This is a genomic window from Brucella sp. JSBI001, assembly GCF_026014005.1.
GTDB classification, from domain to species: Bacteria; Pseudomonadota; Alphaproteobacteria; order Rhizobiales; family Rhizobiaceae; genus Brucella; species Brucella anthropi.
Genome location: NZ_CP110339.1, coordinates 1,652,501 through 1,767,843, shown reverse-complemented (window position 1 = coordinate 1,767,843; position 115,343 = coordinate 1,652,501). Strand labels below are relative to the sequence as shown.

Genomic DNA, 115,343 nt, shown 5'->3' with positions numbered 1-115,343 from the left:
TTGACGATGTGTCGAATATGGCGAGCTTCGGACAGGGTAAGAACAAGAAAGAACGGATTGACTACAAGCCTCGCCCCGATCTGGTTCGTCCGGCTCCGGGGGATAAAGGTCAGTTGCCCGCTCCGCAACAAAGCGTTGTTAGCGCCAACGATCCGAATTGGCCAGAATCGCCGGAACAGCGTCGCAAGCGTTTGCGTGACGAGATCACGGCAAACCGCGATGATCCGAATTTCGTGTCGCCGGTCGTTCAGGATGGTCCGGTAGCGTCTAACATTCAGGCAGCATTGCCGCGTGGTAACAGCCGCCGCGAAGATTATGAGTCCCGTACGCCGACATTCGACCCGGCAAAGGTTGCTGCCTACAAGGCTGCACGCCAGCAGCAGGTTCAGGGTTCCTCGACGACACGCCGTTATTTGAGCGAACCGCCGCTTACTTATCGTGAGCCTGCGTCTACTGCAGCTGTCGGCGAATTGGGTACGGACGAGGCGCAGAAGGAACGTGAGCGCAAGAAGGCATCCGGCAAATCCAAGGGCTGGCGCGACTATCTGCCTTGGAACTAATTGCTCGCTGAATTTATTTTCTTGATAATAAGCCGCAGTAAATAGAATTTACTGCTGGCTTATTATTTCAGTAGTTTTAGTGAATGTTTAATCTGTTTTCTTGCAGGAAAGATTATTAAATATTTTTAATGTTGGCAATTCTGACGTATATTTGATTTCAATCAAAGATTTCTTTCATGCAAATCGTATCATGCCAACTTGGGATGTAAGGTATGATTTGATGAACGATACGAACACTATCTGGGATACGCCGTCGGGATATGGTCTGATCAGTCGATCTCTTCATTGGCTGATGGCCCTCCTGTTTCTTTGGCAGTTTGCGTCAGCAATTCTACGCGTCGTGGCTAAAGATACGATGATCTACAATATCTTCTGGTCGGCTCATTACCAACTTGGTTTCGCGCTTCTGGTGCTTGTACTATTACGTGGGGTCTGGGGATTGTTGAACTCAGGTCGTCGTCCGCATAAGTCGGGCCATGTCGGCAAACTGGCTAAACTCGGGCACCTCGTTATCTACGGCCTGATGTTCGCAGTTCCTGCATTGGCTCTGCTGCGCACATATGGCGGCGGGCGAGGCTTCTCATTTCTTGGCATCCGGATTTTCGAGCAGACCGGTGTGAAAAACGCCGCACTGACCGCTCCGGGCAGTGCATTGCATGGTTTGCTGGGTTGGGGCCTACTTGTGATAATTGCGGGACACGTTCTGATGGCTCTTATTCATCATTTCATGCTGCGGGATAATACGCTGCGCTACATGGCCGGACACAAGGCTCTGAGCAGAAGCTAGCGCTTGTCGCGGAAGAAATCCCGCAGGATTTTCTGTGAATCCCCCTCGGAGAAACCCGCATAAATCTCCGGTACATGGTGGCAGGTGGGCTGCGTATAAAACCGTGGCCCATGTTCCACACCGCCCCCTTTCGGGTCGGAGGCGCCGTAATAGAGGCGACGTATACGGGCAAAAGAAATGGCGGTTGCACACATCGCGCATGGTTCCAGCGTCACATAAAGATCGCAGTCGACCAGACGTTCGGATTGTAGGGCTTTTCCAGCCTCACGAATTGCAAGCACTTCGGCATGGGCTGTTACGTCATTGAACTCACGTGTACGATTGCCTGCTCGTGCAATGATCGTGCCCTGACGCACAATGACTGCGCCAATCGGAACCTCTCCACGTGAACCTGCAGCGCGCGCTTCTGCAAGTGCTATCTCCATGGGGGTGGCCATATTTGGGTCCGGGACTTTGGCACTCTTATTCATGGCTGTTCCATTTCGTGCATTCTTTCGGAAATTTCGCTCGCAAGCCATGAAGCGATTTGTTACTGCATAATTCCCGAAATCGAAACCGATTTGCGAACGGATTTATACAGCGTTCCTGTTTCCGGCTGTCCCTTGCCTGTCATTAAAGGTGTAAGGTGACACGGCAGCGCTGCTGAAAGGCCAATACCAGATGACTAAAGATGATGACAACAAGGATGGCAAGCGTCCGCATGGCCGTGGAGGGCGCTCCGATCGTCCCGGTCGGCCAGATCGTGACACTCGTCCGCGCCGCGATGACGGCGGACGTGACAAGCCACGTAAATTCGGACCGCGCGACACCGAGGGGCAAGAGGACACGGGCGAACGTATCGCCAAGCGTCTGGCACGCGCAGGCATAGCTTCACGCCGTGAAGCGGAAACGATGATCGCTGCTGGCCGTATTGCCGTGAATGGCAAGGTGCTTGAGAGCCCTGCGGTCAATGTCAAGCGCACGGATATTATTACGGTCGACGGCAAGCCATTGAAGCAGACCGAGCGTACCCGTCTCTGGCTTTATCACAAGCCTGCGGGTCTTGTGACGACCAATCGCGATCCTGAAGGTCGCCCAACGGTTTTCGAGGCGCTGCCTGCCGAGATGCCACGCGTACTTTCAGTTGGTCGTCTCGACATCAATACCGAAGGTCTGTTGCTGCTCACCAATGATGGTGGGCTTTCACGCGTTCTGGAGCTGCCTTCCACCGGCTGGCTGCGCCGCTATCGCGTTCGCGCCCACGGCAAGGTCACACAGGTGCAGCTTGATGAGCTGAAGAACGGCATTGCCGTCGATGGCGTCTTCTACGGCAGTATTGAAGCAACGCTTGAGCGTGAGCAGGGTGCCAATGTCTGGATCTCTATCGGATTGCGCGAAGGCAAAAACCGTGAAGTAAAGAATATTCTGGGCGCTCTTGGTCTGACTGTTGGACGTCTTATCCGCGTTTCATTCGGTCCTTTCCAGCTCGGCGATCTTGAAGAAGGTGCCGTACGCGAAATCAAGGGACGTATCCTGCGAGATCAGCTTGGTGACAAGTTGATTGAGGATTCAGGCGCAGATTTCGATGCGCCTGTTCTGAACGAGTTTTCCAATGCTGCTGTTCAGGGACGGACTCGTCGCGACGTGGAAGATGAGGGCGAGGAAGGCGAACGCCGGCGTGGCCCGCGCGAACGTGAATGGATTTCCAGCAGTCCTCAGCGTCGTCGCGGTCGCGACGACAAGGGAGCCGAAAAGGTTGAACCGCGTCGTCGCGGAAACGCCAATGTCTGGATGGCTCCAGGTGCGCGCCCCAAGGGCGAAAATGCGGCTGCCAAGCCCGCCCGTGTCGAACGTCAAGTTCCGCATCGTTCAGCGAAATTCAGTGGCGATCTGCAGATGCGCCCGCGTCGAGCTGGTGATGAGGAGCAGGGACGCGACGAAGGTGGTGAACGCCGCTATAACAAGCGACCGGAAGGCCGCTTTGATAAGGACGCTCGTCCACAGCGTCCGCGTCCGGAAGGAAACCGCTCGGAAGAGGGACGTCCAGAGCGCCGTGAGCAGCGTGAGGATGGACGCAAGGAGCGTCGTCCCGGCAAACGCGAGCGTGCAGAATTGCGCGACGCGGAAGGCCGGACTGTAGAGCACGGTAAGGGTGGCTTCGAAGGCCGCAAGACGGGAAAGCCGGGCGGACCGCGTGGTGAAGGTCGTTTTGGTGCATCCGATCGCGATACGCGCTCAGGCCCGCGCAGCAGCGGACCGGGTAATAAACCTCGTCGTTTTGATGATGGTCCGAAGGATGGACCGCGTCGTGGACCGGGAAACAAGCCGGGTGGTAAACCAGGTGGAAAGCCGGGTGGCGGCAAGTCAGGCGGTGGCAGAACTGGAGGCGGTGGTGCGGATCGTCGGCGGTAGATTCCGCGGGCGCGCCCTCGTAACACCTTCGACCAACGCCATTCGTCCCACCACCGATCGCACACGCGAGAGCCTGTTCAATATCCTCGCGCATAATTTCCCCGACAAGGTAGAGGGCGCACGCGTCCTCGACCTGTTTGCAGGGACAGGCGCGCTTGGTCTTGAGGCCCTATCGCGCGGTGCGCGCTACGCGACCTTCGTGGAAGAATCTGCGGAGGGGCGGGGATTGTTGCGTCAGAATATCGAGGCTTTCAGTCTGCAGGGGCACACCAAGATTTTGCGGCGCGACGCCTGTCAGTTGGGTATCGTCGGTACGATGGAGCCGTTCGACTTGGTTTTTGCCGATCCGCCTTATGGGCGGCGTATGGGGGAAAAGGCATTTTTGTCTGCACTTCGAGGTGGTTGGCTTAATCCTGACGCACTTTTGGTGCTTGAAGAAGATGCGGAGGCGGCGCTCGAACTTGATGAACGATTCGTCGTGCTGGAAGAGCGCAACTACGGGGGCACGATTATTCGGCTGATCCAGTTGAAAGCCGCCGAATGAATTAGCGGACAATTCCGTTCGCATAAAATATAACACGTCGCCCGGAAAAACGGGCGGGAATGAAACCGATTGGAGATGTCGCTTGGTGAATAACCCCTCACTCCGGCGCTTGCTGTTGTCCACCGCCTTGGGTTTCGTGCTGGCTTTACCGGTGGCAAGCGGTGCAGTCCGGGCAGAAAGCCAACCTGCCGCTGCCGCCGAAACGCAACCAGCGCCCGTGTCGCCCCCAGTCGCTGAACAAACAGCGCTTCCAGAAATCATCCAGTCGGATGGGGTCAGTCATTTCACATTGCCAAATGGTCTGGAAGTGGTTGTCATCCCCGATCATCGCGCTCCAGTCGTGACCCAGATGATCTGGTACCATGTTGGGTCGGCCGATGAAGCGCCAGGCGTTTCAGGTATCGCGCATTTCCTCGAACATCTGATGTTCAAGGGTACGAAGAACCACCCAGCTGGCGAGTTTTCGGCGAAAGTCGCCTCCATCGGCGGGCAAGAAAACGCCTTCACCTCCTATGATTATACGGCCTATTTCCAGCGGGTATCTCCCGAAGCGCTGGAAATGGTAATGCAGTTCGAGTCGGACCGGATGGAAAATCTGGTGCTCAATGAAGAAGCCGTGAAAACCGAACGGGATGTCATTCTGGAAGAACGCCGGATGCGAGTTGATTCCAATCCGGCTTCCATGCTAATGGAGAATACCGACGCTGTTCTTTTCTATAACCATCCTTATCGCAAGCCTGTAATTGGCTGGCAGCAGGAAATGGAAAAGCTAAGCCTCAAGAACGCCATCGACTTTTATCAGCAATATTACACACCGAATAACGCAACGCTCGTCATCGCTGGAGACGTTTCACCGGAACGCGTACTCGAGCTGACGTTGAAGACATGGGCAAAGGTGCCGAAACGCGCGGAAGTTCTGCCGCGTGAGCGTCCGCAGGAGCCCGCGAAGCACGCCGCCCGCGTCGTGACGTTGCACGATGAGCGTGTAAGCACCCCCTCATTCCGTGTGTCGTGGCTTGTTCCTTCCTATGCGAACGAAAAGCGGTTTCCGAATGTAAAACCAGGGGATGCCCCCGCCCTCGATCTACTGAGCGAAATTCTCGGCGGTTCGTTGCGTTCACGCCTTTATCAGGAATTGATCGTCAAGCAGGGTATCGCTGCCAATACGGGCGCGAGCTATGGTGGCGATGCGCTTGATGACGGCACGTTTTCTGTATATGGCGCGCCGCGCAATGGCGCGACGCTTGGCGATGTCGAAAAAGCCGTTGAAGCCGAAGTGGCACGGATCATCAAAGACGGCGTAAGCCAGACCGAGCTCGATCAAGCTCGCAATCGTTTCCTGAAAGCGGTTATCTTTGCACGCGACAGCCAGACAGGTATGTCCCGGATTTATGGCTCGTCGCTGTCTGTTGGGCAAACGGTTGACGATATCCAGAAATGGCCGGAGGTCATCAAGGGTGTCACAGTCGATCAGATCAAGGATGTGGCGACGCGTTATCTCGTTAAAGACCAATCGGTAACGAGTTACCTGCTTCCTCCAGACGCCGAGCCGGAGAGCGCTCGCGAGAACCCGAATGCGTCAGTGGGAAGCGCCGGGGCCAATGGTGCGGGAGGAGCGATCCAGTGAAGAACATTCTTACGTTGAACTTCAGACGTGTTTTCGACTTTCGCTATGCCGGGTCGGCTGTGGGTGTTCTTGCCGCATCCGTGACATTGCTGATCGTGTGCGCCTTGCCGGCGCGCGCAATCGAAATTCAGGAAGTTGTTTCGCCAAAAGGTATTCATGCCTGGCTGGTAGAAGACGATTCAGTCCCGCTTATTTCCATGCGGTTCTCATTCAAGGGTGGCACATCGCAGGACCCTTCCGGGAAGGAAGGGTTGGCTAACCTGATGACAGGGCTGTTCGACGAGGGCGCGGGTGATCTGAAATCGGATGCGTTTCAGGAGAAGATAGACAATCTGGGCGCGGAAATGAGCTTTTCTGCAACACAGGATTCCGTTTCGGGTGGTATTCGCATGCTCGCGGAAAATCGCGACGCAGTTACAAACTTGCTTGCTCTTTCTGTCAACAAGCCTCGCTTCGACCAGGATGCAATTGATCGTATTCGACAGCAAGTGGTTGCGAGTATCGAATCCTCACAACGCAACCCTTCGACGATTGCATCGCGTAAGTTCTCCGAAGTTCTCTACGGGAACCATCCTTATGCGCGTCCCGACGATGGCACGGTGAAATCACTGCAGTCGATCACGCGTGACGATCTGGTGAACTTTCACCGCAAGAACTTTGCGCGTGACCGTCTGACTATCGGCGTTGTGGGTTCGATCAATGCGAAGGATTTGGGGGCGTTGCTGGATAAGGTGTTCGGCGATCTCCCCGCGATGGCCGAACTGGTTCCTGTACCCGATGCCAAACTGGCACTTGGCACGACGACCAGTCTCAATTTCGATATGCCGCAGACCTCGATCAGCTTTGTCTATCCGGCTATTCCGCGCAAGGATCCCGAATTCTTTGCAGCCTATCTGATGAACCATATTCTGGGTGGTGGCTTTACATCGCGTCTTTATGCCGAAGTGCGTGAAAAGCGTGGCCTTGCCTATTCGGTATCGTCATCCATGGTCATGCGCGATCACGTTTCGGCATTGATGATTTCGACTGCGACCCGTCCTGACAAAGCGCAGGAATCCCTGAAGATTATCCGCGAGCAGGTTGCTGCTATGGCCGCGGACGGGCCCACGGAAGAAGAACTCGCTGCTGCCAAAAACTTCCTCAAGGGATCTTACGCCGTCAACAATCTGGATTCATCCGCCGCTATTGCTGAAACTCTCGTTAGCTTGCAGGAAGCAGAACTTCCGCGTGATTATATCGACAAGCGTTCGGGGTTGATTGATGCTGTAACGTTGGATCAGGTCAAGGCTATTGCCAAGAAACTGCTTGAAGCGGAACCGGCAATATTGATTTTCGGCCCGGCCCAAAGCTAAAAGGTGCCAAATTGGAAAAGGCAGTGCCGTCATCGCCCCGAATTGCCGTCGCTTTCGGCGGAGGTGGGGCACGCGGCATTGCCCACATCCATATTGTCGAGGTGCTCGATGAACTTGGTATCAAACCGGTTGCAATTGCAGGCTCGTCGATAGGTTCGATCGTTGGCGCCGGAATGGCGAGCGGCATGACGGGCAAGGAAATTCATGAATATATGGCGGCGATTTTCAATCGCCGCTCCGAAGTCGCAAAGCGTATGTGGCAAACCCGCCCTGCGCGCTGGGTAGAATTGCTGAAAGGTGGCTTGCGCGTCAGCCAGTTCAATATCGAAAAGGTGCTGGACGTCTTTTTGCCTGCAAGCCTGCCGATGAATGTAGAAGAGCTGAAAATCCCGATGACTATCACAGCGGCGGACTTTCACGCCGCTCGGGAAATCCATATTCGCGATGGCGATCTGCATTCGGCCATCGCGGCATCCTGTGCCATACCACCAGTTTTCGCACCAGTACGCCGGGATGGCCGCATTCTGGTCGATGGCGGTTTGTTCAACCCCGTGCCCTTTGATCTGCTGTTTGATGAGGCTGATATTGTCATCGGTATCGACGTTGTCGGCACGCCGGTCGGACCAGATGACTATATGCCTACCACGTTCGAGGCAGTGATCGGAGCGAACCAGCTGACCATGTGCTCCATCATCGAAAACAAATTTCGAATTCGCCCCCCGCACATTTTCATTCGCCCTAATGTCGAGCGGATCGGTCTTCTGGATTTCCTGAAGTTCGAACAGATATTGTCACAGAGCGCCAGTGTTCGCGACGAACTGAAACGTGCTCTCGAACTGACAGTCGAGGGAAAAGTGGTGCCGATAAATTCAACGCTTGCAACCTGAATCTACCGGCTTCCTATACGTTTGCTATTCCGCCGGAACGGGTGATCCGACTGTGTCACTTGACGACGAGGCGGATACGATATCATCCGCGCCTTTGTCGATGCGCTGACCTTCGCGGGCAGGTTTGACCAGAGGCTCTGGTGTGACCGGTTTGTTAAAGAGCAGATGGCGACCAGCCATGATTCCTTCCGAAGCCTGCACGTGGAGACGATCTTCGTCGCGCTGGCGAACGTCTTCACGAATTTCGTAGGCTTGGGTTTCGGCTATGCCGAGCCCTTCGAGTGTACGCTGACCAAACAGCAAACCGGATTCGAACGTTTCGCGCAGTTCATACTCGACACCTTGAGCGCGCAGTTGCAGCGTATGTTCCCGATCATATGAACGAACGAACAGCCGCACATCCGGGTATTCGGATTGTATAAGGTTGATGATGTGGTTGGTCGTTTCCTTCTTGTGGGTACAGATGGCAACGATCTTCGCTTTTCTTATACCTGCCGCTTCCAGCACGTCTTTACGAGTACCGTCGCCAAAATAAATACGGAAGCCAAATTTTCCGGCAGCACGCACGCGATTGGGCGAACTGTCAATCACGGTTACGTCGATACCGCCAGCGAGCAGGATTTGCGATGCAATCTGACCGTATCGCGAGAAGCCGATCATCAATACGTCAGAACCGGCACCTTCGAAGTTTTCCTCAATTTCATCGACAGTCTTGTCCTTGATAAGCAGCTTTGAGCCAATCAAAACGGAAAGCGGTGTTAGCGCCATGGATACGGTGACGGCGGCTACAAGCTCTGAACCGAGTGCGCTTGAGATTATGGACGCGGCAGAAGCTGCCGAGAAAAGAACAAAGGCAAATTCGCCGCCTTGCGGCAGAAGAAACGCAATTCGCACAGCATCGTTATGGTTGGACCGGAAGACACGGCACAGCAGATAGATGATCGCGATCTTGGTTGCCATGAAAATGGGAACAGCAAGAAGGATAACCTTCCAATACTGTACGATCACAGTGAGGTTCAGCGAAAGACCAACCGCCACGAAAAACAATCCGAGAAATATTCCGCGAAATGGTTCGATATCCGCTTCAAGTTCGTGTCGGTAGGATGATTCCGCCAGCAAAACACCAGCGATAAATGCACCCATGGCCATCGAAAGGCCAGCCGCCTGAAGCAGGCTGGCTGATCCGAGCACCACAAAAAGCGCTGCTGCGATCATCACTTCGCGAGCGCCGGTATTGGCGATAATGCGGAACATCGGATTGATGAGATAACGTCCGGCGACCACCAGTGCCGCGATGGCCGCAATTGCTGTGGCAAGATGGAAACCCGCGCTCGCCTGCGACGGTTCGGTCGGCGAAAGTGCCGGAATAATTGCAAGGATCGGCACGATGGCGAGGTCCTGGAACAGCAGGATCGAAAAAGCACGTTGACCGTGTTTCTGGTTCGTTTCGGCCCGGTCCTCCAAAACCTGCATGGCAAATGCCGTAGACGAAAGTGCGAGACCGAAACCGATGATGATCCCTGCTTCGGGGCTGAGGCCCGCAAAGTAGATGCCAAGAGCAGTCAGGGCTGCTCCACAAAGCAGAACCTGCGCGGTACCAAGACCGAAGATTGATTGGCGCAACGCCCAAAGTCTTGAGGGTTTCAGCTCAAGTCCGATGATGAAGAGAAGGAAGACAACACCAAGCTCGGAGAAGTGCAGGAAATCTTCGCCGTCTGCAATGAGGCGAGCTACGGGTCCGATCGTGATGCCTGCCGCAAGATAGCCGAGGACTGTACCAAGCCCTAATCGCTTGAACAGCGGCGCAGCGATAATCGCACCGCCCAAAATCATCAGACACTGCAGGTAGAGACTTCCGCCAGTTGCAACCATGCCAAGCTCTTGGAATTTGGAGAAATGTAGGAGGGCTTGCCTTGAAGCCCTAGGATTTCGGCAATATAGAAACAAGATATGGCTGTAATCAGCCCGATGTCGAACAATTTGACGATATTTTTTAGCAAGTCCCGGTTTCGGTCCCGCTGCAAATTGTATTGCGAGGTTGAACCGTGATGAACTTGGGAAACTCGGATTATATAATGATTTCAGATAATTCGGCGGAGAAACTTGTCGATCGCGCAGCCGTTCTCGTGGCTGCAGCCAAACGGGCGGGAGCTGATCAGGCTGACGCAGTCGTGATGCGAGCACGGTCAGTTAGCGTATCAGTGAGGTTGGGCAAGGTTGAGGGAACCGAATCGTCGGAAAGTGACGATTTCGCTCTGCGCGTTTTTGTGGGCCGTCGCATTGCGAGCGTTTCGGCCAATGCGAGCGCCGATCCCGACCGTCTCGCCGAGCGTGCTGTTGCTATGGCACGCGTTGCGCCGGAGGATCCCTATGAGCAACTCGCAGACCCATCGCTGCTTGTTGTTTCGCCTCGTGATCTTGATCTCTACGATTCAACGGAAATCGATTCCGACCGTTTGACGCAGGACGCACTTGCGACGGAAGCAGCTGCACTCGCAGTCAGCGGCGTGACGAATTCAGGCGGAGCTGGTGCCTCGCGCAGCCTGGGTGGTCTGGTGCTGGTCACATCGACAGGCTTTTCGGGGCATTATGCTGCTACACGCTTTGGACGATCGGTCTCGGCCATTGCGGGCGAGGGCACGAAAATGGAGCGCGATTATGATTTCAGTTCGCGCCTGCATTTTTCTGATCTTGATACGCCTGATGATATCGGTCGTCGCGCTGGTGAACGCGCTGTGCAGCGGTTGGGTGCACGTCAGGCGAAGACGGGGCCTGTCACCGTTATCTACGATCCTCGCCTTGCGCGCGGTATTGCGGGACATCTTGCAAGCGCGATTAATGGCGCTTCTGTTGCACGCAAGACGAGTTTTCTTCGTGACAGTCTCGGTAAACAGGTTCTCAAGAACGGCATAAATGTTACTGACAATCCGCTGCGTGTGCGCGGTTCGTCTTCGCGCCCGTTCGACGGCGAAGGGATTGAGGGGCAATCTTTGACGATGGTGGAGGATGGCGTTCTCAAACACTGGCTGCTTTCTGGATCGAGCGCCCGGGAACTGGGCCTGCAAGGCAATGGTCGTGGTGTTCGTTCGGGCTCTGGCGTTTCGCCTGCTTCAACCAATTTTGCCATCGAGCCCGGTTCGCAGTCGCCGGAGGAATTGATCCGTGCAATAGGCACAGGTTTTTATGTGACAGAGGTATTCGGGCAGGGCGTTGACATGATCACGGGCCAATATAGCCGCGGCGCGTCGGGGTTTTGGATCGAAAATGGCGAACTTGCCTACCCGATCAGTGAAGTGACGATTGCTTCGAACCTCAAGGACATGTTCCTCAATATGACACCCGCCTCCGATATTGACCGAAACTTCGGGATGACGGCACCGACACTCGTAATTGAAGGCATGACTCTTGCCGGAAACTGACAGGCACAACGAAATTGTCAGTGAACTGACGCTTCTGCGTGATGCTGCGCGTGAAGCCGGACGTATCGCGATGCGCTACTTCGGTCGTTCTCCGGAAGTCTGGCTGAAGGATGGTTCATCGCCGGTCAGTGAAGCTGATCTGGCTGTTGACCGCTATCTAAAGGATGTTCTTTTGAAAGCGCGGCCAGATTATGGCTGGATATCGGAAGAGACCGTCGATGAACGGGCGGCTGAAAAACGCAGCCGCGCCTTCGTTGTCGATCCGATTGACGGCACCCGTGCATACATCGCTGGACAGGATCAATGGTGTATTAGCATAGCCGTTGTGGAAAATGGCCGCCCGTTGGCTGGCGTTCTGGAATGTCCGGCGCGCAACGAACTCATCGAAGCAGGGAAAGGCGTTGGGGCTTCACAAAACGGTGCTGTGATACGTGTCAGATTACCATCGCCCGGTGAACAGGTGACAATAGCATCAGCCCGCAATATGGTGACGGCACTCCCGGAAAGCTGGCGGGATCGTGTAAAGATTCATCCCTATGTTCCCTCGCTGGCCTACCGTATCGCTATGGTGGCGCGTGGAGATATAGCGGGCACCTTCATTCGGCCAAATTCACATGATTGGGATTTGGCAGCAGCTGATCTGATCCTGAGTGAGTCGGGCGGGGCAATCCTGACAAGCGATGCCCTACCGATCCAGTATGGTGGTCCGACGTTGAGCCATGGCGCTCTCGTTGCCGCCAGCGGAGACCTTCTGCAAAAAATGTTGAGTGTTGTCGCGGACTGACCCTTGGGTTAATCATGCCGCGAACCAATTTTGTTCAGGGATAATTGTCATGAGCGTCGAAGGCGACAAAAAGCAGCTTCTTCATCTGGTGTTCGGCGGTGAGCTGAAAAAGCTCGGTACCGTTGAGTTCCGCGATCTTGAAAACGTCGATATCGTTGGCATCTACCCGGATTACGAGTCGGCCAAGACCGCATGGAAGTCGAAGGCACAGCAAACAGTAGACAATGCTCATATGCGCTATTTCATTGTGCACCTGCATCGGTTGCTCGATCCAGAAGGCGTGACGCTGAAGGCGGATTGAGCAGTTTGACTGCTCCCGGCCAATATCGGATGCAAAGCGGAGATAGCCCGGGTCAGACCACCGGGCATAAGAAGCAAGGATTCGCGAAGCGCCTCTGGCGACGTATTCGCGGGCCACTGGCGCAGTCTGCCGTGGTTAAAGCCATGCTGGTCTGGCTGATCACCTCCTACTTCAAGCTTGTCTATTTCACAAATTCTCGCTTGAAAGAATCAGCAGACCCACAGGCGCTGGTGGGTAAAGACGATCCTTTCATCGTGACTTTCTGGCATGGGCAACATCTCATGGGACCGTTCATCTGCCCCAAGGGAATTGAACTTGTCGCCATGTTTTCGCGCAGTGCAGATGCGGAACTGAACGCTCGTGTTGCGGAAAAACTTGGATTGTTGACAGTGCGTGGCTCTGGTGGACGAGGTTCGCGCTCCAAGCCTGAAAAGGGAGGCGCGCGCGCGCTTCTGACGTTGAAGAATGCTCTCAAAAACGGGCAGTCGGCATCAATTATAGCGGACATCGCTCACGGCAAAGCGCGTGAGGCCGGAGAAGGCATCATTTTATTGGCGAAATTGTCCGGTCGTCCGATAATACCGGTTGCTTATGCTTTCTCACGGAACCATGTTCTGGAAAAGTCCTGGGATAAAACGACGATTCCGCTGCCCTTTGGGCGTTCGATTATCGTGCGCGGCGACAATGTATGGGTCGACGCGGATGCCGATGAAACGCAATTGGAAGAAAAACGCATGGAGCTAACGCGCCAACTCAACGACGCGACCGTCAAGGCCTATGCTGCGTTGGAGAAAGCGAAATGAGCGAACGCTGGGCGCGCAATATGTTGTCTGCCTACCGTGCACTCGGTTCCGCGGCCTATCCATTTATGGGGCCTTACATCGCCTATCGTGCGTCTCGCGGCAAGGAAGAGCGCATGCGCCGCGGCGAGCGCTACGGCAAATCCGCCATAGCACGTCCGCAAGGGCCGGTTATCTGGGCCCACGCGGCAAGCGTTGGTGAAACCGTCGCGATCACGCCATTGATTGAGCGGATCGCTGCGACTGGTATCCATATCGTGCTGACGACAGGTACTGTGACGTCGGCAAAAGTTGTCGCAGATCAGTTAGGTAGTAAGGTCATTCACCAATACGCGCCGCTGGATTTGCAACCGGCGGTTAACAGGTTTCTCAACCACTGGAAACCTGATCTTGCCATCGGTTGTGAATCTGAAGTCTGGCCTGCTACTGTGCTTTCACTTGGCAGTCGCCACACGCCGCAGGTTCTGGTCAATGGGCGCATGTCTGACCGCTCTTTTGCTGCCTGGCAGAAAAGACCGGCTCTGGCCGAAGCGCTCTTTGAAAATTTTGCCTATGTGGTCGCACAGTCGGAACTAGATGCAGATCGCTTTCGTACGCTGGGAGCGCGGCCTGTCAGTGTTTCAGGTAATCTCAAGGTCGATACGAATCCGCCGCCGGCTGATCCACAGGCTCTGGCCGCATTGCAACGCCAGATCGGTGGACGGAGAACGTGGGCCGCAATTTCGACCCATGACGGCGAAGAAGCGATCACAGCAGAAGTTCATCAGATGCTGAAAGTACGCTATCCGCATCTTGTCACGATCATCGTGCCGCGTCATCCAGATCGTGCTGCGGCCATTCAGGCTATGCTGGCTGAAAAGGGGCTCAAGGTTGCGCGTCGCAGCGCCAATGAGCCGATTGAAGCCGACACAGATATCCTGCTCGGAGATACCATTGGGGAGATGGGACTTTATCTTCAGCTCACCGAAATAGCATTTATTGGCAATTCGCTGACCAAGGAAGGTGGACACAACCCTCTGGAACCGGCGATGATGGGAACTGCTGTGTTAACAGGACGAAATGTCCAGAATTTCCGTGAATCCTTCCAACGCCTCATCAAGAATGGGGGCGCACGCATTGTGAAGGATCGCAATATGCTCGCAGGAGCGATCAATTTCCTGTTCAACAACCCTCAGCATCTCCGTGCCATGATCAATGCCGGGGTGAGCACGGTCAGGGATATGCGCGGCGCACTGGATCGTACGCTTGTCGCACTCGAGCCGTTTATCCAGCCATTGATCCTGCAGGCACAGTTACCCGGCAATCGCAATGAGGCTGCCTATCAGACAGGCGGTCACTGAGCATGGTGAGTGAAGCGCCGCCTTTCTGGTGGGATAAACCTGATTGGCGCGCTTTGTCTTTGGCGCCTGCTGCCTGGCTCTACGGAGCCGTGGCGGGCCGTCGGCTTTTGAAAGCGGAACCACCAAAAATTTCTCTGCCGGTTCTTTGCGTGGGCAATTTTACCGTAGGTGGGGCCGGAAAAACACCGACTGCAATTGCTTTTTCTGCTGGTGCAAAAGCACGAGGTCTAAACCCCGGAATTGTCTCACGCGGATATGGCGGCGCTTACAAGGGACTACACGTTGTTGATCCCGCGCATGACAGTGCGCGTTACGTCGGAGATGAGCCACTCCTGCTGGCACGTCATGCTTCGGTGGCTCTCTGTCCTGATAGGCTAAAGGCGGCTCGATATTTACAGGCGCTCGGTTGCGATTTTATCATCATGGATGACGGTTTCCAGAGCGCACGACTTTTTGCCGATTTTTCGTTGCTGGTTGTGGATGCTGCCCGTGGTATTGGCAATGGTAAGGTCATACCGGCAGGCCCCCTGCGGGCTCCACTGACAGATCAAATGCGTAAGACCGACGCTTTGCTGCGTATCGGCAAAGGTGATGGTGCTGATTTCGTTATCCGTCAGGCAGCACGAGCAGGTAGACCGATATATGAAGCTCAGCTTAAGCCGTCGTCTACCGTACCGGTAGCGGGCAATCGTTGGCTTGCATTTGCGGGCATAGGTAATCCTGAAAAATTCTATGCAAGTGTTGCTGAAGCAGGCGGTGAGATTGTAGAAACACGCTCATTCCCCGATCATCACAGCTTTGCATCAGACGATATTCGCAATCTGACAGACACAGCACGTCGTCAGGGATTGGGATTGATCACTACGGCGAAGGATCAGGTGCGTCTGGCAACGATGATTGGAGTTCCTGCCGGTTTTCTGACGAAACTCGCTGTCCTTAACGTTGATCTCAAATTTGATCGCAACGATGCGCTTGATCACATTCTGGATACGGTCATCGAGCGCTTTAAAAGCCGTGTTGCAAGCTGATTTTAAGCCTTCTTTCGGCTACGCATTTCAGGATTGACTTCCAACTCACGTTCAAAAGAAATCAGGCCTGTTGCGTAGGGTTCCTGCCGCGAAACACTCCAATATTTGAGTTCATCGAGCGGGATATGGGCGCCTGTCACCGCGCACGCGACATAGGCTCCATGCCTGACGATTTCATAATCACCGTCGAGATAGCGCAGAACAGCTTCAGAAGAACGGGGGGATTCAAATTTATTCATGTGTGTAAAACCTTTGTAGCCGACTCTAGCAAGCGTCGTGCGTTGCGTCCAGCAGTACAACATCATACGTCGTTGTAATTCTATCAGCGCCTGCCAAATAGCCGTTCGATATCTGTCAGTTTCAGTTCGATGTAGGTTGGGCGACCGTGATTGCAGGTGCCTGAGCCGGGGGTGGCTTCCATTTCACGCAGGAGCGCATTCATTTCTTCAGGCTTCAACCGTCGCCCCGAGCGAACGGAACCATGACAGGCCATTGTTGCGGCCACATGGTTCAACATGGCCTTCAATCCTTCAGATGTGTCGTGTTCCGCAATCTCATCCGAAAGATCGCGGATCAGCTGCTGCACGTTCATTTCTCCGAGCATTGCGGGCGTTTCACGCACTGCGATGGCACCGGGTCCGAATTGCTCGATGCCAAGGCCAAAGCGGGCAAGTGTTTCCGCGTGGGTTGCCAGTCGCTCGGCGTCTTCTTCTGGCAGATCCACAATTTCAGGAATAAGCAGCATTTGTCCCGGTATGGGGCGGGAATGCAGGGCGTTTTTCAACGCCTCGTAAACAAGACGTTCGTGAGCCGCATGCTGATCTACAATGACGAGACTGTCTTCGGTTTGGGAGACAATATAGTTCGCGTGGATTTGCGCGCGGGCTGCCCCGAGTGGCTTTTGCTGGAGTTCCACTGGTGCTTCGTCACGCGTCGCTCGGACATCTGCCGCCAGCACGTTAACGGTGGCGAGCGTCGCCTGGTCACTTTCCTGAAAGGAGCGTGCCGCTCCCAAGTCCAGCGGCCGATGCGCCGGATGTGCGGTCTGCGGTGACCATTCGGTTCTCGGCGAGAAAACTGCGGGGTGCCAGCTCCCCGATGCATAACCAGCCGAAGAAGGCCGCGATGTGAATGATGGTGAGGGCGGCTGGAATCCTTCTGCACGGAACGCTTGCAGCATGGCATCGGCACCGCTGGTCGCAGGCCGAATACCTGACTGCGCCAGTGCTTGTTTGATCGCCCCGACGATCAGTCCGCGCACGAGACCCGGATCACGGAAACGGACGTCAGCCTTGGCAGGATGCACATTAACGTCGACTAGTGCCGGGTCCAGCGTCAGAAACAGTACGGCAACCGGATGACGATCGCGTGCCATGACATCCGCATAGGCTCCACGCAATGCGCCGAAAAGCTGTTTGTCCCGCACCGGGCGCCCATTCACATAGGCGAACTGATGCAGGGCGTTGCCACGATTATGGGAGGGGATGCCGACAAACCCGGCCAGACGCACGCCGTCGCGTTCCGCGTCAATGGCAAGCGCATTTTCGCCGAATTCTTTTCCGAGCACCTGATTGATGCGCTCAAGCGTTGCTTCTGCGCCGCTGCCGGTTGCGGCCAGTTCCAGCGGTGTCCTGTCGGTGCCTGCAAGCGAAAAGCGGACATGGGGAAAGGCAATTGCGATGCGCTTGACGACGTCGGTTATGGCAGCAGCTTCCGCACGATCCGTTTTCATGAATTTGAGACGGGCAGGCGTCGCGTAAAAAAGATCGCGGACCTCGGCAATCGTCCCGCGATTGAGCGCGGAAGGACGGGGACCGTCGAGATGTCCGCCGGAAACCGATACTTCAAAGCCGGAGTCAGCGTCCTGCGGACGAGATTTGAGGGTCAGTTTTGCGACCGAGCCAATGGATGGCAGAGCCTCCCCACGAAACCCAAGTGCGCGAATGTCGTGCACATCGTCCGAAAGCTTGGAGGTACAATGGCGGGAGACTGCCAATGGAAGCTCATCGATCGGAATTCCCGAACCATTATCAGTCACGCGCAACAATGTCTTGCCACCGCCACCGGTCACGACCTCAATGCGGGTCGCGCCAGCGTCGATAGCATTTTCGACAAGTTCCTTGATAACGCTGGCGGGGCGTTCGATGACTTCCCCCGCCGCGATCTGGTTGATGATGGTTTCGCTTAAGTGTCGAATTGGCATGGTTGGACTATAGAAGGATTCGCTTCTGTAAAGAACACGCTTCTACAGCCTGTCCAGACTGCCTTTTGTGCATCTGACGGGCCGCCGAAGTGCACAGTATTGTTGACAGGTAACCACCTTACTGCGGGGCATAATCCTTATATGCTGGCAAATTCAAATCCTTAAGGCTGTCTGCATTGACAACTGCACGTGCCACGGCTTCTGCCATAACAGTCGCTGCAATTGCTCCAATCGCAGTTACATCGGCTTCCACGTCTTTTGCCTTGCCTGTGGAAAGTGCGAAGATCGTGTCACCGTCCCACATGGTATGGATTGGGTTGATTGTGCGCGCAAAACCGTCATGCGCCATGCCCGCAATCTTTTTCAGCTGAGCCTTGTCGAACGGGACGTTGGTCGCTATTGCGCCAATCGTGGTGTTGGCACCGCCGGACTTGACCACGCCATGGCCCTGCATGATGGCGGACATCGTATCACGGAAGCCCTTGCCGTCCTCGGTCCGCGCGCCAGCCAGAATCTGGCGTGAATTTGGCGCATAGACGTCACCAACAGCATTGACGGCAACAATCGCGCCGACAACGATTTCGGTGCCAGGCACCTTGTAACTGGCTGTGCCGAGCCCACCCTTCATGGCGTAGTCCATGCCGAACATTTTGCCGACGGTAGCGCCTGCACCAGCACCGATGTTGCCTTCTCCAGAAGCTTCAGCCTTGGCGGCCTGGCATGCCAGATAACCGGCTTCCTCATCGGGGCGCACAGAAAAATCTCCGACACCGAGATCCATCAGGATTGCTGCTGGTACAATCGGAACGACGCCTTTGCCGATCTTGAAGCCGAGATTGTTCTCTTCAAGATAACGCATAACGCCAGTCGCAGCCGCCAGACCATAGGCACTACCGCCTGAAAGCAGAATAGCTTGAACCTGCTGCACATAATTGATCGGATCGAGCAGATCGGTTTCACGCGTACCGGGCGCCGAACCGCGTACATCAACACCCGCGGAAGCGCCTTCTTCGCAGAGAAGAACAGTGCACCCGGTCGGGCGTTTTGTCAGTGTGTGGTGTCCCAGCTTGATTCCGGGTACATCCGTGATGCTTCCACCCATAAGCTCCAGCATGCCTGCTCCTCCCTCAGTAGCTGCCGATGCCGCATTGACGACAAAGGGCATTGCCCCAAGTCCCGCAAGCGACTTGGCGAATGTTCTGCGATCCATGAACAGTTTTCTCCTCCATTTTCGCTCTATTGAGAGAGCGTATTCTTTTCGCGCGCCCGGCGCTGGCGCAGTACGTCTGCCACGTAGTCACGTGACAAAGCATGATAGAGCGGCTCGTGAGAGATCAGCCGTGCAGTGCCATAGCCCAGCATCGATGCGCACATGAGTGGAATGACGTTGTTATGATTGCCGGTCATTTCCAGAATGATGACGAATGCAGTCATCGGCGCTTGCACGACGCCAGCAAAATAGCCTGCCATACCGAGAACAGCAGCAAGACTCGCACTGGTTCCAAGAACCAGGCCGATTGTGCTGCCTAGTCCCGCACCGACCGACAAAGAAGGTGCAAATATTCCGCCCGGTATCCCCGAAATCATGGAAAGGAGACCAGCAAGGAACTTCCCTATGAAATAAAGAGGTGGAAGAGCCAACCCTTCCACGGCGCTCCGTGCCTGATCGTAGCCTGCTCCAAAGGTCGATCCGCCGGACGCAATGCCAATGATAGCGACCAGAAGACCGCAAATTCCCGCGAAAAATACTGCGTTGCGAAGAGGGGCCTTTTGTATGCGGCGTCGCACACGACGTCCTAGTTCGAGTGCGAGCGCACTGAAGGCAGCCCCGAATGCTCCACCAATTACACCGCACGCAATCACCAGAACCCAGTCTTTACCGCTGGAAGCAGTAACGGTGGTCAGCCCGAAATAATTATAGTTTCCAACGAGGCCCAGCGAAGCAAGACCGGCGAGAATAACAGCAGATAATACGAGACCGTTGGTTCGTGCGGCGTAGGCGCGCCCCATCTCCTCAATAGCGAAGACAACACCTGCAAGGGGGGTATTGAACGCAGCCGCTATACCTGCGGCAGAGCCTGCAAGGATGAGACCACGCGCTTGTTCCATGCCGCCGAAACGCGCTGATTGCATCATGATGGACGCACCGATCTGCACGGTTGGACCCTCACGACCGATAGATGCACCACTGAAAAGCCCGGCCAGAGTAAGAATGATCTTACCGATCGCGGTTTTGAGTGAAAGCAGCAGAGTTCGATCTTCATGATCGTGCAAATGGCGTGCGGCAATTGCTTGCGGAATGCCACTGCCTCCAGAATTTGGAAACCAGGATAAGGCTATCCAGGAACAGGCCATAAACCCCACCGGCGTGATAAGCAGGGGAAGCCATGCGCGCCAGCCGCTTCCACTTGTGAGGCTCTTGAACCAATCTTGTGCAATGTCCGCAGCTTCGGCAAAGCCTACACTGATAAGACCGATGGCCAGTGCGCCGCACCAGAAGACCAGTCGCGGTTTCCAGACATGTGGTGAGATCCACATGGCTTTTGACCGGCGGATGAGTGGAACGCGTCTATAGGATTTTCTCACTTTGCCCCTGCAAGCCTGCTGCTGCCCGATTTCGATGTGTGCAGAGATTTATCACGTAAATCCTTATCGGTAACTGAAACTTGTCAGCAAAAGGCTTTCCATTTGGTCATAACCGTGTTACCAGCCGGTGCCAATTCAACCTAGCAAACCAGATGTGTCGCTGCTCCCGGACCTATTCCGGAGAGGCGGCTTTTCTCATTCGATAAAATCGGCAAAGGAATTGGCAATGGCTAAAATCGTGGAATCGCCCACTGGCGCTCTCGCTCTCACATTTGATGATGTGCTGTTGCAGCCGGGCCATTCCGAAGTAATGCCGGGGCAGGTTGATCTGCGCACGCGCATCGCCAAGGATATCGAGCTTAACCTTCCTCTTCTTTCTGCTGCCATGGATACGGTGACGGAATCCCGTCTGGCTATTGCGATGGCGCAGGCCGGTGGTATTGGCGTCATTCACCGTAATCTGACGCCGGAGCGTCAGGCGGAAGAAGTCCGTCAGGTAAAGAAATTTGAATCCGGCATGGTTGTAAATCCGGTTACCATCGGGCCGGATGCGACACTTGCCGACGCTCAGGCATTGATGAAGGCACATGGAATTTCGGGTATTCCGGTCGTTGAGAATGCTACCAAGGGTCCGGGGCGTCTTGTCGGTATCCTGACCAATCGCGATGTCCGTTTTGCGTCCGATCCGAAGCAGAAAATCCACGAGCTGATGACCCGTGAGAACCTCATTACGGTTCGCGAGAATGTCAATCAGGACGAAGCAAAACGTCTGTTGCACGCTCATCGTATTGAAAAGCTTCTCGTTGTCGACGATCAGGGTCGTTGCGTTGGTCTTGTTACCGTCAAGGATATTGAAAAGTCGCAGCTCAATCCGAACGCCGCCAAGGACGCTCAGGGACGTCTGCGCGCTGCTGCAGCAACGAGCGTCGGCGAGGATGGTTACGAACGCGCCGAACGTTTGATCGAAGCCGGTGTCGATCTTCTGGTGGTGGACACGGCGCATGGCCATTCGCAGCGCGTTCTTGATGCAGTGGCCCGTATCAAGAAAGCCTATCCGAATATAGCAATTCTTGCAGGTAATGTGGCAACGACCGCTGGTACACAGGCACTGATTGATGCCGGTGCGGATGCGGTCAAGGTTGGTATCGGGCCGGGCTCGATCTGCACCACGCGTATTGTTGCCGGTGTCGGCGTTCCACAGCTTTCGGCCATTATGTCAGCCGTTGAAGCAGCGCAGAAGCAGAATATCCCGGTAATCGCTGATGGCGGCATCAAGTTTTCGGGCGATTTCGCCAAAGCGTTGGCCGCTGGAGCAGTCGCGGCAATGGCTGGTTCGCTGTTGGCCGGTACGGAAGAAAGCCCCGGCGAAGTCTATTTGCATCAGGGCCGCTCGTTCAAAGCCTATCGCGGTATGGGTTCGGTCGGTGCCATGGCGCGCGGCTCGGCTGATCGTTATTTCCAAGCGGAAGTGCGCGATGAGCTGAAGCTCGTACCGGAAGGCATCGAAGGACAGGTGGCTTACAAGGGGCCGATTTCCGCGGTCCTGCACCAACTTGCAGGCGGTTTGCGCGCTTCCATGGGCTATGTAGGCGCGAAGACGCTGGAGGAATTCCGCGAGAAAGCGACTTTTGTGCGCATTTCCAACGCCGGGTTGCGGGAAAGCCATTCGCATGGCGTTGCAATCACCCGCGAAAGCCCGAACTATCCCGGCGGCATGTAAACCTGTCTCATGGTATTCATGATAGGGCGGCTTTAGGTCGCCCTTTTATTTTGTGAATGCTGCCAGTTCCTTTGAACGAATGAAGAGCCCATTGGCGCTTTCCACGATACAATCACCAAGCGCCTGAAAATCTTTTCGGCGCATACTCTGTCGCCGCCAGAACAAGGCGATTTCCCGCTTTGGTTGCTCGCCGTCAAAGGGCACGATGCGCATATGATTGCTGCGTGCTTCCGCGCGCACCGCGATTTCGGGAATGAGAGTAAGGCCCATGCCATGGCTCACCATTTGTAAAAGGGTGGTCATGCTGGTGGCACCATACTTTACGAGCTGGCGCTGGGAGGGTAGCGAACAAACAGCCAATGCCTGATCTCTCATGCAATGCCCCTCTTCCAACAGGAGTAAACGGTCGAGAGCGACGTTGTCCTGTGTCACGGGCGAAGCGAGAACAGTTTGATCATTGGTTGAGGTCGCGATCAGAAAGTGATCGTCGAATAATTTTCTTTGGGCAAGCCGCTCATCATCAATGGGAAGGGCAGCGACAATTGCATCGATTTCACCCGCGTGCAGTTCATCAAGAAGTTTCGCGGTTACGCTTTCTCGCAATTGGAGGCGGAATGACGGATGCCGTTCGCGCAAAAGAGGGATGAGAACCGGGACCAAATACGGAGCAACAGTCGGAATGACGCCCAGCCGCAGCCGTGTTTGTAACAATCCCCGGCTTTGCGCGGCTATTTCCTCAAGTGTGTGGAGTTCGCGCAAGATGGTCTGGATACCCGGATAAAGCTGCTTGCCGAGCTCCGTCATTATCACCTGTCGCTGCGAGCGCTCGAAAAGGGGCGCGCCTGCAAGAGCTTCCATTTCCGCGATCTGGGCCGAAAGAGCCGGCTGGGACACGTGTGCCAGTTGCGCGGCTTTGCGGAAATGCAGCGTGGCGGCAAGCGCTTCGAAATAGCGCATTTGACGTACTGTAAACATGATAAGAAAAACTTATCGAAAATAATCGGAAAAGCAATTGGAGATTATGATTGGAATAGGTCTAATCTGAGCCAGTTACCTAGCCACGGCGCGACAGGGACGAACTGTGTCGTGCTTATAGCAAGGCTAGTTGTATTCCAATATTGGCTTTTCAGGAGGGAATTCCCATGACAGATCGCCCAATTATGACGACGAGTGCAGGCGCTCCGATACCGGACAACCAGAATTCCCTGAGCGCAGGTGAGCGCGGCCCGCTTTTGATGCAGGACTATCAGCTCATTGAAAAACTAAGCCATCAAAACCGCGAACGTATCCCGGAACGTGCCGTTCATGCCAAGGGCTGGGGCGCTTATGGTACGCTGACCATCACCGGCGATATTTCGAAATACACCAAGGCCAAGGCACTGCAGCCGGGTGCCCAGACGCCGATGCTGGCGCGTTTTTCGACCGTTGCCGGCGAGCAGGGTGCTGCTGATGCCGAGCGCGACGTGCGCGGCTTTGCTCTCAAGTTCTATACGGAGGAAGGTAACTGGGATCTGGTCGGCAACAACACCCCTGTGTTCTTTGTACGCGACCCGGTCAAGTTCCCGGATTTCATCCACACCCAGAAGCGTCATCCCAAGACGAACCTGCGTTCGGCGACCGCTATGTGGGACTTCTGGTCGCTTTCGCCCGAAAGCCTGCATCAGGTGACGATCCTAATGTCCGATCGCGGCTTGCCAACCGATGTGCGTCATATCAACGGTTATGGTTCTCACACCTATTCGTTCTGGAACGATGCCGGTGAACGCTATTGGGTCAAGTTCCATTTCAAGACCATGCAGGGCCACAAGCACTGGACCAATGCTGAAGCCGAAGGTGTGATTGGTCGCACGCGAGAATCCACGCAGGAAGACTTGTTCACTTCCATCGATAAGGGCAATTTCCCGAAGTGGAAGGTTCAGGTGCAGATCATGCCGGAACTCGACGCCGACAAGACACCGTACAATCCGTTTGATCTTACCAAAGTCTGGCCGCATGCGGACTATCCGCCGATCGATATCGGTATCATGGAGCTGAACCGTAATCCGGAAAACTACTTCACCGAAATCGAAAATGCGGCTTTCTCGCCGTCGAACATCGTGCCGGGTATCAGCTATTCACCCGACAAGATGTTGCAGGCGCGTATTTTCTCCTATGCGGATGCGCATCGTCATCGCCTTGGCACGCATTACGAAAGCATTCCGGTCAATCAGCCGAAGTGTCCGGTTCATCACTATCACCGTGATGGTCAGATGAATGTCTATGGCGGTATCAAGACCGGCAATCCGGACGCCTATTACGAGCCGAATTCGTTTAACGGCCCGGTCGAACAACCGTCGGCCAAGGAACCGCCGTTGCGCATTTCCGGCGATGCCGCCCGTTATGACCATCGTGTGGGAAACGACGATTACTCGCAGCCGCGGGCCTTGTTCAATCTGTTCGATGACGGACAGAAACAGCGTCTGTTCTCCAATATTGCGGCGGCAATGGGTGGAGTTCCGGGCTTCATCGTTGAGCGTCAGCTCGGCCACTTCAAGCTGATCCATCCCGACTATGAGGCTGGTGTGCGCAAAGCCTTGAAGGATGCACATGGTTATGAAGCCAACACGATTGCTACAAATGAAGAGGCAACGGCAGCCGAATAAACCATGTTTATAAGACAGAAAGAAAGCCGGAGCTCGTTGCTTCGGCTTTTTTGTTTTGATTTGCCGATTGCCTTTTCCCTGCAAGGAAGGCTATGCCCGAGCAGGCATTCGAGAAGGAGACACAATGCGGCTTGGCGGACGCCTGCAGGCGGCTATCGAGGTATTGGATCAGATTGAAGCGGGTACACGCCCGGCTTCTGACGTGCTGAAGGATTGGGGCGCTTCCCATCGTTTCGCAGGTGCGGGTGACCGCGCTGTGATCGGCAATATCGTCTATGATGCACTGCGCCGCAAATTATCCATCGCATGGCGAATGGATGTCGATGACGCACGCGCTCTGGCTTTTGGCGCATTATTGGCCGACGGCGGCATGGATATTGCGGCCATCGACGCTGCTCTCGATGGAGACAAGTTTGCGCCGGAAGTGCTGGAGCAGCCGCGTCGTATTGCTTGGGAAAGCAGGGATGTCACAGAAGCGCCTGCCCATGTTCAGGCGGATGTGCCCGAATGGTGTGCATCGTCGCTTGAGGAACTTTTCGGCGCGCGCTGGGTGGATGAAGGCAGGGCGCTGGCAACGCGACCGCCAGTCGATCTTCGTGTGAACAGTTTGAAGGCGACGCCGGAAAAAACGCTCACAGCACTTGAAAAGGCTGGCGCTGCACCCGCGCCGTTCCTTGCGCAGGCGCTACGCATCCCGCCGATTGAAGCACTTGGGCGCCATCCGAATGTGCAAGGCGAGCAGGCCTTTCTCGACGGCTGGTTCGAGGTCCAGGATTTGGGGTCACAGCTCGCCGCACTCTTTGCCGGTGCCAAACCCGGCCAGCAGGTACTGGACTATTGCGCTGGAGCTGGCGGCAAGACATTGGCTCTGGCTGCTGCGATGCAGAATAAAGGTCAAATTCACGCCTATGATGCGGAACGTGCCCGATTGTCGCCAATGCATGAGCGATTGCAGCGTGCAGGGGTGCGCAATACGCAGGTCCATGGAAATCTCGATGCGCTCGGTCCGCTAACAGATCAGATGGACCTTGTGCTGACGGATGCGCCTTGCACAGGTTCCGGCACATGGCGCCGCCGCCCGGATGCGAAATGGCGGCTGAACGACCAGCAGCTTGAGCGGCGCGTTCAGGACCAGAAGGAAGTGCTGGAATCTGCCAAGCATTATGTGAAGCCGGGCGGACGTCTGGCCTATATTACCTGTTCATTGTTCGCAGAAGAAAACACGAGACAGATTGCACAGTTTCTCACAAGGAATGCTGATTTTACGGAAGTTGCGCCAGAGGCTTTGTGGGATACAATTGTTGCCGATGCCGATGCCGATGCCGGTGAGGTGAAGCCAGTATTCTCGTCGCACGGCGCGGTATTTTCGCCATTGTCGACTGGGACTGACGGTTTTTATGTGAGCATTCTGCAGAGATCAAAATAAAGCATTTCCAGCAAAAGTGCGAAGCGGTTTTGCGTTGGATAATGCGTGATAATAGATGGAGAGAACGGGGGAGACGATGTCAGCGCATCGTGTAGCAGAACCGGATTTCAAAGAGCGCGTCGAGGAAAGTTTCGGTCGGCAGGCGGCCATGAAACTGATCGGCGCTGAACTGACACGATGTGAGCCCGGTATCGTTGAAGTTGAGATGCCGTTTCGAGAGGAGCTGACGCAACAGCATGGCATTCTCCATGCGGGCATGATTTCTGCTGCTCTTGATTCTGCTTGCGGCTATGCGGCACTGACGCTGATGCCTTCCGACGCGGCTGTACTGACCATCGAATTCAAAGTGAATCTGCTTGCTCCGGGCAAAGGGGAACGTTTCCTCTTTCGTGGCGAGGTCACCAAACCCGGACGGACGATCATGGTTAGTGATGGACAGGCATTCGCCGTAACCGACACGGAAGTGCGCCTGATCGCAACCATGACCGGAACAATGATGGTCGTGCAGGACAGAAAAGGCCTGCAGGGATGATTAAAACTGTCGCCGGAAAGCGTCTCCTCTACGTCATGGCAGTGGATGCCGAATATGGGCGTCATTTGGCGAAGCTCTTTACGCCGGTCATGATCGGGGTAGGGCCAGTCGAGGCGGCTGCCAATCTTGCATATACTCTTGCAGGTCTGACGCTGGCAGGAGAAAAGCCCGACCTCGTGGTCTCGCTTGGCTCAGCAGGCTCAGCCAGTTTACCGCAAGCTGAAGTGTTTCAGGTATCTTCTGTATCCTATCGCGATATGGATGCTTCACCTCTCGGGTTTGAAAAAGGCGCAACGCCTTTTCTCGATCTTCCCAAAGTGATCGAGCTCCCGGTTTCTGTACCAGAAATTCCTGTCGCTTCGCTCTCAACAGGTGCCAATATCGTTTCCGGCAAGGCCTATATGACGGTTGATGCGGATATGGTTGATATGGAAACCTATGCCTGTCTGCGCGCATGCCAGCTCGCAGGAATTCCGCTTTTTGGGCTTCGCGGTATCTCCGATGGTGCAAGCGAGTTGCAGCATGTCGGGGACTGGACGCAGTATCTGCACATTATCGATGAAAAACTGGCCCATGCTGTCGAGCGATTGGAGGCTGCAATCGCGGATGGTCTCCTGTCGGATCCTGACAATGGTATGTCAGTATAGGTCGATTTTTGGCAACGCACTTGTTGAGCATGATGTCTATAACCCATATAGGCATTGCATCCCGGTCACTTTTTAAATAGACGCTGCACATGAGCACCACGGCACATCCCGACACAATCCTAATCATCGACTTTGGCAGCCAGGTTACGCAGCTGATTGCGCGTCGCGTGCGCGAAGCCAGTGTCTATTGTGAAATCGTCCCTTTCCAGTCTGCGGAAGAGGCTTTCAAGCGGCTGAAGCCGAAAGGCGTTATCCTTTCAGGCAGCCCCCATTCGACGACTGATATTGGGTCGCCGCGAGCGCCGCAGGCCGTTTTCGAGGAAGGCATTCCCGTTCTCGGCATCTGCTACGGCGAACAAACGATGTGCGCCCAATTGGGTGGTAAGGTCGAAAGTGGCCATGATCGCGAATTCGGTCGTGCTTTCCTGGATGTGCAGGAAGATAGCCCACTCTTCGAAGGCATCTGGGCCAAGGGCACCCGTCATCAGGTCTGGATGAGCCATGGTGACCGTGTTACGTCGCTGCCCGATGGTTTTACCATTATAGGCACTTCGCCAAACGCACCTTTTGCGGCTATCGCTGACGAGAAGCGCAAATATTACGGCGTGCAGTTCCACCCGGAAGTCGTGCATACACCGGACGGTGCAAAACTTCTTCAGAACTTCGTTCATCGTATCGTCGGTGTGAAGCCGGGCTGGACCATGGGCGCCTATCGCGAACAGGCAGTCGAGGCGATCCGCAAGCAGGTTGGTAGCGGCAAGGTGATCTGTGCGCTTTCCGGCGGTGTGGATTCTTCTGTTGCAGCACTCCTGGCGCATGAAGCCATCGGCGATCAGCTGACCTGTATTCTGGTTGATCACGGGTTGATGCGTAAAAGCGAAGCTAACCAAGTCGTTGAAATGTTCCGCGAACATTACAACCTGCCACTCATTCTCGTTGATGCTGCTGATCGTTTCATCGGTGAGCTGGAAGGCGAAACCGATCCTGAAAAGAAGCGCAAGACGATTGGCCGTCTCTTCATCGAAGTGTTCGAGGAAGAAGCAAAGAAGCTCGGCGGTGCGGATTTCCTCGTGCAGGGCACGCTCTATCCGGACGTTATCGAAAGCGTTTCGTTTACCGGCGGTCCTTCTGTCACGATCAAGTCGCACCACAATGTAGGTGGTCTGCCGGAGCGCATGAAGATGCAGCTCGTCGAACCACTGCGTGAACTGTTCAAGGACGAGGTACGCTTGCTCGGCAAGGAACTCGGCCTGCCGGATAGCTTCATCGGCCGCCATCCGTTCCCGGGACCGGGTCTCGCTATCCGCTGCCCGGGCGGTATTACGCGCGAGAAACTCGAGATTCTGCGCGAAGCCGACGCGATCTATCTGGACGAAATCCGCAAGGCTGGTCTCTATGATGCCATCTGGCAGGCTTTTGCCGTTCTGTTGCCAGTCCAGACCGTCGGTGTGATGGGCGATGGTCGTACCTACGAATTCGTCTGTGCGCTGCGTGCTGTGACATCGGTGGACGGCATGACTGCTGATTTCTATCACTACGATATGAATTTCCTCGGCAATGCGGCAACTCGCATCATCAACGAGGTACGCGGCATCAATCGTGTTGTTTATGACGTGACGTCAAAGCCGCCCGGCACGATCGAGTGGGAATGATTTGGGTTCGCCTATCACACCAAATGTGATTTAAATCGCCGAAAACCCTTGGATTTATGCCCGTCAGTTCTTGCTGGCGGGCATATCATTTTTATAGCTCAGCGTTGGCCGCTCCTGATCAGAACAACAACGACGCGATTAAAACTATGAGCGTTTCAAGTTCTGGACCGCGTAGGGATCGAGAGCAATCTTGGCGAACTGAGCGATGCTGACAGTCTGAGGCTGTGACGTGATGTTTACCAGCCAGAATTCTTGCTCCGTTGCAAAGGCCAGAACGTGGTCAGGCCGCGACGAAATAAGCTGCCGCCATTTTTTTCCTGCAAGCCGAGACAATGTTTTTATCGTGGTGAAGAGTGGACGTTTCCCACCTGTGGGTGTCGGTTCGCCTTCACCTGCAGTAAGTCCGAAAGGCCCGGTGAGGGCGGAAAGTGTCAGGCTATCGAGGCCAGCATTCAGCCCAGATATGGCATAGGCCATCGCGAAGCTCGCAGCGAATCTTCCATTGTGGCGGGGATCGCGATTGGCCATAGCGATACGCTTGCCATTCGGGTTTTCCATCGTTCTGCTGCCATAAGGATTCTGGCGCATCGGGATGGTAGACGGCCCGATGCGATAGGGCTTGTCGCCGTAGATAGCCCGCACCGAACGGGTGATGAAAGGCAGAGCTTCCAGTGTTTGTATGACGCTTAGATCGTCAGCGGCATGAACAATTGGATTGGTGCAATGGGTGACGAAATCAACAAGCTCGCCCGGAACGCGCTTGCGATTAAGCTCGGTGAAATAGCTCAGCATTCCGCCGCCAAGCCGCACATTCGGGAAGGCTGCTCTTGCTGCCGCATAGACATCTTCAAGCGGCGGGCAGGGCGGCCATTCGCTGCCGGGCGGTGTCGACTGCCGATCTATAGCCGGTGAAACAATGACCGCATCTGGGGTAAAGCCAGCCGTGTTCATGTCAGAAGCGATTGCTGTCGTCTCTTCGATGAGCGATTTCTCACAAGGCAATGCAATTTCGAGCGAAACGCGGCCACTGTGCTTTGCAGCCATGGCTGCAAAGTCGGCAAAGGCTGAACCTTTGTGCCCTGCCAGTGGATCGTAATGAAATAACAAATCCTGCAGGTCAATTTCCTGCAACAGATCAATTGCAGCAAGGCTTGCTTTGGCTTCTTCCGGCGTGATGATAATGCCGATATTCGGCATTCTGCCGCTTGTGTCACCAAGCGTGATGCTCACCGGCTCTGCATACCGGGTGTTATTTGGTGTCACTGCGCGCGTGTCGGAAATGTTGAGCACGATGCGCTGATGCTGGGATTTGGTGGCTTCGATCTGGTAAGGCCATGGCAAAGCCAGGGGCCGTACATAGGTCTTGTAAGATGCGTCGGACCAGTTGCGCTGATCCTCCATCTCAAAGGTATCGCCTTCCATGCGGCATTCGACCGTAACGCCGGGCATGGCCTCATGGGTGATCGCACGCATATCCTTGAAAGGCTGCCACGGTTCGATCAGATCGGGCAGGCGGGTCTTGTTGAGTGTGCCGTCTACATGCTCGACCCTCACAGGGGAGCCTGCCACGCCGACGATTGGATGCAGGATGCAAAAGCCGCAACGGTTGGTTTCAAAGCCTGTCGTTGTATTCGCTACGGCGTCGAAAGTGAGCGTGCCGCCAATCTCTGCCTGAATGCGAACATCAATGATGAGTTGGGTTGCATCCGGGCCTTCGCAACGCGCCTGATAGGTGACGGTAAAGCCGGTGTCGTTTTGTTCGACGTTCAGATCATGGATTTCCGGGTTATAGGTTCCCCAGTCGCGATCCCGCACCAGATAGGAGACGGCGCGCAGAACCTCAACGCCGTCATATTTGATGGTGCGAAGATTGCCGTGGCTTAAATCCAGGCTAAGCAAGCCCGCTTTCAGATGCGTCGGCTGAGCTTCGGCTTCACGCGTTCCATAGAGCAGGAAAGGATCGACGTTGCTCATTTGAGCAACGCCGTAATGTCGACGCGGTTGCCGCTTGCGGCACTGTCATAGGCGGCTTCGACAAGCGCGAAAGTCTTGAGATTATCCGCACCCGATGTCGAGGTTTCTTCGCGAGTTTCCAGCTTGTCCACCCAATGCTGCTGAATGGCAAAAACGCTTCCCTGAATATTGTGCCATGGACGTGAGGCCCATGAGAGCAGTTTTGGCGAAACATCGGAAACCGTCGTGCTGTTCGGCGTAATCACTTCAAGGCGATAACCCTGATAAAGACGAATAGAGCCTTCGGCGCCATCAAGTTCAACGAGTGTTTCCGGGAAAGGATCGGTTTCGAGCTTGGTGGCATAGCTTACGTCGACAATGGAAGTAGCACCATTTTCATGGTCCATGAGAATGGTTGCTACATCTTCACCCTTGATTTTCGGGTTCACACGCTTGGTGCGTGCAACAAGGCTGGTCACATCGCCCAGAATGAAGCGCGCAATATCAAGCGTATGAATGCCTAAATCTTCGATGATGAAGCGTTCGCCTTCCGCAAGATAAGGCTGGCCGGAGAAAACATCAAAGCCCGAGCGGAAGGAGAAACGTCCCCAGAATGGTGTGCCGATGACGCCGCTGTCGAGCGCTTTACGCACAGCCTGAATAGGTGTCTGCCAGCGGAAGTTTTCATGCACCATGAGCGGAATGCCTGCTTCACCGCAGATCTTCACCATGGCCTTTGCATCATCAAGCGTTTTGGCAAAGGGCTTCTGGCAGATTGCTGGCATCTTATGGGCGGCTGCAAGTTCCACCAGAGCGCGGTGGCTTGAAACCGTGGTGGCGATATCGACAAAGTCGATGCCGCCATCCGCAAACAGCGCCTCAGCATCCGTGTAGCGTCGTTCGATGCCAAACTGGTCGCCGACAATCTTCAACCGCTCAGGATCGCGGTCGCAGATCGCCACAATTTTGGCACCCGAAACGTCGTTCCATGCGTGCATCTGATTGATCGCGAAGAAACCACAACCGATGAGAGCGCCATTCAAGTCTGCCATTTTTATCCTGCTTTTGCCATTTGCATGAGTGTAACGCGCTGCTGGAGGCGGCGCTGTGCCTGATCAACTACCACGGCGATGATGATGACAAGGCCCTTGATGACCATCTGCCAGAAGGACGATACGCCCATCATGACCAGACCGTCGGAGAGAATACCGATGACGAATGCACCGATGATTGTGCCGCCAATGGTGCCGCGCCCGCCCGACATCGAAGTACCGCCGAGAACGGCTGCCGCAATGGCGTTCAGCTCGAATGAGTTGCCTGTTGCCGGATGCGACGACATCAGTTCGGACGAGATAATAAGCCCGGCGATCGCAGCGCAGAAGCCCGAAAACATGTAAACGAACATCTTTACGCGGTCGACGCGGATACCCGACATGCGTGCCGCACGCTCATTGCCGCCGACTGCGAAAATCTGGCGACCAAGCGGCGTGTATCGCGCGATATAGGCTGCGGCCAGTGCAACGACGATCAGAATCCAGATCGAGACCGGAAGACCGAGAATGCTGCCTGATCCGAGGAAGGCAAAGCCGGTTGTGCCCAGGTCTTCACGGCCCACGAGGTTCGGGAAGGTCTGGCCGTCCGAGGACAGAAGAGCCAGACCGCGTGCCACATAAAGCGTGCCGAGTGTCGCGATGAAGGGCGCAACATTCAGTTTGGTTATCAATAGCCCGTTTATGAAACCGACTGCGACACCAACAGCCAGTGTGATCAGCGAAATTTCGATGATGTTGAAATAGATCGTATAGCCGATGCCAAGATCGATACCGTAGATCAGAAGGCCACCGGCAACCATGCCGCAAAGCCCGACAATGGAGCCGACCGAAAGGTCGATGCCGCCTGTGATAATGACGAAGGTCATGCCCATTGCAAGAAATGCATTAAGCGCAACGTGCTTCGACATCAGTATCAGGTTGGCGGCTGAAAGGAAGTTTGGTGCTGCGAACGAGAAGAAGATGAACACCGCGAAAAGCGCGATGAAGGTTCTCAGTTTCATCAGCGTCAGCAGGGCCGAGCCGCTGTTAAAGGTTGAGTCAGTGGCGGCCGTCGTCGTGTTGGCTGTCATGACGCGAGTTCCCTTGTTTGTTTGTTGTGGTCGTTGTCATGTGTGTGACCGTGGCCCTTGGCCGATGCTGCAACAATGTCGGCTTCCGTCGCTTTATCGCGGTCGAATATGGCAATCAGCTTCCCATTGCTGAGCACCGCGATGCGATCGGAGAGCGCCATGACTTCTTCCAGATCAGAGGTTGAAAAAAGAATGGATAGACCTTCGGCAGCAAGCCTACGCATGGTGCGGAAGACATCGGCCTTCGCACCCACATCGATGCCGCGCGATGGCTCGTCCATCAGAAGAACTTTTGGATTGGTCATCAGCGCCTTGCCGATGACGACCTTTTGCTGATTGCCGCCTGACATCGAAGTGACTTCGAATTCCGGGTTTGGTGCCTTGATCGAAAGGTCTTTGATCGCCTGTTGAATGGCCTGCTTTTCACGCTTTGGCGTGATGTGGAAGACGCGAGCCAGACGGTCGAGACTTGCCAGTGTCAGATTGCTGGCAATCGACAAAATCTGCACCAGACCTTCGCGCTGACGATCTTCCGGTATGAGGGCAAGGCCGCGCCGGATGCGACGGGTCGTATCGCGTTCCTTCACTTGCCTGCCATCAATATAGATATGGCCGGTGGAGTGCCCATGCTGGCCCATCACACACTCGAAAAACTCGGAACGTCCCGCGCCCATAAGGCCGTAAATGCCCAGAACTTCGCCCGCGCGCACGGTCAGGGAGACATCATCAACTGCAAGCCCGCCGGTTGCCCGGGGCAGGGTGATGTTTTCAGCACGAAACCGTTCGGCGCCAATCTTGTGGGTAACAGGCTTGGCAAATCCTTGGCATCGGAGCCGATCATCGAACGCACGATCCATTGCGTATCGATATTTTTGATCTCTTCCTGGCCGGTGATTTTTCCGTCGCGCAGAACCGTGATGTAATCGCCAATTCGCATCAGTTCTTCGAGACGATGCGAAATATAGACGATTGCCACGCCCTTCTTTTTCAGCTCGGCGATCACCTTGAACAGAATGTCGACTTCGGCGGCAGAAAGGGCCGATGTTGGTTCATCCATGATGACGATGCGTGCATCGAGCGAAATGGCCTTGGCGATTTCGACAAGCTGCTGCTGACCGATCGGCAGATCGGCGACAAGCGTAGTTGCACTGATGCCTGCGTCAAGGCGGTCGAGATATTCATTGGCCTTGACGACCTGCGCCTTGTGATCAATACCACGCAAACCGCGTGTGATTTCGCGTGTGGCAAAGATATTCTCGGCCACCGTCATGTTTGAAAACAGGTTCAGTTCCTGAAAGATCATCGCAATGCCGCGCTTCTGCGCGTCGGCAGGGCTGTCGAATGACACGTCCTCGCCATCGAGAATAATCTTCCCTATGGTCGGACGCTCAACGCCCGCGATGATCTTCATCAGCGTTGACTTGCCAGCACCGTTTTCGCCGACAAGCACATTGACCGAACCACGGCGCAATTCAAGATTGGCGCGCTTGACCGCGACAATGCCTGAATAGACCTTGGAAACATCCTCAAGCTTGAGGACGATATCGTTTTTCTCGTTCAACTCCGTCTCCATGGCTTATTTCTCCAGAGAGATGGAAACAGGCGTCACAAGAGGAAGCTGGCCCTTCGATGGCAACGGGAAAGCACCTTCGGCCTTCACCTTCATGCCAATGAGTTCTTCGCGTGGCAGCTTGGACAATACGTCATCATTGACGCGGGTGTTGAAAGCCTTGCCAAATTGCGCCCAGTCGATCTGGTTGCGGAACTCGTTGAAGTTCACAAAGGACAGGCTGTCACGGATTGCGCTGCCGCGAACGGTCGGCCCGATCTGCACGCGTGCATCGGCCTTGCCATCGCCATTGCTGTCGACATCAACATAGGCTGCGCGCGACTTTGTTTCAGCGGCGACCACTGTGCCTTCAAGCTTGGCTGCAAAGGTCCAGGGGGCATTGCCCTGCTTTTCGCGATGACCGTATTTCGCTCCGGCTGCATCCGCATCTGTATTTGCAGCCTGCATCACTTCATCGAGCGTTGCAGTTTTCTCGGCAAAAAACGGCTTAACTTTTGAATCCCAGATGTCGGCAACCGAACGATCGGGATTGAAATTATCGCCGCGTGCTTCTGCGGCTTCGTCTGCTGTCGGCGTCTTGATGATTTTGCAACCCGAAAGCGCGACACCGCAGGCCAGCAGGATAATGGAAGCTGACTTCAGCACTGACATGAATTTATCCTCGGTATTAGGAGCATTTCGGGAGCGCTAATATTTGTCGGCGCTCCCGATGTCGCAAGCCTTGGGAGTTAGTCCTTCAATGCGAAAGTTTCGAGCTTGTCTGCGTTGTCAGGATTGATGAGGACGCAGTCCATCAGCTGCTTTTCTTCAGCAGGGCCCTTACCGGTCTTGATGAATTCGTCAGCCTGAACGACAGCCATCTGTGCCTGAGCATAGGCTGGCTGAAGAACCGTTGCCTTGATGCCACCGGCCTTGATGGAGTCGCGGACATCGTTGGAGCCGTCGAAGCCGACAACGATGACGTCCTTGCGGCCTGCAGCTTCAAGCGCTGCCCACGCACCCATGGCCATGGTGTCGTTGCCGGAAATCACACCTTTGATGTCAGGATTTGCCTGCAAAATGCTCTGCATTTTGGAGAAGGCTTCGGTCTGGCTCCAGTTGGCCGACTGCTGCGCAACCATCTTCATGTCTGGATATTCATCGATGACGTCGTGATAGCCCTTGGAGCGGGTGCCAGCGTTGAGGTCGGATTCACGGCCGAGCAGCTCGACATAATTGCCAGCTTCGCCCATTAGCTTCACGAATTCTTCCGCACCGAGCTGTGCGCCCTGATAGTTGTTGGAAACAATCTGCGACACTGCAACGCCTGAGGCATTGATTTCACGGTCGATCAGGAATGAAGGGACTTTGGCATCCTTGGCCTTCTGAACGGCGGCAATCGATGCTTCCGAGCCAGCATTGTCGAGGATGATTGCCTTTGCGCCACGACCGATGGCCGTATCGACAAGCTGCGACTGCTTGGTTGGATCGTCGTCATGCTGAAGGATCAGTGTTTCGTAGCCGAGTTCCTTGGCTTTGGCTTCAGCGCCCACGGCTTCAGCTTTGTAGAATGGATTGTCGTGCGATGGTGTGATGATTGCGATCAGATCAGCGGCCCATGCTGGCATGACAACACCGCCTGCCAATGTTGCCGAGATGGCTGCAATCGCAAAACCGCGCGCAATTGTCCTGCGTGTAAACTTCATATTTTCCTCCCAAATCAAGCCCCGTTTCCCAAGAGGCGGTAAAAAAGGGGAAGGCGCATTACGCCCTCCCGGATAACGTCACGTAATGCGACGGATGCTTTCTGCGATTTCTTCCGGTTCGAAAACGTTTTTCCAGTCGTCGCGCATCAGCGCAGGAATGCCGAATTCGATTGCCTTGTTGCAGGCATCGGAGAATACGCCCTGGACTTCGCCAAAGATGACGGCGCCGAGAACATTCATGTGGCCGAGCAGGAAGTCGCGCGCTGCTTCTTCAGGAACGCCGCGACGAACGGTTTCATCCATGGCCTGCTTCATGACAACGAGAAGCGAAGCTGCAACGGTTTCCGAAAGACCCGGTTCGAGGATTGCGAGTTGCTCAACGGTTACGCGATGCGAGCGCATCACTGGTGCCCAGATGACCTTGGCGATTTCTTCGCCCAGTGCATAAGCTTCTTCCGGTCCCTGCATCAGAGCCGAAACGATGTGCTGCTTTGCAAACAGACCGCCGAAGTGGTCCTTCTTTGCTTGCATATCCGTTTCGTCGTTGAAGATCGGCGGATGGCAAGGATGGGTCACGAAATAGGTGAGGTCTGCACGTTCTGGCAGATGGCCGGCAAATGGCGCGGCTGCGTCGAGTGCAACAACCATCGTGCCCGGCTTCAGCTTGTCAACGATGGATGAAGCAACTTTACCGATGATGGTATCCGGCACAGCCAGAATGACGACTTCTGCGCCTTCAAGACCCGCATCAACATCGATGGTGTCGATGCCGAGGTCGTTCTTCAGGCGTGCCTTGCCTGCGTCGCTGACTTCGATGTGACGGACGTCAAAGCGCGAACCTTTGAGGTTCTTGGCCAGACGGTAGCCCATCTTGCCGCCCGCTCCGAACAAAGCGATAGCTGTCATGATTGTAGTTCCTTCCCAGACTTTTGGTAGCGTAGCTGGTATAACCAGTCAATGAGTATTCCAGATTCAAGCGGTCAGGCCGTCGCGAATCTGACTGAAATAACCGTCAGAACCGACCTGACCGCCCTTGAGGGCAATCTGGAGGCAGTTGGTGGCGGCGTGAGCGCCGTGTGCCGTGCAAAGCGGCGACCCCGGAGTTTGTGGAAGCGGCAAAAGCGTGGTGAGTGCATCGACATGCAATTCACGCAATGCGTGGCTGGAAGTGTCGCCGCCTGCAATGACTGCGCGGGTAAGACTTTCGCGCTCGACAAGGCTGCGGAGGATGAAGCCGAGGCTGCGGGCCAGCTTGTGGCGGCTGCCTGCAATCTTATCGATTTCTGTACCTCGGTCAGCCGACGGACCAAGGGCGGTGTTGAGGATAACGCTGTTGCCCTGCTGGAGCGCTTTCTGGCCGTCAGCAATGGCAGCTTCGATTGCCTGATTGCCATTCTCACCCAGAAGATCGAGTGGGTTGAGATCAATGCCGGTAAAGCCTGACGCGGTCGCGTGACGAATCTGACGTTCTGTCGTCGGTGAGACGCTTCCTGAAACGACCGCGATGCGGTCAGCCTTGCCGGGAAGCGGAAATTCCTTTTTAGCGCCAATCAGTCCGGCCTTGGCCCAAGCGGCCAGAAGCGCATATTCAACGCCCGACGAACCAGCGACAAACCAGCCGTCGCGGGAACGCAAACGCCAGAGCTGCTCGCCTGCCTGCAACTGGCTTTCATGGCTGTCGACGTCGAACAGCAACATGCCGTCCGCATTTTTGACAATCGCGTTTATGCAGTCATTTGCATCTGCGGCTGAAAGCGCTACGAGATCAGCAAGCACCGTTTTCAGTGCGGTCTGCTTAGCCAGATGCATGCGCAGGTCTGCTTCATGCATGGGCGTGACCGGATGGCGGCTCATGACGGGATGGCGGTCGATACGATAGGTTTCGCCCTGATAGGCGGCGAACAGATTGCCGAAAGATGTGTAACGCTTGAGCTGCGGCGCACCGACAATCAACGGCACATAGGCCTGATTAAAGATCGCTTTGCCGATTTCCACGGCCTTACCGATATTGCCGACATGAGGTGCGGAATCGAATGTTGAGCAGACTTTGTAATGCGCAATCGCAGTATTCAGGCTTTTAAGCCAGTTGAACGCTGGCGTGAGATTTTCCTGCATCCATTCAGGCGTTTCGCTGCGGCTGGTGCCTGCAAGACCGATAGCCTTGCAGTGCGAGAAGCGCGAAAGAAGTTCTTCATCCGGCACATTCATGAACAGTACAGTGTCGACGCCGTTGGAAGCCATGGCTTCCATAACATCGGTCGAGCCGGTCAGATCATCGCCGTAGTAAGACAGCAGTAATTCGTTGGAAGCCTGTGACATTACTCGCCACCTTTCCCGAATTTTGCGAGCGAGGCTGCAAGTTCGGGGTGATCTACTGCGTAAGTTTCAAGCGGGATACCCGCAACTGCTGCTTCCCATGCTTGCTGCACAGCGCGAACACCGGCAGCCGGGCCACCCGGATGGCTGACAATGCCGCCGCCGCACAGATAAAGCAGGTCTGTCGTGCGGCCCGTGCGCTCATAGGTTTCCGGTGCCTGTCCACCCCATTGCCCGGAACCGGCGACAGGAAGCGGGCAATCGGACGGATCAAACAGGGGCGTGCTGACGGCCTTGAACGAATTGACGAAACTTTCGTCTGGCTCCCAATATTTGACGCGGATGCCGTTGATCTGGAACTGATCGACGCCGAGCAGCCGCCAGAACTGCTGATAAACGCGGAAATCCATGCCTGCGCCTGGGTTGCGGGTCAGGATGTCCCAACCGTTGCGATGGGCATGAAGCACGAGGCCCGAGCGCTTGCGCAAGAAGCTCATGCCCCCAAAGCCAACCGAGTTGATGTTGACCACGGCGCAATTGCCGCCAGCTTTCAGCACCATGTCGTGGTTGCGCATCATGACGTCGGGATCAGCATGGGAGATGCCGAAAGCATACATCACCTTTTTGCCGGTCTTCTGTTCGTGATCGAGAATACGCGGCACGATCGCGGCGATGCGCTCTTTAAGCGGCGAGTAGGCCGGACTCATCAGTTTTTCATCGTCCTTGATGAAATCGACGCCAGACTCAATCAGTTCGCCTACGAGTTCTGCTGTCTCATGTGGACGCAGACCGAGTGCTGGCTTGACGATGGTGCCGATGATCGGACGCTTTTCAACGCCTGTCAGACGACGGCTTCCGGCAATGCCGAATTGTGGGCCGGGATGCGCGCCTTTGAAGGCTTCCGGCAGCTTCATGTCGACAACGCGGATGCCTGTCATGCCCTTGATCGAATAGACGCCGCCGACGGCAATCGTCATCAGTGCTGCAAGATCAGTACCGATAGCATCAAGCGGAAAGGCAATATCGACATCGGCGCGCCTGATCGGCCCGTGACCTGGCTCAAGCTCCGGCCATGCAGGCACCGTTGCGTCTTCAAGTGGGCGAATTTCGAACACGCGTGCTGCGACGCGCGCCTTCAGTTCTTCCGTCTCACCCGGAACGGCGACGAAAGTGCCGGTTGACTGATCGCTCGCGATCTTGGCCGCCATCTGTTCGATGCTGCCGGTGGTCTCAATGCGATAGGTCAAACATATGTTCATCGGAATTGTCGTCACTCACGGTTTTCGTTGCGCCTGCAATAAGCGCATGGTGTTTGAGTGCGAACTGGTATAATGAGTATTCCAATGTCTGCAAGCGGAAAATTGTTAACCGGTCACGAGAGTGTGGGTAACGGCTTTCCTCAGAGCATTTGAAGATGCATAAGGGAGAAAAGCTCATGAGCAGTGAGACGCAATGACCCAAGCTATTGAACCCATCATTCGCCGCAAACTATCCGACGAAGTTTTCGACCGGCTCGAAAACATGATTACTTCCGGTGAATTGACGCCGGGCGATGAGATGCCGTCCGAGCGTGTTCTGATGGAGCGTTTTGGCGTCGGACGTCCCGCGATCCGCGAGGCGATGCAGTCACTTGCCAAGATGGGACTGGTCAGCATCTCGCATGGTGAGCGTGCCAAGGTTTTGAAGTTGACGGCAAAGTCGATTTTTCAGCAAGTGGATCCGACTGCGAAGATCATGATTGCGCAATCAATGGACACGCTGGAAGATTTGAAGAGCGCGCGAATTTTCTTCGAGCGCGGTATTGTTCGCGAGATTGCACAGAAGACAACGGATGATGATATCGCCGAGCTGCGGGAGATCATCGAACGGCAGCGGAAATCGCTCGGTGATGCAGACGCATTCATCGCTGCCGATATGGAGTTTCATGTCCGGATAGCTAGAATTGCTGGTAATCCAATATTGGTCGCAGTAAGCGAAGCTATGCTCGCTTGGCTGAAAGAGTATCACACCCATATGCTTATCTGGACTGGCAAAGAGAAATATACCCTCGTTGAACACGAGGAAATATTGGATTGCTTGTCGGCTAAGGATGCGGACCGCGCCGAGGCTGCCATGCTCCGACATCTTGAGCGGTCGCGCACGCTTTACAAGAAAGAATAGAGCTTCGTGACTGAAAGCTATTGTCGTTTCATCAGGCAGTAGACCAAAAGCGAGGAGGCGATGGCCACGATTGCAGAAACCAGAATTGCAACCGAGAAGCCGGCAGAATAACCTCGCATGGCAAGTTCGGTTGCGGCAATCCTCGCTGAAGGTGCGACCATACCAAGTGCGTTAGGCAAGTCGCCCGCGACTATCGCGTCAGCAAAATTTTCACTGCATGTCGGATCGTTGCAGCCCGTTTGCATTAAGTGAGTCCGAACAGCACTTGCCAGCACTCCGCTCAGGACCGCGAAGCCCAACAGAATGCCGGTAAATCGGGCAGTCGTGCTGATGCCCGATGCCATCCCGGCACGGTCGCGTGCAACGGTACTCATGATCGCTTTCTGGGTTTCACCATTCAGCAAGCCGCCACCGCTCCCAATCAGAAACATACCGGACATAACGATAGACCAGGCGCCGGAATGTGCGCCGAAGCTTGTCACAAGACTACCGATACCCACGATCATGAGTCCAAAGGACAGAATTTCCCGTGACGACATTCTCTTTCCGAGAAAACGCCCGACATTGGGGAAGATCAGCATCGCGCTTGCAAATGGAAGCATGGCAAAACCAGCTTGCAATGGCGGCTGACCGAAGCCGTTTTGAAGGAATAGCGGCAGCATGGACGCCATCACTTGAGCGCAGGCTGCATAGGCAAACATCGCCCAAACCCCGCCTATAAAGCGAGGATTGCGAAATAGGCTGAGATCGAGCATCGGACGCTGCTGGACAGTCTCCGCAACCAAGAAAATAGCCAGACCGGCCAAGCCGCCGACAAATCCTGCAATCGCGGTTGAAGAGGTCCAGCCATGTGCCTGTCCATTGATAAGTCCCCATGTGAGGCCGAACATTGTACTCGCAAATGCAACGATGCCGATTGGATCAACGCGCCGCGCATTTTCATCTTTTGAATCGGTGATCGAACGCAGCGTAGCTAGTGCCAACACAATGCCGATAGGTATGTTTATGTAGAATGCCCAACGCCAGCCGAGACTATGGGCGATAAGGCCTCCGATAATCGGTGACAGCACCATGGTCAGGCCCATGATGCCGCCCCAGATTGACCATGCACGGTTACGTTCCTCATCGCGATGGAACGTATGGCCAATGATTGCGAGCGCAGGCGCGAGCTGGAAGGCGGCACCGGCGCCTTGCAACGCGCGAGCAAGGTAAAGTGAAGTGGCTGAATCTGCTACACCACAAAGCCAGGATGAGAATGCGAACGCACCAATTCCAATCAGAAAAACAGTGCGACGCCCGAACCGGTCGGCTAGAGCGCCAGCTGGCAAGAGCAGCGACGCGAAGCAAAGGACATAAGTGCTGATGACCCACTCTACGTCAGCAAAACTTGCCGAAAATTCCCGTGCAATGGTCGGTAGGACCATCGCGACAACATTTGTGTCCAGCACGGTCATTGCGCAACCGGTCGAGGCTGTCAGCAAAATGAAAGTTGAATTGGTAACGCGCGGCGCGGATGCGAGGACGGTTGTCATTTGGTTGTCAATGCTGCCGCACCAGCCTTCGCAATCTGCTGGTCATGATCGGGTGTGTCGGCTGATACGCCAATGGCGCCAACAATCGTACCATTCACCGTGATTGGAACTCCTCCGCGCATGAGCACGAAACCGCGCGCCGTGATAGCGGCAGGGCGTGCCCCGTTGATAGCATCCTCGAGAGCACCGCTTTCCCGACGGAAAAGCGCGGCTGTGCGAGCTTTGCCGGGCGCGAGCTCGACGCCAGCGGGTACTGACGCGTTGTCCATGCGTATCGTGAGGATCGGCAGACCTTCTGCATCGACGACTGAGATCACGCAGGGCCAGCCGTTCGCTGTCGCTTCTTTTTCGGCAGCAGCTACGACGGAGCGGGCAGCTTCAAGGGTAAGATAAGGCTTTGTCGGCAATTCGATTGCCAATGCCGGGAAGGCTGCGGCGAGGGTCATCGTTGCGGTCAACGAGGCGATGATTCTGACAGAATGGGCGGACATTGGACTTCCTTCATTACATTTGAGGTGCCAATAAACAGGATGTTTGAATTTCTTTCATTCGTGGTGTTTTGAGATAATATTAGTTTTTACCTAATTATTGGAGCCACTCATGGACCTCAGGCATCTTCGTTATTTTTTGACACTCGCTGAGGAGCTTCATTTTTCCAGAGCGGCAGAACGGTTGAACATTGCGGCTCCGACGCTCACGGTTCAGATACAGGAAATCGAGCGGCGGCTCGGTACGAAACTTTTCTTCAGAACCAAACGCTCAGTCGCAATCACTCCCGCGGGTGAGGTGTTTCTGAAGGAAGCGAGATTGGTGCTGGATCAATTCAATAAGGCGGAAAGTGTCGGCCGCAGAGCTGGACGAGGGGAGATCGGGCGGATCGAAATTGGCTATGTCGGCTCGGCGGCTTATGCCGGAGCCTTGCAGATGCAAATCAGTCGTTTCTCGCATGATTGGCCCCAAGTGGAGCTTCATTCGCGCGAATTTCCGATGGAGGATCTACCGAAGCTCATTGAAGGCGGGCATCTCGACATTGGCTTCGTCCGTATGCCGATGACGCTCCCACCGTCACTCAGCGCCCATGTTTTGCTACGAGACTATTTTTGTCTGGCGCTGCCCTCTGACCATCGGCTTGCGGTTGCTGAGGTGGAGGACCAGTACGCTTTTCTTGCGGAAAGCCGGTTTATTCTGCCGGAACAGGAGGCGGGCACATATGAAGTCGCGAAACGAGGAGGTTTCACTCCGAGGATTATTGCAAAGCCGGGCGGTCTTCTTGCTGTTCTGACACAGGTGTCGCTGGGTGCCGGTATATCAGTCATACCGGGCGTGGTGAGAAACGTCGTGCACATGCCCAATACGGTTTTCCGTCCAATAATCGGAAAGCCGATCATGTCGGAAGTGGCCGCCATTTTCAGAAGTAAGGAATACGCGGTCAGTGTCAAAAATTTCATCGACCAAATATGCGCTTCGCCACCGATCCAGCTTGACTATAAGCGAAATGAACAAATAGTGTGAAATATATTTCATATACTGAATTATATTGACAGTCGCATTTCTTTGCGATTAGCTATCAATACCGGTCTTCGAGGAGGAGGGCCGGTCTTCATAAAGATCAACGGCGTTTTTTGGGACGCTTTCCGCGCGTTTGGGAGGGGCTTTGGCCTCGAGGAGGACACTTGCGCAAATTTCTGAGCACGACCGCAATGGCGGTTCTTGCGGCAACGCTTCTGGCCGGTTCCGCAACGGCAGCCGAGACCGAGAATCCGTTCCGCTGTAAACCGGGCGAAAAATATGTGATGAACGTCATGGTTTCTGGCGTTGAATACTGGTTTCCCGTCTATGAAATGTTCAAGCAGGCTGGCCAGCAGTTCGGCTGCGAGACGGAATATACTGGCACACCGGAATATGACGTGAACAAGCAGATCGCCACGTTCGATCAGGCGTTGGCGCAGAATCCAGCTGGTATTCTTGTTCATCCGATGAACTCCGACCCGTTCATCGAGCCCATCAACCGGGCGATCGATCAGGGTACGGCGGTCGTCACATTTGCAGCAGATTCTCCGTTGTCGAAGCGTGTGTCCTTCATCACCTCGGACAACACACGAGAAGGCACCTATGCGGCCGATGCCATCGCCCAGAAAATGGGCGGCAAGGGCGAATATGCTGTTCTTGAAAATCCGGGACAGGATAATCACGACAAGCGCATTGCAGCTTTCATCGCCCGCATGGAAGAGAAGTGGCCTGACATGATGCTGGTTGGTCGTGCTGCTTCCAATCAGGACCCGACGAAAGCGTATCAGGGGCTGTCGAGCCTCATTCAAGCCAATCCGAACCTCGGTGCGGTTTTCATGCCGGAGGCCAACTCCGCAATTGGGGCTGCGCAGGCGAACAAAGAAGCTGGTGGCAAGGTTCTCGTCATGTGTGCCGACGTCAACGCCAACATCCTCGACATGATCAAGGCTGGTGAAGTCTTCGGTTCGATCAATCCGAACCAGGGCATGCAGGGCTATATGGGCTTCATGCTGCTGTGGCTTGCCAAGCATCCGGAACTGATCGACCCGATGAATGACGCCAAGCGTTCCGGCTTCAACCCGATGAGCATTCCCGTTGTCGATAATGGCCTCTCGATTGTGACCGCAGAAAACGCGGACGACTTCTATTGGGACAAATATCTGAAGCGTCGCGGTACTAAGGGCATTGAGGAATAGGCTCCGTTCAAGAAGCCATCCGCGCCCTGTGGTGCGGATGGTTGGAATGGAGAGGGAGGAAAAAGATGGCTGAACCGGTGCTTACCATCCACGGTGTAACCAAGCATTTCGGAGCGGTGAAGGCGCTGACGCAAGTGGATTTCAGGCTTGAACGTGGTGAGGTCCATGCGCTCTGCGGCGAGAACGGTGCTGGTAAATCGACACTGATGAGCATTATCGCTGGCGTTTTGCAGCCGACTGAAGGTGAGATACGCATTGACGGCAAAACCGTTCACATTGCCTCCCCCGCCGTGGCGCAATCGCTTGGTATCGGTCTGGTGCATCAGGAAATAGCGCTTTGTCCGGACGCTACAGTGGCCGAAAACATGTTTATGGCGACGACCAATCGCCGTCGTTCGCCGTTCATGAATTACCGCGCGCTGGAACGTGATGCGCAGATCGTGATGAACCGCCTGGCGGCTATCGATGTTCGGCAGAAGGTCGCCAACTTGCCGATTTCTAGCCAGCAGCTCGTGGAGATCGCCAAAGCGCTGACACTCGACTGCCGTGTGTTGATTCTGGATGAACCGACGGCTGCGCTCACCGAAACCGAGGCACAGCAGCTCTTTTCGATTATCCGTGATCTAAAGGCGAATGGCATTTCCATCATCTATATCAGTCATCGTATGGCCGAGATTTTCAGCCTCTGCGACCGGGTGACAGTTTTCCGCGATGGTCGTTATGTATGCACCGATCGCATTGCAGATGTGAAACCCGACGATGTGGTGCGTCGATGGTAGGACGAGAGATCACGCAGCTCTACCCAGATAAGCTTGGATCACACGAGGCGGCAGGCGAAATTATTCTCGAAGTCGACGGTATTGGCGATGGCGTGCGCTTTAATGAAGTAAGCTTTGCCGTTCGCAAAGGTGAAATTCTTGGTGTCGGTGGCCTTATCGGATCGGGGCGAACGGAGATTGCCGAAGGTATCTGCGGCCTTCGTCCACGCACTGCGGGAATAGTTCGCCTCCATGGCAAGACACAGAAGATCAGTTCATATTCCGACGCAGCCAAGGCCGGCATTGTTTATCTTTCAGAAGACCGCAAAGGTTCTGGCGTATTCCTGGAGATGTCCATCGCGCAGAATATTTCCGTGCTGGACCTGAAATCATTGACCAATGCCGCCGGACTTCTGAACGGTCGAGCCGAGGCTGCACTTGCAGAGGATTTTGCGAAACGGCTTTCCGTGCGCATGGGTGGCATCGAAGCGCCTGTGAAATCACTTTCAGGCGGCAATCAGCAGAAAGTGGCAATCGCCAAGCAACTGGCGGTAAAGCCCAAAGTCATTCTGATGGATGAACCGACACGGGGCATTGATGTCGGCGCAAAGGCGGAAATTCATCGCCTGCTGCGGGAGCTTGCGCGTTCCGGTATTGGCATCATCGTCATCTCGTCGGAAATGCCGGAACTGCTTGGTCTTGCTGACCGCGTGCTCGTCGTTCGGGAAGGGCACATCGCGGGAGAGCTTTCTGCGGACACCATGTCGGAAGAGGCAGTGATCCTTCTTGCTTCAGGCGTTGGCGCGGAACGGGCATCGCATCATGCCGCATGAAAAGAAAATGGGAGAGGGTGAAATGGCAATCGACACAATGGCAGCGGCTGCGCCAAAAAATTCGTCGATAAGGCGCATAGGAACCATGCGTGAAGCCGGTTTGATTGCGATCATTCTGGCATTGGCCGTGGTGATGAGTTTTGCGTCGCCGCATTTTCTGACGCTCGGCAATTTTCGTGCGATGTTGATGAGTTTCTCGGTGGAAGGCATCGTCGTGGTGGGGATGACGATCCTGTTGATTGTCGGGGGCATCGACCTTTCGGTGGGCTCGGTGGTCTGTTTCTCCATGGTCCTTTCCGGCGCACTCTTTCTGGCTGGGCTCGATCCATGGACGGCTTCGCTTGTAGGCATTGCGGCGAGCGCAGCCATCGGCGGCATTATGGGATTCTTCGTAACCGTCGTTGGCCTCAACCATTTCATCACGTCGCTGGCAGCCATGGTAATTGTGCGTGGCCTCTGCCTTATCATCACCAAAGGAACGCCGCTGTCGCTTTTCACGCTGCCGCCAAGCTTCAAAGCGGTGGGGCAGGGCACATTCTATGGCATCCCCTATGTCATTTTGATTTTCGTCGCCGTCGTCATTCTGTTCGACTTCCTGCTCCGTCGCGCCACGGCCTTTCGCAAGGTGTTCTATACCGGCAGCAATGAGAAAGCGGCGCTCTATTCAGGCATAAAGACGAACCAGGTCAAATTCTGGGTTACTGTGTTGTGCTCGACGCTCGCCGGTGTTGCGGGCGTCATTTATATGTCCCGCTTCGGTGCTGCTACGCCTACTTTTGGTGTTGGCATGGAGCTGAATATTATCGCTGCCGCAGTCATCGGCGGTGCATCGCTCAGCGGCGGTTCAGGTACTATCCTTGGCGCTATTCTCGGCATGGCTCTGCTTTCGCTGGTCACATCCTCGCTGATCCTTCTCAATGTTTCGGTGTACTGGCAGGACATGATCAAGGGCTGCATTCTTCTTGCCGCTGTTTCGATCGACCATTTCCTGCACAAGCGGAAGGCGTCCTGATATGCCCATTGCTAAACTGAAACCAAGAACAACAGCGCCACGTGAGGAAATCGTCGTTGCCCGCCAGATGCATCAGGCTCTCGTCCTGCATTTTCTGGAAGGGTTGACGCAGGCGCAGATTGCGGACCAGCTCGGGATTTCTCACGCAACTGTCAACCGGCTCATCAAACGCGGCCGCCAGCTTGGCCTTGTAGAAATCAAGATCAAGTCGCCGGTTGAGCCTCTTATCGATCTGGAAGAACGATTACTGGCGCTTGGTGGCATTAGCCGCGCCATTGTTGTGCCGACCGCATCCGACAACCCGCAAACGGCTTTGCTGGCGGTGGGGGAAGCCGCTGCCCGCCTGCTTCTTGAAGAAATCGCCGATGGTGACACGATCTGCATCACTGGCGGAAAGGGCGTGAGTTCCGTGGTCGCTGGAATTCAGAGCCCACGCCGTTTCGATGTCGAGGTTATTCCAGCAACGGGCTGTGTGCAGGGAAAGCACTATACTGACGTCAATCACGTCTCGACCTTGATGGCCGAAAAACTCGGAGGGCATTCCTATCAGATACATGCGCCCTTGTTCGCAGATGATGCTGCGCAGCGCGCTATGCTGATGAACATGCGCTCTGTCGCTGACGTGTTCCAACGGGCGAGGGAGGCCAAGGTGGCCATCGTCGGTATCGGCTCTATCGTCAGTACGGATTCGACCTATTACGATCTGCACCCGTCGTCGAGTGAAGACCGGACGGCTATCGAGCATTCCGGTGCCAGTGCGGAACTTCTCGCCCATCTGCTCGATGTGGAGGGACGGATTTGCAACTATAGCCTCAATCGTGCGCTGGTCTCGCTTACGCTGAATGAGTTTGCGCACATCCCGACGAAGATCGGTGTCGCCAGCGGATTGAACAAGGCCGAATCTATCCTGAGTGTTCTTCGCGGCAATCATCTCGATACGCTCGTCACCGACGAAGCGACTGGCGCCCGCATTCTCGAACTTGCATCCCAAGAAGGATATTTCGCATGAGCGGCGAACAGTTGATCCGCGAAATCGGGCGCTCCGGCGTCAGGGCGTCCGCAGTCGGTCTCGGTACATGGGCTATAGGCGGCTGGATGTGGGGCGGAACGGATGAAGCCCAATCCATCGCAGCTATCCAGGCATCGCTGGATGCTGGCGTGACGCTGATCGATACGGCGCCGGCCTACGGCCTCGGACGATCTGAGGAAATTGTCGGCAAGGCAATTGCCGGATGCCGCGACAAGGCGGTGATCGCGACCAAATGCGGCCTCGTCTGGCATACCCGGAAAGGTAAGCACTTCTTCGATCAGGATGGAAAGCCAGTCCATCGCTATCTGGGGCGGGATGCGATCATCCACGAGGTGGAAGAAAGTTTGCGCCGCCTTGGTACCGATTATATCGATCTTTACATCACTCATTGGCAGGACCCGACGACACCAATCGAAGAGACCGTCGCGGCGCTTGATGACCTGAAACAGGCAGGCAAAATCCGGGCTGTTGGTGCCAGCAACGTCAATCGGTCGGAACTGGAGCACTATGTCCAGACTGGCGCGCTCGATGCGATCCAGGAGCGGTTCAGCATGATCGATCGGGAGATCGAGCAAGACTTGCTGCCGCTTACCACTGCAAACAATGTATCGACGTTGAGCTATTCCTCACTCGCGCTTGGTCTTCTGTCTGGCATGATCGGACCGGAACGTGTGTTTTCCGGGGACGATCAACGCAAGGACAATCCACGCTTTTCCGTTGCCAACCGGCAGAAGGCAAAGGATTTTGCGACGGCTATAAAGCCGGTCGCCGATCGCCATGGCGCGACGATAGCCCAGATCGTGATTGCTTGGACGCTGGCGCAGCCGGGAGTGACCTTCGCACTTTGCGGGGCGAGAAATCCAGCGCAGGCGCTCGACAATGCGCAGGCAGGAAGGCTCCGGCTTTCGTCCGATGACCTTGCGGCTATCGACACGGCCATTTCGGCACAACTGGTTAACATGGACGGATAACGGACGGCCATCATGAACCGAAAAGAGATATTAGACGGGCTCCGCCAGAGCCCGAAGGTGGACGTTTGTGTCGTCGGCGGTGGCATTAACGGGCTCAGCGTTTTCCGTGAGCTTGCGCTGCAGGGCGTGAACGTGCTGCTGGTTGAGCAGTCCGATTATTGTTCGGGTGCCAGCGCTGCGCTTTCACGTATGGTTCACGGTGGTTTGCGTTATCTGGAGAATGGCGAGTTCAGCCTCGTGAAGGAATCCCTTGTCGAGCGTGACAGATTGCTGCGCAATGCTCCCCACTATGTCGCGCCGCTACCGACAACCGTTCCGATCTTCGACATTTTCTCGGGGTTAGGAAATGGGATTGTACGTTTTCTGGGGCTTACGCGCCGTCCGAGCCGGCGTGGTGCAATCGCCATCAAAGCAGGATTAGGTATCTACGATTTTCTGACGCGCAAACGAGCGCTTATGCCAAAACACCGTTTTCGCAGTCGCAAAACGACACTTGCAAAATGGCCTTCGCTCAATCCCGCGATCCGCAGTTCCGCTACCTACTTCGATGCTTGGGTCAGCCATCCAGAGCGGATTGGGGTCGAGCTTCTGCGCGACGGCCTTTCAGCTGGACCGAATGCCAAGGCGCTGAACTATGCGGCAATTTGTGAAAGTGGCGGTGGTGATTTTCAGTTATTCGACGGTATTTCCAGCGAAACACTCTCTATCCAGCCGCGGCTGGTCATCAACGCGACGGGTGGCTGGATCGATATCGCGAATGGCACACTGTTTCCGAAAGAGGCACAACCTGCCCCGCTGATGGGGGGCACCAAAGGCTCGCATCTCATTGTCGATAATCCCGCTCTCAGTGACAGTCTTGATGGGCACATGATCTATTACGAGAACGAGGACGGACGCATCTGCATCCTGTTTCCCTATCTCGGCAAAGTTCTCGTCGGCTCGACGGATATCCGCGTCGACGATCCCGGCACCGTGCGCTGCGAGGCAGACGAACGGGACTACATTTTGCAATCGCTCGCTTTCGTGCTGCCAGAGATCAAAATACGTCCTGAGGAGATTGTCTTCCAGTTCGCAGGCGTACGCCCGCTGCCAGCCAGCAACGACAGTTTTACGGGCCGTATCCCACGCGACCATTTCTGCACGGTGCTTGAAGGGCAGGATAACCGTCCTCCCGTACTCTGCATGATTGGCGGAAAATGGACAACTTTTCGCTCCTTTGGCGAAATGGCTGCTGACATGGCGTTGAAGCGGCTGGGGTTGTCGCGACGGATCGACACGACGGAACGTGCCATAGGCGGTGGACGCGCATTCCCGAAAGATCGTGCAATCTGGATCGAAAAATTGACTACCGCCACCAGACTTCCCGCAGACCGCGTTGAAATACTTTTCAAGCGCTACGGTACGGATGCCACCGAAATCGCCCACTTTATCGCGGAGGGGGCGGATTATGCCTTGCCCAATGCCGCCTACAGCAGGCGGGAGCTTTCATATCTTATCCGTACCGAAGCGATCGAGCATCTCGATGACTTGCTTTTGCGGCGCACGACATTGGCGATTTCCGGCGAACTGTCTCTCTCCATGACCGAGGCCGTGCTTGATTTGCTGGCGACGGAGAAAAACTGGTCGCCAAAGTACCGCGACGCAGAGTTGATGCGATTTCTAACCCTCATGCGCGAGCGCCACGGCGTCGCCGCAGAAACCCTTTCCGCAAGGAACGAACAAAGGAGTGAATTATGCGAGAAAACCGCAAAGTCCGGATGAACCGGCTGTTCGGCAACGGTCGCTGTCTGGATGTGGCTGTCGACCACGGCGTGTGCAATGAGCCCTCTTTTCTCGACGGCTTGGAGAATATGCCAGCTGTCATCAAGGCATTGATCGACGCAAAGCCTGATGCCATCCAGATGAACTATGGTCAGGCCGATCTGCTGCAGGATGTTCCCGGCAAGGATAAACCGGCTCTGGTTATGCGTCTCGATATGGGCAATCCCTATAACCGCATTCGCCATCGCGACATGTGGGCTGTGCTGCAGAACGAGGCCGATCCGCTGATCGGAGCGTTGCAGATGGATGCGGCCTGCGTGGTGGTGAACCTCTTCATGCTGCCGGACGAGCCAGACCTCTTTCGTCAATGCGTGCAGAACATTTCCCGCGTCCGGGCAGATTGCGAAAAATACGGTATGCCGCTGATGATCGAACCGCTCGTCATGCAGCCAGTCACAGAGCGCGGCGGCTACATGGTCGATGGTGACGCCGACAAGATCGTGACGCTTACGCGGCTTGCCCGCGAAATGGGAGCTGACATCATCAAGGCAGATCCGACAACAAATGCAGAGGATTTCCATCGTGTCGTAGAGACGGCGCGCTGTCCGGTGCTGGTGCGTGGCGGCGGTAAGGAAGATCTCTCCGCAGTGTTTGCAAAATCTGCAGCCTTGATGCAGCAAGGTGCAATGGGCATGGTCTATGGACGCAACATATATCAGCATGCCAATCCAAGCGCCGTGGTGCGTGGGTTGATGGCGATTATTCATAAGAATGCGAGCGGCGAGGAGGCCTACTCGCTTTATCAGCAGGGCTGAGTTACTGGATTAGTTGGACCTTGGGAGGGGTTCTTCATGCAAAAATATCTGTTGGGGCTCGATGCGGGCAACACTGTCATCAAGGCGGTGGTTTTTGATCTTTCGGGACGGGAGCTCGCCCATGCAGGTGAAGAAGGACATAGCCGCATGCCACATCCCGGTCACGTCGAGCGTGACCTTGGCGAGCTCTGGTCCAATGCCAAGCGGGTTATTCGGGCTTGCCTTGATAAGGCGGGGATAACGGCGAGTGATATTGCCGCTATCGGCTGTGCCGGACACGGCAACGGGCTCTACGCGCTCGACCGGGAGGGAGATCCGCTCATAGGTATCCAGTCGCTCGACACCCGCGCGACCGGTCTCGTTGAAGAGTGGACGGCAAAAGGGGTGGGCGCAAGGACCTATCCGATAGCACGCCAGCGTCCATGGCCCTCCCAAACCCCGACGCTGCTTGCCTGGCTGAAGCGCTACCAGCCTGAACTGTTTGACCAGATAGGCACGGTATTTTTCTCCAAGGACTTCGTGGTCAATCGCTTGACGGGCAAACGTTTCAGCGAAGTTTCCGACATGTCGGGGGCGGGCTTGCTCGATCTTGCAACGCGCCGTTACGACAGTGCTTTGATGGAAGCTTACGGTTTGGGCGACTGTATGGATATCCTGCCACCGCTCATCGAAAGCGACAATATTGCAGGCAATGTAACTGAGGCTGTGGCGCGGGAGACCGGGCTTGCGGCGGGTACACCCGTTGTTGGAGGTCTCTTCGATGTCGTAGCTTCGGCGCTAGGTTCTGGTGTCTCACGCACAGGAAGTGCATCGATCATTGCGGGTACGTGGAGCATCAACCAGATTGTTGTCGACGGCCCTGATCTCAAGGGGCCGGTCTTCATGACCTCCACTTTTGATCGCAGCCGTTACATGGCGATGGAAAACAGCGCTACGTCTGCGGCGAATCTTGAATGGCTGGTGCGGGAATTCTTTGAAGGAGACCATCATGCCGATGTCTCGCCATTTGATGTTTGTTGCAGTCTCGCCGCAGCCATCGAACCTGCAAGTGATGATCCGCTTTACCACCCTTATCTCTACGGAGCGCAGCAGGACGGCCACGCCCGCGCAGGGTTTTACGGTATTGCGGGCTGGCATACGAAGGGGCATCTGATACGCGCTTTGCTTGAAGGCGTTGCCTTCGGTCATCGCCAGCATGTGGAAACCATCCGAAAAGCAGGCGCGACCTTCGAGGAGGCTGTGCTTTCCGGTGGCGGCTCACGCAGCCGTTTATGGCCCCAGATATTTGCCGATGTACTCGGCGTGCCAGTTTCTGTTGCCGTCTCACGAGAAACAGGCGCACTTGGCGCAGCCATTGCGGCGGGGACCGGTGTTGGGCTGTTCTTCGATTTCACAGAAGGTGCCAATGCCATGGTGCGCACCGATCGGCATTACAAGCCGAACGCCGCGCTGGATGGACACTATAATCGCCGTTACATGCTTTATGGAGACATCACAGCTGCAATGACGCCGCTATGGCGCCAGATACAGGCTAAACCGGTACAAAGCGTCCAGTTAGCGGAGACTGTTTAGTCAATCGTGAGTCAGGTGGGAATTGCCCAAGCTGCTTTACCCACCTCTTGGCTCGCCGAAACTGGTATAAATATCCGCTCTCGTCTGCGGCACAGCGGAAATGCCGCGTTTGCGTTTTGAAGCCACGGTCTGGTTAATCTGGACGGTGCCTCTCTCAAATGCCAGTGAACATCCCGCAAGATAGAGCAACCAGAGACGCGCTTTTGGATAACCGATTTCGGCAACGGCCTTGTCGAAATTGGAATAAAGTCGTTCGCACCATAACCGGCAGGTGCGGCCATAATGTTCGCGCAGATTTTCGACGTCGTGGACTTCGAACCCGTGCCCTTCGAGGTTTTCTACCGTCATCCCAAGATGATCGAGTTCCCCACCGGGGAAAATATACTTCACAAGCGCCTTATGCTCTGCACTTTTGCGTTTGAAGGATTTCTTGTCCTTCTTCATACGCCGTGTGATTGCGTGGTGCATGTAAAGCCCACCGGGGCGCAGAAGCCGGTTCACGGCACTGAAATAGCTGTCGTAATTGGCGATACCAACATGCTCGAACATTCCAACAGACGAAATTTTGTCGAACTGCCCGTCAAGCTCTGCATAGGATTTGACGTGGATGGTGATCCTGTCTTCAAGTCCAGCCTGCTTGATCCTCTCTCGGGCAAGTGCCGTTTGTGCCTCCGACAATGAAACGCCGGTTCCGATAACGCCAAAGTTCTGTACTGCATAGATCAGGAGGGCACCCCAACCGCAACCGATATCCAGAAGCCGGTCACCTGGTTTCAATCGTAGTTTTCGGCAGATGAGTTCCAGCTTGTCCTTCTGGGCCTGATCGATATCATTGGCCCAGTCCGTGAAGTAGCCGCATGTGTAAACCATTCGCTCATCGAGGAATAAGCGATAAAACTCGTTGGACACATCGTAATGATGGGTAATCGCCTCCTTGCTCGATCCACTGACGAAAGGCTCCTTGCCGTCAAGAACCTCGCGCGCATCGGTTTTGCCAGCGAGCAGAAGAGCCGGAAGATCCTTGAGTAGTTGCCATTTTGGCAGCTCTTTCAGCCTGTTCTTCACACTTCCATCGGTTTTGGCATTTGCGAGGTCGAAGATCGTACCATTGCTGATATCCACACGACCCGATGTCCAGATATCGATCAGAGAATCATAGTTGGGCTTGAGGAGAAGCTGTCGAACGATTGTCGGATCGTTGATTACCAATGATGGGCCATCGAATGCACCGATGCGCGTGCCGTCCCATAACTCCACGTTGAACTGTGGGCGCAGTGTTTCAACAACTGTCCGAATAATGCGAACGGACTTGGTTTCAACCGTCATGCCATGCCTCTCTATTGAGGTTTCAGAAGATAATCTTCCCGCGCTGACCCTAACCGAAGGCATCTGCGATTGCAGTCATAAAATCGTGACAGTTACTGCTATGCCTTCAACAGGAACAGCACCTGATATGCAGGATTGCTTGCGCGTCGCGTTTCGGTCAAAACAACGCCGTTGATTTACGATTCAGGAAAAGGAGCCGCCGATGGGTAAACGTTCGAATACAATTCGATGGCTTGTAATATTCTCGGCCATTTCTTGTATTCTGAGTTTTCCAGCGGACTTGCACGCGCAACAGGCAGCAGGTGCTGAGGTGTCGGCAGGGACTGAAGAGACATCGCATCATTCTGCACCGGCAACCGACACCTTTGGTCAGACCCAGTTCGTTCTGAGTGGCGATCCCGTTGTCCCCCCGCGCGATTATGCCAAAGGGTTGGAGATACCAAATCCTGATGAGTATGATCCTATCGAGTCCGGCACGATTTTTGACATCGTTTATTTGGGCGTCGCCGATGGCAGAATGCGTTTCGAGATTCGCGGTTATACCGCGACTGATCTGCAAAACCCGGATACGGGGCAAACAGTCGATTTTCCGGTCGAGCAACAATCTATCGAAATCAGGAATATCCGGATTGACGTGGAGGCTGCCGAGTCGGGAAGCCTGACTTACAAGGCAAACAGGTTTTCTGAAACTTCAGGAAATTAGTTCTCTGATGTATCCCAACCCGGGTAGACGCCCGAACGTATGTTGCCCCAGGTCGGATCAATGTCGTGGTACTCGTGATAAAGTCTGATAATGATGGCAGTCACAAGGAAAACTGCGCATAAAGCCAGTATGATTTTAAAGAATAAGTCCGGCTTCAAGCTCTGCCTCGCCCATTGCTAAATGTAGCCCTCAGCGTTTTATATCCGTGCAGATCAATGTTTTCCGTTAACGGGTGCTGTCGAACGAAAGTTTCGTTCAATGCGGCATTGTTGAGAAGTGCCTGCTATATTGAATTGTGAAACGATAGAAACAGCGGGTAACAGCTTGCGATTCGACGAGCCGAAATTTTTGCGCATTGAACCACGTGAAGAGGCAAACGGCATGGAATTTCCCCGTGATATTGAAGATGCGGCCAGAAATTTGTGGCTCGAAGTCTCAGAAACGAACGAAAAAGTTGCACCCGTCGATATGATCGCACTTGCTATCCTGAGGGAGAGGCAGCGATGTGCGACAATTGCGCTTTGCGTATTTGATGATGAAGAATGGTCGGATGAATACCGCATGGCAGGTGGATTGGCTGCGGAGGCAATACTTGCAGGCAATAGCAATATTTCAGATTAAGCGGTGGCATCGCACGTGAAGCCTGTCGCATAAAGAAACGGAATGAAATGGTATTCGAACGTTTAGGGGCAGGGATTGCTGGCCTGCTGTCAATGACTTTGGTTGGATGCACGACATCGCCGCAGAATTATGCGTCTTCGCTTTCAATTCAGGATCCCAAATGGCAGTCGCCACAGTGCGAAGAAATTCGTGCGGAGGCCGCGAATTATGAGGCGAGAGAAAAGAAGGTTTCCGACCTGGCTCCCGGACTTCTCATCGGCCCGTATGGGCTGGGTATAGCGGCGGCAATAAAGGAGAATGACGAGAAGCGGCGAAAAGTGTTCGTTCGCGAGATGCACCTGCGCTGCTCAAGTTTGCCTCTTCCGAGAGAGCTCGAAAATACACAAAACGAAACGAACCAATCAAAACCAGCTGATACATTTCGATAGTTTGCGTACTTCTTCACATAATTCCGATCCGCAATAGCGACGTCAACAGCGAGTTAATGACGATGCCCGAATTTGTACCTGTCATCGCGTTGCATGGCGGCGCTGGAACCATTCTTAAAGCCAATATGACGCCAGAGAAGGAAGCAGCCTATCATGCCGGCCTGCGGGAATGCCTGCAGGCTGGACTGGATGTTCTGCGTAAAGGTGGCAAAGCACTCGATGCCGTGACGGCATCTGTGATTGCCCTGGAAGAAAATCCGCTTTTCAACGCCGGGCACGGAGCCGTTTTCACGACGGATGAAACGCATGAGATGGATGCGGCCATCATGGATGGCGCAACGCGGGCATGTGGCGCCATCTCCGGAATTTGCGGGCCACGCAATCCTGTTCTGGCGGCACGTGCAGTCATGGAGCAGACCGAACACGTATTTTTCGCAGGCGAAGGGGCAAAGCGGTTTTGCGAAGCTGCCGGTCTGGAAATGATGGCGCCGGAATGGTTCTCGACGGAACAGCGTCGCAAGGCCTTGCACGACGAAATGGCACGTCGTCGCAGTGGTGCCGCCGACGATGGCGATCCTGCCCGCAAACATGGCACTGTCGGAGCAGTTGCACTGGATCGTTTCGGTCATCTGGCGGCAGCTACGTCCACGGGCGGCATGACCGCCAAGACACCGGGACGCGTTGGTGACAGCCCGGTCATCGGTGCTGGAACCTGGGCGGATGACGAGACGGTAGCGCTTTCCGCCACAGGTCACGGAGAATATTTCATTCGCTGGGCGGTGGGTCACGAAGTGGATGCACGGATGCGCTGGGCAGGGCAATCGCTCAATGAGGCGGCTGGCGCGGTTGTCCGCGAGCTGGGTGAAATCGGTGGCTCTGGCGGTCTTGTTGCGGTGGATCGCAAAGGCAATGTCAGCCTGCCGTTCAACAGCCCAGGCATGTATCGTGCATGGTGCGGTTTGGACGGGGAGATAAATACGGGTATATATAGATAGGGTCGAAGCGCTTGCCTGTTTTTAACAGGGCTTGTTCAACAAGCGTCAGCTTTTCTATTCCATATTGGAATGGCAAGTCTAAAATTGCATTGGCCAAAGCCTAAATTTGCTGCCTATAAATTTCAAATAATAAAATTGACGGTCAAGGGAGATTACTCCTCGGCTTTTCTTCAAGCTCTTGAAAAAGCAAGAAGATTGGCTTCGGGTAACGATGGCTGGTGCGCCTTTCAAACGAGCGCGAAAATGGGGAAATGAATGACGGAAGCCAAGCGCGTTCTGGAGGGGAAGATTTACCCTTCTGACGAAAAGGCGCAGCTATTCAACAATATGGAGCCGCAAAGCAGTGCCAGTGGAGCGGCAAGTCTTGCGCAACCAGTGCAGGAATTTCGCTTGCCGGTCAGCGACCTGCATGAACTTTCCGTTTTGGAATATGGTAATCCAAAAGGGATCCCAGCTGTCTTTCTACATGGCGGTCCCGGTGCGGGTGTCTCGGCCAAGCAGATTGCCAGTTTCGATCTCAACACTTATCGTGTCATTACCTTCGATCAACGCGGTGCGGGCCGTTCCACCCCTATCGCGGAAATTGTTGAAAACACCACACAGCATCTGATCGCGGACATGGACACCCTGCGCAAAAAACTGGGTATCAAGCGCTGGCTTGTGGCCGGAGGCTCTTGGGGATCATGTCTTTCGCTTGCCTATGGAATAGCGCATCCGCAGCACTGTCTCGGGTTTCGGCTGCACGGAATATTTCTGGGCGGGCAGGAGGATGTTGACTGGTGGTTCCATGGCTGCCGTGCCATTTTCCCGGATCACTGGCAGGAATTCGCCGAATTCGTACAGGAAAGTGAGCGCGCCGACCTGCTCGCCGCGTACTATACGCGGCTAACGTCTGGGGATCCGGTACAAGAACAGACGGCGGCCCAGAGCCTGCGCGGATTTTCGGCGCGCACGCAGACCTTCGAACCGGACACGAACCACGTCTCCGAACTTCTGAAGCCGGAAGCGGCCTTGGCCGTATCACGCATTTTTACCCACTATTGCATCAACCGCGCTTTCTTGCCGGAGAATTATCTCATCGGGAGTATTGATCGTATTCGTCACCTGCCAGCCGAAATCGTGCAGGCGCGATACGATACGGTGACGCCGATGATGACGGCCTGGAAACTCAAGGAAGCCTGGCCGGAGGCCGGATTCACCATCGTCACACTTGCCAATCACCAGTCGACAATCGGCCCGATGGCTGATGCGCTAGCAGCTGCATCTGCCCGGCTGGCGCGGCAGTTGGTGTAATCCAATTCATCAATGCTTGGAATTGAGGACAATTCGATGTTCGATACAAGGACCGCCGATACATCGCCTTCGATGACGTACTACGTCGATATCTGCAAGGCGGTGAAGCCCGCCGTGTCGCCGGACGGTGAACTTCTGGTCTATCTCAGCGATGAAAGCGGTACGGCACAGGTTTGGGCGCGCTCGCTTGCAGGTGGCAAGCCACGCCAACTCACCAATCTGCCGGAACCGGTCGGCAATCTTGCCTTCAATCCCAAGAACCGTGATCTGCTGATCACCACAGACTGGGGTGGCGACGAACGTCACCAGCTGTGGCTGATCGAAGACGCCGAAGGTGAGCCGCGCCTCCTCACCACCGATACTACGGTGGTGCACGCCTGGGGCTGCTGGTCGCCGGATGGCACCCGGATCGCCTATAGCGCTAATTATCGCGACCGTTCGCACATGGATATTCATGTGATGACCGTTGCAACGGGCGAGACGAAATGCGTCTACGAGGGTATCGGCTGGCGCAGCCCGGCAGCTTTTGTGCCCGATGGCAAGTCGCTTCTGGTCAATGATTGCCAGCGTGCCATGACGGATCAGGACTTCTGCCGCCTCGATCTCGAAACAGGCGCCTATGAAAATATTCTGCCGCATGAAGGCCGGGCGCACTATCAGGCGCCGAAATTCTTCAAGGATGGCTCCGGTATTCTGTTGATTGCCGATCAGGAACGCGAATATCTCTCGGTCATGGTCAAGCCGCATGACGCGGCATCGCTGACCGAACTCGCCGCTTTTGAAGGGCAGGATGTTGAAGCGCTCGCAATCTCACCTGATCAGAACAGGATAGCACTCGTCCTGAACCGTCAGGGCTGGAATGATCTGGTTCTGATCGGTCGCGACGGAGCGGTGCTGAAACAGCTAGAGATGCCGGTTGTCGGGGTCGTTGCTTCGATTGCATGGACGCCCGATGGCATGTCGTTGATCATGCCTGTGGAAGGTGCTGCGACGTCGGGCGATATCTGGCGCTGCGATGTTGAAAGCGGTGTTTTTACACGCCTGACAGATGCGCCGAAAGCCAAGGTGAAATTACCGGCCTTTCTGGAACCAACGGTAACGAGCGTTGCAAGTTTCGACGGTCTGGACGTTCCGTATTTCGTCTACAAGCCGGAGCGTGCACCGGGTCGTGATGGTTATCCAGTTATGATCATTGTGCATGGCGGTCCTGAAGCCCAGTGGAAGCCGGATTTCCGGGCGGACATCCAGTACATGCTGGCACGGGGCATCATGGTCATCGCGCCGAATATTCGCGGCAGCACCGGTTATGGCCGCGACTACCAGCATCTCGACGACCGTGAACTGCGCATGGACAGCGTCGCCGATCTCAAAGCGGTGCGCATGGCGGTCGCAGCACGTAGTGACGTAGATGAAAGTCGTATTGGCGTGTTTGGCCGGTCTTATGGTGGATTCATGGTCCTCTCGGCCATGACAGAGTATCCCGACCTGTGGAAGCTTGGTGTCGAGTATTACGGGATCGCCAATTTTCTCACTCTGCTGCAGACAACGGGACCGTGGCGCAAGGAACTGCGCGCCATCGAATATGGTGATGTCGAAACCATGCGGGATGAGCTGGAGCGGTTCTCGCCCATCAATCGCATAGGCAATATCGCCGCGCCATTGATGATCGCGCATGGTCTGGAAGACCCGCGTGTCACGCCGTGCGAAAGCGAGATGGTTTATTCGTGCCTGCGCGGCCTCGGCAAACCGATCGAATATCTGCGTGTACCGCATGAGGGCCATGGCTTCGCGCGTATCGAAAATCGGCGCCGCGTGTTTGGCGCGCTGGCCCGTTTCATTGACGAGAATCTTTAAGAGCATTGTTGGGAGAGAACACCGTGAAGAATGGTGAAGATATCTGGGATCTGGTGGACGCGAAGAAGGCTGATTTTGAAGCCTTGAGTGACCGCGTCTGGGGCATGCCGGAGATCGCTTATACCGAATATAAGTCCTGTGCCGAGCATACTGCAATGTTGAAGGAACAGGGGTTCCGTATTGCCGAGAACGTAGCGGGCATTCCCACCGCCGTGATGGGTGAAGCCGGAGATGGTGGACCGGTCGTCGCAATCTTGGGTGAATACGATGCCCTTCCGGGCCTCAGCCAGGAAGCGGGTATTGCGGAACCCCGTCCGATCCCTGGCACGGGACATGGCCATGGTTGCGGCCACAATCTTCTGGGTTCCGCCGCCATTTTGGCTGCGACGGCGGTTAAGGACTGGCTGGAACAGACCGGCAAGAAGGGACGTGTACGCTATTACGGTTGCCCGGCGGAAGAAGGTGGGGCGGCGAAGTCGTTCATGGCGCGTGCTGGCGCTTTCGATGATGTCGACATTGCCATCTGCTGGCATCCGGCTTCGTTCACCCAGGTAGATGACGCGCAGTCGCTCGCCAATACGCGCATGGATTTCGAGTTTACCGGACGGGCCTCCCACGCCGCCGCGGCACCGCATCTGGGGCGCTCGGCTCTGGATGCGGTGGAGCTGATGAGCGTCGGTTGCAATTATTTACGTGAACACATCCCTTCTGATTGCCGTCTTCACTATGCCTATCTCAATGCGGGCGGTATCGCGCCGAATGTCGTTCAAGCCAAAGCCAAGGTGCGCTACGCCATCCGGGCAACCGATCTTCCGGGTATGTTCGCTCTCAACGACCGGGTGAAGAAGGTTGCAGAAGGCGCTGCGATGATGACGGAAACGACCGTCAACATCTCCATTATGAGCGCGGTGTCGAACTTGCTCGGTAATACGCCGCTGGAAATCGCGATGCATTCGAACATGGAACGTCTGGGCGGTGTGCCGTTTGACGATGTGGACCGTGCCTTCGCAGCCGAGATTCAGGCAACGCTTTCGAAGGAAGACATTGAAACCGATTACTTGCGCGTCGGCCAGCCGCTGGCAGCAAATGAACCTCTTTGCGACTACGTCTTGCCACGTGAACAGAAGGGCGTGCCGATGATCGGCTCCACCGATCTGGGCGATGTAAGCTGGGTCGTCCCGACCGTTCAGGCGCGCGTGGCAACACATGCGATCGGCTCGCCCGGTCATTCGTGGCAGATCACGGCACAAGGCAAGATGCCAGCCGCGCATAAGGGCATGGTCTACGCCGCCAAGGTGATGGCGGGCACTGCGCTTGATGTTCTTCAGAACGAGAAAACCCTGAACGACGCCAAGGCTGATCACAAGGCTCGTACGGCAACGACGCCCTATACCTGCCCGATCCCGTCAGACGTCAATCCGCCGCTCCAACCGCGTCCAGCAGACTGACTGGCTGAATAATTGCATTTCGTGCCGCGCGGACTCGCGCGGCACCTTTCGAAAATGCTCAACCATAAAAGGGGATAATAATGCAAAAACAAAAGACAACCATCTTGCGCCGTACCACAGCACTCGCACTTGTCGCCGGTATGAGTGCTGCGACGTTCCCTGCTGGGGCCGCGTCGCCACCGAACGCGCTTGTCATGGCGTGGAACATCGACGCTATCAGCACTTTTGACCCAGCACAGATCGGTGAGGCGGCTACCAACGAGATCATCCAGAATATCTGCGACCCCATGGTTGATTTCGATCCGGCTGACGAGACCAAGATCGTGCCGCAACTCGCCAAAAGCTGGGACGTCTCGCAGGACGGTCTGCAGATCACGTTCCACATGCGCGATGACCTGAAGTTTGACAATGGCGACAAGGCGACGGCGGGCGATATGGCATGGTCGCTCCAGCGCGCAGTCAAGCTCGGTTTCGGCAATGCCGCGACGTTGACAGAATATGGTTTCACCAAGGACAATGTGGACCATACGATCTTGGCACCTGACAACGACACGGTCGTTTTCAAGCTGGACAAGCCTTATCCGGTCAATCTCATTCTGGCGGCGATCGCTGCCAACCGGGTTGCCAGCCTTCTTAATCAGAAGGTGTTGATGGAGAACCAGGTCGATAATGACATGGGCAACAAATATCTGGCCACTCGGTCGGAATGCGTCGGCCCCTACAAGCTGGTGCGGTGGAACCCCGCCGAAGTGGTTCTCCTCCAGGCGACCGACAATTACTGGGGAGAAGCACCGAAGCTCAAACAGGTACTGATCCGCCATGTTTCAGAAGCGGGAACTCAACGGCTTCTGCTTGAAAAAGGTGACATAGACATTGCTCGCGATCTGACGCCGGAGGACCTGCGCGATCTCGAAGCCCAGGACAAGGTGACCGCTTCACGCTCGCTAAAGCCTTCGCTGTTCTATTGGAATTTCAACAATGCCGATCCGATCTTCGCCAATGAAAAGGTGCGCCTCGCGATGCGCTATCTCATTGATTACGAGGGCCTCGGCAAGACGGTCATCAACAATGTCGGCGTGCCGCGTGCGAGCTTCGTGCAGTTAGGTGCTTTCGGTGCACTGGATGAGAAGGAAGGGCAGCCCTTCAAACTCGATGTGGAAAAGGCTCGTGAACTACTGAAGGAAGCCGGTTACGAGAAGGGCTTCGAGACGACGATGTTTATCAGTACCGCGCCTTATGCGGCTCCGATTGCCCAGAGCATTCAGGATGCCGCCGCCAAGGTCGGCGTGAAGATCAAGATCGAACGTATGGCCAACGCACAATTGTTCAGCCGCATTCGCGGTCGTGAGTTCCAGACGTCGCTGATGGGCTGGCAGACCACCGTTCCGGACGCGCATGGCAATGCTTCGCGTCAGATTTTCAATCCTGATAACCGGGCTGATGCCAAGCAGACCATGTATCCGAGCTGGCGCGCGAGCTACTTCAACGAAGCCGTAAACAAGGAAGTCGACACGGCTTTGTTCGAGAAGGACGAGGCCAAACGCAAACAGATGTATATCGATCTGCAGAAGGAGATGATGGAGAAGGGGCCGCACGCCTTCATTTTCCAGATCTATAATGTCGCTGGCGTTAACAAGGCTATGAAGAACTGGAGCTGGAACGGCTTCCGCGTCTACTACGATCTGGCCGCGAAATAGCGAGAATAGCGTTCCCGGTGGCTTCCTCACAGTCGCCGGGCGTTCTTCGCTTCGATGGATGACCGTGTGACCGCTTGTGGCTCGCAGTGCGATCCTGGCCCGGCATCCCGTTTTTCTCTTTCGGGAATTTGCAGATGACGACGCACGAAATCATGGAAGACGTGGAGGAGGCGGACCGCGACAGGGAAGCCGGTCCGGTGCTTCAGTTTCTCGCCGCCACAGTGCGCCTGATCATTTCAGTGGCGATTACGCTTCTGGGACTGGTCACACTGACCTTTTTCATCAGCCGCCTTTTGCCGCTCGATCCGGTTATTGCCATGCTGGGGGACAATGTTTCCCAAGAAGCCTATGACACGATGTATCGTAAGTTGGGTCTCGACCAGCCGTTGATCGTGCAATACGGCCTATACCTCAAGAATGCGCTTATGTTTGATTTTGGCAACGCGCTGACTTCCGGTCGTCCGGTACTGGAAGATATTGCACGCGTCTTCCCCGCCACCATCGAACTGGCGACCGTGGCCATCGTCATCGGTACCACGCTTGGTATTCCGCTTGGTGTTTTCTCGGCCATGTATCGCAATTCGCCGCTGGACCATGCTGTGCGTATGGTCAGTTTGCTTGGTTATTCTACGCCGAACTTCTGGCTCGGTTTGATGGCGCTGCTGATCTTCTACGCCACGTTGGGTTGGATCGGCGGGCCGGGGCGGATCGACTTCATCTACGAATATTCCGTCGAACCGACGACCGGATTCTTGCTTCTCGACAGCGCAATGCAGGGACAGTGGGATGCTTTTTGGAACGCTGTAAGCCATATCATCATGCCGGCCCTGATCCTCGCTTTTGGTTCTATGGCTTATATCAGCCGCATGACGCGTGGCTTCATGATCGAGCAGCTCAATCAGGAATATATTATCACTGCGCGCGTCAAGGGGCTGTCCTGGGCGCGCACCGTTTGGGGGCATGCATTCCGCAATGTTGCGGTTCAGGTCGTGACGGTCGTGGCGCTATCCTATGCCTTTCTGCTGGAAGGCGCTGTGCTGACTGAAACGGTGTTCGCATGGCCGGGTTTTGGGCGCTACCTCACCAATGCGCTTCTGGCTGGTGACATGAACGCGGTGGTCGGCTGCACGCTGATCGTCGGCATCCTGTTTGTTGGTATCAACCTGATCAGCGATCTTCTGTATCGCGTTTTTGATCCTCGCACACGATAGGACACTGCCGATGAACACCCACACCAGCACATCGTCGGCCCAAACTTCCAATTCTCTGCGGGGTTGGCTGACTGCCCCCGTGCCTACATCTGCCTTTCAGGCCAATATCCAGCAGTTACGCCGTTCCTGGTTCAAGCTGATGGCCAATACGTCTGCCGTATTCGGTCTGGCCGTAATCGTGCTTTTGGTACTGGTAGCCATTCTTGCGCCTCTAATCGCGACGCACGACATTGGTACCAACAATCTCGCGAACCGGCTTCAACCCCCGTCATGGGGACACTTCTTTGGCACAGACGAACTGGGGCGCGATATTTTCAGCCGCCTTGTCTATGGCTCGCGCATCACGCTTTACATCGTGACGCTGACTGCTGTCATCGCTGCGCCTATTGGTCTCGTCGTTGGCACCACTGCAGGCTATATGGGCGGCTGGGTTGATACGGCACTGATGCGTATTGTCGATATCTTCCTTGCTTTTCCTAGTCTCGTGCTCGCGCTGTCCTTTGCTGCAGCGCTTGGGCCAGGCATCGAAAATGCCGTCATCGCCATTTCGCTCGCCGCATGGCCACCGATAGCCCGTCTTGCTCGCGCCGAAACACTGACCATCCGCTCGTCTGACTATGTGGCCGCCATTCGTCTGCAGGGGGCTTCCACGATGCGGGTGATTACGAAACATGTCGTGCCGATGTGCATTCCGTCGGTGGTGATCCGCATCACGCTCAACATGTCTTCGATCATTTTAACGGCCGCCGGCCTTGGCTTTCTCGGTCTTGGTGCACAGCCGCCAAGCCCGGAATGGGGCGCGATGCTTTCCAGTGGTCGCGAATTCATGATGACTTCGTGGTGGCTTGCCGCTGTACCCGGCACTGCAATCTTGATCGCGAGCCTCGCCTTCAACCTGTTCGGCGACGGTTTGCGCGACGTTCTCGACCCCAGAAACGGATAAGATCGATGACAAAACCATTGCTTGAAGTTGATGATCTGTGGGTGTCGTTTCCCGGCGCTGACCGCAACATCGATGTTGTTCGCGGCATCAGCTTTTCCATAGGGCGTGAAAAAGTCGGTATTGTAGGCGAATCCGGTTCCGGTAAGTCGATGACTGGGCGCTCGATCCTCAAGCTAACACCAAAGGTGGCACAAATCCGCGCCAAGAGCCTGCGTTTCGGTGAGATCGACCTGCTGTCGGCCAGCGAACGTCAGATGCGCGGTGTACGTGGCAACCGCATTTCGATGATCCTTCAGGACCCGAAATATTCACTCAACCCGCTGATCCGTATCGGTGATCAGATCATGGAAGCCTATCGGCTACATCATCGGGTGAAATCGGCGGCGGCACGACAGAAGACAATTGCCATGCTGGAGGCCGTGCATATACGCGATCCCGAGCGTGTCATGCGTCTGTTCCCGCATGAGATTTCCGGTGGCATGGGCCAGCGTGTGATGCTCGCCATGATGCTGATCCCTGAACCGGACATGATTATTGCTGACGAACCGACCTCCGCGCTCGACGTGACTGTGCGGCGTCAGGTTTTGACTGTGCTCGATGAATTGGTCAGCCGTTCAGGCACTGGGTTGATGTTCATCAGCCATGACCTCAATCTGGTGGCGGATTTCTGCGACCGGGTACTGGTTATGTATGCGGGGCGCATCATGGAAGATCTGCCGGCCAAGGACCTGCACAAGGCCCGTCATCCCTACACGCAGGCGCTTCTGGCAAGTCTTCCTCGGCTGGATCAACCGGTCGATATGCTGAAGGTGCCCGAACGCGACAAAAGCTGGCTCACCGAGCCGACGCTGGTGGGAGAAAACTCATGATACATGTAGGCAACTCTCCATTTGTGGATGTTTCGGACCTTTCCATCAGCTTCGGCAAAGGGCGCAAGCGCGCCACTGTCGTCAGGAAGGTAAAGTTTCATATCGAGCGCGGCGCGGCCTATGGCCTGATCGGTGAATCCGGTTGTGGCAAATCCACGATCCTGCGCGCTCTCGCAGGCCTCATCCCGCACCATCAAGGCAACTTCGTTTTTGATGAACAGAAGATGGGCGGCGAGCGCGACAAAGCGTTTTTCCGTCGTGTGCAGATGGTGTTTCAGGACCCCTATGCTTCGCTGCACCCGCGCAAGCAGGTGCACAAGGTGTTGGCGGAATCGCTTGCCATTCACGACATGGATCGCAAAGACGAGCGTATTCGTGACGTATTGCAGGCGGTCGGTCTCGGCCCAAGTTTCCTTTATCGCTATCCGCATGAATTGTCCGGTGGTCAGCGTCAGCGCGTCGCAATAGCGCGTGCGCTTATCATCGAGCCGGATGTGCTTCTTCTGGATGAACCGACATCCGCGCTCGATGTTTCCGTGCAGGCGGAAATTCTCAATCTGCTCAAGGTCCTGCGCCGCGAGCGCAATCTCACCTATCTCATGGTTTCGCACGACCTCGCCGTAGTGGCGCATATCTGCGAGCGTGTCGGGGTCATGCACAAGGGCATCATTCTGGAAGAACTGACGGCAGACGATCTTCGTCATTTGCGCGCCAAGGCTGAATATACGCAGGAATTCCTGCAGGCCAGCGTGGAAGCCGTCGCACATAATCAGGCTAGGGAAATACGGGTATGAACTATCATTCGGCGGCTAATCCGGGACAGAAATGGGAACGTTTGAAGAGTCCTGCCGCGGCGGGTTGGTCGGAAGCTGGACTTCGTGCTGTTGATACTTGCGCGGACCAACAGGAAACCGATGCGTTGATGATCGTCCAAGGTAACAAGATCGTCCACACATATGGTGACATCACACACAAATATCTCTGCCATTCCATTCGCAAGAGTATCCTTGCCGCACTGATGGGGCAGGATGTCGCCGATGGCACCATTGATCTCAGCCTGACGCTGGAACAGCTAGGTATTGATGACAATGAAGGCTTGAGCGAAGTCGAGAAGCAGGCGACGGTTTATGATCTCCTGACTGCGCGTTCCGGCGTCTATCATCCCGCGGGCTACGAGACGCCATGGATGCGGATGATCAAGGAAAAGCGCCATTCCCATGCGCCGGGCACCTTCTGGTGTTACAACAACTGGGATTTCAATGCGCTCGGCACTATTTTCGAGCAGTTGACCGGCAAGACCGTACACCAGGCTTTCGATGAGCGTATCGCAAAGCCGCTCGGGCTTGAGGATTTCAGACTGGATGGTGACAAGCCGGATGGCTGGCATGATCACTTTACGGAAAGCCGACACGCCGCCTACCCGTTCCGTCTGTCGACACGTGATCTGGCCCGCTTCGGCCAGCTTTATCTGCGCAATGGCCGCTGGAATGGTGCATCCGTTCTACCTGATGGGTGGGGGCAGGAATGTGTGATGCCTTACTCTCATGCTGGTGCACGTGGCGCTTATGGATATATGTGGTGGCTGGAGCGTGATGGCGTGTTTTTCCCCGGTGTGGTGACGCCGAAAGGCAGTTATGCAGGCTTCGGTGCAGGTGGCCATTTCTGCGTTGTCTTGCCTGCCCTTGACATGGTGATCGTGCATCGCGTGGATACTGACATTGCTGGGCGCCAGCTCAATCGACACAAGTTCGGGCGTCTTTTGAAGCTCATTCTCGATGCATTTCAGGGGTGAAGTCATGCCGCGGGAGGAAATGACGGTCGCACTCGCGATAGCTTCGGTATGCGCAAAACCAGTGTTGAGCACCAATGCGCGGAAACTGGCGCGTGACGCCATTTTAGATACCTTGGCCTGTATGGTGGCAGGCCGTGACGACGACAGCACGCAAAGCGTTGTGAAAGCCTTTGCAGAATTCAGCGCTGGTGGAACTGCTTTGTCGGTTGCGGGAGGAACAGGCAGCCCGATGTTCGCTGCGCTGGTCAATGGTACAGCAGCACATGCGCTCGATTTCGACGATAATTTTCTGCCCGGCATGAGCCATGCTTCGGCGGTGATCGTGCCCGCTATCCTGGCGTTGGCCGATCTAGATGAAACCGCAGGGGGGCGTCTGATCGACGCCTATCTGGCAGGACTGCAGGCGCAGGCGCTGGTAGGCAACGGCCTGGGACAGGCACATTACACAGCTGGCTGGCATGGCACCTCAACGGTGGGGAGTATTGGCACTGCTGTCGCCACGGCTCAAATGCTTGGTCTCGACATCCAGGCGACCGCACAGGCGATTACTATCGCTGCCAGTTTCGCATCCGGCACGAAAGGTCAGTTCGGCACGCTGATCAAGCCGTTTCATGCGGGCATGGCCGCGCGCAATGCTGTTGAGGCTGCATTGCTCGCAAAAGCTGGAATGGAGGCACGGCCCGATATTCTGGAAGGGGAGCAAGGTATTCGTGAGCTATTCGCTGGTGACCCACGTCTCAGCTGGAATATCGAAGATATCCTCATCGACAAGGCGCATGTGATTGAAACGGCCGGTGTCATGCCGAAACGGCACCCTTGCTGTGGGTCCACCCATATGATCGTCGACTCATTGCTTGATCTTAAGGAAGAGCACGGGTTTGATGCCGAGGATGTTGTGGCTGTAGACTCTTTGGTCGGGATCGCGAATTATCGCAATCTCGCATATACGCAGCCGACCGACCAGATGCAGGCACGCTTCTCAATGCAATATTGCGTCGCACGCGCCTTGCGGCAGGGCTATCTTGCACTTGCAGATTTCACCCCAGAGGCTGTGGTTGCTTTCCGGGACGATCCACTGCTCGATGTTATCGCCATGCGAAGTTATTCGATGGAGGAAGAACGGGTATCAGCGGAAAAGCTGCCGCATGTCGCAACCGTTACACTGAAAAACGGACGTGTTTTGCAGGCGTCGCGCAGCTTCGCTGTCGGTACTCTGCAGCAACCTTTCAATGCCGATGATCGGACGCGGAAATTTCTGGATTGTTGTGCGGCGATTCCGGTCGCAGATAAGATCTATTTGGATTTGCGCGGTCTTGACGATGCAGAGAACCTGAAAGCTGTTGCGGCACTTTTCACGCGGCCTTGATGTTTTAACTCGGCGCAAGACTTCCGGCGTTGTGGCCACTTTTCTGGGAAACCAGTTGTGAGGCGCGGCGCCAGAAGAGTTCCGCCTGCTTGTTCCTGAATTGGGGTGTTCGGTACACGCGGATTTCAATCAACAGATCGGTGTTTGTTTCACCGGCGCGGACCAGCACGCCACGCTTCAATTCATCGTCGACAAGGCTTTCCGGTATCCATGCAACACCGTGTCCGGAGACCGCCATTGCCTTGAGCGCAACAGACATTCCGTTTTCGTAAACCGTGTTCAATTCGAAACCATGTTTCTCAAACAACCAGGGTAGTGCGAGGGAAAAGAACGAGTTGCCACGATAGCTGAGGAAGTCGATCGGTAGCGCCTTTTCCTTCAGGCTATGCAGGGCCTGTCCATTCGGCGCAGGAGCGGATACAGGGATGACCCTCTCGGTGCCCAGTGCCAAAAACGGATAACCGCCAAGATCGTCCATCTGCGGAACAGCCGGATGCGCATAAGTCAGGAAGAAGTCGCAATGCCCGCTGACGAGTGTGGAGATATTACCGACGAACGATGAATGCGGATCGGCAAAACGGGCGCGGAATGAAGCCCCAGAAGCTTCAATCTGTGCCATCCAATGCGGGAAGAATGTGAGCGACAGCGTGTTGAGTGTTGCGAAAGAAATGATTTCCCACGTTGCGCTGTAGCCGTCGCTGACACTCTTGCGAGCACTGAGCAGCATTTCGAGAGCATCTTGTGCCCGCGGAAGAAAGCATTCTCCTGCCTTTGTCAGGCATATCGGGTTGGATGAGCGATCGATTAGTGGCAGACCAACCCAGTCTTCCAGTTGCTTGATGCGCTTACTGAGAGCGGACTGCGTGATATTGCGGTCACCTGCAGCACGGGAGTAGCTCCTGTGTTCCGCGAGGCTGACGAAATCTTCCAGCCATTTTAGTTCCATAGTCTGTACCAATGCATCGGATAAGCGAAAATGATCCCGCCCTGATTTATAACGCGATCCGGCTCCATTGAGTTAGAACCCATCCGATGTTTTCGATCAAACGATAATCTGACTGATAGTGATAAACAGATAGAACTACCCACCTGATTGCCTTTACATCGAGTCGCGTACGCGCTCCCATGCCTTGGTCAAATGGCGTCCCAATACTTCAGACAGTCGGGTTGCGTCGCGGGCTTCCAGCGCCTCGATCATTTCTTGGTGCTCAGATACAGCCGCCGCCCATTTCTCGGAGCCTTCGTGGCCGACGAAACGGATCCGCTTCAATCTCGTCTGCAGCATCTGGTGAATGTCAGCCAGCGTGGGGTTCTTGGCAAGACGAACGATGGCAAGATGAATCTGCTGGTTCAGTTTGTAATATTGCAGTCGGTCAGCATGCTTGTAGCGTTCGATCATTTCATCGTGTAGCGAACGAACCTCGGCGATTTCCTTGTCGGTCGCAAGCTCGCAGGCGAGTTTCCCAGCAAGTTCTTCCAAAGTACGCAGGACGGTGAGCATGTCCCTGACATCAGCTGCACTGAACCGTTTCACAACAGCACCGCGGCTTGGAACAAGCTCGACGAGTCCCTCGCTGGCCAGATACTTGATCGCCTCACGCAGCGGTGTCCGGGACACGCCGAGTTGTTCTCCGAGCTGGCCTTCATGCAGGCGCGTGCCGGGTTCCAGCTGCCCTTCGATAATCATGTCGCGCAGATGGTTGACGAGCATATCGTGCAAGGCAGTGCGGCGGAACGCTTGTGAGCCGTTGTCGGCTTGCCCGGTTTTCTGAATTTCGTCCATCGGCCTTTTTCTCAAAGAGTGGTTTCGAATCCTCATCGCACCAACTGAGGCGAAGATGGCTGGCCAGCTTTCAACCGTCAACATAAAATGCTGCATACAGAATACAAAATGCTTGCGCCGTGCGGAGGGCTGCCTTATGAACGCTGCATACAGAATGCAGACGAGGAGGATGCTAATGACCGTTACTGGCGCTGAACCGAGCGTGATCGCGCTTGCAATGGGGGATCCAGCTGGTGTCAGTCCAGAGCTGACAGCCCGTCTGCTCGCTTTGCCGGATGTCAGAAAAGAAGCGCATATCATCGTCTTCGGTGATCGCCGCATTCTGGACGAAGGTGCGCATATTGCGGGTGTTAAGCTTGATCTGCAGGATGCCAACCTCGAAAATGCGCCTAACATGCCGGTCGGCAAACATGTCTTCGTTGACTTGAAGAATCTCGATCCGAAGGACGTTGTGCGTAGCGAAGCCACGCTGGTTGGCGGAACTTTCGCAACCCAGAACTTTCGTACCGCACTGAAATTTGCTGATGCTGGACATGCGCAGGCTGTTTGTTTTACGCCGTTCAACAAGCAGGCGATGCGGTTCGCTTATCCGGGTTACGACGACGAAATCCGCTTTGTTGCCGATGTGCTGAGCTTCACAGGCAAGGTGCGTGAGTTCAACGTTCTGGAGAAAGTCTGGAACGCGCGCGTGACTTCGCATATTCCGCTCAAGGATGTAGCCTCGACCCTGACTGTTGAAGGAATTCTCGCCGAGCTGGAACTGGCTTGGGTGTGCCTGAAGAAAGCGGGATACGACAATCCGAAGATTGCAGTGGCCGGGCTCAACCCACATGCCGGTGATGGCGGTAGCTTTGGCATGGAAGAAATCGACATTATTGAGCCTGCAGTAAGGGCAGCGAAAGCCAAGGGTTTCGACGTCGATGGCCCGTTTCCGGCTGACACAGTGTTCCTGCGTGCGCTGAAAGATGATTTTCAGGCGGTACTGACCATGTATCACGATCAGGGTCAGATCGCGATGAAGCTGATGGGCTTCGACAAAGGTGTGACAATGATGGGCGGATTGCCATTCCCGCTTTGCACGCCGGCCCACGGAACGGCCTACGATATTGCTGGAAGGGGGGTCGCCGACGTGGGAGCCACGCGCGAAGCGATCCTGCTCGCGGCACGAATGGCGAAAAGAGCAGCAGCACTTTCAGACGCTGCCTGATTTTCGTCATTTTGACACTATCGGCATGGGGGGAGGCCCATGCCGCTTAACTGGGAGGATAGACCATGAAGAAGTCTTTGCACATTGCCTGCCTGGCAGCAGGAGTGGCAATAATCGCATCATCCGCTCTGGCATTCGAGCCGACACGGCCGGTGGAGTTTGTAGTGACTGCAGGACCGGGCGGCGGCACGGATATTTTCGCGCGTACGATCCAGTCGATCATCGGCAAGTATGACCTGATGAGTGCGCCAATCGTCGTCACAAACAAGGGCAGCGCGGGCGGAGCAGAAGGTTTTGTTTACACTGCTGGCTATAAGGGCGATCCATACAAGCTCGCTTTCGGCACGAACAACGCCTATCTTTTGCCGGTGCGCGCAAAGGTTCCTTATAAATCGGCAGATCTGGTCCCGGTTTCGGCACTGGCTTCGGATGAATTCATTCTTTGGGTCAACGGAAAGTCTGAATTCAAGACAGCCGCAGAGTTCATCGCCAAGGCGAAAGATGATGCGGGCCTGAAGGTTGGCGGCAGCCAGTCCAAGGACGTTGACCAGATTTTGACATCCATGATCAACGATGCCACGGGCTCGAAGCTCGGCTACATCCCGTTCAAAAGCGGTGGCGAAGCTGCCGTCCAGCTCGCGGGGGAGCACATTGCTGCCAACGTCAACAATCCCAGCGAGAATCTTGGCCAATGGCAGGCAGGCATGGTGAAGCCGCTTTGCGTCTTCAAGGGCGAAAAGCTCAAAGGTGACGGCAAGATTGCTGGCGATATGGGGTGGAGCGACATCCCAACCTGCAAGGAAGCGGGGATTACAATCGAAAATTACGCCATGCCGCGTACTGTATGGCTTCCTGCGGGTGTTGATCAGGACGTCGTTGATTACTATGCAGGCGTACTGAAGAAGGTTGCCGAAACACCTGAATGGGCGAAGTATCTTGCCGATAGTTCGCAATCTGCCGCCTATATGAGCGGTAATGAACTCTCATCCTTTATCAAGAACGATGAAACAGCGGTAACGGCCGTGCTGAAGCGTGAAGGCTGGCTTGCCAACTGACGTTTCGTGCATTTGTGCAGACGCCGCCGGCGTCTGCACCATTCATTGAAGGAGCTTATCCAATGAGTGATAAAGGCGAGGCCGGAATTTCCCGCTTCATCGTCGAGGCGAGCGTAGCTCTTTTGACGGGTGGGTTGGGAGCGGTGGTCTGTTATGGCTCACTACAGGCTGGTACAGGCTGGACGGAAATGGGCCCGGATGCAGGTTATTTTCCGTTCTACATCGGGCTACTGATCATGTTCGGAAGCACGGTCAATCTCGTTCTGGCATTTGTAAAACATCGTGGTAGCGGAGAAGTATTCGTTGAACTCTCTCGGTTGAAACCTGTTCTCGGTTTCGCCTTGCCGCTGGTTGCCTTCGCTGCCATATCGACGGTTCTCGGACTATATGTCGGTACCGCGCTCTACATTGCTGCAGCGATGATGTTTCAGGGGCGCTACAAATGGTGGGCTTCATTGCCAGCCGGTATTGCCGTTTCCCTCTTCTTTTTCGTCATTTTTGAAATCGGCTTCAAGGTTCCGCTCCTTAAAGGTCCGGTGGAGGCTTTCTTCGGCATTTATTGATACCGGAAAGTCCGATGTCTTGGGAGGAAAGACATGGAAAACTTCAGTCTCCTGATGGATGGCTTCGCCCACATACTCAGTTTCAATCATGTTTTGCTGATGATGCTGGGTGTAACGCTTGGAATTTTGGTTGGTGTCCTGCCGGGATTGGGTGCGCCCAATGGTGTTTCCCTGCTTTTGCCACTGACTTTTACAATGGACCCCATCTCCGCGATCATTCTGTTGTCCTGTATGTATTGGGGGGCATTGTTCGGTGGATCAACCACGTCCATTCTTTTCAATATTCCGGGCGAGCCTTCGTCCGTTGCCACCACTTTCGATGGATATCCGATGGCGAAGGCCGGACATGCGAGCCGCGCCCTGACGCTGGCATTCGTTTCGGCTGGCATCGGCGCGCTGGCTGGTGTGATGATGATTACACTGCTCTCTAGTTGGGTTGCCAATTTCGCCCTGCGATTTTCATCGCCAGAGTATTTCGCTGTTTATTTTCTGGCTTTCGCCAGCTTTATATCCATGGGTGCTCAATCGCCCTTCAAGACGCTCGTTTCCATGATGATCGGTTTTGCCTTTGCCTCGGTGGGCATGGACACTATCTCCGGCAATTTGCGCCTGACATTTGAAATACCGGAACTCATCAAGGGTATCTCCTTTCTGATTGCAGTGATGGGCCTGTTCGGGATCGGCGAACTGTTGCTGACGACGGAGGAGGGGCTGCGCTTTGATGGCATCAAGGCACGGGTGCGTCTCGGTGAGATCGGGCGCACGCTACTGGAGATACCGCGTTACTGGTTCACGCTTGCACGCTCAACGCTGATCGGTATCTGGATGGGCATAACGCCCGCCGGACCAACGGCTGCATCCTTTATGAGCTATGGCGTGGCTCGTCGTTCCGCCCGCGATAAATCGAAGTTCGGCAAGGGGGACCCGCGCGGTATCGTGGCTCCGGAAACCGCTGACCATTCTGCCGGTACATCTGCGCTTCTCCCCATGCTGGCACTTGGTGTTCCGGGTTCGGCTACCGCTGCTGTGATGATGGGCGGCCTGATGATCTGGGGCCTCACTCCCGGCCCGACATTGTTCACGGATCGCCCGGATTTCGTCTGGGGTCTGATTGCATCCATGTATCTCGGCAATATTGTCGCCGTTATTCTGGTCATTGCGACCGTGCCGCTCTACGCATCTATTCTGCGCGTGCCGTTCTCGATCATCGGGCCGATCATTGTCGCGGTCATTTTCTCCGGCGCTTATCAGGTCGCCAACTCGATAACCGACGTCTGGCTGGTGATCGCATTTGGCGTGCTGGGCTATATCTTCAAGAAACTCGACTATCCGCTGGCACCGTTGGTTCTAGCCATGGTTCTCGGAGACAAGGCAGAAGATGCATTCCGTCAGTCGATGATGATGTCCAGCGGTCAGCTTTCGATATTCTGGTCGAATGGCCTGGTTGCATCGCTGATGACGCTCGGCGTCTTCCTGCTTGTTTCACCCGCCATCTTCTGGGGCATTGGCAAACTGCGTAGCCGGAAACCCGAAATTCCCTCCGGTAACGGCAACGTGGCCTGATGTCGATGGATCACGCAAAAGAACAGGAATGTAAGTTGCAACAGACGATTTCCAAATGGACACGCGAAACCTGGCCAATTGCAGCAGCGATGATCCACTATCCCAATATGCTGCCGGACGGCAGTTCGGTGCAGGATCAGTCGGTGGAAGATTGGGCCCGCACTTTGTCCGATGTTGCGGATGCAGGGTTTACCGAACTTGATCCGACCGACAGCTGGCTGCGACTGGCTGACTTGTCATCGATTCGTCTCAGTGAATTTATGGCGGTCGTCAAATCGCTCGGCTTTACTATTCCTGCAATTTCGACGTCGCGACGCAGCGTGATCGACGCACAACACGGCGACGAATATCTGGCTTATGGTCACAGGGTCATCGACACCGCTAAGGAAATTGGCGCGAGCTGCGTTTCCTTCGGGCTTTTTGAACCGCTGACGGACGCTCAAAAACAGGCATTGTGGTTCTGGACGGTCGATGGTGCTAAGAACCCGGACGATCCGGCTGTGTGGAACAAGGCTGTTGAGCGAATTCGTGAACTCGGTCGCCATGCGGATGAGCTTGGTATAGAGCTGTCGCTTGAAATGTACGAAGATACCTATCTTGGCACTGCGGACAGTTCAGTCCGTTTCGTTGAGGAAGTTGGCCTCGACAATGTCGGGATCAATGCCGATCTTGGCAATCTCATCCGTCTGCACCGTCCGGTCGAACATTGGCAGAAGATGATGGAGAAGGTGGCGCCTTACGCAAAGTTCTGGCACGTCAAGAATTACACCCGTACGGAAGACCCAGCATCCGGTGTGACCGTCACGCATCCAGCTCCCCTTGAAAGCGGGATCATCAATTATCGCACAGCTATCAGGATGGCGCTGGATCACGGTTTTGCCAGCCCCTTCTTATGCGAACATTATGGTGGCGACGGGCTCTCCGTTTCGGCTACAAATCGTGACTACCTGCGCCGCATCCTGCCACGCGGCTAATTACCCAGACCAAGGACTGTTTCAATGACGACGATTTTCGACGCGCCGGAGGAGTTTGCCTCGACCGCTCTTGCCGGGTTTGCCAGTATCTATAACCGCTATGTTCGCCACGTGCGTGGCGGCGTTGTTCGTTCCACAAAGGTGCCTCAAGGTAAAGTTGCTGTGGTTGTCGGAGGTGGCTCGGGTCATTACCCGGCATTTGCTGGTTACGTCGGGCCGGGCTTGGCGGATGCAGCAGTTGCTGGTGACGTATTTGCTTCGCCTTCCACTGCGGCAGTGGCGCGCGTCTGCCGACAGGCGCACAAGGGCGGCGGTATTCTGCTGGGATTCGGCAATTACGCCGGAGACGTTCTTAATTTCGGCGTTGCTGCCGAACGCTTGCGTGCCGAAGGTATTGATGTCCGCATCGTACCCGTAACCGACGATGTGGCTAGCGCTCCGGCTGATATGCATGAGAAGCGGCGCGGCATTGCTGGAGATCTGGTTGTGTTCAAAATCGCGGGTGCCGCTGCCGAAGCCGGTCTGTCACTGGACGAAGTCGAACGGCTGTCACGCCACGCGAACGCGAACACTGTCTCCTTTGGCGTTGCCTTCAAAGGCTGCACCTTGCCGGGCGCACCGCACCCGCTCTTTACGGTACCGGAAGGCCAGATGGCGCTTGGTCTCGGCATTCACGGCGAACCGGGGATCAAGGAGGAGGCGATCCTGCCTGCCTCCGGTCTGGCAAGCCTGCTGGTGGAAAAACTTCTGGCGGAATGTCCAAAAGGAACGCAAAAAGTTGGCGTTATCCTGAATGGCCTCGGTGCGACCAAATACGAAGAACTGTTTGTCCTGTGGACGGCGATTGCATCGCTGCTGGAAAAAGCCGGTCTCGATACTGTAGCACCGGAAGCGGGTGAATTTGTCACCAGCCTTGATATGCAGGGCTGTTCACTGACCCTTCTTTGGCTCGATGACGAACTCGAGCGCTACTGGACCGCAGCTTGCGATACTCCGGTTCTACGTCGCGGCGAAGCGATCGCAGTCGAGCCTGCGAACAATGTCATTGCCAACGAGGATGCAGCCCCCGATTTTGCTAAGGCGGATGAAGCCGGGCGTGCCGGTGGCGTTTGCATTCAGGGAATTTTGCACGCCGTCGCAGACGTGTTGGTCGAGGCTGAAGAAGAACTGGGCCGCATCGATGCCTTCGCCGGCGACGGTGATCACGGTCAGGGCATGCGACGTGGCTCTGCAGCTGCAAAAGATGCAGCTGATCAGGCCGTCAAGGCTGGGGCCGGGACCGCAAGCGTATTGGCTGTTGCAGGCGATGCCTGGGCAGATCGGGCCGGAGGGACCTCCGGAGCTCTGTGGGGGCTTCTGTTGCGCTCGTGGAGTGCGGAGCTCTCCGATAATGGCAACATTGATGATGGTGCAGTCGTTCGCGGTGGCAGGCGCGCGCTTGATGCCGTAACAACCCTCGGCCGCGCGAAACCCGGCGACAAGACATTGGTGGATGCATTTGTGCCTTTCATGGAAACGCTCGAAAACGCATTTGCATCGGGGAAACCACTTGCTGATGCATGGAAACAAGCCGCTGAAGTCGCCAAGGTGGCTGCGGAAGCGACAGCTCCGCTTACTCCGAAACTCGGTCGGGCAAGACCGTTGGCAGAAAAGAGCATTGGCCATCCCGACGCAGGCGCCATTTCACTGGCTCTGGTCGCAGAAATCGTCGGCAAGAAACTGAAAAGCTGAATTGTCAATCAGGCGGGCTGGTTCGAAGCCGGCCTACCTGACAGGCATTAAATGATTGTCTAAATAGCAATCAGGACGGGAGGATCTGGTAGAAATTATCAAGTTTTCCCGGCTTTGAGTGGGCTACCAGCATGACCAGTTTTTCCTGATCGAACACGCTAAACCAGTCTTCCCATTCCACGACTTCAAGACCGCCAGCATCCAAGGGTCGTTCGACATCGGCGACGAATTCCGGTTCGAAAACAATTCGCAAAACGGGCACTGCATCGGGGTCTATGGAAGTGCTGACAAAAGCCGGGTTTCCATTGCGAGCGGCCACCCAGTCCCGAATGGCTTCATGCGTATCTAGGGTGATCGTTTCACTCATCGGGAGCATTCCTCTGGTTGCTATCATTAAGGGCATCTTTGGCTCGGCTGGCGGACGAGTCAAATGCAAGCTTTCGTAATGTGCCATGATATTCAGATAGGTCCGCCCAGGTTTCTGAAAAGACACTGCTCCGTTCACTTTCTTCATGAATCTGCAATCGGGGTGAAATCTTTCAGTCCATCCTGTTGACGACGGCTGTGCGTTCATTCATGTCGTAAACCGACTATCTGCTGTTACAGCTTGGAAATCCCCAAAATGACTGAACGTCTCTCTCTCGCACGCGACCGCATCAATGTTCTTCTACTGGAGGGCATCAATCAAACGGCCGTCGATTACTTCAAAGCTTCCGGTTACACCAATGTCACGCATCTGCCGAAGGCGCTGGATAAAGCCGAACTGATTGAAGCGATTTCGTCTGCGCATATCGTCGGAATTCGTTCGCGGACGCAGCTGACTGAAGAGATTTTTGCTGCGGCTAACCGCCTGATCGCAGTCGGTTGCTTCTCGGTTGGGACTAATCAGGTTGAGCTGAAAGCTGCACGCAAGCGCGGCATTCCGGTCTTCAATGCACCATTTTCCAATACCCGTTCGGTCGCAGAACTGGTGATTGGCGAAATCATCATGCTGATGCGCCGGATTTTCCCTCGCTCCGTCTCCGCACATGCAGGCGGTTGGGACAAAACGGCAAACGGCAGCCGCGAAGTGCGCGGCAAGACGCTTGGTATCATCGGTTATGGCAATATCGGTTCGCAGGTCGGCAATCTGGCCGAAAGCCTCGGCATGACGGTGCGCTACTTCGATACTTCCGACAAGCTGCAATATGGTAATGTCAAACCGGCTGCGAGCCTCGATGAGCTGCTGAAGATTTCGGATGTCGTCAGCCTGCACGTGCCGTCCAACAAGTCGACTTCGAAGCTGATTACCGAAGCGAAACTGCGCAAGATGAAGAAGGGAGCCTTTCTCATCAACAATGCGCGCGGTACGGTTGTTGATCTGGAGGCTCTGGCGAAGGTTCTGCAGGAAGGTCACCTTGCAGGCGCTGCCATTGACGTGTTCCCGGTTGAACCAGCCTCCAACAACGACAGGTTTGTCTCCCCGATTCAGGGGCTGGAGAACGTCATTCTCACACCGCACATCGGCGGATCGACAGAAGAAGCGCAGGAACGTATCGGTTTGGAAGTCACCAGAAAACTGGTCGAATATTCTGATGTCGGCTCCACGCTGGGCGCTGTCAACTTCCCGCAAGTCCAACTGCCGCCGCGTCCCACGGGTACGCGCTTCATGCACGTGCATGAAACCGCCCGGGCATCCTCAACAGCCTCGTGAATGTTTTCTCGACGCATAACATCAACATCGCCAGTCAGTTTCTGCAAACCGATGGCGAAGTGGGTTATCTTGTGATGGAAGCAGACGGCGTCGGTGAGGCCAGCGAAACGGTTCTGCAAGCCATTCGCGAAATTCCCGGCACGATCCGGGCCCGTCTGCTCTATTGAGTGTATTTCGCAGCGCCAACTATCTCTGGCGCTGCGATTTCTCAAAACGTTTGATGAGGCGGTCTCGACGCAATCGCGAGAGGCGCTGAATCCAGAAAATACCGTCGAGCTGGTCTATTTCGTGCTGATGGCAAACGGCGAGCAAGCCTTCCGATTCCTCGGTTTGCTCGGTGCCACTCAGGTCTTGATGGCGAATTTTGATGCGGGCGTGGCGCTCGACGTCGTCGACTACGCCCGGCATCGAAACGCTACCTTCCTGATGATGGATTTTTTCGTCCGAAGCCCAGACTATTTCCGGATTCACATAGAATTTCGGGCTTGGCTCGGTCGGTAGTTCTAAAACCACCAAACGTTTCGATATGCCGACATGTGGCGCGGTGATACCGATGCCCGGTGCTGCGCGCATTGTATCGAGAAGATCGGTGCCTAATTCCTGCAAAGCGCTGTCGAACAGGGTGATCGGCTCGGCAATAGCGCGCAGTCGTTTATCCGGATAGCATACAATCGGGCGAACAGTCATCGGACCTCACATTCTGCACGCGGATAGACCTCGTATCCGCACACGATCTTTTGGCCGATTTTCACTGTGACTTGCAAACACTATCGCAGGTGACCGTCACAATCCTCGCGCTATAACGAGACGCTGTACGTCGCTGGTGCCTTCGTAAATCTGGCACACGCGAACATCGCGATAAATGCGCTCAACCGGATAATCAGCAAGGTAACCGTAGCCGCCATGAATCTGGATCGCGGCGGAGCAGACCTGTTCTGCCATTTCGGAGGCGACGAGTTTGGCCATTGATGCTTCGGTCAAGCAGGGTTTGCCCGCCTCGCGCAGCGCAGCTGCATGGAGAACCATCTGACGGGCTGTCTCAATCTTCGTTGCCATGTCGGCGAGTCTGAAAGCGACGGCCTGATGCTCGATAATCGGCTTACCGAATGTAATGCGCTCTTTGGCGTAAGCGCATGCAGCTTCGAACGCTGCGCGAGCCATACCGACTGATTGTGCCGCAATGCCGATGCGTCCGCCTTCCAGATTGGCAAGCGCGATTTTGTAGCCCTGGCCCTCATCGCCCAGTCGGTTCTCTACTGGGATGCGCATGTTGGTGAAAGCGAGCGCACAGGTATCCGACGAATGCTGGCCGAGCTTGTGTTCCACGGAAACAACTTCGTAGCCCGGAGTATCGGTCGGCACGATGAAAGCCGAAATGCCTTTCTTGCCTGCCGATGGATCGGTGATGGCAAAAGCGATCACCACGCTGCCATTCTTGCCCGATGTGATGAACTGCTTGGAACCGTCGATCACGTAATGATCGCCGTCGCGGCGTGCACGGGTTTTAAGCGCAGACGCATCCGAGCCGGCCTGTGGTTCGGTCAACGCGAACCCGCCGATCCATTCACCGGCTGCCATCTTGGGCAAAAAACGCTTTTTCTGTTCTTCGGTGCCGAAACGCAGGATCGGAACGCAGCCGACGGATGAATGGACCGAAACGATGGTCGAACATGCCCCATCGCCCGCAGCAATCTCTTCCAGCGCCAGAGCGTAGGCAACCGTACCGAGATTGGAACCACCCCATTCTTCCGGCACCAGCATTCCGAGAAAACCAAGCTCGCCCATTTCGGCGAGCTCCGCGCGTGGAAAAGCGTGCTCCCTGTCACGTGCGGCGGCACCCGGCGCGAGCCGTTCCTGCACGAACTGCCGGGCGGCATCGCGAATCTGCTCCTGCGTATCGCTCAAGAGCATCAGACGATCCTCTCGATACCAACCGCAGTCGCTTCGCCGCCGCCCAGACAGATGCCAGCAACACCGCGCTTCAGACCATGGGTTTCAAGGGCTGAAAGCAGGGTGACAAGTATGCGCGCCCCTGACGCGCCGATGGGATGGCCAAGGGCGCAAGCGCCACCATGAATGTTGACTTTGTCGTGCGGTAGATCAAGATCACGCATGGCCGCCATGGTTACCACCGCAAAAGCTTCATTGATCTCAAAGAGATCGACATCTTTCAGGTTCCAGCCGATTTTCGCTGAAAGCTTGTTTATGGCGCCGATCGGGGCGGTCGGGTAGAGATTCGGCTTGTCGGCATGGGTCGCATGGCCGACCAGAACCGCACGTGGGGTGAGGCCGCGCTTTTCCGCTTCGGAAGCACGCATGAGAACAAGGGCTGCCGCCCCGTCCGAAATCGAGGAGGAATTGGCAGCCGTCACGGTGCCGCCATCACGAAATGCCGGGCGAAGGGTGGGAATTTTGTCCAGTTTCGCCTTGCCGGGCTGCTCATCAATGGAAATTTCAACTTCGCTACGTCCAGCTTTCACTGAAACGGGGGTAATTTCGGCAGCGAAAAGGCCGTTCGTGATAGCATTCTGCGCACGTGTCAGAGAGGCAATGGCGAACTCATCCTGAGCTTCGCGAGTAAACTGGTAGGCTTCCGCGCAGTCTTCGGCAAAGGTGCCCATCAGACGACCTTTGTCATAAGCATCTTCAAGCCCATCGAGGAACATATGGTCGATAATCTGGCCGTGTCCCATACGATACCCACCACGTGCCTTTGGCAGCAGATAGGGGGAGTTCGTCATGCTCTCCATGCCGCCGGACACGATGACATCGGCAGAACCTGCCAGCAGCAGATCGTGCGCCAGCATGGTTGCCTTCATGCCTGAGCCGCACATCTTGTTGACCGTCGTTGCGCCGGTGGAAACAGGTATCCCGGCCTTGATCGAAGCCTGACGCGCCGGAGCCTGTCCCTGACCCGCAGGCAGGACGCAGCCCATATAGACATCCTCTACTGCTTCCGGTGCAAGACCCGCGCCCGCAAGTGCGCCGCGAATGGCGGCGGCACCAAGATCGGTCGCTTGGGCGTTGGCAAAATCGCCCTGAAAGCCGCCCATGGGAGTACGCGAAGCACCGACAATGACAATAGGATCGCTGTTGGACATGATTGTTCCTCGTTACTTTGCTGCCATGCGAAGTGCGCCATCCAGACGGATGACTTCACCGTTGAGCATCTGGTTTTCCACGATGTGGCGGGCAAGAGCCGCATATTCGTCCGGGCGACCGAGGCGAGGCGGGAAAGGCACGGAAGCGCCGAGGGCATCCTGCACTTCCTGCGGCATGCCCGCCATCATCGGCGTGGCGAAAATTCCAGGCGCAATGGTCATGACGCGGATGCCATATCGCGCAAGCTCGCGCGCCACAGGCAAGGTCATGGCAGCAACGCCGCCCTTGGAAGCGGAATAGGCAGCTTGCCCAATCTGGCCGTCAAAGGCTGCAACCGACGCCGTGTTGATGATGACGCCACGTTCTCCGCCTTCACCGGGCTCGTTCTTTGCCATAGCTTCGGCAGCAAGGCGCAGCATGTTGAATGTGCCAATCAGATTGATCGAAATTGCGCGCGTGAAGCTTTCCAGCTTATGTGCGCCGTCGCGACCGAGAACTTTTTCGCCCGGTGCCACACCCGCACAATTGATGAGTATATCGACGTGCCCGAAAGCCTCAAGCGCAGCCGCGATGGCAGCCTTGCCATCCGCATCGCTGGTGACGTCGGTGCGATGAAAGTTCGCCGCCGAACCAAGCGTCTTGGCCTGCGCTTCGCCAGCTTCCGCATTTACATCGAGAAGCATGACTTTGCCACCGGCATTGACGGCCATTTTCGCAACTGCTGCACCGAGGCCAGAGCTTGCGCCAGTAATCAGAAATACCCGATCCTTAATCTGCATATTCTTGTCCTCAAGCCTTCGTCTGTTGCTGTTTGTCGATTTCCGCCTTGCGCAGGAGGAAACGTTGGATTTTTCCGCTTGGTGTCTTGGGAAGCTCGTTCACGAAATCGATTTCACGCGGATAGGAATGGGCGGAAAGCCGCTTCTTCACGTGCAACGCCAGCTCATCCTTCAGTTCATGCGTACCTTCGACACCGGGTGCAAGGATAACGAATGCCTTCACAATTTCCGTTCGTTGCGGGTCAGGTACGCCGACGACCGCTGCTTCGTTGACGGCTGCGTGTTCAAGAAGGGCGCTTTCGACATCGAAGGGTCCAATGCGATAACCTGATGATGTTATAACGTCATCGGCACGGCCTATGAAGCTGATCGAACCATCCGGCTCGAATTCCACTGTATCTCCGGTGCGATAGTAACCGTCCGCAATGGCTGGTGTTTCCTGCTTGTAATAGCCGGAAAACCAGAGAAGCGGCGATTTTGCAATATCGACAGCAAGAATGCCGGGCTGATTAGGACCGAGCTCATTGCTCTGTTCATCCAGAATGGCAATGCGATAGCCGGGCATTGCATAGCCAGCCGAACCGTGTCGAACGGAATGTTCAAGGCCGTGATGATTATTTACCACCATGCCGAGTTCGGTCTGGCCGTAATGATCGTAAATCGGTGCGCCAAGATATGCGTCGAACCAGCGAATGACTTCCGGGTTAAGCGGTTCTCCGGCACTCGACACCACACGCAGGCGACCTTTGACACGTTTCGCAGCTTCCGGTCCCTCGGCCATTAACAGACGGAACGCAGTCGGCGAACCGGCAAGGCTGGTGACGCCAAGACGCTCGATAATGTCGTAGGTGCTTTCGGCGGTGAAACCACCTTCGTAAAGCGTGGTTGCCATGCCAAGCTGCAATGGCCCGGTCACGGCATAATAAAGGCCATAGGCCCATCCCGGATCGGCAATATTCCAGAAAATATCGTCGGAACGCAGGCCGATGGCTTCGCGCATATAGGCACCGAACGCCATTAGCGCATAAAGTGGGACCGGTACGCCTTTGGGCAGGCCAGCGGTGCCGGAAGTCGACATCATCAAGAACAGATCGCTGCCCTTGCGAAGCACCGGTGCGCAGTCAACTGAAGCAGAAGCCGCCGCCGCGCGAAAATCGACGTCGCCGGCTGGCAAGTCTTCGCTGGGCGCCAGCACGATTGCAACTTTGGGGCAGTTTTCAACTTCTGTCAGCTTGGAGCGGTTGGCCGTGTTGGTGACGACCAGTTTTGCGCCGCTGGTTTTCAGGCGGTGTTCGATTGCTTTTGGGCCGAAAGCGGTGAAAAGCGGCTGATAAATAGCGCCGATACGCCATGCGCCGAGAATGGTTGCAATGAGTTCTGGTGTGCGCGGCAACAGGCCGGCGACCACGTCACCAGCGCGGACACCTGCATCTTTCAGTACATTGCCGACACGAGCGGCCATATCGCGCAGGTTCTCGAAGGTAAATTCGGAAAGTTCGCCATTGGCTGCAATCGCGCGCAGGGCTACGCGATTATCACCCGTATGCCGGTCGCAGCATTCAATACAGGCATTCATGCCTGTTTCAGGATTGCCGTGAAGCTTTGCAATGGCATCTTCGATGCGAAATTGCGCGACGGCATCATCATAACGCATCCATCGCGCTGAAACGGACGTTTCAGTCATCCAGTATAACCTCCCTGACCGCCACCTCCTCGTGGCCAACCATGCCTAAAGGTTAACGCGTCACGCATTGCAAACAATGACATTAGATGCATTAATGTGTGATCGATTTTGCAACATAGAGAAGCCATGGAACGCCATAATATTGCATCGGGCTTTGTCGAGGATGCGCTCGAAAGCGTGCGTGTCCGGGGCATGGATACGGCTGCCCTGATGGCGAAGATCGGCCTGCCGGAGACAGTGACAGAACCCGTCACTAATGTGGAATATGGTCGTTTGTGGTGGCTGATTGCCGAAACGATCAACGACGAATTCTTTGGGCTGGCTGCAAGGCCGATGCGCCCCGGCAGCTTCAATCTGCTTTGTCATGCCGTGCTGCATGCTGGCACGCTGGAACGGGCTTTGCGACGGGCTTTGCAGTTTCTCAATGTAGTGCTGGATGATCCGCGGGGCGAATTGCGGATCCGCGATGGCATGGCCCATGTCGTTCTGACCGATGCCGGGCACCCGAGACCTGCCTTTGCTTATCGTGCCTATTGGCTGATCCTGATGGGTGTGGTCTGCTGGCTGATCGGGCGACGTATTCCGTTGCGGACGCTCGACTTTGCTTGTCCGGCACCGGTCCACCGTCAAGACTATCACAAGTTCTTCGGAGCGCCGGTCCTGTTCGACCAGCCGGTGACGCGACTGGTTTTTTCATCGTCTTATCTATCACTGCCGATCATTCGCAGCGATGTAGCGCTGGACAGTTTTTTACGAGAAGCTCCCGCCAATATTCTGATCCGCTATCGTCATGATAATGATCTTTCCGCAAGGGTACGCGCACAATTGAATGCTTTGCCAATCACAGATTGGCCTTCTTTTGAAGAGCTCGCGAAGGGACTTGGCATGTCCGTACCGACCTTGCGACGCAGGCTGCGCGGGGAGGGGCAGAGCTTCGGCACGATCAAGGATGAGTTGCGGTTCGTTATTGCTGAAAGGCTTTTGCAGGAAAACAGGTTGAGCGTGGCGGAGGTGGCTGCCGAACTTGGCTACAGTGAGCCGAGCGCCTTTTATCGCGCCTTCCATAAATGGATGGGGCAAAGCCCTGGGCGGTTTCGGACAGTACAACAGGAGGAATAAAAATGCCGGACGTTAAGTCCGGCATTTTGTCGCTTGGGAGGCAGTATCAGTCTTCCTTGATCATGCTGTCCTTGCTCGTATCCCGCATACGCAGATAAACGATAAGGGAAATGCCGATCATGATGGTGACGTACCAGTAGAAGCCGCGTTCCCAGCCACCATTCTTGAAGCTTAGTGCAACATATTCGGCAGTACCACCGAAGAGAGTGTTGGCCAGTGCGTAGGGCAGGGCTACGCCGAGTGCACGGATATGCGCCGGGAAAAGTTCCGCCTTCACCACAGCGTTGATGGAGGTGTAGCCGGTGACGATGATGAGCGCACCCATGACCAGCAGACCAGCCGTGATCGGGTCGCGGGTCTGTTCCAGCGTCGTGAAAATCGGATAGGTGAAAAGAACACCTGCGGCGCCGAACGCGATCATCAATGGCTTACGACCAATCCTGTCTGACAAAGCGCCAGCGATGGGCTGCAGGCACATGAAGACGAAAAGGGTCACGGCATTGATCTGGCTCGCTACTTCACGGCTGAAGCCGGACGTATTCACTAGGAATTTCTGCATATAGATCGAGTAAGCGTAGAATGCGAGCGTACCGCCGGCAGTCAGAAGCATGACGAGAGCGGTTTCCTTCGGATGATGCTTGATAAGCGTCCAGAAACCGGACTTTGGAGTGTCTTTGGTCTTGGCGTTCTTGAAGCTTTCGGTTTCCGCCAGGCCGCGACGCAGCCAGAATACTACAACGGCAAGCAGTGCGCCGATGAAGAACGGAATACGCCAGCCCCAGGCCTCCAGTGCCGGGGTTTCCATGGTCGACTGAAGCACAATCAAAAGCAAGATTGCGAGAAGCTGGCCTGAAATGAGCGTGACATACTGGAACGAGGAGAAGAAGCCGCGACGATCCTTGCCCGCCATTTCCGACAGATAGGTGGCGCTAGCGCCATATTCGCCGCCGACTGACAGGCCCTGCATCAAACGTGCGAGCACGAGAAGGGCCGGAGCTGCGAGGCCGATGGTCTGGTAATCGGGCGTCAGTGCGATGATGAGCGAACCTGCACACATCAGCGTCACGGACAGTGCAAGACCCGCCTTGCGACCCTTGCGGTCGGCGTAAATACCCATGATCCACGCACCGATGGGGCGCATGACAAAGCCGACTGCAAAGACTGCGGCAGCACTCATAAGCTGCGCGGTCTGGCTTTCAGACGGGAAGAAGTGCGGTGCAAAATAGAGCGCGAATGCTGCGTAAACATACCAGTCGAACCATTCGACCAGATTGCCGGTCGAGCCACCGATGATGGATTTCAGGCGGCTATTGGTGCTTTGCACTTCACTCCGTTCACTTGTAATTGAGACCATGGGTTGCTCCTTCCAATCTCTGGATTTTTGAATTTCACCCCTTATTGTGGAACCGGATCAGCGAAACGGTTTCAGGGTGTTTTGCCGTCGCCATCAACTCGTCTCTCTGCACTTCCACTTGGGTTCGTGAGAGAAGGCTTGTTTGGCGCTGGTGAATAATCTCATTCCGCGCTCCGCTTCAGCTTCGAGCACGCAATATCAGTGACCCGGCCGATAAGAGCGGCTCTGGAAGTGATTGCGATGCGGGTACTATATTGATGCGGTTCACGGTTAAGCTCCTCCCTTCGAAACTCCCTTTTCGAAGTAGCGCTAACATGCTGTAGCTGAACAATGATCGCCAGAGAGCGAATTTAAAAAGATTAAAATATTGAAATTAAATGATTTTCTGCAGATTTCGATTTACTTTCGTGCGGGTCTTGTGCAAGATTCTGCGTGACTATTCGTTTGAATTTGCATAAATATGCACAAATGAAGGCGCCATCGAAGATTACAAAATTCCTTTTGGTTGCCCTCGCTTTCTTACTGGCAATCGGTGTGTGGTTTTCCGCCCGGCTGTGGGCGGAAAACGAGGCGCTTGATGGACTTCGGCAAAATGCGACGCTTGTAGCGCGTCAACAGACCCGCCTGATAGACAGTGAACTGGCAAAGTTCCGGTTGTTGCCTGTGGTTTTGAAGGAATATAGCGATCTGCGTGATGTGCTTGCTGGCAGATCGGAGGACGCGACCACTCGTCTGAACCAAAAGCTTGAACTTCTTGCACATCAGATCGGTTCGCCAATCATCTATGTGATCGCTCGTGACGGAACTGTTATTGCGTCATCGAATGCTAATACGCCGGAGAGCTTTGTCGGACGCAATTACGATTTCCGGCCTTATTTCAAGGGCGCGATGGCAGGAGGTTCGGCAGAATATTATGCCATAGGTGATTTGAGTGGGCGTTTCGGCCTTTTTCTGGCGCGGCGCATCGGTGATCAGGCTAATCCGGTTGGTGTGGTCGTCATCAAATTTGAATTCCACAGACTGGTGCAAACATGGGCAAATGACCCCGGCCAGACCTTCGTTGTCGATCCTCGCGGGATCATACTGGCCTCCACCGATAAGGCCGAAGACCTTCGCTCCTTTCAGCCGATATCAACTACAGAACGCACAAAGATTATCGAGAGTGGACAGTTCAATGCTGCGGATATGAAGCCGAGCAATTATCGTTTTGCGCCGGATGGGATGATGATCGGGCCGTCCGGCCAATATTCAGTTGCGGTCGACGAGCCGATTGCCGAAACGTCTCTGAAACTGGTTCATATCGAACCTATGGGGCGGGCGCTACGCGCTGCCAACGACCTTGCGCGCCTGATAACGGTGGCAGTTATGCTCGTTTTTGTCATGATCGCGGGTGCCGTTTACTGGCGAGTGAGCCGCGCAGCGCGTGCGGCAGCCTATCGTGCCGAACTCGAGACTGCAGTTGAAGAGCGCACTGCCGCATTGAGCGCGGAAATGGCGGAACGTGAACTGGCTGACAAACGCTTTCGTGATGCGCGGGAAGAGCTTGCCCAGGCGAACAGGCTCGCCTCCCTCGGATCGATAACCGCAGGGCTGGTGCATGAAATCAACCAACCCGTCGCGACCATTCGGACGCTCACCGAAAACGCACAGCATCATCTAGCACATGGCAAGCTCGATAAGGTCGCCCAAAACCTCAATACATCTGTGGAACTGACAGCGCGCATAGGCTCTATCACACAGGAAATGCGCCGGTTTGCGCGCCGTCGCAGCGGTGTCGTTCGCTCGCTCCCGCTGAATGAGCTTGTGGATGGCACAATGCTGCTAATGGGAGACCGGTTCCGCAACGCCAACGTCCAGCTGGATATACCGGAACGTTCCGACGTGGTGATACTTGCCTGCCGCGTCCGATCAGAGCAGGTGCTGGTGAATTTGCTGCAGAACGCATTGGATGCGGTCGTGAACATCGAGAATCCACGTGTTTCGTTCAGCGTCCACGACGAGGGCGACCAGATTTCTCTTGTCGTGGACGATAACGGACCCGGCATTGATCCCCAGTTGGCTGACGAGATTTTTAGCCCATTTGTTACAGGAAAAGCGGACGGCCTCGGTCTGGGGCTGGGCATCGCGAGAGACCTCATGACTGAATTGGAAGGAACGCTACGCGTCGTTCCATCGCAGCTTGGCGGTGCAGCTTTTGCGGCAACCTTGAAGCGGGCGAAAGAGGAGGGTGGCCTTGACGGAAAGTGAGCCTTTGCGCGTGATGCTGGTCGATGACGATGCGGCATTTCGTACGGCCTTGGCCGATTCATTTGAAATCGCAGGTCTTGATATTGAAGTGCACGGTGACGGTCAGTCCGCTTTGACCAGTTTGACGCCTGACTATCCGGGAATCGTTGTGACCGATATCCGCATGCCGCGGGTTGATGGACATGCGGTGATGGAAACATTGTTGACGCGTGACCCGGAACTGCCGGTTATTTTGATGACTGGACATGGCGACATTGGAATGGCCGTGGCCTCGCTCAAGAAAGGCGCCTTCGATTTCATAGCCAAACCATTTGCTGCTGATCATCTGATATCGAGCGTTCGCCGCGCCCTGGAAATGCGCCGACTGGTGCTGGAAAATCGCCGCCTTCGCCGGGCTGCGGCAGATGCCGAGCAGGATTATCCTCTACTTGGTGAAACTCCGGTGATGGTGCGATTGCGTGACACGATCCGCCAGCTTGCCAGTGTCGATGTCGATGTGTTGATAGAAGGCGAAACCGGGACCGGAAAAGAATTGGTGGCTCGCCTCCTGCACCGCTGGAGCGCACGTCATGCCCGCAGTTTTGTTGCTATCGATTGTGCCGCCTTGCCCGACGTCATTGCCGATGAGGTTCTGTTCGGCAGTCGCATCCAGCGCGGGAGAATAGCCGACGCGGATCGCGGCACGTTATTTCTCGACGAAGTCGACAGCATGTCACTGTCCGTTCAGGGCAAGCTGCTGCGTGTTGTCGAAGAGCGTGAGTTGCCTTCGCTTTCAGGAGAGCCGCGCGCGGTCAATCTAAGGATCATAGCGGCTGCGAAAGGCAATCTGGAGGAAGCTGTGACTTCCGGTCGCTTTCGTTCCGATTTGTTTTATCGCCTTGAAACGGTCAGGCTCCGTGTTCCGCCTCTGCGCGAGCGGCGGAAGGATATCGGTCTGCTTTTCTCCTATTTTCTTGACGAAGCGGCAGCACAGTTCAGCCAACCGCGACCTGCAATTGATGCAGTCATGGAAGCGCGATTGAACTCGGACGAATGGTCGGGAAATGTCCGCGAACTGCGCAATTATGCCAAGCAGGTCGTGTTGGGATTGCGCCACGATCCAATCACGGAACCCAGTCCGCTTTCGCTGTCGGAGCAGATGGACCGTTTTGAAGACGGCGTTATTCGCGCGACATTGGATCGTTGCAACGGTGATGTAGGGGGTGCTGCAGTTCTGCTGCAATTGCCGCGGCGCAGTCTCTACGCCCGCCTGCAAAAGCTTGCAATTGACGCTTCGACCTTCAGAAAGCGTGATTGATGTTTTCATTACGGGGTTGGTTTGATAACGATGCCAGCGAACCCGCTGATATTGACGCCAAGTTTTTGCCAGACGACGGTCTGGCAATGAGGATGTGATGGCTACCCCCCTTGATAAAACACAGATCCGCTCCCTGTCGGTCTTTGCCGGCATGGATGATGCGGGTTTTGATCAGTTTCTTGGTCTGGCTACTCGGCGCGCTGTTCCGAAAGGAGCCGCCGTCTTCAATCAAGGTGACGATGCAAGCCACTTTTTTGTGTTGTTGCATGGACGGTTGAAAGTCATGCAAGTTACTGCCGATGGGCAGCAGATTATTGTGCGGGTCGTCAATCCCGGAGAACTTTTCGGCTTCGCGGTAGCGTTGGGGCGCAAAGACTATCCCGGTACGCCTCTGGCCGCGGTCGATAGTTCCGTCCTTGCCTGGCCGATGGAAATGATGACTGATTTCATGGCGCGCAGCCCCGCACTCGCTGTGAATACGATGCAGATGATCGGGCGCAGACTGGATGCCGCGCACAATCGCATCAGAGAGATATCAACGCAAGAAGTCGAACCGCGCGTGGCACATGCAGTGCTGAGACTTGTTCGTGAAGCTGGGGTAAAAGAAAGTGGCGGTGTGCGTATCGATTTTCCGGTTTCGCGACAGGATATCGCTGAACTGACCGGAACAACTTTGCACACGGTTTCGCGTATTATCAGCCAGTGGCAGACTAAGGGCTGGGTGGAAGGTGGCAGACAATCGTTGCTCGTTCGCGACCTCCGGCATCTGAAATCGATTGCCGAAGGCGAGAGCTAGAGTTCTTCCGATAGAAGTAAGAACGGTCTCGATCTAGTTTGCAGTCGCCGACCGCTGACGGCTGATCCATGCAGCCCCGATGTTCCCATGCAAGAACCCGTTGGAGAGCGGGACGCCCGGATAGACAGTTCTCAAGCGCGCAATGCCGTCGTCAGGGCTGATAGATCGGTTTAGCACCTCGTCATGGATATGGGCTACTTCCACCATGTCGCAGTCCTGCGGTGACAGTCTAAAACGCCTGATCCCTGCTTCTTGCAGCTCAGGCAGGTCCTCAATCAGTGACTGACAGGTATGAGAGAGCGTCTGCACACCGTTCAGTGCCAGAAATGGTTGGCTATCCAGGGTCTTGACTGGCAGTCCGTCGGGCTCTTCACCGCAAACAAATTGGCAGTTGTCCTTTATGTGGCCCTTGGATCGCGCATGCGCACAACGAGCTGAAATGGCGAGCGGCACTCGTCCGAACGTGAATACTTCAAACGCAATCTCAGGCGCGGCTTTGACGATCTCCCGGATTGAACTGATTGATAACTCTGGCGGCAGGCAGATAGACTGTGCACCACGGGCCGCAAGAACCTTGGCAGTCGCAGCATTATAAACATTGACCAGTGGACCGACTATATGCGGCACACCGGACAACAGCCCCAGTGCCGACAGATCGTTTGCCTCCACCGGTAGTGTCGCCTCCTTGATCGTGTGACGAACCTGTTTTGCTTCCCGTTCAAGCATGACAAGCGCCAGCGAACCGACGTTCACCGTTTTTCCTGCGCGTTGCAGCCGCTCGATCACAGCATCCATATAAGGTGTCAGGAAATGGAACCGTTTGGAGCAGACGATTTCACCGACGGTGACGCGGTCGATCGGGGCTTCATCGGCGATACGAAAATAAAAATCCCGCCATTTTGGGCCGTCCCACAGGAAGAGAACGGGACCAAGGCTGAGGCTGGGTGCTGACATATCTATCTCCAGCGTTTGTCGTAAGCGCCCGAAGTCGTTTGCTGGCCTTCGCTCAGCAGACGGAGGCGGGACAGAAGGGCGGCGCGGCTTTCGGGACTTGCTGCGAGTGTCTGACGAAGTGTGGAGACGACTTCACCAACATAAGCCTTGCCACGCTGGCGCCCTTCAATCTTGAGCGCCGAGACGCCTGCCGCCCGCAACTCATCGATATGATTCATGACATCGAGCGAAACCGGATCTTCAAATGCATAACCTTGATCGTCTGCGATATTGAAGCGGCCTTTGCAGAGTGTCGGATAGCCGGTGGGTTCGCCCAAAGGAAAACGGTTGATCGTGTAATCACCGAGCTCGGAGACGAGTTCCTCTCCGTCTTGCCGGTAGCGGACGTGGCTGGCCGGTGAGCAAACACCGTTCATGTTGGGCGATCTGCCAGTGGCGTAGGACGACAGAGAGCATCGTCCTTCTGCCATCACACATAGTCCACCGAATACGAATACTTCCATTTCACAGCCGATCTTGCGGCCGAGTTTCGCAATATCAGCGATGGTCAGTACGCGTGGCAACACGACACGCTTAGCCTTGAATGCATTGACGAGAAACTGAATCGCGTCTGCGTTGGAAGCTGAGGCCTGTACGGATACGTGGAGCCGCTGTGTTGGATGCTTCTCGGCAGTATAGGCCATGAGCCCGAAATCGGCGAGAATGACTGCGTCTGCACCAAGGGAGGACGCATCGTCTACGGCTTGATACCAAATGTGCTCATCGCCTGCGCGCATGAACGTATTGATGGCAACGAAAACCTGTGTTTTGCGGGCATGGGCGAACTGGATTGCATCGCGCAGTTCGTCACGGCTGAAGTTAAGGCCGGGAAAGTTGCGTGCATTCGTTTCGTCGCGAAAGCCGCAATAGACCGCATCCGCTCCAGCACCCACTGCTTCACGCAAGGCCGATGGCGTTCCTGCAGGACAAATCAGTTCCATCCGGTAGCTTCCTTGCCGAGGGCCTTGCTGCGTACGTAGTTTGCAATGCCGCGGACCATCGGGGCAAACGGTCCGGCACTTGTGCCGAGGTTGGATGGAAGGTCTATATTGCAGTCATCCAGCGCATTGCGAAGCGCCAGCATGGCCTCCATGTCGCCCGTGACGGTAATATCCCTGGAGAAGAACAGCGCATCTCCATCAAGCTTACCTTCGAGAAGCGCGAGCAGCATAACCAGTGGCCCTTCGATGCCTGTATCGACTTCCGTCGCTTCGTCGTCGCGCACGATTGTGATGCGCGGCTTATCCGGCTCAATCACAAAAGCGAATGGTATGTCGGACGGGCGAAAACGGAACCGCTTCTTCGCATAGTCTCCGAGACGCTCGAAGAGGCCCGGATGCGCGCGCATCACTTGAAAGAAAATGCGCGAGACAAAAGGGGCGATCAAAAAGGGTGGAACAAGCCGGGCAGGAACAGCCACAGCTGGCGGTATTTTCATCATCACTCAGCTCCGGTGAGCTTTACAAGGTGAATTTAGAATTAGGCGATTCAATACAAGGGCAGTTTGATTCAGATCAAAGACGGCGAAAGAATTCGATATTCAAAACTAGGGACATGAAAATGGCCCAATCTCTTCCGTCACATTATGACTGCCTGCAAAACTTCTTGTCGGAGCTTGAACGGCGCAATGATCTCGTCCGGATCAAGCGTCCGGTCTCGCTCGTCCAGGAAATAACAGAAATCCACAAGCGTGTGCTCGAAGTGGATGGTCCGGCATTACTCTTCGAACAACCGGTCGATGCAGACGGTCATCAACATTCAATTCCACTCGTGGCCAATCTTTTTGGTTCCGCGCGACGTATTGCATTGGGACTTGGTCGTGCCGTCGAGGAAATTCCCGATCTTGCGGAGATGCTTGCGGAACTGCGTGCACCAAAGCCGCCCCGTTCAGCAGGGGAAATATGGAGCAAGCTGCCTTTGGCAAAGGCAGCATTGAATATGCGTCCTCGGCAGGTCCGACGCGCATCGGTGCAGGCGACGATATTGGAAGGCGAAGCAGTCAACCTCGATCTACTGCCGATCCAGTGGTGTTGGCCGGGAGAGCCTGCGCCGCTTGTCACCTGGCCGCTGGTTATCACACGGGCACCAGACGATCCATCCGACGTAAATGTCGGAATTTACCGGATGCAGAAGCTTGGCCGGGATAAGTTGATCATGCGCTGGCTCGCCCATCGCGGCGGTGCGCGTCATCACCGCATGTGGCAAAAGCGAGGCGAGGATATGCCTGTTGCTGTTGCTATCGGGGCCGATCCGGCGACAATCCTTGCAGCCGTTATGCCCTTGCCTGAAGGGATGAGCGAACTGGCCTTCTCGGGCCTGCTTGCTGGACGCAGGCCTTCCGTCGTTGATGCGCACACTGTGCCGCTGTCCGTGCCCGCTAACGCTGAAATCATTCTGGAAGGGCGAATTTCCGCATCAGAAACAGCGCCAGAGGGTCCGTATGGTGATCACACGGGCTATTACAATAGTGTCGAGGAATTTCCGGTCATGCAGGTGGCAGCGATGACCATGCGGAAAAACCCGGTCTATCTTTCGACCTATACTGGTCGCCCGCCGGATGAACCCTCAAGACTTGGCGAAGTGATGAACGAGCTGTTCGTGCCAATTGTACGAAAGCAGTTCCCGGAAATCGCCGATCTGTGGCTGCCTCCTGCGGCCTGTTCCTATCGGGCAATAGTCGTTTCGATTGACAAGCGCTATCCCGGTCAGGCGCGGCGGGTGATGATGGGGCTTTGGTCGATGCTGCCACAGTTCAGTTACACGAAGCTCATAATCGCCGTCGATCCCGACATAAATGTTTGTAACTGGGATGACGTCATGTGGGCACTTGCCACACGCTTCGATGCCAGTCGCGATGTCATCACGCTTACCGACACACCAGTAGATTATCTCGATTTCGCATCGCCGCGCTCAGGTCTGGGCGGGAAGCTCGGACTTGATGCGACCAACAAAATCGGTACGGAAACTGACCGGGAATGGGGTGCGGTGCTGAAGATGAGCGACGATGTAATCGCCCGCGTGGATGCAATGTGGGGCGAGCTTGGGTTGATTAAGGAAAGCATGCGATGAAACGGGTTGTTGTTGGCATTTCCGGCGCATCGGGCGCTCTCATCCCGCTCAAACTGCTGGAACAACTTTCCACTTTAGACGATGTCGAGAGCCACCTGGTCGTATCGGACGCAGCGCAGCAAACATTGCGCCACGAGCTGGGTCCTGACGGCTATGCGCTTCTGCACAGGCTGGTGCACAGAAGTTATTCCGTCAGCGATATAGGTGCACTGATTGCAAGCGGATCAGTCGCAACGGCCGGTATGATCGTTGCGCCGTGCTCGATGCGGACGCTCGCGGCGATCGCAACGGGGCACAGCGATAGTCTGTTAACCCGCGCTGCGGACGTTCATTTGAAGGAGCGGCGCAGGCTGGTCCTGATCGCGCGGGAAACGCCGCTGCATCTCGTCCACCTGCGCAACATGTGCACGGTGACAGAAATGGGCGCGATTGTGATGCCGCCGGTTCCGGCCTTTTACTTCAAACCCCAATCGGTCGATGAAGTAGCCGATCAGATCGCGGCGCGAGCCATTGATCTGATCGGTATTGGCGAAAAGCAATCGGAAAGCTGGGCGGGAGTACCCGGCAATCGATAGCAGTAGTTACGGCATTATGTGAAAGGTTCGGTTGGGCCTTTCGCGGGCTGGGTGAACCATTTTGGTCCGGTCGCCGTCATATGGATATGGTCTTCCAGACGAATACCGAACTGGCCCGGGAACACGATCATCGGTTCGTTGGAAAAGCACATGCCTTCAGCGAGCGGGAGCGAATTGCCGCGAACGATGTATGGGGCCTCATGAATTTCCAGACCAAGGCCGTGACCGGCTCGATGCGGAAGGCCGGGTAGCGCATAATCCGGTCCCAATCCATGCTTCACGAGCGTAGCGCGTGCCGCATCGTCAAGGGTTGAACAAGCCGCACCAAGCTTTGCTGCATCAAAAACGGCTTGCTGTGCTTCGCGTTCAATTGCCCATATGCGCGAAAACTCTGCGCTCGGCTCTTCCAGCATGTAGGTGCGCGTGAGATCGGAGTGATAGCCATCAATCCGGCACCCGGTATCCACAAGGATAACGTCGCCGGGCTGATAGAACTGTTCGCCGTCTGCGCCATGTGGCAACGAAGTCGCCGTTCCGAACGAGACGATGCAGAATGTCGAGCCGCCCGCGGCGCCGAGGGCACGGTGCTGTTCATCGATAAAGCGCACCACTTCGCTTGCGGCGATGCCGGGCTTGATCAGCGCATGCGCCCGGCGATGAACTTCAAGCGTCAGATCCATCGCGTGCTGAATAATAGCGATTTCATTGGTTGACTTGCAGATGCGCTGTTCACGGATCAGTTCGCCGCCGTCAAGCAAGTGCTCCGGCGAGATTTCCTGTTTAAGGGCATTATAGACGAACAGCGGCACGGCATCGTCCACGGCAAGTGTAGCACTTGCCGGAATGAGTGATGCTATCAGCGCTGCGCTACTTTCTTCCTCCTGCCAAACACGGATTTCTCCTGGCAGATGCGGCAGGCTTTCGACGCGGCTCTGTTCAAAGCCGGGAACGATATAAATGACTTCCGACGGTGTGACGAGGGCACCCAGAAAACGTTCGCTGATGTGCCAGACAAGCCCGGTATAATAACGCAAACTTGCCGTTGGCCCGAGCAGAAGGCCGCCAATCCCACGCTCTCTCAACTTGCCTTGCAACAATGCCAGTCGTTCCAGGCGCTCTTCCTGTTCGATCCGCGGAGGAGATGACGGTGAAGTCATAATGCATACCTTTGTGATTTTGTTTGTGCGCAAGCCTGTGTCTGAAAGCAGCTCGCTTGTCGCCAGATATATCACGGCTTGCGCCGTCTGAAAGTAATCTCTCTGCTCTTGTGTTCAAAAATGCAGGACTGCATGGCCGATCGGCGAAACACGATGTCGAGTTCGTTTTTCAGCATTTATTGCGACAGATGCGAGACCATTCCCGCAACAGCATGAGAGAGGTAAGCGATCACAAATTGATGATTACCGGACTAAACGTCCTATGATACATTGCAGGCTTGAATGTGAAACATTAAGTGACATCACACTGTAGTAATAATGTTTTGATATAATTCGCGCAGTTTCAAAATGAGTTCAGCGTTTGTGAGGTTTCATGTCCGAGATATGGCAGTGGGTTTCCGCTTTCGGTTTTTCGATTGTCATCATCGTCGCTGCGTTGGTCTATCTCAACATGTCCAACCGTGAAACGCCTGGCGACATGTTCAATCTTTTCACAAAGGTCGGTGCTGTCGCAGTGGCATTCCTTGCTGCCTTCGCGAGCCTCGCCGCCGCAGCTATTATTGATTGATCCAACCGCTTATATTTTCAGCGAAGACACTGCCGCTTCGCTTTTATGTACGTAGTCATTGGCATCCTGTTGTCGCTGAAATAGCAGGATAAAAAGCAAATCGGTCAGAACCAGTTGTGCATCGCGTGCGGTGATCGATGATGAGCGAACGCGTTCTTCGTCTGCGACTGTGTACAGACGAATGTCGGCGATCTTATTGAGCAGGTTCTCGTTGAGGCCTGTGACGGCAATCACAGTCGCTCCCCATTTTTTAGCCTGTTCAGCAATGCGAAGGGTTTCAATGCTCGTTCCTGAATAGGAAAGGGCAAACAGAACGTCACCCTCGTGCAATGTGGAAACATTGGCCATCTGGATGTGACTATCGCTGTCGTGCATCACATTGCGACCGAGCTTCATCAGCTTGTAAGAAAAATCGCGTGCGACGAGTGACGATGCGCCAACGCCGGCGAGGTGGATACGCCGGGCGCTGATCAGGGCTTGCAAAGCGCCGTCGATACCTTGTTCATTGTTGGCGGAAATCGTTTGCTGCATGGATTGCAGTTTACTGCCGATAAGCTTCTGCAGAACCGTGATATAGCTGTCCCCGGTCTCAATGCTGCCATGGACCATGCCTGCCGGAACCTGCCATTCCTTGGCGCGCGCCTCACTGACGGCGAGTTTAAGTTCCTGATAGCCGTCAAACCCGAACTTCTGACTGAACTTGACGACACTGGATTGACTCCGACCGGTTGCGACCGCGAGCGCGGAAGAGGAAAGCTTCAATACCTGTTCTGGATGATCGACGATGAACTGGCCGATCCTTCGGTCTGCAACAGTCAATTCGTTCAGTTTGGCGTTGATCTTTTGCAGGATCGACATGCGCGATTATTCCCAATTCCGGCACCGGAGGGCTCGATATTCGGTCGCCTTGCCTCATAGGACAACCGAAATTGATTTGGAATATAAAATTCCAATCTTTTAAAATTTACGGAATGAGCTAACAATCCGCAAGAGAGGAGTTGGTGGAGAGACATGGAACGATTGCGAATTGTCGGTGGACGACCATTGCAGGGAGCGGTCAATATCTCCGGTGCAAAAAACGCCGCGCTGCCTCAGATCGCGGCTTCCTTGTTAAGCCCTCACCCTGTTGAACTTACCAACCTCCCAGCGGTGAGTGATGTCGAAAACATGCTCAATGTCGTGCAGTCACATGGAGTACAGGTCTCCCGCGCGCCGCACTCGACGACAATAACCGCCACAGATGTTGTCGGAGGAGAAACTCCTTATGAGACTGTAAGACGAATGCGTGCGACGGTTCTGGTGCTGGCACCCTTGTTGGCGAGACTGGGCAAGGTTCGTGTTTCCTTGCCGGGCGGGTGTGCCATCGGTGCGCGTCCCGTGGATATGCACTTGAAAGCGCTCGCAACACTTGGCGCAGATGTTTCCATTGATCGCGGCTGGATCGTGGCTTCGACTGATAACGGCCTGATCGGAAGCCGGATTGTTTTGCCAGCGCCTTCTGTTGGCGCGACGGCGACGGCGATGATGGCGGCAACTTCCGCTCGTGGCGAAACGGAAATATTGAACGCGGCTCGTGAGCCGGAAATTGGCGACCTCGCCGCATGTCTCGGGGGCATGGGTGCGCAGATTGAAGGAGCGGGTACGCATCGCATTCTGATCCAGGGCGATACATCTTGGCGGACTGCCCGCCACCACGGCATACCGGATCGTATCGAGGCCGGAACTTACGCTGTTGCTGCCGCCATTACAGGCGGCACGCTCGAACTCACGCATGCCCGTCTTGAACATCTCGCGTCTGTTGTGCAGGTGCTTGAAACGATGGGCGTAAGCGTTTGGCCAAGCGATCGCGGTCTGGTTGTTTCGCGCAACGGCTCCTTGCGTGGCGCAGATCTGACGACCGAACCCTATCCGGGTTTCCCGACGGATTTGCAGGCCCAGTTCATGGCGCTGACGGCTTGTGCCGAAGGAGCATCGCTCATTCGCGAAACGGTGTTCGAAAGCCGGTTCATGCATGTGCCGGAACTGATGCGGCTTGGCGTCGACATCAAACTGCAGGGAACAACTGCGCTGGTACGCGGCGGACGCCCGCTGCATGGCGCACAGGTTATGGCAACGGATTTGCGGGCGTCCGTGTCACTTGTTCTTGCAGCACTCGTGGCCGACGGAGAAACTGTCGTTAATCGCATCTATCATCTGGATCGTGGATATGAACAGCTTGACCGCAAACTGAAGCTTTGCGGTGCAGATATAGAACGGCTGTCAGAATGACGTCGGACAGGGTTGGGAAAGATCAGTTCTATCTTGGTGTGGATGGCGGCGGTACGGGCTGTCGAGCCCGGCTGGAAAATGAGACCGGCAATGTGCTGGGACAAGGATTGTCTGGCCCGGCAACTACACGGCTCGGGATAGACAAGGCGTGGGAATCCATCGCACGTGCGTTTGACGCAGCAATCAGCGAGGCGGGCCTGGGTGCTGAAGAGTTGGCCAGAACACATGCAGGCGTTGGGCTGGCGGGCATAGGCAGGCAAGGTGCGCTCGAAGCACTTCAGGCTATACAGCATCCCTTTTCGAGTATTCATTTCATGAGTGACGGCAAAGGCGCATGTCTCGGTGCACATTCGGGTAGTGATGGGGCTATCGTTATTGCCGGGACCGGCTCAATTGGTCTCGGCTTCGTGAATGGTATCGACATTCGCGTCGGAGGCTACGGCTTTCCAATTTCCGACGAGGGTAGTGGTGCTTTTCTGGGGCTGTCAGCGATTCAACAGGCCCTTCAGGCTTATGATGATCGGATCGAGCGTACGCCGCTTCTCTATGAGGTTATGGAGCGCTTTAATCAGACCCCGATGGACGCTGTGGCGTGGATGGACCGCGCAACCGCTACAGAATATGCGTCTCTGGCGCCTATGGTCATGCGTCATGCGGACCAGGGAGATGCAGCGGCACGCCGTATCGTTCAGGCGGCTGCGGGCCACATAGATACTATCGTACGCGCGCTTTCGAAAGGGGCGCCGCGCGTGACCTTGCTTGGCGGGCTTGCTACCCCACTTGAACCGTGGTTGGCGCCAGACGTCCGCAGACGGTTGAAACCTGCCGACGGTGATGCGGTTTCCGGTGCGATCATTCTTGCGCGAAACATGGCTTCTGCAAATAAGGAATAATTTATTCCTTATTTTGATTGACGGATGGAATTTATAATCCTAACATTTATTAACCATAAGGCGGCGCGTTTTGAACGCTGCTCGATAAGCAGGCAGAGGCATGACGGAACAGGCGTTGTTATCTGAACTGGATAGGCTGGTTTCTGAAGAGCGAAACCCACGCACGATGGATATCGATCTCTTGTCGAGCCTTGCTATCGTACGCCGCATCAGCGACGAGGATCATCTGGTTCCCGCTGCTGTTGAGCAAGTGCTGCCTCAGGTCGCCCAGGCCGTCGATAAGATCGTCGACGCATTTCGGGTTGGCGGCCGGCTGATTTATTTGGGCGCAGGAACAAGCGGACGTCTTGGCGTTCTCGATGCATCGGAATGTCCGCCGACTTTCAGCGTACCGGAAGGCATGGTGATCGGGCTGATTGCAGGCGGCGTGGATGCTTTGCAACATGCAATCGAAGGGGCAGAAGATGATCCGTCGCTCGGGGAATCTGATCTGCGCAACATAGGTCTGACTTCGCACGATGTTGTCGTGGGAATCGCCGTTAGCGGGCGAACGCCCTATGTAATAGGCGGTCTCGCCTACGCAGCATCTATCGGCGCGACGACCGTGGCGCTCTCCTGCAATCCCGATTCGACCATTGCGACCATGGCTGAAATCGCGATATCGCCGGTTGTCGGGCCTGAAATACTGACGGGCTCGACGCGGCTCAAGTCCGGTACGGCGCAGAAGCTCGTTCTTAATATGCTGACGACGGCGAGTATGATCCGAATAGGGAAAACATACGAGAATCTCATGGTGGACGTCAGTGCCACCAACAATAAGCTTGTCGCGCGGGCATCGCGAATTGTCATGCAGGCAACCGGTTGCGGGGCGGGGGAGGCAAAACGCGTTCTCGCTTTGACAGATAATGAGGTCAAGCTTGCAATCCTCATCACGATCACCGGAATGCCAGTGGATGAGGCAAGAAAGGCATTAAAGAATGCTGGGGGATTTCTTAGACAGGCAATAAATGCCAATAAAGCGTGAGCCGAAGCGGGGAAGCAGTCGGACATTAGCATTGCAGTCATTTGCGAGGGAAGAAAATGGGAGCGAGTTTCAATAAAAGCCTTATTGCAGGCGCGGCCGCAATAGCGTTGAGCATTGGAAGCTTTGGTGGAATGGGTGTTTCGACGGCTTTTGCCGCGACGCTCCGAATGGCCTGGTCGCAGGATGCCACTGGTCTCGATCCGCACAAGCAGCCAGCATTTTCATCGATTCGTCTGCTCGAGCTCATCTATGAGCCGCTCGTCCGTCTTGGTTCCGACCTGCAGATTGCGCCTGCCATTGCCACAAGCTGGGAATTTTCCGAAGGCGGAAAGGTTCTCACATTCAAGCTCGACAAGAATGCGAAATTTCAGAACGGTCAGCCGGTAACGCCAGCCGATGTGAAGGCCTCCTTCGAGCGCATTCTGGATGAAAAGACAGGCGCTGTCGCGCGTGCGAACTTCGGTTCCATTTCTGCTATTGAAACGCCGGACGCTGAAACGGTCGTCTTCAAACTCTCCCAGCCTGACGTTCCGCTATTGGCTGCAATCGCCAGCATCAATGCGGCGGTCGTTCCAGAAAGCGAGATCAAGGCTGGAACTATAGGTACGAAAACTGTTGGGTCGGGTCCATTCATCCTTGAGCGCTGGGAACCGAATTCCAAGGAAGTGCTGAAAGCCAATCCCGACTGGGCGGGCGGTAAAGTAGTGATCGACGGGATCGATATCAGTGTCCTGCCGGACGAAACAGCAATCCTTGCGGCGCTTCGCGCCAAGCAGATCGACTTTGCGCTCCTCAACGACCCTCTGGTCGCAACGATGGTGCCGAACGAAAGCGCTCTGGAACTGGTGCGCACTCCGGCTCTTGCTTATCATGTCCTGCAGTTGAACCCGTCGCGCAAGCCGATGACGGAACTGGCGGTGCGTCAGGCAATCTCCTGCGCCGTTGATCGTCAAGATGTGCTCGATACAGCCTTGCTCGGTGAAGGCAAGGTAACGGGCCCGCTGACAATGCCGACCTATGCGAGCGATCCAAACACGCTCTTCTGCTACAAGCGCGATGTCGAAAAAGCGAAGAAGCTGATGGCGAATGCCGGTTATGCGGATGGTTTTTCGGCAACTATCATTGCTGCGAATGGAGAACCTGCAACCGCTGCAGCCGAAGCCCAGGTTCTCCAGTCGCAACTCGCCGAAATCGGCATCAAGCTCGATATCCGCATGATGGAACTCAACGTCTATGTCGATACGTGGTTGAAGGGCGACTTCGATATGGCGGTGGCGCTTAACGGTGGTTCGGCTGATCCCTACACGATGTATGGCCGTTACTGGACAAAGGCGGGTAACCTGCAGAAAGTCGCACAGTATATTGACGATACGCTGGACGATCTGATGCAAAAGGGAAGAGCCGAAACTGATCCTGAAAAACGCAAGCTTATCTTCTCTGACTTCGAAAAGCACATAACAGAAGTTTCTCCGTGGATATGGCTTTATACGGCCAATAATTACGTCGCCCACCAGAAGAACGTTATCGGTTTTGAGCCTCGCGCTACCGGTTCGCTGTTCGGCGTAACCAAGCTGCAGATTGGGCAGTGATGTCATGAAATCCGCCACGTCTTCAATATGGAGGCGTGGCTTTCCAGTGCCTTCCTTGACGGCAGGCCGTGAGTAATCTGACATGAATTATCTGACACGTCGGCTGCTGACATTTCCCCTGGTTATGCTGGGGGTGTCGATCCTTGTCTTCGTCGCGATCCGTATGGTTCCAGGTGATTCCATTACGGCTATGCTTGGAACGGAAGCAGGGCTGCTGACGCCGGAACAGCGGCAGTCTCTGGCGCAATATTTTGGTATCGACCAAAGCTGGACCACACAGTACTGGCGTTGGCTCGGTGACGTAGTGCAAGGTAATCTGGGTGTCTCGGTCACATTCGGGAAGCCAGTTCTGACAGTTATTCTGGAACGCTTCCCGCTGACACTGCAGCTGGCATTGATGTCGATGATTATTGCCTTGCTCATCGGCCTCCCGGCTGGGGTTTATGCAGCAACGCGCAACGAAAAAATGTCCGATCTCGTGGTTCGCATTTTTGCAATGATCGGGCAGTCGACTCCGAGCTTCGTTCTTGGTCTCCTCTTCATTTATATTCTTTCGGCAGGGTTCGGTGTGTTGCCGACTATGGGCGAATTCACGCCACTATGGGTAAATCCGTGGCAGAATTTTCTACAGATGATTTTGCCCGCCATAACGCTCGGCTGTGCATTTGCGGCGTCGGTCACACGCATATCGCGTTCGGCTATGCTGGATGTTCTCAGTGATGATTATGTTCGCACTGCCCGCAGCAAGGGTGCCTCGGCCCGCTCTGTCATCTGGCGACACGCATTGCCGAACGCACTCATCCCTGTGGTGACGCTGAGTGGTGTAGAATTCGGTTACCTTCTGGGCGGAGCTGTGCTGGTCGAGCAGATCTATGCTCTGCCGGGGCTCGGACGCATGGTGCTGGATGCCATATTGCAGCGCGACTATGCGCTGGTACAGGGTAGTATTCTCTTCATCGCGTTCAACTTCATGATCGTCAATCTGCTTGTTGATCTTCTTTACGTTGCGCTCGATCCGCGCATTCGTCTGGGGGAAAACTAATGCAGATATTGCGTTCCGTTTTTGCTCATCCGAGTGGCCGTATCGGCGGGCTCATCGTATTGATCTATCTGATCGTCGCGTTTCTGGGGTATTTCGGTTTTACGCCGCATGACCCGTTGATGCAGTACCGGATAGACAGGCTGCGTCCTCCAAGTACTGCCCACTGGATGGGAACTGACCTGTTCGGTCGTGACGTCATGAGCCGCCTGATGGCAGGCATCGCGCAATCCTTCATCGTTGGCTTTTCTGCGGTCGGAATTGCCGCCATCGCGGGCACCGTTCTGGGATTGACTGCGGCATGGTTTGGGCGCTGGTGGGATGGAACTGTCATGCGCGTCATGGACGTGCTTCTGGCATTTCCGGCAATCTTGCTTGCGCTTCTGATCATTGCCGTTGTCGGACCGGGAACAGGAACAAGTATCGCCGCCATCGCCATCGTCTACACCCCGATTTTTACGCGGGTTGTGCGTGGTCCGGCCTTGTCGATCAAAACACGTGAATTTGTTGATGCAGCGCGTACGTTCCACAGTAGCAACCGTTACATCCTTTCGCGCCATCTGCTGCTTAATCTGATCGCGCCTTTGACCGTCCAGATCACCTTGGCGCTTGCCTGGTCGCTGCTGACTGAAGCAGGCTTGAGCTTCCTAGGTCTCGGCACGCAGCCGCCGGCTTCGTCGCTTGGTCTCATGCTGGCAGATGCGCGCAATCTCATGGAAACCGCGCCATGGCTGCTGGCATTTCCGGGGCTGGCGATCATGATCGGTATACTTGGCTTCAACCTTCTGGGTGATGCTCTACGCGACATTCTCGATCCCAGAATGCGGAGGGTAGCGGCATGAACAAGCTTCTGTCCGTCTCAAACCTTCGTGTCGGTTTCGGGCGCAATCCTGAAGCCAATGAGATTGTGCGCGGTGTGAGTTTCGATCTCGCCGCCGGGGAAACGCTGGCGATTGTCGGGGAAAGCGGTTCCGGTAAATCTGTAACGGCCTTGTCGATCAATCGTCTTGTGGACTTTGGCGGCGGGCACATTATCGATGGAACGATCGAGTTGAATCGCGCGAACGGTACCACCATCGATCTTGCGACTGCGAATGAAGCTGAGGTGACGAAAGTCCGTGGCGCGGAAATCGGCATGATTTTTCAGGAGCCCATGACGTCACTCAATCCAGTGCTCACTATCGGGACACAGATTGAGGAATCGTTTCGTCTTCACCGTGGACTTACCGGCAAGCAGGCAGCTTCCGCTGCCAAGGACGTACTTGATCGCGTACGCATTCCAGATGCTGCACGGCGTCTCAAATACTGCCCGAACCAGCTTTCCGGCGGTATGCTGCAACGGGTGATGATTGCAACGGCGCTTGCCTGCAATCCGCGCCTCATGATCGCCGATGAGCCGACCACAGCGCTCGATGTTACGGTACAGGCACAGATCATGGCACTTCTGGCAGAGCTGAAGCGCGAAACCGGCATGGCGATGATCTTTATCACTCATGACATTGGTCTGGTCGCAGGTATGGCCGACAAGATCATGGTCATGCAACACGGCGAGGCAGTGGAGCAAGGTGAACTGAATGTCGTTCTCGATCAGCCTCAGCATCCTTACACGCAGCATCTCCTGAAGGCTGTGCCACATTTTGAAAGCGGCAAGGCGGTACGAACGGATAACGTACGAGCGGCCAAACCCGGAACGAACCCAATTCTGGCTGTGGAAGGGCTCACAGTCCGGTTCCCAGTCAAGGGCGGCATTCTTGGCCGCAGACTTGGTGCAGTTCATGCCGTGGAGAGTGTCGATTTCGATCTTGTTCCGGGCGAAACACTGGCGGTCGTAGGGGAGAGTGGTTCGGGTAAGTCGACGACTGCGCGGGCGATTCTCGGGCTCGTCAAAGCGTCACACGGCAAGCTTGAAGTCGGTGTAACAGATACCGCCGACACTCGAAATTCATCTTCTGTGCAGATGGTTTTTCAAAATCCCTATGCATCGCTTAATCCTCGTCTGCGTATCGATAGCATTCTTGCTGAGCCGGTCATAGCTGCTGGCGGGCGCGACGGGCCGGAAACACGACAGAAGATGCTGCAGTTGCTTGACCGGGTGGGGCTGCCTGCAAACAGTCTGGAACGCTATCCGCACGAGTTTTCCGGCGGGCAGCGCCAGCGGCTTTGTATTGCCCGCGCCTTGATGCTGAATCCTTCAGTGGTGGTACTCGACGAAGCCGTCTCAGCTCTCGACGTATCCGTACAGGCGAAAGTGCTGGAGCTGTTGATCGATCTCCAGAAGGAACGTGGTCTCGCCTATCTGTTCGTGTCGCATGATATGGCGGTAGTGGAGCGTGTCGCGCACCGCATCGCCGTCGTTTATGCTGGGCAGATCGTGGAAATTGGCGATGCCGCTTCCATCCTGTCTGCACCAAAACACTCCTATACGAAGCGGCTGATCTCTGCCGTTCCAAGTATTGATCGGCGCAACGAGCATTTTACCCTCGATACGCGACAAGTGCCTTCACTCGTACGCCCGCTGGGATATGAGCCGGCACCGGCAAACTGGCAGACATATGGTCATGATCACATGGCCCGGACCGAGGCATAACTATCATGGCAGAACCGAATGTCCGCCACTCCGTCGATACTGCTTTTACGGCTCGCTTTGAAAAAGCTTTCAGCCTTCTGACAGGTGCGTGCGACTCAGGCCGTATTCCGGGAGGGGTGCTTGGAATGGTCGATCTCTCCGGCAACCGGGCTGTCCGGGCGACTGGCTATGCGCAGATCATTCCGGCCCGGCGCGCGATGACAACCGATACGTGGTTCGATCTCGCCTCGCTGACCAAAGTGATTTTCACGACACCTCGCATCCTTACGCTGGCCGAGGAAGGTGTCATTGACCTCGATGCACCATTGATCACGTTGCTTCCGGATCTTCGGCAATATGATAATGATGCCTGGGAGCGCAAAGTCACCTTTCGTGAATGTCTCGGCCACCAGACGCCATTTCCGTCGGTCGAACCGATCTACACATATGGACGGGATCCGGAATTGTTGCGCGCATTCGTATTGCAACGCGAATGGAGAGAATCCGCGCTGGTTTATTCAGACATCAATTTCATTCTGCTCGGTTTTGCGATGGAAAGATTTTACGGCAAGACCATTCGCGAGATGGACCCCGGCGAAGGCTTTGCCTTTTCCGCGGAGCCGGAGATTAGTGCCGCTACCGAAGATTGCACCTGGCGCAATCGTGTGCTCTGCGGTGAGGTGCACGACGACAATTGTTCAGCGTTGCAGGGTGCGGCGCATGCGGGTTTGTTCGGTACGGCTGCGTCCATACTTGATTTTGCGCTTGGCTTGCTTGACGGCACGGGTGCATCGCAAAACGTTATCGAACACATGCGCCGACCACTATCCGCCACCCGCACGCATGGCTGGGAACGACCTTATGACGGTTGGTCGGGGGGCAATTTCAATTCGAAGGATACAATCGGGCATACCGGTTTCACGGGAACCGGCTTGTGGATTGATTTTGAAGCGGGCAGGGCATGGACCTTGCTCACCAATCGTATTCATCCGACACGTCACTTTGACAGCGGTATTCTGGCGCTGCGTCAGGGTGTCGGCGACGCAATTTCATTGGGATAGGAGACGTCTATGCAGCCAATATGGGCCGTTGGCCTGATGACCGGTACCGTTCTTGATGGAAACATCGATGTTGCCCTGTTGAAAACTGATGGCGAAACCATTGCGGAATTCGGCGCTTACGCGTTGAAACCTTATCCGCGTTGGATTCGTGATCTTCTCGAACAGGCGCAGGCCGAGGCTCGCGTCTGGAATTTTGAAGGTGCGGAACCTGCGATTTTTGCTGAGGCAGAGGAAGCGCTGACACGCGCCCAGTCTGCGGCTGTGCGCGAACTGGTTGAGGAAAGCGGGCTGTCGATGGCGGATATCGGCGTTGTCGGTTTCCACGGGCAGACGGTTTTGCATCGTGCACCGCAGGCAGGCAGGCTTGGTGATACGAGGCAGCTTGGCGATGGAAGGCTTATGAGCGAACTGCTCGCTACTAAAGTGGCTTATGATTTCCGGACGGCAGATATTCGGGCTGGCGGGCAGGGTGCTCCGCTTGCGGCCGTCTATCATGCTGCCTTGCTGCGCAGTGCTGATGCGAGTGGCAATACTGCGATTCTCAATCTCGGTGGTGTCGGTAACATAACTTGGTGGGATGGTGATGATGCGCTTGTGGCATTCGATACCGGTCCAGCCAATGCGCCTATCAATGACTTTATGAAAAAGCGGGGATTGGGCGAAATGGACCGCGACGGGGTACTGGCAGCAAAAGGTAAGGTAGACGAAGACCGGCTCGCCGAACTGCTCAAGCACCCCTATTTGATTGCTCCGTATCCCAAGTCGTTGGATCGCTTCGACTTTACCGAGACGATGGCCGACGGTCTGAGCGAGGAAAATGGCGCGGCGACATTGACCGCGTTCACGACCTCAGCGGTTGGGAAGGCTCTGGACATTCTGCCGCGTCGGCCGAAACGGCTTGCAGTCAGTGGCGGTGGCCGTCGCAATCCAACCATGATGCATATGCTGGTCGAGCGCGCCAAGGTGGAACTCGTGCCTGTCGAAACGCTTGGCTGGCGAGGCGATGCTGTAGAAGCTGAATGTTTTGCTTTCCTCGCAGTGCGAGCCTTGCGCAGTTTGCCTATCAGTTTTCCGAGCACAACCGGCGTTCCTGAGCCGATGACCGGCGGAAAACTAGTCGGTTGATGCGACAATAACTATCCAATTTCTCCAAAGGGCAGCGTCAAACACGTTGTCCCTTTTGTTTTTGACAGCACGAATTGAGCCTGATTGACCTAGTGCTCAGCTGATACGGCATATTAAAAGCGTTACTATCCAATAAAAACGATCTAACATTAGGGTAATTCACTAACTGCGGTCGTTTGAAGTTACGTTGCGGCAAGCTTGACGCCGATATTCCATTTTTATTGCATAAGAACATGAAAAAATACAAGACTCATGCGATCTTCACGTTGATTTAGGCAATTCTCTTTATTGTTCTAATTTATCATGGGGAAATGCAATGAAACTAATTCGAGTCCTTGCCTGTCTGCTCTTGCCTTTCGTCTGGCTATCCGGGGCCGCTGCTGAACCGCTGGCCAAACCGACGGGTAAGCCGATTCTGGTCATATCCGGCAATATTTCGAATACAAATGTTGGCGATACAGCACAATTTGACCGGGATATGCTGGAGGCCCTGGGTTTAGTGACCGTAGAAACGGCAAATCCATGGTATGATGGTCGTGTGCGTTTTGACGGCGTGTCGATGGACAAGCTTATGACGCTTGTCGGCGCCAAGGGAACGAAAGTGACTGCGGTAGCGTTGAACGATTATGTTAGCTCGTTACCGATGGAAGACTTCAAGAAGTTCAATGTTATTCTTGCCATGAAACGAGATGGCAATTACATGCCGGTTCGCGATAAAGGACCATTGTTTATTATTTACCCGTATGACAGCGACCCACAGCTCCAAAGCCAGACCTATTACACACGTTCTGCGTGGCAGGTTGCCAAGCTGATAGTTGAATAGAGGCAAAGTGTGAGACGAATTCTAGGCGTCATTATCTGTTGTTTCGTGGTGGCAACGGCCTATATCGCCTATGTCATTGCCGAACGACAGACAGCGCTTCAGAAATTCTCCCGTTATAATGATTCCTGGGCTGTTGGTCAGACTGTATCGGAATATATGCGGCTTGAGCACGTTCTGGCTGGATACGTTCTGGATATGAACGAAGAGACGCGCGACGAAGTGCGGCTTCGCCTCGATATTATGCTCGGGCGACTGGAACTGTTGCAGCAAGGCAATCTGCGCTCCTTCATTCAAAACGATCAGCGGCGACGCGATCTCTTTTTGAAGCTAAGCGACGTTCTTCAGGCACTTGACGTCCAGCTGGATAAACTTGATGCAGACGAGGTCAAAACCCATCTGCAATTAATGAGTGCGCTTGATGGTCCGATGACAGCGCTTGCGTCATCTGCAGTTGAGTATGATGTCGGACTTATAGATGCTGCCCAGGCAGAAGTTCGCCAGTTGCATCTCATCTACACCGGATTGGCGGCGGGCCTCATTCTCTGCGGCGTCGTGCTCGTTATTCTTCTGCTACGTCACAACAAGCTTCTTGATCGGGCGCATGGCAGCATGCAACGCCTGACAAGCGATCTTCGGCAAGCGACAGGTGAACTGCAGTCGCAGAATTTTCGGCTGGAGCACGATGCACATCACGATGCGCTGACCGGATTGCCCAATCGTGTCCTGTTCCGGCAGGATTTGGAGAAAAGGCTTGAGGCCGCACAGACGGGAAGCCAATCGGCCATTATTCTTCTTCTGGATCTCGATGGGTTCAAGGACGTAAACGATACGCTTGGGCATGATGTTGGCGACGCACTGTTGCAGGCAGTTGCACGACGTCTTACCAAACTCGGCGAACGAGGTGACATGGTGTGTCGCCTGGGCGGGGACGAGTTTGCCGTGCTTTCCACGGGATTACGGGAAGAGGAAGCACTGGAACTTGCGGATCGCCTGATGGACGTGATCAGCCAGCCTTATCATGTCGGCGAGCTGGAAATCAAAATCGGAACCTGTGTCGGTGTCGCAATCTCCGAGGGTGAACCCGACACGGAGGAACTTTTCAAACATGCCGATTTGGCGCTTTATGAGGCAAAGGCTCTCGGGCCTGGTCATGCGAGCGTATTTAAATCGCAGATGCAGACGCGTTTGCGGGAGAAGAAGTCATTTGAGGCCGATCTTCAGAAGGCACTGGAGAATGGTGAAATGGAAGTTTACTATCAGCCGCAAGCCTGCACCATAACGCGTGAGATATGCGGTTATGAGGCTTTGCTCCGTTGGACTCACCCTATCCGGGGGGCAGTTTCACCGGTAGAGTTTATTCCCGTGGCCGAGAAGATTGGCTTTATTCACGCGCTAGGGGATTGGGTGCTCAAGACGGCCTGTCTTGAAGCTGCTCATTGGAATAAGCCGCTCAAGATCGCAGTCAACCTCTCTCCTGTTCAGTTTCGCAGCCTGAACCTCATTCAAAGCGTTATCGATGCCCTGGAGCAAAGCGGCCTCGAAGCGAATCGGTTGGAGCTCGAGATCACAGAATCAGTTCTGCTGGACAAAAATGAGCAGACCTTGAGCACTCTACGCCAGCTAAAAGCATTGGGTATCCAGATCGCGATGGACGATTTCGGAACAGGCTATTCCTCGTGTGCCTTGGCAGTCTCAGCGGGTTCCCCTTCGACAAGATCAAGATTGATCGATCTTTCGTACGCGATGTGACAACGCGACCGGACGCACTGGCGATTGTCGAACTCGTAACTGGGGTCGGGCGCAGCCTCAGAATGGTAACAATTGCAGAAGGCATTGAAACTGAGGAGCAGTTCGAGTGCCTGAAGCGGTTGGGATGCGATCAAGTTCAGGGTTACCTCATAGGTAGGCCGATGCCGGCTTCAAAACTCAAACATCTTCATGGTCGGAGTGGGCAGGACGTCAAGGCGGTCGGTCATGCATCAAATCGCTGACGATATAGCGGTGTGACAACTGGCATCAGATAGGCAAATCAGTTTATGTTCATAAGCTAATCACATCGTAAAGTTACGTGTGATGCATTCAATAAGTTGGAGTGCATTTGGTCGTTCGTTTGGACGCGATACTCCGATACTGGGGAACTGGGGCGTAGGAATTGCTGAAAGTACATGGGATTAACGTGCCGATCGCATCTGACGAAGTTTCGCCGGTTATCTGGCAGGCTTTGATGAGCGGCAGCTATGAAGCCAAAGAAGCGCGTTCGATTTTCAAGGCAGTGAAGCCGGGAGATCGCGTGCTGGAGCTCGGCTCAGGCATCGGAATTATCACATCGATTATTGCCAAGATTGCCGAGGTGTCTGTTTGGGCTTTCGAGGCTAACCCGTCTACTGCAGCGCTTGCTCAGCGTGTAATCGATGCCAACGGCATCAACAATGTTGTGCTTTCCCAAGGGATTCTTACTGCAGGCGAATCCCGCTCTTTCCGCTTCTATGTGCGGCGTGACCTCTGGATGTCATCCATGGATGAGAATCAAGGGCCATACGAACACGCTATAGAATTGTCCTCGACCAATATTGACGAGTTCATCACTCGCCACGGTATCAATGTTCTTGTCATGGATATCGAAGGCGCTGAGCATCACCTGCTGCAAAACGCCGATTTGACGGGTGTGGAGCGCATCTTCCTTGAATTACATGATCACCTTTATGGCTTGGCTGGCATCCGGGATATGATGCATGCGCTAGCGGCGAAGGGATATGCGTATGATCCACGGGGGTCTCAGGGGCCATGTGTGTTGTTTGCCAAGGACGACGGTGTTCGCGAATACGAACCCGAATAGAGTATCGCGATCATAATATGTGTGTTTTTGAAAAGAGCCGCTTTGAGCGGCCTTTTTCATATTGGCTGTGGAAAGAAAATTCCTTCTTTTTACGAAACTGCGTTGACAGTTTGGAATGATGGGGTCTATATGGCGCCACAACGAGGGCGGCGACGCTGCTAGCGGCAGGTTGGTTCGTCCCTTGGGTTGGTTGAAAGTGTTTGACGGCGACGTTGGGTGTGAGTAGATCGGCGATGTTAGC

At 55.2% G+C, this 115,343-nt stretch carries 98 protein-coding genes and 5 pseudogenes (1 of these 103 cut by a window edge); 70 read left to right on the top strand and 33 right to left on the bottom strand.

Annotated elements, in window-relative coordinates; translation table 11 throughout:
• Both LJ361_RS08390 and LJ361_RS08385 read left to right on the top strand, forming a co-directional pair.
• Window positions 1-560, top strand: the 3' portion of a protein-coding gene (locus LJ361_RS08390; protein ID WP_011982750.1) for a hypothetical protein. It extends 115 nt beyond the left edge of the window; the window shows 560 of its 675 coding nt (coding positions 116-675); its start codon lies off the left edge, out of view; it ends in the stop codon at window positions 558-560.
• A 220-nt stretch (window positions 561-780) separates the two neighbouring features.
• Window positions 781-1,347 carry a cytochrome b gene (locus LJ361_RS08385; RefSeq protein WP_029376218.1) on the top strand — a complete coding sequence of 189 codons (567 nt, stop codon included), beginning with the start codon at window positions 781-783 and terminating at the stop codon, window positions 1,345-1,347.
• Here the strand turns inward: LJ361_RS08385 and LJ361_RS08380 are convergent.
• Window positions 1,344-1,817 carry a nucleoside deaminase gene (locus tag LJ361_RS08380; protein ID WP_036578608.1) on the bottom strand — a complete coding sequence of 158 codons (474 nt, stop codon included), beginning with the start codon at window positions 1,815-1,817 and terminating at the stop codon, window positions 1,344-1,346. The two genes, LJ361_RS08385 and LJ361_RS08380, sit on opposite strands and share 4 nt — an antisense overlap.
• Before the next feature lie 190 nt (window positions 1,818-2,007).
• On the opposite strand from LJ361_RS08380, the gene LJ361_RS08375 reads away from it, so the two are divergent.
• The 5 genes from LJ361_RS08375 (at window position 2,008) to LJ361_RS08355 (ending at window position 8,148) form a co-directional block, all read left to right on the top strand.
• Complete coding sequence (locus tag LJ361_RS08375) at window positions 2,008-3,738, top strand: pseudouridine synthase (RefSeq protein ID WP_036587178.1); 1,731 nt, start codon at window positions 2,008-2,010, stop codon at window positions 3,736-3,738.
• Entirely contained in the window at window positions 3,719-4,282 is a 564-nt protein-coding gene (gene rsmD, locus LJ361_RS08370; protein ID WP_264813585.1) for a 16S rRNA (guanine(966)-N(2))-methyltransferase RsmD, read from the top strand. The genes LJ361_RS08375 and rsmD overlap by 20 nt, the downstream gene beginning before the upstream one ends.
• Before the next feature lie 85 nt (window positions 4,283-4,367).
• Entirely contained in the window at window positions 4,368-5,909 is a 1,542-nt protein-coding gene (locus LJ361_RS08365; protein ID WP_036578602.1) for a M16 family metallopeptidase, read from the top strand.
• Between the two features lie 5 nt (window positions 5,910-5,914).
• A complete protein-coding gene (locus tag LJ361_RS08360; protein ID WP_235691860.1) occupies window positions 5,915-7,261 on the top strand; it encodes a M16 family metallopeptidase in 1,347 nt (448 codons plus the stop codon).
• Between the two features lie 11 nt (window positions 7,262-7,272).
• The gene (locus tag LJ361_RS08355; RefSeq protein WP_029376221.1) at window positions 7,273-8,148 is read left to right on the top strand and encodes a patatin-like phospholipase family protein; all 876 of its coding nucleotides are present in this window, start codon (window positions 7,273-7,275) and stop codon (window positions 8,146-8,148) included.
• Between the two features lie 24 nt (window positions 8,149-8,172).
• Here the strand turns inward: LJ361_RS08355 and LJ361_RS08350 are convergent, their stop codons facing one another.
• Complete coding sequence (locus tag LJ361_RS08350) at window positions 8,173-10,020, bottom strand: monovalent cation:proton antiporter-2 (CPA2) family protein (RefSeq protein WP_029376222.1); 1,848 nt, start codon at window positions 10,018-10,020, stop codon at window positions 8,173-8,175.
• A 203-nt stretch (window positions 10,021-10,223) separates the two neighbouring features.
• On the opposite strand from LJ361_RS08350, the gene LJ361_RS08345 reads away from it, so the two are divergent.
• Genes LJ361_RS08345 through lpxK form a run of 6 tightly spaced genes read left to right on the top strand, consistent with a single transcriptional unit; the run spans window position 10,224 to window position 15,820 of the window.
• Window positions 10,224-11,567, top strand: coding sequence for a TldD/PmbA family protein (locus tag LJ361_RS08345; protein WP_264813315.1), 1,344 nt, complete (start codon window positions 10,224-10,226; stop codon window positions 11,565-11,567).
• Window positions 11,554-12,351, top strand: a complete 798-nt coding sequence (locus tag LJ361_RS08340; RefSeq protein ID WP_010661007.1) for a 3'(2'),5'-bisphosphate nucleotidase CysQ — start codon at window positions 11,554-11,556, stop codon at window positions 12,349-12,351. The genes LJ361_RS08345 and LJ361_RS08340 overlap by 14 nt, the downstream gene beginning before the upstream one ends.
• Before the next feature lie 49 nt (window positions 12,352-12,400).
• Window positions 12,401-12,652, top strand: a complete 252-nt coding sequence (locus LJ361_RS08335) for a DUF4170 domain-containing protein (RefSeq protein ID WP_010661008.1) — start codon at window positions 12,401-12,403, stop codon at window positions 12,650-12,652.
• A gap of 29 nt (window positions 12,653-12,681) precedes the next feature.
• Window positions 12,682-13,455: a lysophospholipid acyltransferase family protein gene (locus tag LJ361_RS08330; RefSeq protein ID WP_010661009.1), complete on the top strand. Its 774-nt coding sequence runs from the start codon at window positions 12,682-12,684 to the stop codon at window positions 13,453-13,455.
• A complete protein-coding gene (gene waaA, locus LJ361_RS08325; RefSeq protein ID WP_010661010.1) occupies window positions 13,452-14,792 on the top strand; it encodes a lipid IV(A) 3-deoxy-D-manno-octulosonic acid transferase in 1,341 nt (446 codons plus the stop codon). Before LJ361_RS08330 ends, waaA begins: the two co-directional genes overlap by 4 nt.
• 2 nt (window positions 14,793-14,794) lie before the next feature.
• A complete protein-coding gene (lpxK, locus tag LJ361_RS08320; protein WP_029927964.1) occupies window positions 14,795-15,820 on the top strand; it encodes a tetraacyldisaccharide 4'-kinase in 1,026 nt (341 codons plus the stop codon).
• A gap of 2 nt (window positions 15,821-15,822) precedes the next feature.
• On the opposite strand, the gene LJ361_RS08315 is transcribed toward lpxK, so the two are convergent.
• From LJ361_RS08315 to LJ361_RS08300, 4 genes are all read right to left on the bottom strand, one after another.
• Complete coding sequence (locus LJ361_RS08315) at window positions 15,823-16,059, bottom strand: DUF2093 domain-containing protein (protein ID WP_010661012.1); 237 nt, start codon at window positions 16,057-16,059, stop codon at window positions 15,823-15,825.
• 83 nt (window positions 16,060-16,142) lie between these two features.
• The gene (gene mutL / locus LJ361_RS08310) at window positions 16,143-18,023 is read right to left on the bottom strand and encodes a DNA mismatch repair endonuclease MutL (protein ID WP_029927963.1); all 1,881 of its coding nucleotides are present in this window, start codon (window positions 18,021-18,023) and stop codon (window positions 16,143-16,145) included.
• Window positions 18,024-18,141: 118 nt separating this feature from the next.
• On the bottom strand, window positions 18,142-19,233 hold the full coding sequence (locus LJ361_RS08305) for a P1 family peptidase (RefSeq protein ID WP_010661014.1): 1,092 nt from the start codon (window positions 19,231-19,233) through the stop codon (window positions 18,142-18,144).
• Between the two features lie 26 nt (window positions 19,234-19,259).
• A complete protein-coding gene (locus tag LJ361_RS08300) occupies window positions 19,260-20,609 on the bottom strand; it encodes a chloride channel protein (RefSeq protein WP_029376223.1) in 1,350 nt (449 codons plus the stop codon).
• A gap of 226 nt (window positions 20,610-20,835) precedes the next feature.
• Here LJ361_RS08300 and guaB point away from each other — a divergent pair, with 226 nt between their 5' ends.
• Complete coding sequence (gene guaB, locus LJ361_RS08295; protein WP_010661016.1) at window positions 20,836-22,329, top strand: IMP dehydrogenase; 1,494 nt, start codon at window positions 20,836-20,838, stop codon at window positions 22,327-22,329.
• 45 nt (window positions 22,330-22,374) lie between these two features.
• Here guaB and LJ361_RS08290 read toward each other — a convergent pair whose 3' ends face one another.
• The gene (locus LJ361_RS08290; protein ID WP_264813313.1) at window positions 22,375-23,304 is read right to left on the bottom strand and encodes a hydrogen peroxide-inducible genes activator; all 930 of its coding nucleotides are present in this window, start codon (window positions 23,302-23,304) and stop codon (window positions 22,375-22,377) included.
• Window positions 23,305-23,471: 167 nt separating this feature from the next.
• On the opposite strand from LJ361_RS08290, the gene katA reads away from it, so the two are divergent.
• From katA to guaA, 5 genes are all read left to right on the top strand, one after another.
• Window positions 23,472-24,971: a catalase KatA gene (katA, locus tag LJ361_RS08285; RefSeq protein ID WP_011982770.1), complete on the top strand. Its 1,500-nt coding sequence runs from the start codon at window positions 23,472-23,474 to the stop codon at window positions 24,969-24,971.
• Window positions 24,972-25,095: 124 nt separating this feature from the next.
• Window positions 25,096-26,397, top strand: a complete 1,302-nt coding sequence (locus tag LJ361_RS08280; protein WP_264813312.1) for an RsmB/NOP family class I SAM-dependent RNA methyltransferase — start codon at window positions 25,096-25,098, stop codon at window positions 26,395-26,397.
• 76 nt (window positions 26,398-26,473) lie between these two features.
• The gene (locus LJ361_RS08275; RefSeq protein WP_010661020.1) at window positions 26,474-26,929 is read left to right on the top strand and encodes a PaaI family thioesterase; all 456 of its coding nucleotides are present in this window, start codon (window positions 26,474-26,476) and stop codon (window positions 26,927-26,929) included.
• Window positions 26,926-27,576, top strand: coding sequence for a 5'-methylthioadenosine/S-adenosylhomocysteine nucleosidase (locus LJ361_RS08270; RefSeq protein ID WP_264813311.1), 651 nt, complete (start codon window positions 26,926-26,928; stop codon window positions 27,574-27,576). The genes LJ361_RS08275 and LJ361_RS08270 overlap by 4 nt, the downstream gene beginning before the upstream one ends.
• Before the next feature lie 89 nt (window positions 27,577-27,665).
• A complete protein-coding gene (gene guaA, locus LJ361_RS08265; RefSeq protein WP_151615890.1) occupies window positions 27,666-29,228 on the top strand; it encodes a glutamine-hydrolyzing GMP synthase in 1,563 nt (520 codons plus the stop codon).
• A 144-nt stretch (window positions 29,229-29,372) separates the two neighbouring features.
• Here guaA and LJ361_RS08260 read toward each other — a convergent pair whose 3' ends face one another.
• The 9 genes and pseudogenes from LJ361_RS08260 to oiaX all read right to left on the bottom strand — a co-directional run bounded on the left by LJ361_RS08260 (window position 29,373) and on the right by oiaX (window position 40,133).
• Window positions 29,373-31,202: a hypothetical protein gene (locus LJ361_RS08260; protein ID WP_264813309.1), complete on the bottom strand. Its 1,830-nt coding sequence runs from the start codon at window positions 31,200-31,202 to the stop codon at window positions 29,373-29,375.
• Window positions 31,199-32,233 carry a Gfo/Idh/MocA family protein gene (locus tag LJ361_RS08255; protein WP_151615892.1) on the bottom strand — a complete coding sequence of 345 codons (1,035 nt, stop codon included), beginning with the start codon at window positions 32,231-32,233 and terminating at the stop codon, window positions 31,199-31,201. Before LJ361_RS08255 ends, LJ361_RS08260 begins: the two co-directional genes overlap by 4 nt.
• A gap of 2 nt (window positions 32,234-32,235) precedes the next feature.
• The gene (locus LJ361_RS08250) at window positions 32,236-33,303 is read right to left on the bottom strand and encodes an ABC transporter permease (RefSeq protein WP_010661025.1); all 1,068 of its coding nucleotides are present in this window, start codon (window positions 33,301-33,303) and stop codon (window positions 32,236-32,238) included.
• Window positions 33,300-34,876 (bottom strand): annotated as a pseudogene (locus LJ361_RS08245) (sugar ABC transporter ATP-binding protein). Before LJ361_RS08245 ends, LJ361_RS08250 begins: the two are co-directional and overlap by 4 nt.
• Window positions 34,877-34,879: 3 nt before the next feature.
• A complete protein-coding gene (locus LJ361_RS08240; protein ID WP_264813298.1) occupies window positions 34,880-35,524 on the bottom strand; it encodes a DUF2291 family protein in 645 nt (214 codons plus the stop codon).
• Between the two features lie 77 nt (window positions 35,525-35,601).
• The gene (locus LJ361_RS08235; RefSeq protein ID WP_036578564.1) at window positions 35,602-36,558 is read right to left on the bottom strand and encodes a D-ribose ABC transporter substrate-binding protein; all 957 of its coding nucleotides are present in this window, start codon (window positions 36,556-36,558) and stop codon (window positions 35,602-35,604) included.
• A 78-nt stretch (window positions 36,559-36,636) separates the two neighbouring features.
• Window positions 36,637-37,464 (bottom strand): phosphogluconate dehydrogenase C-terminal domain-containing protein, encoded by an 828-nt coding sequence (locus LJ361_RS08230; protein WP_010661029.1) that lies wholly within the window; start codon window positions 37,462-37,464, stop codon window positions 36,637-36,639.
• A 66-nt stretch (window positions 37,465-37,530) separates the two neighbouring features.
• Window positions 37,531-38,877, bottom strand: coding sequence for a four-carbon acid sugar kinase family protein (locus tag LJ361_RS08225; protein ID WP_029927940.1), 1,347 nt, complete (start codon window positions 38,875-38,877; stop codon window positions 37,531-37,533).
• A complete protein-coding gene (gene oiaX, locus LJ361_RS08220) occupies window positions 38,877-40,133 on the bottom strand; it encodes a 3-oxo-isoapionate-4-phosphate decarboxylase OiaX (protein WP_264813294.1) in 1,257 nt (418 codons plus the stop codon). Before oiaX ends, LJ361_RS08225 begins: the two co-directional genes overlap by 1 nt.
• 193 nt (window positions 40,134-40,326) lie before the next feature.
• Between oiaX and LJ361_RS08215 the strand changes: the two genes are divergently transcribed.
• The gene (locus LJ361_RS08215; RefSeq protein ID WP_151664151.1) at window positions 40,327-41,034 is read left to right on the top strand and encodes a transcriptional regulator NanR; all 708 of its coding nucleotides are present in this window, start codon (window positions 40,327-40,329) and stop codon (window positions 41,032-41,034) included.
• 17 nt (window positions 41,035-41,051) lie between these two features.
• Here the strand turns inward: LJ361_RS08215 and LJ361_RS08210 are convergent, their stop codons facing one another.
• Both LJ361_RS08210 and LJ361_RS08205 read right to left on the bottom strand, forming a co-directional pair.
• Window positions 41,052-42,566 (bottom strand): MFS transporter, encoded by a 1,515-nt coding sequence (locus LJ361_RS08210; RefSeq protein WP_264813291.1) that lies wholly within the window; start codon window positions 42,564-42,566, stop codon window positions 41,052-41,054.
• A complete protein-coding gene (locus tag LJ361_RS08205) occupies window positions 42,563-43,057 on the bottom strand; it encodes a GlcG/HbpS family heme-binding protein (RefSeq protein WP_029927934.1) in 495 nt (164 codons plus the stop codon). Before LJ361_RS08205 ends, LJ361_RS08210 begins: the two co-directional genes overlap by 4 nt.
• Window positions 43,058-43,166: 109 nt before the next feature.
• Here LJ361_RS08205 and LJ361_RS08200 point away from each other — a divergent pair.
• The 10 genes and pseudogenes from LJ361_RS08200 to LJ361_RS08155 all read left to right on the top strand — a co-directional run.
• Window positions 43,167-43,292: pseudogene (locus tag LJ361_RS08200) on the top strand (LysR family transcriptional regulator); the annotation flags it as partial.
• A 60-nt stretch (window positions 43,293-43,352) separates the two neighbouring features.
• Window positions 43,353-44,078 (top strand): LysR family substrate-binding domain-containing protein, encoded by a 726-nt coding sequence (locus LJ361_RS08195; RefSeq protein ID WP_264813584.1) that lies wholly within the window; start codon window positions 43,353-43,355, stop codon window positions 44,076-44,078.
• Between the two features lie 161 nt (window positions 44,079-44,239).
• Entirely contained in the window at window positions 44,240-45,271 is a 1,032-nt protein-coding gene (locus tag LJ361_RS08190) for a substrate-binding domain-containing protein (RefSeq protein WP_264813289.1), read from the top strand.
• Window positions 45,272-45,336: 65 nt separating this feature from the next.
• Window positions 45,337-46,862 (top strand): annotated as a pseudogene (locus tag LJ361_RS08185) (sugar ABC transporter ATP-binding protein).
• Between the two features lie 22 nt (window positions 46,863-46,884).
• Window positions 46,885-47,874, top strand: a complete 990-nt coding sequence (locus LJ361_RS08180; RefSeq protein WP_181394251.1) for an ABC transporter permease — start codon at window positions 46,885-46,887, stop codon at window positions 47,872-47,874.
• A 1-nt stretch (window position 47,875) separates the two neighbouring features.
• Window positions 47,876-48,883 (top strand): sugar-binding transcriptional regulator, encoded by a 1,008-nt coding sequence (locus tag LJ361_RS08175; RefSeq protein WP_264813286.1) that lies wholly within the window; start codon window positions 47,876-47,878, stop codon window positions 48,881-48,883.
• Window positions 48,880-49,875, top strand: coding sequence for an aldo/keto reductase (locus LJ361_RS08170; protein ID WP_029927922.1), 996 nt, complete (start codon window positions 48,880-48,882; stop codon window positions 49,873-49,875). The genes LJ361_RS08175 and LJ361_RS08170 overlap by 4 nt, the downstream gene beginning before the upstream one ends.
• 12 nt (window positions 49,876-49,887) lie before the next feature.
• A complete protein-coding gene (locus LJ361_RS08165; protein ID WP_036578538.1) occupies window positions 49,888-51,636 on the top strand; it encodes a glycerol-3-phosphate dehydrogenase/oxidase in 1,749 nt (582 codons plus the stop codon).
• Window positions 51,609-52,451: a class I fructose-bisphosphate aldolase gene (locus LJ361_RS08160; RefSeq protein WP_010661042.1), complete on the top strand. Its 843-nt coding sequence runs from the start codon at window positions 51,609-51,611 to the stop codon at window positions 52,449-52,451. Before LJ361_RS08165 ends, LJ361_RS08160 begins: the two co-directional genes overlap by 28 nt.
• 36 nt (window positions 52,452-52,487) lie before the next feature.
• Entirely contained in the window at window positions 52,488-54,023 is a 1,536-nt protein-coding gene (locus LJ361_RS08155; RefSeq protein ID WP_036578534.1) for an FGGY-family carbohydrate kinase, read from the top strand.
• Window positions 54,024-54,059: 36 nt separating this feature from the next.
• Here the strand turns inward: LJ361_RS08155 and LJ361_RS08150 are convergent, their stop codons facing one another.
• Entirely contained in the window at window positions 54,060-55,349 is a 1,290-nt protein-coding gene (locus LJ361_RS08150; RefSeq protein ID WP_029927916.1) for an SAM-dependent methyltransferase, read from the bottom strand.
• 202 nt (window positions 55,350-55,551) lie between these two features.
• Between LJ361_RS08150 and LJ361_RS08145 the strand changes: the two genes are divergently transcribed.
• From LJ361_RS08145 to LJ361_RS08080, 14 genes are all read left to right on the top strand, one after another.
• Window positions 55,552-56,052 carry a hypothetical protein gene (locus tag LJ361_RS08145; RefSeq protein ID WP_029927914.1) on the top strand — a complete coding sequence of 167 codons (501 nt, stop codon included), beginning with the start codon at window positions 55,552-55,554 and terminating at the stop codon, window positions 56,050-56,052.
• Between the two features lie 288 nt (window positions 56,053-56,340).
• Window positions 56,341-56,673 (top strand): hypothetical protein, encoded by a 333-nt coding sequence (locus tag LJ361_RS08140; RefSeq protein WP_264813281.1) that lies wholly within the window; start codon window positions 56,341-56,343, stop codon window positions 56,671-56,673.
• Window positions 56,674-56,720: 47 nt separating this feature from the next.
• Window positions 56,721-57,101: a hypothetical protein gene (locus LJ361_RS08135; protein WP_010661047.1), complete on the top strand. Its 381-nt coding sequence runs from the start codon at window positions 56,721-56,723 to the stop codon at window positions 57,099-57,101.
• A gap of 62 nt (window positions 57,102-57,163) precedes the next feature.
• Window positions 57,164-58,096 (top strand): isoaspartyl peptidase/L-asparaginase family protein, encoded by a 933-nt coding sequence (locus LJ361_RS08130; protein WP_040128753.1) that lies wholly within the window; start codon window positions 57,164-57,166, stop codon window positions 58,094-58,096.
• Between the two features lie 255 nt (window positions 58,097-58,351).
• On the top strand, window positions 58,352-59,389 hold the full coding sequence (gene pip / locus LJ361_RS08125; RefSeq protein WP_036578789.1) for a prolyl aminopeptidase: 1,038 nt from the start codon (window positions 58,352-58,354) through the stop codon (window positions 59,387-59,389).
• A 36-nt stretch (window positions 59,390-59,425) separates the two neighbouring features.
• Window positions 59,426-61,243 carry an alpha/beta hydrolase family protein gene (locus tag LJ361_RS08120; protein WP_264813279.1) on the top strand — a complete coding sequence of 606 codons (1,818 nt, stop codon included), beginning with the start codon at window positions 59,426-59,428 and terminating at the stop codon, window positions 61,241-61,243.
• A gap of 23 nt (window positions 61,244-61,266) precedes the next feature.
• Entirely contained in the window at window positions 61,267-62,691 is a 1,425-nt protein-coding gene (locus tag LJ361_RS08115; protein WP_029929879.1) for a M20 family metallopeptidase, read from the top strand.
• Between the two features lie 80 nt (window positions 62,692-62,771).
• A complete protein-coding gene (locus tag LJ361_RS08110) occupies window positions 62,772-64,388 on the top strand; it encodes an ABC transporter substrate-binding protein (protein WP_264813276.1) in 1,617 nt (538 codons plus the stop codon).
• Between the two features lie 134 nt (window positions 64,389-64,522).
• Window positions 64,523-65,599, top strand: a complete 1,077-nt coding sequence (locus LJ361_RS08105; protein ID WP_036578792.1) for an ABC transporter permease — start codon at window positions 64,523-64,525, stop codon at window positions 65,597-65,599.
• 10 nt (window positions 65,600-65,609) lie between these two features.
• Window positions 65,610-66,542 carry a nickel transporter permease gene (gene nikC, locus LJ361_RS08100; protein ID WP_036578793.1) on the top strand — a complete coding sequence of 311 codons (933 nt, stop codon included), beginning with the start codon at window positions 65,610-65,612 and terminating at the stop codon, window positions 66,540-66,542.
• A 5-nt stretch (window positions 66,543-66,547) separates the two neighbouring features.
• On the top strand, window positions 66,548-67,411 hold the full coding sequence (locus LJ361_RS08095; RefSeq protein WP_264813274.1) for an ABC transporter ATP-binding protein: 864 nt from the start codon (window positions 66,548-66,550) through the stop codon (window positions 67,409-67,411).
• Entirely contained in the window at window positions 67,408-68,205 is a 798-nt protein-coding gene (locus LJ361_RS08090) for an ABC transporter ATP-binding protein (protein WP_036578795.1), read from the top strand. Before LJ361_RS08095 ends, LJ361_RS08090 begins: the two co-directional genes overlap by 4 nt.
• Entirely contained in the window at window positions 68,202-69,203 is a 1,002-nt protein-coding gene (locus LJ361_RS08085; RefSeq protein WP_036578796.1) for a serine hydrolase domain-containing protein, read from the top strand. The genes LJ361_RS08090 and LJ361_RS08085 overlap by 4 nt, the downstream gene beginning before the upstream one ends.
• 4 nt (window positions 69,204-69,207) lie before the next feature.
• On the top strand, window positions 69,208-70,569 hold the full coding sequence (locus LJ361_RS08080) for an MmgE/PrpD family protein (RefSeq protein WP_080641681.1): 1,362 nt from the start codon (window positions 69,208-69,210) through the stop codon (window positions 70,567-70,569).
• A 4-nt stretch (window positions 70,570-70,573) separates the two neighbouring features.
• Here LJ361_RS08080 and LJ361_RS08075 read toward each other — a convergent pair whose 3' ends face one another.
• Both LJ361_RS08075 and LJ361_RS08070 read right to left on the bottom strand, forming a co-directional pair.
• Window positions 70,574-71,515, bottom strand: a complete 942-nt coding sequence (locus LJ361_RS08075) for a LysR family transcriptional regulator (protein ID WP_029929896.1) — start codon at window positions 71,513-71,515, stop codon at window positions 70,574-70,576.
• A gap of 153 nt (window positions 71,516-71,668) precedes the next feature.
• Window positions 71,669-72,352: a GntR family transcriptional regulator gene (locus tag LJ361_RS08070; RefSeq protein WP_194531663.1), complete on the bottom strand. Its 684-nt coding sequence runs from the start codon at window positions 72,350-72,352 to the stop codon at window positions 71,669-71,671.
• Between the two features lie 175 nt (window positions 72,353-72,527).
• Between LJ361_RS08070 and LJ361_RS08065 the strand changes: the two genes are divergently transcribed.
• The 6 genes from LJ361_RS08065 to LJ361_RS08040 all read left to right on the top strand — a co-directional run bounded on the left by LJ361_RS08065 (window position 72,528) and on the right by LJ361_RS08040 (window position 79,445).
• The gene (locus LJ361_RS08065) at window positions 72,528-73,559 is read left to right on the top strand and encodes a 4-hydroxythreonine-4-phosphate dehydrogenase PdxA (RefSeq protein WP_036578799.1); all 1,032 of its coding nucleotides are present in this window, start codon (window positions 72,528-72,530) and stop codon (window positions 73,557-73,559) included.
• 65 nt (window positions 73,560-73,624) lie between these two features.
• Window positions 73,625-74,614, top strand: coding sequence for a Bug family tripartite tricarboxylate transporter substrate binding protein (locus LJ361_RS08060; RefSeq protein ID WP_010661730.1), 990 nt, complete (start codon window positions 73,625-73,627; stop codon window positions 74,612-74,614).
• Window positions 74,615-74,676: 62 nt separating this feature from the next.
• The gene (locus LJ361_RS08055) at window positions 74,677-75,177 is read left to right on the top strand and encodes a tripartite tricarboxylate transporter TctB family protein (RefSeq protein WP_010661731.1); all 501 of its coding nucleotides are present in this window, start codon (window positions 74,677-74,679) and stop codon (window positions 75,175-75,177) included.
• Between the two features lie 33 nt (window positions 75,178-75,210).
• Window positions 75,211-76,740: a tripartite tricarboxylate transporter permease gene (locus LJ361_RS08050; RefSeq protein ID WP_029929905.1), complete on the top strand. Its 1,530-nt coding sequence runs from the start codon at window positions 75,211-75,213 to the stop codon at window positions 76,738-76,740.
• Window positions 76,740-77,714 (top strand): sugar phosphate isomerase/epimerase family protein, encoded by a 975-nt coding sequence (locus tag LJ361_RS08045; RefSeq protein WP_036577555.1) that lies wholly within the window; start codon window positions 76,740-76,742, stop codon window positions 77,712-77,714. The genes LJ361_RS08050 and LJ361_RS08045 overlap by 1 nt, the downstream gene beginning before the upstream one ends.
• Before the next feature lie 24 nt (window positions 77,715-77,738).
• A complete protein-coding gene (locus tag LJ361_RS08040) occupies window positions 77,739-79,445 on the top strand; it encodes a dihydroxyacetone kinase family protein (RefSeq protein WP_029929909.1) in 1,707 nt (568 codons plus the stop codon).
• 70 nt (window positions 79,446-79,515) lie between these two features.
• On the opposite strand, the gene LJ361_RS08035 is transcribed toward LJ361_RS08040, so the two are convergent.
• On the bottom strand, window positions 79,516-79,812 hold the full coding sequence (locus LJ361_RS08035; RefSeq protein ID WP_036577551.1) for a hypothetical protein: 297 nt from the start codon (window positions 79,810-79,812) through the stop codon (window positions 79,516-79,518).
• Window positions 79,813-80,067: 255 nt separating this feature from the next.
• Here LJ361_RS08035 and serA point away from each other — a divergent pair.
• Window positions 80,068-81,305: pseudogene (serA, locus tag LJ361_RS08030) on the top strand (phosphoglycerate dehydrogenase).
• A gap of 19 nt (window positions 81,306-81,324) precedes the next feature.
• Here serA and LJ361_RS08025 read toward each other — a convergent pair.
• The 5 genes from LJ361_RS08025 to LJ361_RS08005 form a co-directional block, all read right to left on the bottom strand.
• On the bottom strand, window positions 81,325-81,825 hold the full coding sequence (locus LJ361_RS08025) for a peptide deformylase (protein WP_010661737.1): 501 nt from the start codon (window positions 81,823-81,825) through the stop codon (window positions 81,325-81,327).
• A 96-nt stretch (window positions 81,826-81,921) separates the two neighbouring features.
• Window positions 81,922-83,049: an acyl-CoA dehydrogenase family protein gene (locus LJ361_RS08020; RefSeq protein ID WP_010661738.1), complete on the bottom strand. Its 1,128-nt coding sequence runs from the start codon at window positions 83,047-83,049 to the stop codon at window positions 81,922-81,924.
• Entirely contained in the window at window positions 83,049-84,239 is a 1,191-nt protein-coding gene (locus tag LJ361_RS08015; RefSeq protein WP_029929912.1) for an acetyl-CoA C-acyltransferase, read from the bottom strand. Before LJ361_RS08015 ends, LJ361_RS08020 begins: the two co-directional genes overlap by 1 nt.
• Before the next feature lie 12 nt (window positions 84,240-84,251).
• Window positions 84,252-85,019: a 3-hydroxyacyl-CoA dehydrogenase gene (locus tag LJ361_RS08010; RefSeq protein WP_010661740.1), complete on the bottom strand. Its 768-nt coding sequence runs from the start codon at window positions 85,017-85,019 to the stop codon at window positions 84,252-84,254.
• 10 nt (window positions 85,020-85,029) lie between these two features.
• Complete coding sequence (locus LJ361_RS08005; protein ID WP_264813268.1) at window positions 85,030-86,703, bottom strand: acyl-CoA synthetase; 1,674 nt, start codon at window positions 86,701-86,703, stop codon at window positions 85,030-85,032.
• Between the two features lie 126 nt (window positions 86,704-86,829).
• Here LJ361_RS08005 and LJ361_RS08000 point away from each other — a divergent pair, with 126 nt between their 5' ends.
• Window positions 86,830-87,822 carry an AraC family transcriptional regulator gene (locus tag LJ361_RS08000; RefSeq protein WP_264813267.1) on the top strand — a complete coding sequence of 331 codons (993 nt, stop codon included), beginning with the start codon at window positions 86,830-86,832 and terminating at the stop codon, window positions 87,820-87,822.
• Between the two features lie 46 nt (window positions 87,823-87,868).
• Here the strand turns inward: LJ361_RS08000 and LJ361_RS07995 are convergent, their stop codons facing one another.
• The gene (locus LJ361_RS07995; protein WP_010661743.1) at window positions 87,869-89,176 is read right to left on the bottom strand and encodes an MFS transporter; all 1,308 of its coding nucleotides are present in this window, start codon (window positions 89,174-89,176) and stop codon (window positions 87,869-87,871) included.
• Window positions 89,177-89,644: 468 nt separating this feature from the next.
• Here LJ361_RS07995 and LJ361_RS07990 point away from each other — a divergent pair, with 468 nt between their 5' ends.
• The 3 genes from LJ361_RS07990 (at window position 89,645) to LJ361_RS07980 (ending at window position 93,516) form a co-directional block, all read left to right on the top strand.
• The gene (locus LJ361_RS07990; protein WP_151606762.1) at window positions 89,645-91,423 is read left to right on the top strand and encodes a sensor histidine kinase; all 1,779 of its coding nucleotides are present in this window, start codon (window positions 89,645-89,647) and stop codon (window positions 91,421-91,423) included.
• Complete coding sequence (locus LJ361_RS07985) at window positions 91,410-92,720, top strand: sigma-54-dependent transcriptional regulator (protein WP_264813266.1); 1,311 nt, start codon at window positions 91,410-91,412, stop codon at window positions 92,718-92,720. Before LJ361_RS07990 ends, LJ361_RS07985 begins: the two co-directional genes overlap by 14 nt.
• Window positions 92,721-92,817: 97 nt before the next feature.
• Window positions 92,818-93,516, top strand: a complete 699-nt coding sequence (locus LJ361_RS07980) for a Crp/Fnr family transcriptional regulator (protein WP_010661746.1) — start codon at window positions 92,818-92,820, stop codon at window positions 93,514-93,516.
• A gap of 33 nt (window positions 93,517-93,549) precedes the next feature.
• Here LJ361_RS07980 and LJ361_RS07975 read toward each other — a convergent pair whose 3' ends face one another.
• The 3 genes from LJ361_RS07975 to ubiT are packed head-to-tail and all read right to left on the bottom strand — an operon-like array spanning window position 93,550 to window position 95,950.
• Window positions 93,550-94,470, bottom strand: a complete 921-nt coding sequence (locus LJ361_RS07975; RefSeq protein WP_010661747.1) for a U32 family peptidase — start codon at window positions 94,468-94,470, stop codon at window positions 93,550-93,552.
• Between the two features lie 2 nt (window positions 94,471-94,472).
• Window positions 94,473-95,450: a ubiquinone anaerobic biosynthesis protein UbiU gene (gene ubiU / locus LJ361_RS07970; protein WP_029929923.1), complete on the bottom strand. Its 978-nt coding sequence runs from the start codon at window positions 95,448-95,450 to the stop codon at window positions 94,473-94,475.
• The gene (ubiT, locus tag LJ361_RS07965) at window positions 95,441-95,950 is read right to left on the bottom strand and encodes a ubiquinone anaerobic biosynthesis accessory factor UbiT (protein WP_264813265.1); all 510 of its coding nucleotides are present in this window, start codon (window positions 95,948-95,950) and stop codon (window positions 95,441-95,443) included. Before ubiT ends, ubiU begins: the two co-directional genes overlap by 10 nt.
• Before the next feature lie 113 nt (window positions 95,951-96,063).
• Here ubiT and LJ361_RS07960 point away from each other — a divergent pair, with 113 nt between their 5' ends.
• Both LJ361_RS07960 and LJ361_RS07955 read left to right on the top strand, forming a co-directional pair.
• Window positions 96,064-97,578 carry a UbiD family decarboxylase gene (locus tag LJ361_RS07960; protein WP_029929928.1) on the top strand — a complete coding sequence of 505 codons (1,515 nt, stop codon included), beginning with the start codon at window positions 96,064-96,066 and terminating at the stop codon, window positions 97,576-97,578.
• Window positions 97,575-98,153: a UbiX family flavin prenyltransferase gene (locus tag LJ361_RS07955; RefSeq protein WP_036589191.1), complete on the top strand. Its 579-nt coding sequence runs from the start codon at window positions 97,575-97,577 to the stop codon at window positions 98,151-98,153. The genes LJ361_RS07960 and LJ361_RS07955 overlap by 4 nt, the downstream gene beginning before the upstream one ends.
• 14 nt (window positions 98,154-98,167) lie before the next feature.
• Here LJ361_RS07955 and LJ361_RS07950 read toward each other — a convergent pair whose 3' ends face one another.
• Window positions 98,168-99,310: a M24 family metallopeptidase gene (locus tag LJ361_RS07950; RefSeq protein WP_264813263.1), complete on the bottom strand. Its 1,143-nt coding sequence runs from the start codon at window positions 99,308-99,310 to the stop codon at window positions 98,168-98,170.
• Between the two features lie 373 nt (window positions 99,311-99,683).
• Between LJ361_RS07950 and LJ361_RS07945 the strand changes: the two genes are divergently transcribed.
• Entirely contained in the window at window positions 99,684-99,878 is a 195-nt protein-coding gene (locus tag LJ361_RS07945) for a hypothetical protein (protein WP_010661753.1), read from the top strand.
• 9 nt (window positions 99,879-99,887) lie between these two features.
• On the opposite strand, the gene LJ361_RS07940 is transcribed toward LJ361_RS07945, so the two are convergent.
• The gene (locus LJ361_RS07940; protein WP_036589189.1) at window positions 99,888-100,736 is read right to left on the bottom strand and encodes a MurR/RpiR family transcriptional regulator; all 849 of its coding nucleotides are present in this window, start codon (window positions 100,734-100,736) and stop codon (window positions 99,888-99,890) included.
• Window positions 100,737-100,889: 153 nt separating this feature from the next.
• On the opposite strand from LJ361_RS07940, the gene murA reads away from it, so the two are divergent.
• The 12 genes and pseudogenes from murA (at window position 100,890) to LJ361_RS07880 (ending at window position 115,102) form a co-directional block, all read left to right on the top strand.
• Window positions 100,890-102,146, top strand: coding sequence for a UDP-N-acetylglucosamine 1-carboxyvinyltransferase (murA, locus tag LJ361_RS07935; RefSeq protein ID WP_264813261.1), 1,257 nt, complete (start codon window positions 100,890-100,892; stop codon window positions 102,144-102,146).
• Window positions 102,143-103,039 (top strand): N-acetylglucosamine kinase, encoded by an 897-nt coding sequence (locus LJ361_RS07930; protein WP_264813260.1) that lies wholly within the window; start codon window positions 102,143-102,145, stop codon window positions 103,037-103,039. The genes murA and LJ361_RS07930 overlap by 4 nt, the downstream gene beginning before the upstream one ends.
• Before the next feature lie 100 nt (window positions 103,040-103,139).
• Window positions 103,140-104,063 (top strand): N-acetylmuramic acid 6-phosphate etherase, encoded by a 924-nt coding sequence (gene murQ / locus LJ361_RS07925; RefSeq protein ID WP_264813259.1) that lies wholly within the window; start codon window positions 103,140-103,142, stop codon window positions 104,061-104,063.
• Window positions 104,064-104,119: 56 nt separating this feature from the next.
• Window positions 104,120-105,652: an ABC transporter substrate-binding protein gene (locus tag LJ361_RS07920; RefSeq protein ID WP_264813258.1), complete on the top strand. Its 1,533-nt coding sequence runs from the start codon at window positions 104,120-104,122 to the stop codon at window positions 105,650-105,652.
• A gap of 82 nt (window positions 105,653-105,734) precedes the next feature.
• Entirely contained in the window at window positions 105,735-106,694 is a 960-nt protein-coding gene (locus LJ361_RS07915) for an ABC transporter permease (protein ID WP_012092570.1), read from the top strand.
• Window positions 106,694-107,533 (top strand): ABC transporter permease, encoded by an 840-nt coding sequence (locus LJ361_RS07910; RefSeq protein ID WP_029929943.1) that lies wholly within the window; start codon window positions 106,694-106,696, stop codon window positions 107,531-107,533. The genes LJ361_RS07915 and LJ361_RS07910 overlap by 1 nt, the downstream gene beginning before the upstream one ends.
• Complete coding sequence (locus LJ361_RS07905) at window positions 107,530-109,278, top strand: ABC transporter ATP-binding protein (RefSeq protein ID WP_029929946.1); 1,749 nt, start codon at window positions 107,530-107,532, stop codon at window positions 109,276-109,278. The genes LJ361_RS07910 and LJ361_RS07905 overlap by 4 nt, the downstream gene beginning before the upstream one ends.
• A gap of 5 nt (window positions 109,279-109,283) precedes the next feature.
• A complete protein-coding gene (locus LJ361_RS07900) occupies window positions 109,284-110,318 on the top strand; it encodes a serine hydrolase domain-containing protein (RefSeq protein ID WP_264813254.1) in 1,035 nt (344 codons plus the stop codon).
• A gap of 9 nt (window positions 110,319-110,327) precedes the next feature.
• The gene (locus LJ361_RS07895) at window positions 110,328-111,443 is read left to right on the top strand and encodes an anhydro-N-acetylmuramic acid kinase (RefSeq protein ID WP_264813251.1); all 1,116 of its coding nucleotides are present in this window, start codon (window positions 110,328-110,330) and stop codon (window positions 111,441-111,443) included.
• A 316-nt stretch (window positions 111,444-111,759) separates the two neighbouring features.
• Window positions 111,760-112,266 carry an oxidoreductase gene (locus LJ361_RS07890; RefSeq protein WP_010661764.1) on the top strand — a complete coding sequence of 169 codons (507 nt, stop codon included), beginning with the start codon at window positions 111,760-111,762 and terminating at the stop codon, window positions 112,264-112,266.
• Between the two features lie 9 nt (window positions 112,267-112,275).
• Window positions 112,276-114,257, top strand: a pseudogene (locus tag LJ361_RS07885) (putative bifunctional diguanylate cyclase/phosphodiesterase).
• Window positions 114,258-114,418: 161 nt separating this feature from the next.
• A complete protein-coding gene (locus LJ361_RS07880; protein ID WP_036589168.1) occupies window positions 114,419-115,102 on the top strand; it encodes an FkbM family methyltransferase in 684 nt (227 codons plus the stop codon).
• Window positions 115,103-115,343: the final 241 nt, after the last annotated feature.

Excerpts from the sequence above, each read along its gene's own strand:
- LJ361_RS08385 (WP_029376218.1), top strand. The coding sequence starts at position 781 with ATGAACGATACGAACACTATCTGGGATACGCCGTCGGGATATGGTCTG.
- LJ361_RS08380 (WP_036578608.1), bottom strand. The coding sequence starts at position 1,817 with ATGAATAAGAGTGCCAAAGTCCCGGACCCAAATATGGCCACCCCCATG.
- LJ361_RS08375 (WP_036587178.1), top strand. The coding sequence starts at position 2,008 with ATGACTAAAGATGATGACAACAAGGATGGCAAGCGTCCGCATGGCCGT.
- LJ361_RS08350 (WP_029376222.1), bottom strand. The coding sequence starts at position 10,020 with ATGGTTGCAACTGGCGGAAGTCTCTACCTGCAGTGTCTGATGATTTTG.
- LJ361_RS08345 (WP_264813315.1), top strand. The coding sequence starts at position 10,224 with ATGATTTCAGATAATTCGGCGGAGAAACTTGTCGATCGCGCAGCCGTT.
- LJ361_RS08335 (WP_010661008.1), top strand. The coding sequence starts at position 12,401 with ATGAGCGTCGAAGGCGACAAAAAGCAGCTTCTTCATCTGGTGTTCGGC.
- LJ361_RS08330 (WP_010661009.1), top strand. The coding sequence starts at position 12,682 with ATGCAAAGCGGAGATAGCCCGGGTCAGACCACCGGGCATAAGAAGCAA.
- waaA (WP_010661010.1), top strand. The coding sequence starts at position 13,452 with ATGAGCGAACGCTGGGCGCGCAATATGTTGTCTGCCTACCGTGCACTC.
- lpxK (WP_029927964.1), top strand. The coding sequence starts at position 14,795 with ATGGTGAGTGAAGCGCCGCCTTTCTGGTGGGATAAACCTGATTGGCGC.
- LJ361_RS08315 (WP_010661012.1), bottom strand. The coding sequence starts at position 16,059 with ATGAATAAATTTGAATCCCCCCGTTCTTCTGAAGCTGTTCTGCGCTAT.
- mutL (WP_029927963.1), bottom strand. The coding sequence starts at position 18,023 with ATGCCAATTCGACACTTAAGCGAAACCATCATCAACCAGATCGCGGCG.
- LJ361_RS08305 (WP_010661014.1), bottom strand. The coding sequence starts at position 19,233 with ATGGATCGCAGAACATTCGCCAAGTCGCTTGCGGGACTTGGGGCAATG.
- guaB (WP_010661016.1), top strand. The coding sequence starts at position 20,836 with ATGGCTAAAATCGTGGAATCGCCCACTGGCGCTCTCGCTCTCACATTT.
- LJ361_RS08290 (WP_264813313.1), bottom strand. The coding sequence starts at position 23,304 with ATGTTTACAGTACGTCAAATGCGCTATTTCGAAGCGCTTGCCGCCACG.
- katA (WP_011982770.1), top strand. The coding sequence starts at position 23,472 with ATGACAGATCGCCCAATTATGACGACGAGTGCAGGCGCTCCGATACCG.
- LJ361_RS08280 (WP_264813312.1), top strand. The coding sequence starts at position 25,096 with ATGCGGCTTGGCGGACGCCTGCAGGCGGCTATCGAGGTATTGGATCAG.
- LJ361_RS08275 (WP_010661020.1), top strand. The coding sequence starts at position 26,474 with ATGTCAGCGCATCGTGTAGCAGAACCGGATTTCAAAGAGCGCGTCGAG.
- LJ361_RS08270 (WP_264813311.1), top strand. The coding sequence starts at position 26,926 with ATGATTAAAACTGTCGCCGGAAAGCGTCTCCTCTACGTCATGGCAGTG.
- guaA (WP_151615890.1), top strand. The coding sequence starts at position 27,666 with ATGAGCACCACGGCACATCCCGACACAATCCTAATCATCGACTTTGGC.
- LJ361_RS08260 (WP_264813309.1), bottom strand. The coding sequence starts at position 31,202 with ATGAGCAACGTCGATCCTTTCCTGCTCTATGGAACGCGTGAAGCCGAA.
- LJ361_RS08255 (WP_151615892.1), bottom strand. The coding sequence starts at position 32,233 with ATGGCAGACTTGAATGGCGCTCTCATCGGTTGTGGTTTCTTCGCGATC.
- LJ361_RS08250 (WP_010661025.1), bottom strand. The coding sequence starts at position 33,303 with ATGACAGCCAACACGACGACGGCCGCCACTGACTCAACCTTTAACAGC.
- LJ361_RS08240 (WP_264813298.1), bottom strand. The coding sequence starts at position 35,524 with ATGTCAGTGCTGAAGTCAGCTTCCATTATCCTGCTGGCCTGCGGTGTC.
- LJ361_RS08235 (WP_036578564.1), bottom strand. The coding sequence starts at position 36,558 with ATGAAGTTTACACGCAGGACAATTGCGCGCGGTTTTGCGATTGCAGCC.
- LJ361_RS08230 (WP_010661029.1), bottom strand. The coding sequence starts at position 37,464 with ATGACAGCTATCGCTTTGTTCGGAGCGGGCGGCAAGATGGGCTACCGT.
- LJ361_RS08225 (WP_029927940.1), bottom strand. The coding sequence starts at position 38,877 with ATGTCACAGGCTTCCAACGAATTACTGCTGTCTTACTACGGCGATGAT.
- oiaX (WP_264813294.1), bottom strand. The coding sequence starts at position 40,133 with ATGAACATATGTTTGACCTATCGCATTGAGACCACCGGCAGCATCGAA.
- LJ361_RS08215 (WP_151664151.1), top strand. The coding sequence starts at position 40,327 with ATGACCCAAGCTATTGAACCCATCATTCGCCGCAAACTATCCGACGAA.
- LJ361_RS08210 (WP_264813291.1), bottom strand. The coding sequence starts at position 42,566 with ATGACAACCGTCCTCGCATCCGCGCCGCGCGTTACCAATTCAACTTTC.
- LJ361_RS08205 (WP_029927934.1), bottom strand. The coding sequence starts at position 43,057 with ATGTCCGCCCATTCTGTCAGAATCATCGCCTCGTTGACCGCAACGATG.
- LJ361_RS08180 (WP_181394251.1), top strand. The coding sequence starts at position 46,885 with ATGGCAATCGACACAATGGCAGCGGCTGCGCCAAAAAATTCGTCGATA.
- LJ361_RS08175 (WP_264813286.1), top strand. The coding sequence starts at position 47,876 with ATGCCCATTGCTAAACTGAAACCAAGAACAACAGCGCCACGTGAGGAA.
- LJ361_RS08170 (WP_029927922.1), top strand. The coding sequence starts at position 48,880 with ATGAGCGGCGAACAGTTGATCCGCGAAATCGGGCGCTCCGGCGTCAGG.
- LJ361_RS08165 (WP_036578538.1), top strand. The coding sequence starts at position 49,888 with ATGAACCGAAAAGAGATATTAGACGGGCTCCGCCAGAGCCCGAAGGTG.
- LJ361_RS08160 (WP_010661042.1), top strand. The coding sequence starts at position 51,609 with ATGCGAGAAAACCGCAAAGTCCGGATGAACCGGCTGTTCGGCAACGGT.
- LJ361_RS08155 (WP_036578534.1), top strand. The coding sequence starts at position 52,488 with ATGCAAAAATATCTGTTGGGGCTCGATGCGGGCAACACTGTCATCAAG.
- LJ361_RS08150 (WP_029927916.1), bottom strand. The coding sequence starts at position 55,349 with ATGACGGTTGAAACCAAGTCCGTTCGCATTATTCGGACAGTTGTTGAA.
- LJ361_RS08145 (WP_029927914.1), top strand. The coding sequence starts at position 55,552 with ATGGGTAAACGTTCGAATACAATTCGATGGCTTGTAATATTCTCGGCC.
- LJ361_RS08135 (WP_010661047.1), top strand. The coding sequence starts at position 56,721 with ATGGTATTCGAACGTTTAGGGGCAGGGATTGCTGGCCTGCTGTCAATG.
- LJ361_RS08130 (WP_040128753.1), top strand. The coding sequence starts at position 57,164 with ATGCCCGAATTTGTACCTGTCATCGCGTTGCATGGCGGCGCTGGAACC.
- pip (WP_036578789.1), top strand. The coding sequence starts at position 58,352 with ATGACGGAAGCCAAGCGCGTTCTGGAGGGGAAGATTTACCCTTCTGAC.
- LJ361_RS08120 (WP_264813279.1), top strand. The coding sequence starts at position 59,426 with ATGTTCGATACAAGGACCGCCGATACATCGCCTTCGATGACGTACTAC.
- LJ361_RS08110 (WP_264813276.1), top strand. The coding sequence starts at position 62,772 with ATGCAAAAACAAAAGACAACCATCTTGCGCCGTACCACAGCACTCGCA.
- LJ361_RS08105 (WP_036578792.1), top strand. The coding sequence starts at position 64,523 with ATGACGACGCACGAAATCATGGAAGACGTGGAGGAGGCGGACCGCGAC.
- nikC (WP_036578793.1), top strand. The coding sequence starts at position 65,610 with ATGAACACCCACACCAGCACATCGTCGGCCCAAACTTCCAATTCTCTG.
- LJ361_RS08095 (WP_264813274.1), top strand. The coding sequence starts at position 66,548 with ATGACAAAACCATTGCTTGAAGTTGATGATCTGTGGGTGTCGTTTCCC.
- LJ361_RS08090 (WP_036578795.1), top strand. The coding sequence starts at position 67,408 with ATGATACATGTAGGCAACTCTCCATTTGTGGATGTTTCGGACCTTTCC.
- LJ361_RS08085 (WP_036578796.1), top strand. The coding sequence starts at position 68,202 with ATGAACTATCATTCGGCGGCTAATCCGGGACAGAAATGGGAACGTTTG.
- LJ361_RS08080 (WP_080641681.1), top strand. The coding sequence starts at position 69,208 with ATGCCGCGGGAGGAAATGACGGTCGCACTCGCGATAGCTTCGGTATGC.
- LJ361_RS08075 (WP_029929896.1), bottom strand. The coding sequence starts at position 71,515 with ATGGAACTAAAATGGCTGGAAGATTTCGTCAGCCTCGCGGAACACAGG.
- LJ361_RS08070 (WP_194531663.1), bottom strand. The coding sequence starts at position 72,352 with ATGGACGAAATTCAGAAAACCGGGCAAGCCGACAACGGCTCACAAGCG.
- LJ361_RS08065 (WP_036578799.1), top strand. The coding sequence starts at position 72,528 with ATGACCGTTACTGGCGCTGAACCGAGCGTGATCGCGCTTGCAATGGGG.
- LJ361_RS08060 (WP_010661730.1), top strand. The coding sequence starts at position 73,625 with ATGAAGAAGTCTTTGCACATTGCCTGCCTGGCAGCAGGAGTGGCAATA.
- LJ361_RS08055 (WP_010661731.1), top strand. The coding sequence starts at position 74,677 with ATGAGTGATAAAGGCGAGGCCGGAATTTCCCGCTTCATCGTCGAGGCG.
- LJ361_RS08050 (WP_029929905.1), top strand. The coding sequence starts at position 75,211 with ATGGAAAACTTCAGTCTCCTGATGGATGGCTTCGCCCACATACTCAGT.
- LJ361_RS08045 (WP_036577555.1), top strand. The coding sequence starts at position 76,740 with ATGTCGATGGATCACGCAAAAGAACAGGAATGTAAGTTGCAACAGACG.
- LJ361_RS08040 (WP_029929909.1), top strand. The coding sequence starts at position 77,739 with ATGACGACGATTTTCGACGCGCCGGAGGAGTTTGCCTCGACCGCTCTT.
- LJ361_RS08035 (WP_036577551.1), bottom strand. The coding sequence starts at position 79,812 with ATGAGTGAAACGATCACCCTAGATACGCATGAAGCCATTCGGGACTGG.
- LJ361_RS08025 (WP_010661737.1), bottom strand. The coding sequence starts at position 81,825 with ATGACTGTTCGCCCGATTGTATGCTATCCGGATAAACGACTGCGCGCT.
- LJ361_RS08020 (WP_010661738.1), bottom strand. The coding sequence starts at position 83,049 with ATGCTCTTGAGCGATACGCAGGAGCAGATTCGCGATGCCGCCCGGCAG.
- LJ361_RS08015 (WP_029929912.1), bottom strand. The coding sequence starts at position 84,239 with ATGTCCAACAGCGATCCTATTGTCATTGTCGGTGCTTCGCGTACTCCC.
- LJ361_RS08010 (WP_010661740.1), bottom strand. The coding sequence starts at position 85,019 with ATGCAGATTAAGGATCGGGTATTTCTGATTACTGGCGCAAGCTCTGGC.
- LJ361_RS08005 (WP_264813268.1), bottom strand. The coding sequence starts at position 86,703 with ATGACTGAAACGTCCGTTTCAGCGCGATGGATGCGTTATGATGATGCC.
- LJ361_RS08000 (WP_264813267.1), top strand. The coding sequence starts at position 86,830 with ATGGAACGCCATAATATTGCATCGGGCTTTGTCGAGGATGCGCTCGAA.
- LJ361_RS07995 (WP_010661743.1), bottom strand. The coding sequence starts at position 89,176 with ATGGTCTCAATTACAAGTGAACGGAGTGAAGTGCAAAGCACCAATAGC.
- LJ361_RS07990 (WP_151606762.1), top strand. The coding sequence starts at position 89,645 with ATGAAGGCGCCATCGAAGATTACAAAATTCCTTTTGGTTGCCCTCGCT.
- LJ361_RS07980 (WP_010661746.1), top strand. The coding sequence starts at position 92,818 with ATGGCTACCCCCCTTGATAAAACACAGATCCGCTCCCTGTCGGTCTTT.
- LJ361_RS07975 (WP_010661747.1), bottom strand. The coding sequence starts at position 94,470 with ATGTCAGCACCCAGCCTCAGCCTTGGTCCCGTTCTCTTCCTGTGGGAC.
- ubiU (WP_029929923.1), bottom strand. The coding sequence starts at position 95,450 with ATGGAACTGATTTGTCCTGCAGGAACGCCATCGGCCTTGCGTGAAGCA.
- ubiT (WP_264813265.1), bottom strand. The coding sequence starts at position 95,950 with ATGATGAAAATACCGCCAGCTGTGGCTGTTCCTGCCCGGCTTGTTCCA.
- LJ361_RS07960 (WP_029929928.1), top strand. The coding sequence starts at position 96,064 with ATGAAAATGGCCCAATCTCTTCCGTCACATTATGACTGCCTGCAAAAC.
- LJ361_RS07955 (WP_036589191.1), top strand. The coding sequence starts at position 97,575 with ATGAAACGGGTTGTTGTTGGCATTTCCGGCGCATCGGGCGCTCTCATC.
- LJ361_RS07950 (WP_264813263.1), bottom strand. The coding sequence starts at position 99,310 with ATGACTTCACCGTCATCTCCTCCGCGGATCGAACAGGAAGAGCGCCTG.
- LJ361_RS07945 (WP_010661753.1), top strand. The coding sequence starts at position 99,684 with ATGTCCGAGATATGGCAGTGGGTTTCCGCTTTCGGTTTTTCGATTGTC.
- LJ361_RS07940 (WP_036589189.1), bottom strand. The coding sequence starts at position 100,736 with ATGTCGATCCTGCAAAAGATCAACGCCAAACTGAACGAATTGACTGTT.
- murA (WP_264813261.1), top strand. The coding sequence starts at position 100,890 with ATGGAACGATTGCGAATTGTCGGTGGACGACCATTGCAGGGAGCGGTC.
- LJ361_RS07930 (WP_264813260.1), top strand. The coding sequence starts at position 102,143 with ATGACGTCGGACAGGGTTGGGAAAGATCAGTTCTATCTTGGTGTGGAT.
- murQ (WP_264813259.1), top strand. The coding sequence starts at position 103,140 with ATGACGGAACAGGCGTTGTTATCTGAACTGGATAGGCTGGTTTCTGAA.
- LJ361_RS07920 (WP_264813258.1), top strand. The coding sequence starts at position 104,120 with ATGGGAGCGAGTTTCAATAAAAGCCTTATTGCAGGCGCGGCCGCAATA.
- LJ361_RS07915 (WP_012092570.1), top strand. The coding sequence starts at position 105,735 with ATGAATTATCTGACACGTCGGCTGCTGACATTTCCCCTGGTTATGCTG.
- LJ361_RS07910 (WP_029929943.1), top strand. The coding sequence starts at position 106,694 with ATGCAGATATTGCGTTCCGTTTTTGCTCATCCGAGTGGCCGTATCGGC.
- LJ361_RS07905 (WP_029929946.1), top strand. The coding sequence starts at position 107,530 with ATGAACAAGCTTCTGTCCGTCTCAAACCTTCGTGTCGGTTTCGGGCGC.
- LJ361_RS07900 (WP_264813254.1), top strand. The coding sequence starts at position 109,284 with ATGGCAGAACCGAATGTCCGCCACTCCGTCGATACTGCTTTTACGGCT.
- LJ361_RS07895 (WP_264813251.1), top strand. The coding sequence starts at position 110,328 with ATGCAGCCAATATGGGCCGTTGGCCTGATGACCGGTACCGTTCTTGAT.
- LJ361_RS07890 (WP_010661764.1), top strand. The coding sequence starts at position 111,760 with ATGAAACTAATTCGAGTCCTTGCCTGTCTGCTCTTGCCTTTCGTCTGG.